This is a genomic window from Salinibacterium sp. NYA9b, from assembly GCF_976973725.1.
In genome coordinates this window covers 1,767,500-1,882,842 of the sequence record NZ_OZ333476.1, presented here as the reverse complement: position 1 = coordinate 1,882,842, position 115,343 = coordinate 1,767,500, and the positions used below count along the sequence as shown (strand labels likewise).

Here is a 115,343-nt window from a genome sequence, read left to right as displayed (position 1 = left end):
TTGATGTAGTCGAGCACGCGAAGCGTGTTGTCAGTCGTATTCTCGACCGGACGATTGCCCCACACGGTGGTGCACGCAACGAGGTCGATCTCTGGCGATAGCGCTGCCATCATGATTGCAATCGCGTCGTCAGTTCCTGTGTCGACATCGAGGATGATTGACCGTGGCATGTAGTGTGCTCCTTCTTGGTTGGTGATGATGAGGATCAGACCGCGAGTGCGGGGTCTGTCCGGAAGCGATCGTTCAGCATTTCTCCACGGAAGTCCTCGCGTGGGAACTCGCCGTCAGCGAAGACGACGACGCCGCCGCATACGGTCACGCTCGGCCACATCCGCAATGTCATGCCGGCGTAGGGCGAGTAATCGATGGGCGAGTGAAGATCTTCGATCCGTACGACTCGCTCACCTTCCTCGAGGATGACGAGGTCGGCATCCATACCGATTGCGACCTTGCCTTTGCCTTCGAGACCGAATCTCACGGCGGCATTGCGCGAGGTGAGTTCGATGAGGCTTTCCATGCTCATGCCGTTGTCCACGACAAGGTGCGTCAAGAGCAGCGGGAGCATGAGGCCGATACCGGGCAATCCAGGCTTGGAAGTTTCCCAGTCAGTTTTTGCTGCGCTTGGCCATTCGTTGTGGTCGGATCCGAAGAAATCAATCTCGCCCGCGAGAACTGCCTCGGTAATGGCGTCGGAAAGACTGCGGTCGCGGATGGGCGGGGCGACTTTGCCCTCCGGGCCAATTGCCGACTCAGTGCTGAGCACCATGTAGTGAACACATGATTCAAGCGCCGCGCCCGGGTAACCCAATGCCTTTCTGGCTTTGATCGCTTCCAAGCTCGAGACGTGCACGATCGATACTTGGCAGCCTGCCTCTTCTGCAAGATAGAGAGCGGTCCAGGCGGCATCCCCTTCGGCGATGGTGGGGCGCGATCGCTCCCACCCTGCGAGCGAGTCGAGCCCAGCGGTGCTTTCCGTTTGCATAGCAGCGTCGACGATGTCGCCATCTTCGGCGTGCACCAGTGCTTGAGCACCGTTGGCTACGATCGCGGCGAATGCTTCTCGCATTTGCGCGTGGTTGAGGCTTCCGATTCCGCCCAGATTCTTGGCCTCTTCGCCGCGATACGGCATGAAGATCTTGAACGTGCGCATGCCTTCTTTGGTGGCCTGCTCGATTTCTGAGACTTGGCCCATATTCATGAGGCAGCCGTGGAACATCACATTGATCTGAGACTGAGCGCGTGCTGCGGCAAGGCCATCGTGGAACGAGTCAAGAAGCGACGGGGTACCGAACTGTACGTAATTGAGCGCAGTGGTGCAGCCACCGGCAAGCGCGCCGCGCGACTCAGCGGAGAAATTATCGTCCGGTCCAAGGCCGGGAATGTGGTTGTACTCGTCAGCGCGCTGGTTGATGTGAGCGTGGGAATCGATCGCACCGGGAATCACCCAGCGACCCGCGGCATCCGTCGTTTCTGTTGCGTGGCCTAAATCTTGCACGTTGCTCGACATTGCGACGATGACGCCGCCCTTGATGCCGATGTTGTAGAGCGCGTCGTCGTCGGAACGAATTTTTGCGTTCGTGATGACGAGGTCAAGTTGCTCGGCGGGCGCGGAGGCGCTGTGATCGTGGGACATTACTGTGCCATCCATTCATTCTTCAGATAATCGGTGTCGAGGTAACGTTCGGAAAGTTGGGTGCGGTACCACTCGTCTCGCTCTGTTTCATCGAGGGCTCGGTACTCGCGCCACAGGAGTCCGATGGCTACCCCGGCGTAAAGCTGGTAGTCGAGAACATGGGCGAGCGCCTCGTGGTCGTTCAGGAGCGCGTCGGCGCTTTCAGTGGTGAGCGTTTGAGGGGCCAACGTGACGAAGTCAGCGAATGCTGCGCTCTCGACCGCTGCGAGCGAGTCAACGTGGGGTCGTCCTTCGGGGCGGGAATCGACGTACGTCACGAGATCGTCGTAAAGAGCGAGCCACTGGCTCCGTTGAGGCTCATCGAGCCAGAGCGCAGAGCTGAAGAGCATGAGGGCGTGGTGCCGGATCATCGTGTAGTCGTCCACTAGCCCGTCGAGCTGAATTTGGAGAATGTCGTTCGTGATCGACATTTGGATGCGACTGGTATCGGTCAGCAACGTGCGGTACGACGGGTTCGCGTCGAGCACCGGAGCATAAGCGATCTCGATGAGTCGGAGAAAGAATGCTGCATCAGGAAGATGCCAGATGCGGCGAACTTCTTGGCTTGAGTCCAACCACGTCAACATGAAGTTTCCGAAAGTCCAGTCGGTCTCGTCGTCGGCGAGCACACCGACGACGTCGGCGCGATGCGCAACGGGCCCCGCTAAGGAGAGCAGGTGATCAGAATGCGACTGGGCCTTCGCTACCCACGCTGGCACATCAGCCGTGACAACGGGGGCACAGGTTGGTGCGTGGTGGTGAGGCGAGGGGAGTGAGGAAAGAGCCACAGCCTTGGTTCCTTTCGAATCGCCGGATGAACGTGCGATGTGAGGTTTGTTTAGCGATCTACGCGGGTAGATTGTGGACTATACAAACAGACCGTTTCGTCAGGGTCAAGCACTAATTTTGAAAATGGACCAGTGATTACGCAGATTTAACGTCGAAGAAACATGGAAATCTGCGTGAATTCTTTCTGTACGCACGTTTATTGCCTACCCGCGTAGATATTTTTCGGGTAAAGTGATTTTTCTTTAGCCTTCCACCTTGGATTGCGACATGATCGTCTGTGCGGCGTGTGCGCCGTCGACGTGCTCCGAACGGCACAGGGGAAAGCACTGATGAATAGGGAATCGAATACACCTTGGTAACCAGAGACGATGTTGCTCGCGAAGCGGGCACCTCTACTGCCGTTGTCAGTTACGTCATGAACAACGGCCCCCGCAATGTTGCCGCGCCGACGAAACAGCGTGTGCTCGATGCGGTCGCTCGGCTCGGTTACCGCCCTAATGCCACTGCTCGCGCTTTGGCCTCAGCTTCCAGCACGGTATTAGGGCTGATCGCTTCGGACATCACCAACCCCTACTGCAGTGAGCTCGCCATCGAGGTGGAGAACTCCGCACTTGCCCGTGGCCATTCGCTGCTGCTCGGAAACGCCATGAATAGCGATGAAAGGCAAGCACGCCACCTTCGCTCGTTTATGGAGCACCAAGTGCGCGGGATTCTCTTCGTCGGAAGCACGGACGAGCGTCGTTCAAGTCATGAAGAGACGTCTAGTGTGCTTGAGGGCAACCACACACCACTCGTGTTTTTCGACCGCCCGGCAAGCGAGCTTGGAGCGACCGCGATACTGGTCGACAACCGTGGTGGAGGTTTCGCCGCCACCTCTCACCTACTCGACCACGGGTACGAATCCGTTGCGTGTTTCTCTGGCCCGGCGCACCTGTATGGAGTCAGCGACCGACTAGCCGGGTGGGGCGATGCTCTCAAGGCAAAGGGGATGAAGGTCGACGACCACGAGGTATTCGAGAGCGAATTCGATCGCTACAGCGCTTTCGCGCTCGCACGGGATATTTTTGCGCGACCCACCCGCCCGCGGGCAATCTTCGTCCATAGTGATGAGCAAGCGTTCGGAATCATGACCGCGGCGACGCAAGCGGGGCTCAGCATTCCCGAGGACCTGGCGCTCATTTCTTTCGATGGGCTCAAGGAATCGAGCATCGTCTTACCCCGCCTCACGACCGTCCAGCAACCGTTCCACACTGCGGCCTCGCTCGGGGTGGATGTTCTTCTTGACGCAACTCCGGGGTCTCAAGAAGCGCCCCACAATCGTGTTCTTCCGCTGGACCTCACCATTCGTGAAAGTTGCGGCTGCAGATAATGGCTGGCTCGGCCCCGCTAAGACTCGTCTTTCTCGTCCTTGTTGCGCTTCGCAGTAATCAAGAAGATCGCTACTCCCGCAACTAAGACCAAGGCGATCGCTCCGCCCACGAGCACGACCGTGCCGGCGTCTGCGGCAGCAGCGTCACTATCCGCGTCGACCTGCGCTGGGTCGGTTGCATCTGCCGGGGGAGTGGACTCCTCAAGTGTTCCGCCGCCACAGGCTGGAGGCCCGCTCAGTGGGTCGGAGATCGTCTGGTCGGCATCCGGTTCCCACGTGAAGTCGATTTCGTCTGACACGGTGTGGCCATCGGCGGAGACCAGTTGCCAGAGCATCCGGTAGTCGCCTGCTTCACCCAGGGTCGCGCCGGTCGACAGCGTTGCATCGCTGATGGTGAAGCAACCGTCACCGTAGTACCCGCCGTTCGAATCCAAGATCTGAATCGCGAACCCGCCGCCGTCACCCGCAAGGTCGAGCAGGGTGTCGTTTGTGGTGACCGAGAACTCGTCGGGGAGCACGGTGAGGGTGTCGCCCTCAAGCGGCGTGCTCTCGACGAGGTAGTTGTGCGCGTACGCGGGCGCGGCCACGAGCAGCGTGAGTGCTGCTAGCGTGGCCGCGCCGAACGCGGCGCCTCTGCGAATAGCTTGACGCATAGGGTGAACTACTTTGCGGTGGGGCGGCGGAAGGCGAAGGCTGCTACGAGACCGGCGAGGCCAGCGACGAGGCCGGCGATGCCGAGACCGCGGGCAACCGGGTCGCCGCTGCTTGCGGAATCGGCGTAGTGCATTTGCTCTTCGGTTTCGTCAGCGTCGTGGTCACCAGTGTCGCTGTCAGCTGCAGCGTCGTGGTGGTCGACCGCCTCGTCGTTGACGTAGAGGATCGGCGCCGGCTTCTCTGCATCCTCTTCGACACCGTTCCAGCTCACGACGCTGCCATCGGTGTAGCTCTGGTCTGCTGCGAGTACGACACTTCCGACATCAGGAACCGGGCCGAGGGAGACGGGCAGCAGCAAGAGTCCGCCATCACCGAGCTCTGAGCCGGGCTGAGCGGTCCACACGATCGAGGTCACCGCCTCCGTGATTTCGCTTTCGCCGATCATGACAGGCTCGGGCAGTTCGCTGCGCACGAGTTGAGCATCCCAGCCGGCTACCGGCACGAAACGTACGCTCGTGAAGGGAGTGTCGGTAGGCAAAAACAGCTCAACCCGGTTGGTCTTTTCGGTTTCAGATTCGTTGGGAACCTTGACCGTGATGAGGGCGTAGTCGCCAGGGTCTGCCTGACCGGGATCGATCGTGACGTGGGCCATGGCGGCGAGTGGTGCTGCAATGGCGAGGGCGGCTCCCGCCGAGAGCGCGAGTGCAGCTTTAGTGAAATTCTTCATTAGTTTCTTTCTCAAAAGGGGTCGCGAAAATGCGACAAATATCGGGGATGCTGGGCGGCGTCGTGCTAAACCGCAGGCATGGTGGCTGGTGGGCCCCGATAACGCGTGATGGAGAGAACTCGTGCAACAAGCGGCGTTGCCGGCGCGGCGACAGGCACAACGCGGAACTCGAGAATGCGTGTTCCGGCGATGCTCGCGGATGCGAGAAGCCGCGACACAAAGACGCGGGCCGTTTCGAACAGCCCCCAGAAGGCAACCTCGGCGTAGCGGAACATCAGAATCGTGACCACTGCCGCCGCAAGATGCGAAAGCGACATGGTCGAGTCCGCAGTCTGGGTCGCCGAGGAGAAGTCAAACGTCATGGCTGCCATGTTGTGCGGCGCGATACCTTCCGGCGCCAGCATCGAACTAAACAGTGTGTGGTACATCGCTTGGCTCACCAGAATGGCAGCACTGAGGCGAACAATCGAGACCGTGCGCCCTGCCAAAAGGGTGCAAATGGCGACGGAGATGACGAGCGAGACGCCGATGCCGAACATCGACGGAGATGCTCCGCCAGCGACGACGTGGGAGAGAGCTGCGGCACACGTAGCAAACAGCGCAGCTAAGCCGCCGCGGAGCACGCGCGTTGCACGAGTATGCATGGGGCCCCTTCTGTTGGCTAGGTCGAACTCGTTAACCCTAGTTCGTATCCGTAGGCACATTCGCTTGGTCAGACGACGCTTGTTTCGACGCGCCGAAACGCCGCCGGTAATTGTGACGGAGACTGAACGAATATCGGGTTAGGCTCGTTATCAAGGTATTTACTCAAGGAGAGGAACCGGCATGGCCCGAATTGGGGAAAGCGCGGACCTGCTCAAGTGTTCCTTCTGCGGCAAAAGCCAAAAGCAGGTACAGCAATTGATCGCCGGTCCGGGCGTATATATCTGCGACGAGTGCGTAGATCTGTGCAACGAGATCATTGAAGAGCGTCTTGCTGAAGCTGGCGAAGAAACGTCGAGCGAGTTCGACCTGCCTAAGCCGCGTGAAATCTATGACTTCTTAGAGGAATACGTCATCGGCCAGGAGGCAGCTAAGCGCTCGCTTTCGGTGGCCGTCTATAACCATTACAAGCGTGTTCGTGCTCGCAACACCATCACTTCGGCGGATGCCGTGATTGATGACGTCGAGATCGCTAAGTCGAACATCCTGCTGATCGGTCCTACCGGTTGCGGAAAGACGTATCTCGCTCAAACTCTGGCCAAGCGCCTCAACGTGCCGTTCGCTGTAGCGGATGCCACAGCCCTCACCGAGGCCGGCTATGTCGGTGAAGATGTCGAGAACATTCTCCTCAAGCTTCTGCAGGCTGCTGACTATGACGTGAAGCGCGCGGAGACGGGCATCATCTACATCGATGAGATCGACAAGATCGCTCGCAAGGCAGAGAATCCCTCCATCACGCGCGATGTGTCAGGAGAGGGTGTGCAGCAAGCGCTGCTCAAGATTCTTGAGGGCACCGTCGCTTCTGTTCCGCCGCAGGGCGGCCGCAAGCACCCGCACCAAGAGTTCATTCAGGTGGATACCACCAACGTGCTCTTCATCGTGGCTGGCGCATTCTCTGGTCTCGAAGAAATCATCTCGAACCGCGCAGGCAAAAAGGGCATCGGCTTCGGCGCTCCGCTGCACAGCAAGGGCGACGATGTGAACCTCTTCGGCGAAGTTCTGCCAGAAGACCTCCACAAGTTTGGTCTCATCCCTGAGTTCATTGGCCGGCTGCCTGTTGTGACCACGGTCACGCAGCTCGACCAAGTCGCCCTCATGGACATCCTCACCACTCCCAAGAATGCTCTCGTGCGCCAATACCAGCGCATGTTCGAAATTGACGGCGTTGAGCTTGAGTTCGAACACGATGCCCTCGAGTCGATCGCTGATCTTGCCGTGCTGCGTCAGACGGGTGCTCGAGGCCTCCGTGCGATTCTCGAAGAAGTGCTCGGCCCGATCATGTTCGATGTGCCCTCCGACGAAACCGTCGGCCGCGTCATTGTTACTAGGGCGGCGGTGCTGGAAAATGCAGCGCCCACGATCGTGCCTCGCAAGCCGGTGCGTGCGGAGAAGTCGGCCTAACCGCAGTCCTTTACGAGCGCAGGTGACCCACTGGGTCGCCTGCGCTTTCTGGTTTTAAGGCGGATGCGGGCTATGAACGCGTGCCCGTTGTGCCGATTTTCACCCCATCATCGCTGTACTTTGCAGGCGTGTGGTCTCGCGCCATTGACATTTACCCGCACTTAATTCTATGGTTTGTTTAGTCCTGAACTAAGGGGAACCAATGGCGATTCGTCCGATGGCACGTACCGATGTAAACCGGTCAGCAATCCTTGCTCACCTGGGTGCACACGGTCCGGCATCCCGTGCTGAGCTTGCTCGCACGCTGAGCCTTTCACCGGCCCTCATGACGCAACTCACCAAAGACTTGCTCCACGACGGCCTCTTGCGGGAGCTTGAGCACCAGCCGTCACAGGGCGGACGACCGGCGCGGATGCTCGGCCTCGTCTCCAGCGCAGGGCGCGCGGTTGGCGTGAAGGTGGCCTCCGATCATGTGGCTTTCGTCGAGGTCGGAATCGATGGCATCGTGCTGCGGACGGCGAGCGAACCGTTCGACGCGTCAGCCACCACGATGCTCATGACACTTGCTGGGCTGCTTCGCTCGTTCATCGCTGGCGGCTCGTCGGCACCGCTCCTCGGCATTGGCGTCGGTGTTCCCGGCTCTGTTGATTCGCAAGCCGCCGGAGTGGTGAGTTCCACCCAGCTGAAGTGGAACAACGTGCCGATCGGGGCCACGCTGCGTCGGGAGCTGGGGTTGCCAGTACTCGTCGAAAACAACGTGAACGCTCTCGCGATGGCGGAGCGTCTTTACGGCCTCGGCCGTCGTCACCGCAACTTTCTTGCCGTGACGATCGGAACGGGAATCGGCGCCGCAATCGTGATCGACGGTCTCATCGTCCGTGGCTTTGGCGGCGGCGCGGGAGAGATCGGTCATATTCCCGTGCGCGACAGCGGTCCCCGCTGCACGTGCGGAAACACCGGATGCCTCGAGACCTTTGTCTCAGAGGGCGCACTTGTCGCGACGGCGCGCAATCGCGAGATCATCGCTCCCGGAGCGGGAATTGCGGCACTTCGCGACGCGGCAGATCGAGGCAATGCCGACGCCATCGCTGTCTTCGGCGAGGCCGGGCACCTGCTTGGTCGAGCAATTGCGGGTCTCGTGCATGTTCTTGACCCTGAGATTGTGATCCTGCTGGGGGAGGGCACTGCAGACTGGGGGCACTGGTCCTATGGCTTTGAGCCGGCCTTCCGTGCTGCGCTCATGCCTGCTCGGCGCGGTGTTCCCGTTGCGGTTGAGACCTGGCAAGACGCCAGCTGGGCGCAGGGCGCTGCGACTCTCGTGCTCGCGACTCCGTTCGACGCCGAAGGCATCGCCGGCGAGCAAGGCGACCTGGTCCGTCAGCGTCTTGTGCAGCAGGCGTCTCCGCAGGAGAATTCCTGATGGTTCTGCCGACCGCCCTCCACGCGCCAACGGTGCCCCCACCGTCGCGTGCGCCACGAAGCAGGAAAAAGCCGCGCGCCAGTGCAGGCTATGTACTGACAGTGCTCGCCTTCTTGCTGCCGAGTGCCATCCCACTGACTCTCTTCGTGCTTGGACCCATGGTTGCGGCCGCTTGGATTAGCTTCACCGAGTGGAATCTCATCACTCCCATGGAATTCATCGGATGGGAGAACTATCGTTCACTCCTCGCCGACGAACGCACCGGGGAAGTCTTCCTCCACACAATCGGTTACATCGCCGGATACCTTCCCCTCGTCTACATCGGCGGATTGGCGCTAGCGCTCGCACTCAATCAAGCCCTGAAGGGTCGGTCCCTCTGGCGGGGAATCTACTTTCTGCCGGTTGTCACGAGTTGGATTGCCGTGGCCATCGTGTGGCGCTGGCTTCTCAACCCCAACAACGGTGTCGTCAACCTCGCGCTTGGCTGGTTCGGCATTGATGGCCCCGGTTGGTGGACAGACCCCGACTGGGCAATGATCTCGATCATCCTTGCCAGCTCGTGGAAAGACCTCGGCTTCGTGATGGTGATTCTGCTGGCGGGGCTGCAGACGATTAACCCTGATCTGTATGACGCCGCCAAGGTGGACGGTGCTGGCGCCTGGAGCCGATTCCGGAACGTCACGATTCCGATGCTGAGCCCCAGCACGTTCTTCGTCGTGGTGATTTCACTCATCAACGGCTTCCAAGTCTTCGACCAGGTCTATGCAATGACGGGTGGCGGACCGGGCGGATCTACGCAAGTGGTCGTGCAGCAGATTTACGACCTCACGTTCCGCTATGGCGCTGCGGGCGAAGCATCCGCCCTCTCGTGGTTGCTCTTTATCGTGATCCTCGCGGTCACTGTGATTCAAATTATTGGACAAAAGAGGTGGGTTCACTATGGCTAAATCGCCGCGCACTCGCCCCAGGATGATCGTCTTGCATGTTGTCGTCATTGCTGGCGCGATCGCGATGTTCTTCCCCTTTCTGTGGACGTTCATCACCTCGATCACTCCGGGCGCTGGATTCTCCATCGCTCCACAGTTGTGGCCGGAAAACCCATCATTCGAGGCGTACCGAACGCTGTTTACTGAGCGTCCCTTCGGCCGAGTTGTTGCGAACAGCGTCGGGCTCGCCCTCGTGACCACGCTGGCGCAACTCTTCACGAGCGCCACCGCAGCGTATGCGTTTAGTCGACTGCCATTCCGCGGCCGCGGCGTTATCTTCGCGGTCTACCTCGCGACGATGATGATTCCGCTGCAAGTGCTCATCGTGCCGCTGTTTGCTGAGCTCAAAGCATTCGGATTGCTCAACACGTACCTCGGTGCGCTGCTCCCGACATTTGCGAGCGCATTCGGAATCTTCTTGCTTCGCCAGGCCGTGAACCAGGTTCCGCGGGAACTCGACGAGGCCGCGAAGCTCGACGGCGCCGGTCACTTTCGGGTGTTCACGCAAATCATTCTCCCCAACATCCGGCCGGCTCTCGCCACCCTCACTGTGTTCGCCTTCATGAGCAGCTGGAACGCGTTTTTGTGGCCACTCGTCGTGCTGCGCTCACCCGAGTTGCAGACCCTGCCGATCGCTCTAGCGGGACTTCAAGGTCAATACACGACCGCGTGGGACGTCGTGATGGCCGGCTCGATCGTGAGCATATTGCCGATGCTCGCGCTCTACATTTTCGCCCAAAAGTACATCATTCAGGGCGTCGCAAGCTCAGGGATCAAGTAAGGCCCCGGGACACCAGAGATCCAATCATCACGTGACATCAAAGGAGATATCTAGCATGAAACGTTCACTACTTGCTGCGGGAGGAATCGTCGGCGTCTCAGCACTGCTCTTGAGTGCGTGCGCCTCCGAGCCCGCCAGCGAAGACGGCCCCGTCACCATCACCTACTCGAACTTCACCTCTGCCGGCGGAAACGAAGACAACCTGCAGACGATTGTTGATGCGTTCGAGGCGGAGAACCCCACCATCACCGTTGACATCACCACGCTTCCCTACGGTGACTACTTCACGACCTTGCAAACAGACCTCGCGGCCGGAACAGTGGCGGATGTCGTAGACACCAACTACGACTTCTTCCCACAATTGGCATCGAGCGGTTCGCTCGCCCCTCTCGAAGTGACTAACCCCGAGTCATACCGTGAGTCGCTCATCGACGCCTATGCCGTTGATGGCACGAGCTATGGACTACCCAGTTCGTTCTCCGATGTTGTGCTCTATTACAACGCTGATCTCTTCGATGCGGCCGGACTCGACTACCCGACGAGTGACTGGACCTGGGCTGACGAACAGGCAGCTGCTGACGCTCTCACCGATTCCGCTAGCGGAACCTGGGGCGACCACCAGCCTGTGTCGTTCTACGAGTTCTACAAAGTGCTCGACCAGAACGGTGCATCGTTCTTGAGCGACGACGGAACCTCCGTAGCGTTCAACACGCCCGCGGGCATCGAGGCAGCCGAGTGGCTCACCGACAAGAGCGGCACGGTGATGCCCACGATTGAAGAGGGACAGGGCACAGCAGACTTCGACACCAACCTGTTCCTCGAGGGCAAGCTCGGCATGATGCACTCCGGCATTTGGGTCTTCGGCGCACTCGCCGACGCACCATTCACGTGGGACATTGCCGTAGAGCCCGGAAATACCCAACAGGCCAGCGCAGTGTTCTCCAACGCGGTAGGTGTGTCAGCAGCATCCGACCATATTGCCGAAGCGACGGCGTTTGCAGAGTTCTTGACGTCGTCCCAGACAATGATCGATGTCCGTCTCGACAGCGGTTGGGAACTGCCGCCGACAAGTGACGAAGATCAGCTCGCCGTCTACCTCACCAAGGACACCCCGGCTAACCGTCAGGCGGTCTTTGACTCGCTCGACTCGATTGCGCTCACCCCGCTCGTCGAGAACGGCCAGCAAGAGATGCAAGACATCGTGACCGAGGAACTGATCGAAGCACAAGCCGGGCGCAAGTCAGTCGCTGACGCTCTGGCCAGTGCTGAAGAACGCATCAACGCAGTAATCGGATAGCACGTCTCCCGAGTGAGGCTCATCCCGTTCACGCGGGGTGGGCCTCCCTCCCAGCTGGCCCAGGAGGGCACTTCATGACTTCACGCCCGGACGACAAGTCCCTCGCGTCTCTCGCAGCGCACAGCGTCGAGCTGATCTCGGCACTGCAGCACCCCAGCGGTGCGTACCCTGCGAGCCCCACCTTTTCGGCGTACACCGGCTACTCCTGGTTCCGCGACGGCGCCTTCATCGCTGATGGAATGTCGAGCGCCAACGCGATCGATTCCGCATCACGATTCTTCGACTGGTGTGCGAGCATCCTTATCGCTCGGCGGGGCCAGATCGAGACCATCGAGCGAGCCGAAGCGGCGGGCACTCCGCTCGACAACTCCCAGATGCTTGCTACCCGTTTCACCTTCGATGGCGCCGAGGGCGACGACGACTGGTGGGACTTTCAAACCGACGGCTACGGCACATGGGTGTGGGCGGTCGTAGCCCATGCTCAACGACACGATCTCGATCTCGATCGGTGGCGTGAAGGCATTGAGCTTTCCGTCCGCTATCTGCTCGCGACGTGGGAGCGCCCCTGCTTCGACTGGTGGGAAGAGTTTGAGACCGAACGTCACGTTTCAACGCTCGGCTGCGTCATTGCCGGGCTGAGTGCTGCGGCATCCACTGAGGTGCTCTCGGTCGACGTCGCCACCCGTGCCAGAGCTGCAGCGAGTGCTGCTCGCGAACTGATCGAGACGGACGGTGTTCGTGACGACCACCTCGTCAAATGGCTGGGATCGGATGCCGTAGACGGCTCCCTTGCTGCCCTCATCTCTCCGCTGGCGGTTGTCGACGGCTCACGGACCCTTGCCAGGGCGACCGTAGCCCAGATCGACCACGACCTCACCGTCGACGGCGGTGTGCACCGCTACCTCGGCGACACGTTCTACGGCGGGGGCCAATGGCCACTACTGAGTTGCATGCTCGGCTTGGCCTTCGCAGCCGGAGGCAACACTGCACGCGCACGTAGCCAGCTGCAGTGGGCGGCGGAGACCGTGACCACAGATAATTTCCTGCCCGAGCAGGTCGACGATCACCTGCTTGACCCCAGCCGAGTCGCGGAATGGCGTGAACGCTGGGGGAGCGTGGCCACACCGCTGCTCTGGAGCCACGCGATGTACGTTCGCCTCGCCGTCGAGATTGGCGTGTACGTGCCGCCCGCACCCCCGATGGCGTCGTTAGCCACCACCGAAGCCCGTCACGGAAATGAAAGCGAGACCGACTAGTGCTGAGACATAGACCACTGGGCTCGGGGCATCCGTACTCAGTTGACACTGAGCAGCGTCACCCCGCCCTTCCGATTGCCGGCGAAGCTCTGCGCCTGGGAGTTCGTGCAACAGCGGATGTCGACGTTGTCACTCTCGAATGGGACGACGGAGAGTCGGTCACCGACTTCGCCCTCGAACGAGTGCAGCAGCGCTCGCGGGGCCAAGCCGTCGACGGCGGACACCTCGCGTCGGCGCAAGCGAAACTGGCACGAGCGAGCACCGGATTCGCTGTTGATGTTTCTGCACTCACCGCAGCGGCGCAGTATCGCTATCGGTTCGTCGGTGGCCCAACGGCGGCCCCGCGATCGCAGTCCACTCGGTGGTTCGACGTGCGAGTGGCCGGATGGCGCACTGCGCCTGATTCGATCGTCGCCGCTGACGAGGCGGTTGGCCTTGTCGCCGGCAGCACCACTGTTCTCGACGACGGCGAACGCATCCACCGGGTTCGGTTCGCGCTGCGGCTCGATGAGCGTGAGCACGTCTCCGGGTTCGGCGAACGTTTTGATGCCCTCGACCAGCGCGGTGCACGCCTTGATTCGGTTGTTTTCGAGCAGTACAAGTCTCAGGGTGCGGAACGCAAGACGTATCTGCCGATGCCGTTTGCTCACGTTATTGGGGGACGCGGTTGGGGTTTCCATGTGCGCACCAGCAGACGTGTGTGGTTTGACGTAGCCGACAGCGATGCCGGGATGTTGTGGATCGAATCCGAGGTTGATTCGCCCAGCGACGCATCCGACGTGCTGTCGGTTGGTGGCTATGCGGGAACTCCGGCGACGGTGCTCGATCAGTTTCTCGCTGAGGTCGGCCGTCCCGAAGTGTTGCCGAGCTGGGTTCACCGTTTGTGGGCGAGCGGCAACGAATGGAACACTCAAGCCGAGGTCATGCGTCAGATGGATGCGCATCGGGAGCACGGCATCCCGGTCGGGTCTGTGGTTATTGAGGCGTGGAGCGATGAGAGCACCTTCACGGTGTGGCGGGATGCGCAGTATGCGCCGAATGCGAACGGTGGGCCGCTGAGGCTCAACGACTTCAGTTTTCCCGCAGAAGGTGCCTGGCCTGACCCGAAAGGCATGATCGACGAGTTGCATGATCGCGATGTGCGCGTGCTGCTGTGGCAGATTCCGCTCATCAAGATGCGCCCCCATCCCGTGGGTCAAGCTCGGTTCGACGCCGAGGCAGCGCAGCGAGAGAACGTGCTGATTCAGGATGAGACGCCGCGCGGTGCGCTCAAGCCGTACCGCAATCGCGGTTGGTGGTTTCCGCTGTCACTGATGCCTGACCTCACCGACGATCGTTCAGCTCAGTGGTGGACGGAGAAACGTCGTTACCTCGTCGAGGATCTGGGTGTTGACGGTTTCAAAACTGACGGTGGCGAGCATGCGTGGGGTTCCGAACTTCACTATCAGGATGGCCGCCGTGGTGACGAAAAGAACAACACCTTCCCGGTTCACTATGCCCGTGCCTACGGCGATCTACTCAAGAGTGCAGGCAAAGCGCCAGTGACGTTCTCGCGCGCGGGGTACACCGGATCACAAGCGCACGGTGCCTTCTGGGCCGGAGATGAGAACTCTACGTGGGATGCCTTCCGCTGGTCGCTGTTTGCCGGGCTCAATGCGAGCGCGTGCGGCATCCTCTACTGGGGCTGGGATCTCGCTGGTTTCAGTGGCGACGTGCCCACGGCAGAGCTCTACGTTCGTTCACTCGCTGCCGCGGCCTTCGTGCCGATTATGCAGTACCACTCGGAGTTCAATCACCACCGATCGCCGAGTCGTGACCGAACCCCCTGGAACATCGCCGAGCAATCAGGGGATGCACGCGTTCTCGAGATGAGTCGCAGCATCGTCGAACTGCGTGAACGTCTCGTGCCGTACCTCACCGCCGAAAGTGAGTGGGCCGTTTCTGCTGGTACGAACGTCATGCGGCCGCTGTTCTTCGACTGGCCTGACGACGAGCGCCTTTGGGGGCAACCGTTGCAGTGGATGCTCGGGCGCGACATTCTCGTATCGCCCGTGACTGACGAGGGCGCCACCGATCACACGGCGACTCTTCCTCGTGGTGACTGGGTGTACGCGTTCACTGGCGAACGGGTTGAAGGCGGCAGCGTCGATACTCGCGCAGTGCCGTGGGAGCAGGTGCCTGTGTATGTGCGCGCTGAGGCCTGGGAACGTCTGAAGTTTACGTTCGCGAACGAGACCTGAAGTGGTGTTCCTGAGGGCGATCGCACCGGGCAAATGCATCGCAGCCGAATTCGGGGGAAGCTGCGAAGAGATCGCCCTCAGGACACCGTGCTAGGCGACGTCTAAGACTGAGGGGGCGCGACAAGCGCGACCCGCACTATTGTGCACGACTACAGGGGGTTCGCGAAAGGTTTTCACCAATTTTTGTGGAGCGAGCACAATAAATCGTCCACACGTGCGGTTTTGGTAGGAGTTTCGGACAATACGTCCCTTGAATTCTCGCGGTTGTGGTGCAAAAAACGCGGCAGTCTCCGAAAAGGCTGCCGCGTTTCTGGCGTGACTGGGCGCCCACTTGGGGCGCCCGGCGCAGTAGCGGTGCTGCGGTGGCTAGTTCAGCCCGCGACGGTTCAACAAAGGCTGCAATTCGGCGTCACGGCCGCGGAAATCGCGGAACGCCTCGAGCGGGTTCTTCGAGCCGCCCACACCGAGGAGTCGCGAACGGAAGCGGTCGCCGTTGGCACGGGTGAGCCCACCGTTTTCGGTGAACCACTCGACCGTGTCGGCGTCCAACACTTCACTCCAAATGTAGGAGTAGTAGCCGGCGTCATAGGCTGAGTTCGCGAAGATGTGCTGAAAGTAGGTGCTCGAGTACCGGGGCGGCACCGCGGGGTTGTTGAGCCCGACCTCGGCCAGCGCTTGTGCTTCGAAGGCCGCCACATCCGTCACGTCGTCATCGGCAGTGATGCGGTGCCAAGCCTGGTCGATGAGGGCGGCAGCGAGGTATTCGCTCGTGAGGAACCCCTCATTGAACGCGGCGCTGGCCTGAATGCGCTCCACAATCTCGCGCGGCATCGGTTCGCCTGTTTCGTAGTGCTTGGCGTAGTTGTCGAGAACCTCGGGCCAGAGCATCCACATTTCGTTGACTTGGCTGGGGAACTCAACAAAGTCGCGGTAGGTGTTGGTTCCCGCAAACTTCGGGTACGTCACGCGAGCGAACAGGCCGTGCAGGGCGTGGCCAAACTCGTGGAACAGCGTGTTGACCTCGTCATAGGTGAGGAGCGTCGTTTCGCCAGCAGCAGGCTTCGGCACATTGAGATTGTTGGTGACGATCACCGGATGCCCGAGGAGGTCCGACTGCGAGATGAGCGAGTTCATCCACGCTCCGCCGCGCTTGGAGTCGCGCGTGTAGAGATCGAGAGTGTAGAGGCCGACCTCGCTGCCATCCTCGTTCGTGACCTCGAAGACGCGCACGTCGGGGTGGTACGCCGGCAGGTCGCGACGTTCGGTGAAGGTAACGCCGTACAGCTGGGTCGCCGCAAAGAACACTCCGTCGCGCAGCACGCGCTCGGCCTCAAAGTAGGGACGCATCTGGGTGGTGTCGACGTTGTACTGCTCGGCCCGCACCTTCTCGGCATAGAACGCCCAGTCAGCTGCGGTTACCTCAGCGCCCGCAAGCTTCTCCAACGCGGCATGTTCCTCTCGCGCGTTGCGTGCCGCGGCCGGAGCGAGCTTGCCGAGCATGTCAGCGACTCGCTGCGGCGTCTGGGCGGTCTCATCGGCGGTGACCCAAGCGGCGTGGCTTTCGTAGCCGAGAAGGGCTGCACGCTGCGAACGCACCTTCGCAATCTCGAGCACGAGCTCGCGGTTATCGAACGTGCCACCGCGGATGCCGCGCGAGCGCGATGCTGCCAAAACACGGCCCCGAACGTCGGCGTTCTTCAACACCGAGAGGTGCGGCTGGTTCGTGGGCAGAATCAGAGTGATGAGGTATTTGCCCGTGAGTCCACGATCGTTGGCTGCACTGGCAGCCGCAGAAATCTCTGACGGTTCAAGACCATCAAGTTCCTGGATGCTGTCAACCACGATCGCAAGATCGTTGGTGTCGGCAAGCAGGTTCTTTTCGAACTTCGTGGTGAGGGTCGATAGCCGTGAGTTGTAGTCGCGCAAGGTCGCTTTGGCATCTTCGGAGAGGCCGGCACCGGCAAGGGTGAACTCGGTGAAATAGCGCTCAACAAGGTAGCGAGCTTCGGCATCCAACTCGGTGTCGTCGAGTCCTTCATTGATGCTGCGGATGCGTTCGTAGAGCGCGCTGTTGAGGCTGATGGCGTCATTGTGCGCGGCAAGTTGGGGAGCGATGACTTCTTCGAGTGCATCCGAGGCTGCATCGCCGTCGGCGGACGTCTTGTTGAAGAACACGGTGGCGACTCGGTTGAGCAGCTGACCGCTCTTTTCAAGCGGGATCATCGTGTTCTCGAACGTGGGCGTGTCTGGCTGCGAGGTGATCGCTTCAATCTCTGCGAGCTGCTCTGCCATGCCTTTGTCGAAGGCGGGCGCGAAGTGCTCATCTTCGATGTCGGCAAAGGGTGGCATGCCGAACGGCAGGGTGCTGGGCTCAAAGAAAGGATTGGTCATTCATCTACCCTATTCTCGGAAGATGACGAGCGAGCGATATACCCACGGCCATCACGAAAGTGTTTTGAAGTCTCACACGTGGCGCACGATCGCTAACTCGGCCGCGTACTTCGAGCCCCACCTTGAGGCGGGGCTCTCGTTGCTCGATATCGGGTGTGGGCCGGGCACGATCACTGCTGAGTTTGCGGAGCGGCTCGCTCCTGGCCGTGTTGTGGGGCTGGATGCCGCTCCCGCAGCGATCGAAAAAGCGTCGGCTTTCACTGCCGACAACCTGAGCTTCATCGTGGGTGATGCGTATGCGCTGCCGTTCGATGACAACAGTTTCGATCTCGTGCATTCGCATCAGACTCTGCAGCATTTGGGCGATCCTGTTGCGGCTCTTGTGGAGATGAAGCGGGTTGCCAAGCCGGGTGGGCTCATTGCGGTGCGTGATGTGGATTATGCGGGCACCATTTGCTTTCCCGAGTTGCCGGGGCTGAAGGTCTGGGCTGATGTGTACGACGCCGTACACCGCAGCAATGGGGGAGAGCCGAATGCGGGCCGGCGGCTGAAGTCGTGGGCTCTGCAGGCGGGATTGGCTGACGTCACTACGTCGGCATCGATCTGGAACTTTTCCGACGGAGTCGACCGGGAGTGGTGGGGCAGCATGTGGGAGGCGCGAGTGCTGGAATCGGCCTTCGCCGAGGACGCTCTGAACAAGTCGTTGGCGACGCAGGATGTGTTGCAGCAGATCAGCAGTGCGTGGCGTGAGTGGGCTGATTCGGCTGAGGGATGGATGGCGATGCCGCACGGGGAGATCCTGGCGCGCGTTTAGCAGCCGATTCCGGTGGGGTTGGCGATGCAGTCTTGGTCAACGAGGACTGTGGTGGCGTGCCCTGCTGTGGCGGTGAGGGGTGGCGCGACGATGGTGAGGGTGCCGACGACGTTCTGCCAACTGCTGCCGGCGACACGGTATTCGGCGGCATAGGTGACGGCGAGGGTGATGGTGTAATTGCCGGGTTCTTCGAAGACGTGGCTGGTGGGTGTCGGATCGAACTCGGTGATCCGGTATTTGGCCCAGGTTTTGCCGGGGTTGCTAGTGGTTGCGGTGCTGCCGTCGCCGTAGTCCCAGTTGTAGGAGGAGGGCGTGAATCTGACTTGGGCGGTGCCGCCGAAGAGAGTGCCGTCTACGACGTGGGCGGATGCGTTTGCGTAGAAGTTGGTGTCGAGGCCGACGATCATCCACTGGTTAGGTTGTATGCCGGCGGCGGGGGGTCGAGGGCGGAAGGTCGCGATGTCGGAGATGGTGATCGGCCCAGTGTCTCCATCAGCGTCCTCGGCCGGGGGAGTCCACGGCACGCATTCAAGGCGCTGAATGTCGCACCAGGCTTCCTCAACGCTGTCGAGCTCATCGTCGACGGGAATGTAGGCGACGCCGTCAGCCTCGTAGCCGGAGTCGTAGTTCCCGTCGCCTGAGCCTGGCTGCTCGCGCGTAGCTCCTAGCTGCACGGTTTCTTCGTTGACACCAGCTTGAGGACACGACCCGGAGAGCTTGCCGGCGAGAGTGCAATCAGGGGATGAGGTTTGAAGTGGGCCGCTCAGCCCGCCTGCTCCGAGCAATAGGGCTACTGAAAGAAGAAAAAGTTTCGTCAGCACTTTTCTCCCCAAGGTTCTCGGTCCGAGACGAGTAGTGAATTAACGGACTCAGAATAATCGAACGTAATTTGAGCGAGTTCGGTCGAGAAGGCCTCTTCGGTAACTCGCGTGCCGTCAGGGTTGACAAGATAAACGTCCGAGAGGTCTTCGCACACGTAAACCACGAGTAGTTCGTGGAGCGAACCATCTGTCGAGTAGCGCTGAAGTTTCGCATCGTCGAACTTCACCTCGCCAACGCTTCGCGTGCCCGCTTCCGCAAGCCGAGTGTGAGACTCAACTAATCCTGCGTATTCGTCCCCGACCGCCACCGTAGCCAGAAGGTCTTCGTCGATGACGCTCTCGTTGAGGTGGAAGTTGATAACTCGTAGATATTCCGCATAAGCCTCTTCAGCCGCAGCCAGTGCTTCTTCGTCGGTCGCGTAGGGCGCGACGAAGGTTGAGGTTGGCGCAGGTGCGGTACTCGCGTCGGAGGGCACGCAGCCGCTCAACGTGGCGAGGAGGAGGGCGCCAATCGACAGTCGTAGAAGATTCGGTTGGCGCATACTACGACGCTAAACATCTGGGGCGATTGTGGTGCTCAACTATCCACAAGACCAGGTGTTGCTCGCTCCGGGCTGACGAGTGCGTAAGCACTGGCGCGGAGCGGGCAACAATCAATGTGGCTAGGAGCTAGGTGCCTTAGGAAGCAGCTTCTTCAACGGAAACGCTGCCATCGGCACCTTGGCGAACGGTGGTGCCATCGTCCAGTTCTGCGACCGGGCGCGATTCAAGCCAGGTGAGCGTCCAACGCCACGCGCTCGTATCGAGGTGAGCGACATCCGCTTCAACGCCGGCAATCGCTTCGCGCATTTCTGCGGAAAGACGTTCGGGCACCGCTGCGCCGACCGACCATCGTGTGCCGAGCTGCACTACACGCTCTTTTCGTACAAGATCCACGACGTGCGGTCCGCGACCTTGTCGTAGAGGCGCTTCGCGCTGTCATTCTCTTTGTTGGTGATCCAGCGGAGCTTTCCGCCACCATCTTCTGCTGCACGGGCAGCGATGTCATCGATGATCGTTCCGGCAACTCCGGCGCCACGGTGCTCAGGGTCAACGTAAAGGTCATCCATGAACCAACCCCACGAAGCAGTGAACGTGTCGGGCAGGCGACGGTAGAGACCAAAGGCACACACAAGTCCGGGATCGGGAGCGCCCTCAGGAGCTACAGCAACGACTGCGTTGAGTTGTGCTGAGTCATCCATGAGCCATTCCCAGACACCCTGAACGATGGCATCGGTGAACTCGGTTTCGTAGAAAACTCCGTAATTGACGAAGTGATCTTTCCAGACTTCGAAATCGGCTTCTTGAATATCGCGAACGGTGTACGAAGGCTTCTCTGAGTTCGTCATTTACTCAACAATACGCGGTTTTGGGGTTCGACGCCGAACTCGACGCCGAACCCTTTGCCGGACTTTAGGCCGAAGCTTCGGGGGCTGCCTCAACCAAAACGATGTCGCGAACCTCAATCTCTTCCGCTTCAACAATCGTGAGGTCGTGGATGCGGCCCACAGCCTTCAAATCGTCGATGGCGGCAGCGATCAGGGCTGGGCCCGCGAGGGTAGCCGAGGTCACTTCAGTCTTCTGCGAAGCCTTCGCGTCTGTTTTAGCGCGACGGATGCTGATGAGCGCTTGGCTAACCGCGTGGAACAGCCCGCTCGGCTCTGCCGTAACACCGAGTTCGTCGGCGGTCGGCCACGACGCGGAGTGCACTGAGGTGTCGTGCGTCCAGCGCCAGACCTCTTCGGTAGCGAAGGGGAGGTAGGGCGCGAAGAGACGCAAGAACACGTCGATGGCGGTGTGCAACGCACGGTTGGCACTTGCCTGGGCTTCGGGAGTTCCGGCGCCATAGGCACGTTCCTTCACGAGCTCGAGGTAGTCGTCGCAGAAGGTCCAGAAGAACTTCTCGGTGGTTTCAAGTGCCTTGGCGTGATCGAAGTTTTCCAGAGCCGTGGTGGCCTGGTCAACGACCGACGCTAGCTCGGCGAGCATTTCGAGGTCGAGCGCTTCGGTAACGACGGCAGTCGAGCCCGCAGCAACAGTGGGCGCCGGGAACGAGTAAACGAACTTCGACGCGTTCAGGACCTTGATCGCGAGTCGGCGACCGATCTTGATCTGCTTCGGGTTCTGCGGGTCAAACGCCGCGTCAGTACCGAGGCGACTGGATGCTGCCCAGTAGCGAACCGCATCCGAACCGTGGTCATCGAGCATGCCCTTAGGCGTAACAACGTTGCCCTTCGACTTCGACATCTTCTTGCGGTCGGGGTCGACGATGAAGCCGGAGATGCCGGCGTTCTTCCACGGCACCGTTCCGTGCTCGAGTTCGGAGCGCAGCGCGGTCGAGAACAACCACGTACGAATGATGTCTTGGCCCTGACTGCGCAGCGAGTAGGGGAAGACCACGTCGAAGAGCTCGGGGTCGGTCTCCCAACCACCAGCAATCTGCGGGGTCAACGACGAGGTCGCCCAAGTGTCCATGATGTCGAGTTCGCCCTCGAAGCCACCGGGAACACCACGCTGGTCTTCCGTGTAGCCGGGAGCAGTGTCTGAGGACGGGTCGATCGGCAGCGAAGCTTCGCTGGGGACGATCGGGGCACCCTTTTCGCCGTCGGCATCGAGCTCGTACCAGACGGGGATCGGCACACCGAAGAAGCGCTGGCGCGAAATGAGCCAGTCGCCCGTGAGGCCACCAACCCAGTTGTCGTAGCGAACACGCATGTGGTCGGGGGTGAAGTTGATCTGCTTACCGGCCTCAAGAAGGCGGCTGCGCAGCTTCTCATCGCGGGCACCATTAGTGATGTACCACTGGCGCGTCGAAATGATCTCGAGAGGCTTGTCGCCCTTTTCGAAGAACTTCACCTGGTGCTGAATCGGCTTCGCGTCGCCGATCATTTCGCCAGACTCCTTGAGCAGAGCGACCATGGCGGCCTTCGCGCTGAAGACCGTCTTGCCCGCGAGTTCTGCATAGGCAGCCTGAGCGGCGTCGCCCACGATGACATCGGGGGCGTCGGCAATGATACGACCGTCGGCACCGATGATGGTGCGGTTCGGCAGATCGAGCTCGCGCCACCAGACAACGTCAGTGACATCACCGAAGGTGCAAATCATCGCGATTCCGGAACCCTTGTCTTGCTGAGCAAGGTGGTGGGCCAGGATCGGAACCTCAACACCGAAGATCGGCGTCGTGACCATCGTGCCGAAGAGGTGCTTGTAACGCTCGTCATCGGGGTGAGCCACGAGCGCAACACACGCCGGTAGAAGCTCGGGGCGCGTCGTCTCAATGTGGATGTCGTCGCCATCCGCCTGGTGGAAAGCAAGACGGTGGTAGGCGGCAGGCTGCTCTTTGTCTTCGAGCTCGGCCTGCGCAACAGCGGTGCGGAACGTGACATCCCACAACGTCGGAGCGAACGCCTGGTAGGCCTCGCCACGGTCAAGGTTGCGCAAGAATGCACGCTGAGCAGCACGCTGAGCGTCGTCACCGATGGTGCGGTAGGTGAGGTTCCAGTCAACGCTCAAACCAAGCTGGCGCCAGAGGTCTTCGAACTGCTTCTCGTCTTCGGCGGTCAGCGTCTCGCACAACTGAACGAAGTTGCGACGAGAAATGGGCAACTGCGCGGCAGCCTTTGTTGACTTGCCTTCGCCACCCTGCTGAGGAGGCTCGAAGCCTTCGTCATAGGGGAGCGTGGGGTCGCAGCGCACACCGTAGTAGTTCTGAACCCGACGCTCGGTGGGCAGACCATTGTCATCCCACCCCATCGGGTAGAAAATCTCCTTGCCACGCATGCGCTGGAAGCGAGTAACCAAGTCCATGTGGGTGTAGCTGAAGACGTGGCCAATGTGCAGGCTTCCGGATGCCGTCGGCGGGGGAGTGTCGACCGAGAATACGCAGCCAGAACCATCGGTGAGCGCCTTCTGGCGATCGAACCGGTAGGTGCCTTCGTTCTCCCACACGGGAGCCCATTTGTCTTCGAGGCCTTCTAGGGCAGGCTTTTCGGGAACGCTCGACGACATAATTTCTCCGGTTCGATATGTGCGGCACCGAGTCAAAGAAGAGGTGCCTGAGTGTGAGGTGTAGTACCAATCGTAACGGACGGCGTCGCATGAGGTTGCGCCGCGCGAGGACGTCTAGTTCTTTGTCACTGTGACCGTTTTGTGGGTGAGGTTTCCCGCCGCATCCTCGAGCGTCACCGTGTAAATCTCAGTCTCATTGCTGCACTGGTAGTCGAAGGTGTACGTCGCGGTGGTGGGAACCTCTTCATACGGCTCCTCCTTCGCGTTGGTGGTGCGCACCCCAAACCACGCCAGGGTTGCGTTGGCGCTGCTCCAGGCAAAAGTGAGCTGACTTGTGGGGTTCGCAGCGGTGCAGTTTGCACTGGTGGGCGCGCTGAAGGTGGCGAAGGACGGACTCGCAGTTGCGGGCGGCGGAGCAGTCGTCGGCTCAGCAGTCGGCTCTGCATCCTCCGTGGCAGAAGCGCTGGGTGTGGGAGTCTCGCTCGGTGTGGCCGAAGGGCTTTCCGTTGGCACTGGCGTGACGTCGCCACCAGACCCGCGAGAGAACAGCAACGTCAGCATGATGACGACTGCGATCAGCAGCACCCCGCCAATGATCGACAAGATGATGAGCAGCTTGCGCGACTTGGGTTCCGGCGATGACGGAGGATCGAGCGGAGTCCCGACCGGAGGCTCACCGCCACCCGGAGGTGGTGCTGCTCCCGCCGGCTCAAACCGCACCGTGGGCGCGTCACCATTCTGCGCATCGAAACGTTTGGTTGGTTGATCGTCACTCATGGCTTAGCTCCAAGATGGGGGATCATGCAAGCAGTCCAGCGTGGCTGAAGCCTAACCCCGCGCTTCGACCCTGTCGAGAGGATCTCAGCAACCGCGCAGCTCAGCGATCGTGTGGTGAGAGAGGTGCCAGCGCGGTGTCGAACGCACGGTTCACGAAGGGTTCGAGCCGTCCGCGCTGTGGACCGGCATTGGCCCACTCTTGCGCAGCCGAGACGACACATGCGATGAGAGCGTAGGCCTGCGTGCGCGCGGTCGCCGCATCCACCCCGTGGCGCTCGAGGAAGCCACTCAGTAGGCGAGCCTGCGTCGCAAAGCGGCTCATTGCTGACGCCTGCAGTTCCGTCGCGCTACCAATCAGGTCGTACTGGGTGAGCACAAAAGGCACGTGGCGCGATTCCAGCTCGGCCAGCGAACGCAGCATCGCCTGACGGATAGAGAGCGGGGCGGATGTCGCGTCGCCGGTGTCTGTCTGCTGATCAGCCAGCGCCGCCCTTAGCCGCTCGGTCGCGGCATCCAGCTCGACCCAAAATACTTCGCCTTTAGCGTCGAAATAGTTGAAGAACGTATTGCGGCTCACCCCGGCACGGGTAGCGATCTGATCGACGGTGGTGCCGGTGTAGCCGTTCTCGATAAACAACTCGAAGGCAGCCTCTTGCAGGAGTTCGCGGGACGCAGCGGGTGGGCGACCACGGGTGGGAGTGCGGGGAGGTGTCACCGCATCATCCTCTCACTCGCGGGAGAGCCGCAATTAACGACCGGGTATACGGATGCTGTGGTGCGATAAAGATTTCATCCGTCGGGCCCGTCTCCACAATGCGGCCCTCGTTGATGACGGCCACCCGATCGCTCATGTGGCGAATCACCCCAAGGTCGTGAGAGATGAAGAGATAGCTGAGGTGAAGGTGGCGCTGCAGCTCGTCGAGCAGATTCAGCACGCGAGCCTGAGTGGAAACATCCAGTGACGACACCGGCTCGTCGCAGAGGATCGTCTGCGGCCCCGGCGCGAGCGCGCGAGCAATTGCCACCCGCTGGCGCTGGCCGCCCGATAAGAGCAGCGGGCGACGGTTCTTCACCGCGCGAGGCAGACCGACAGCATCGAGTAGTTCATCTGGCGTCGTCAGTGACTGGTGGTTCGCGGATGCTCCAGCGCTCAACGCATCGGTGAGGATGCGCTCGACGCTCAAGCGAGGATCGAAGGAGCTCAAGGCATCCTGATAGATCGCACCCAGCGTTGGACGCAGCGGTCGGCGCTCGCGGGCACTCAGCGACCCCCACTCCTGGCCGGCGAGCAGCACTTCGCCGCTGTCCGCTGTCTCCAGGCCAAGGGCGATGCGCGCGATGGTGGTTTTGCCGGAGCCAGACTGGCCGACAAGGCCCAGAGTGGTGCCGGAAGCGAGGGTGAGAGAAACGTTGTCGAGCGCTTGAATTGCCGCCCCGTGTGGGGTGGGATAGCGGCGAGATACACCGCGCAGTTCGAGCGCCGGTAGCGAGGAAGCGGCGGCGGTAGCGGCGGTAGCCGTGGCAGCAGCTCCGGCGCTCGCGGAAGTGTCGGGGAGAGTGACGGCTTCGGCGTCCGATGGCAGCGTCAGAGGAATACCGCGCGGCACGTCAACCGGAATGGCTGCGAGCAACTGCTGGGTCGGCACTGTCGCCGGCGCGCGCAGCAAGGCCTTCGTTTCACCGGTTTCCACAATGCGGCCTTCGCTCATTACGGCCACACGGTCGGCGACGCGAGAGACAACGGCCAAATCGTGGGTGATGAGGATCATGGCGGTGCCGTTGTTGCGCAACGACGACAGCAAGTCGAGCACGCGCGCTTGCACCGTGACATCGAGAGCGGTGGTGGGCTCGTCGGCGATGATGAGGGCAGGGCCGGCCGCGATTCCGGCAGCGATGAGGGCGCGTTGGCGCAGCCCGCCCGAGAGTTCGCCGGAGCGTTGCCGGGCTCGCAGCGCAGGATCGGGAATGCCCACGGCATCCAGCAGCTCCAGCACACGAGCCTGACGCTCGCGCTGGCTGAGGATGGTGTGTAGCCGCAGCACATCATCGATTTCGCGGCCGACCGGGCGCAGCGGGTCGAGTGACACGAGCGCATCCTGCAACACCAGCCCAATGGATGCTCCGCGAATCGTTCGCCACCGTCGAGCACCGGGTGCCGGAAGGCTTTCTCCCGCCAGACTCAACTCGCTGAAGCTCACGTGGGCTCCGGCGGGCGCAAGCCCGAGCAGGGAACGGGCTGTGACGCTCTTGCCTGATCCCGACTCTCCGACAATGGCGAGGCATTCGCCAGCGGCTACATCGAAGCTCACGCCATCGACGGTCGGGCGGGCGGCGCGGTCGAAGTGCACGCTGAGGTTGCTCACACGCAGGAGCGGGGTGGCGGTCATCCGCGGGCCTCCTGGCGGGTGCGGGCGTTGAGGGCGCGGCCGAGCACGGTGAACGATGCGGCGGTCGCGACGATGGCGAGACCGGGGAAGACCGTGAGCCACCAGGCGACGTCGATGTAGGTGCGGCCGCTCGAGAGCATGGCGCCCCATTCGGCGGCGGGCGGGGCGACACCGAGCCCGAGGAAACCGAGCGACGACGCCCACACGATGGCTTGACCAACGCCAAGGGTGCCGAGCACAAAGATGGGGGAGAGTGCGCCGGGCAGAATGTGTTGCCACACGACGCGCGCCCGCGAATGGCCGAGAACGGTCGCTGCCTCCACGTAGCTGGCGTTGCGAACACTCCGCAGTTGGCTGCGGATGATGCGGGCGTAGCCGGGCGCGGTTGAGAGGCCAACCGCCACGGTCGAGGTGACCACGCCGGGCCCGGCGATCGCGATGAAGACGAGCGCGAGCAGCAGGCCGGGAAGAGCAAACATGACCTCGACGATGCGGGTGCTGACGAAGTCGCCGAGTTTGCTGCCGAGACCGCCCAGCAGGCCGAGAATGAGCGCAAGGCCAAGCCCGACCGCGGTGGCGGCGATTCCGATGAGGAGGGAGTTTCCGGCGCCGAAAACGACGCGGGTGTACACGTCGCGACCGGATTCATCGGTGCCGAAAAAGTGGGCAGCCGATGGTGATTGGAAGGCCTCGGCAGGGGCGACGGCATCCGGGTCAGCGGTCGTGATGAGCTGCGGTGCGAGAGCAGCAGTCAGAATAAGCGCAAGCACGGCCAGAGCGATGATGACGCCCGTGTTGCGCAGCCACCCGCCGCGGCCTCGGATGCCGGGAGCGCGCCGTGCAGGCTGCGAGAGGCGGCCAGCCAAGATTTCGGTCATCGTGCTGCCACCTCCGTAACGCGAGGGTCCACGATGCGGTCAACGACATCCGTTGCGATCGTGACGATGATGAAGGTCAGTGCCGAGAGCAGGGCGACGGCGGTGACGACGGGAATGTCACGGATGGTGACGGCACTGAGGAGGGTTCTGCCGAGGCCCGGCCGCGCGAAGATTGTCTCGACGACAACGGCGCCGCTCAGGAGCGAGCCGAAGGCCCAGCCGGAGAGGGAGATGCCGGGAAGGGCTGCGTGGCGCAGCACGTGACGAAGTCGCACACCCCATTCGCTTTCGCCGCGTGCCCGCGCCGAGAGCACGAAGGGCTGTTCGCAGGCGTTGGTGAGGGATTCGCGCATCACTTGGCCGAGGAAGCCGGTGAGGGGCAGAGCAAGGGTGAGCACGGGCAGAACAAGACCGAGGGGGCCGGGGACGCTAATCGGGGGAAGCCAGTGCAACGTATTGCTCAGCAGAATGATGAGCAGCGATGCCAACCAAAAATGGGGAACGGCAGCCGCCAAGAGTTCGAGCCCGGACCCCAACGCGCGCGCAACGCGACCGCGACCGCTCGTAGCCAGCGTGAGGGCAAGGGCGCCAAGCCAGGCCACTACGAGGGAGGCCAGCGTGAGCACGAGCGTTGACCAGAGTTGCGTCAGTACATAAGGAGCCACTGCCACCTTGAGCGCGTATGACGTGCCGAAGTCGGCGACCGCAAGCTTGCCCATCGCCAGAAAATACTGAACGATCAGCGGCTGGTCGAGACCATAATCGGCGCGAATCTGAGCCACCGCTTCGGCAGACGCTTGCGAACCCGGCCCACCCAGAATCGCATCCACCGGATCGCCCGGAATCAGACGCAGAGCAAAGAAAATGACCGTCGCAACAGCCCACAGCACAAACACACCGCCGCCAACGCGGCGCGCGATCCACCCCAGCGACCGCAATCGGGTCGCTGGGGTGGAGACACTCGCTACTGCAGGAGCGTCAGTCGAAACCGTCACAGAGGGCGTTCCTCTAGTTACTCAACCACGCATCGTAGAACGTTGGCGCTGCCACGGGAGGCAACGCCCGGAATCCCTCAACATTCGTGCTGTAGAGGTAGTGGTTCTGCTGGTCATAGAGGGGCAGAACATAGAAACCGTCAACAATGATCGACTGAGCCTCGGCGTACAGGTCTTGGCGCTCGCTGGCATCCGATGTTTCGCTGGCCGTCGTGAGGAGGGCATCGAGGGCGGGGTCGCTCAGCTGGGCCAGGTTCGCGTAGTAGCCGCTCGGCGCCGGAATGATCGAATCGGAGTGGTACAGGATGCGCAGCACGTCAGCGCCGACCTTCGTGTACGGAGCGCTCACGAGGTTGTACTCGTTCGTGAACAGAGCGCCATACCAGGACGACAAATCTGTCGGCTGCAGAATGACCTCAAAACCGACGTCCTTAGCGGAAGCCTGAATCTGCTCAAACAGTGACTGCTCAGCGGGGATCGACTGGTTTGTGCTGATCGGGAACGTCAGGCTCAGGCGCTCGCCGTCTTTCGTGCGGTACCCGTCGGAGTCGATCGTGTCCCAGCCTGCCTCGTCGAGCAGGGTCTTAGCTGCCTCCGGGTCGGTGGTGAACACGTCAGGGGTCGAGGTGCCCGCGGCTTCGACGCTCGAGAGCACCGAATACGAACGCTCGGCCGTTCCAAAGAACAAGCTCTCGATTCCAGGGTTTACATCCACAGACCGGATGAAGGCTTCGCGCACCCGGATGTCGTCGAACGGTGCCTTGCCCGAGTTCAGTTCGATGCGGTTGGCGGCGCCGGGGCGCGGTGCATCGAGTTCTTCGATCGTGGCCACGTCGGCGGCGGACGAGATGTTGTTGGGTTGCGCGTTATCAATCACGTCGACATCGCCCGACTGGAGGGCGGCATAGCGGGTGGCGGCATCCGGAATGAAGCGCCACTCAATAGCGTCGAGACGGGCCGCACCGGTGTGCTCGGCATCAGCGGGAGCCGAGTTGTAGTCCTCATTGCGTTCGAGGGTGATCGACTGCTGCTTGACCCAATCGGTCACGATGAAGGGTCCGGTTCCCACAGGGCTCTCACAGTTGGTGGCTTGGTCGCGTTCGAGCGCGGTAGGGGACTGGATGCTCACCCACGGCTGCGAGAACGATTCGAGTAGCGCGCTGTCTGGCGCCGACAGGGTGAAGCGCACCTGATCGGCGGCGACGGCTTCGATGCCGTCGATCTTGCCCACGGCGAGGTAGCCCGTTGAGGAAGCGGTGTCGGGGTCTTTCAAGTGCTCGATGTTCGCTTTGACGGCCTCAGCATTAAAGGGGGTGCCGTCGGTGAAGTTCACATCGTCACGCAGAGTGAAGTCCCACGTGAGGCCGTCTTCGCTCTCGATCCAGTCGGTGGCGAGCCACGGGATGATCTCGCCGTCGCTGTTCTTCGAGACGAGCGATTCGAGGTACTGGGTGCTGATGAGTCCCTGCGGGTAGTTGCCGCCGACGTGCGGGTCGAGGCAGCCGGGCTCAGCATCCCCGGTCGCGTACACGAGCGTGCCGCCGTCAACGGGCTCAGCAGCCGGTTCGCTGGCCGCTGTGCAGCCGGCAAGCAGTGCGGCGCTGGCCGCTATCGAGAGGGGGAGGAACAGGATGCGGGGCGCGTTCACGTGGATCCTTTTGTGGGGGAGGAATGCTGCTCGGGTGCGAGACACTCAATTATTGTTGAACTGAGTACATTAAGTCCAACTGGGCAAAAAACCGGGCCGGTTTGCCTGAGCAAAACCGACCCGGTTAGTGAAACTGAAGGAGCGTGCGTTAGTCCTGCTTGCGCGAGAACTTCGTGGCGATCTTCCACGTGGTGGGGATCACGGCTGCGGCAATACCAGCCTTGATGAGTCCACCGATGATGAAGGGGTAGAGACCCCACGCGAGAACCTGCTCGAGTGTTCCACCGGTCACGATGGCAAGCCACGTGAGGCCGAACGCGAAGGTGACAACCGTGCCACCGAGGAACGAGAGCGCAGCGCCGAGGAACTTCTTGTCCCAGTCGCGCTGAGCAAGCCAGCCGGTGAAGCCGGCAGCAAAGATGAAGCCGATGATGTAGCCGCCGGTGGTGCCAGCAAGAACGCTGACTCCGGAAGAAGCTTCGCTGAAGACGGGGAGTCCAACCAAGCCGAGCAGCGCATACAGCGTCATCGAGATCGCACCACGCGTCGCACCAAGCGAAGCACCAACAAGCAGTACCGCGAGTGTCTGGCCCGTGATCGGTACGGGGTACAGCGGGACAACAACCTGGGCCATTACAGCAGTCAGAGCGGCGCCGGCGGCAACGAGCGTGATGTCAGTGGCGAGGCTACGAGAAAAGACGGTGTCGGCGAGCGTGGGCCGGCCGAGGGTCAAAGTGAGAGTCGACACGCGACGCTCCTTTCCTTTGTCTGCGAACTGTGAAGAGCCCTGCCTGAATAGGCGGGTGCCTGAATAACCCTAGTCATAGATTGCGGGCGTCGGTGTGCGCCTCGTGCTAACAAACCTGCTCAGATTTGTGAGATGCGTAACAATTGCGATTCTCACGCCGCCGGAGTGGCAGGCGCTGCAACGGCTGTCGCATCGCCGACTACCGGCGGAGCCAAGAACAATGTGCCCCGGATGACGCTCCCCGCAAAGGTGCGCAGCGCTACGAGTACCCAGGCTCCCACAAGAGCTACGAAGCTCACGAGTGCCATCACCTCGAGCACCGCGGAACCGGTAGCCACGGCGAGTACGCTCAGCGCAACCACCATGTTGCCCACGGGGAAGGTGAACGACCACCACGTGAGGCTGAACGGCAAGCCGCGGCGGGCGGTGTGCACGGTCATGGCGATTGCTAGCGCCGTCCAGAGGAGTGCAAAACCTAGTGTGGGGACGCCGTAGATGAACCCGAAGAAACTGAGGGCCTCGGCGAGCTCAGCAGACACCGCGGAGGGGGCGACCGCTCCAAGAACAATTGCGGCCGTAATGGACTGGCCGAGTGGGCCAAGCACAATCCAGAGGGTCGGTACCGCAGCGGAGTTGCCGATGTTGTGTCGTGCGAGTCGTCCCCAGATCAGCGGGAGGATCACCGCGGTGGCGATCATGCTGAGCCCGAACATCGCGTAGCAGGCGATCAGCATCGTCAACCGTGCCTCGCCCTCAGGCAGGTATGGGATGAGCGGTGCTCCGGCTGCTGCCGAGACCAGGGGAGGGACCACGGGCATGATCCAGCCTCCGAACGGCGATTGATCTGTGCCGGATGACGACGTGAAGGTCAAGAACGGGACAATCACGGCGGTGGCAAGGCCAAGCACGGTGCCGATTGACCACAAGATCAGTGCGACGGTGAGCGCGGCATCCGCCCCCACGATGTCGGGGCCGAAGAGCAATGCACCTGCGCCGATGGTCAGAATCGCCAGCGGCGGCGCACCATAGAAGTGAACCATTGCCGGATGCCGGTGGTGCGAAAGCGCAACCTCCCGGTGGGCGATCCAGTGCGCTGCGCTCGCGGCGATAAGCCCCAGGAGCAAGACAGTCGCGATCACCCAGACGGTGCTCGCAAACACGTGGAGTTGCGGAGCGATTAGGGGAAGCGTTGCGGCAGCGTTCGCGACGATGCCCGTGCCCATAACGGAGGCAAACCAGTTGGGGCTGATGTGGGAGATCACATCGCGGGGGCTGCTGAGGTCGCGCAACAGCACGCGGCGGCGAGGAATCTGGCTGCTCATGAGTCGTTTCTGAAAGTCGGAGGCGCGACGGGTTCGGCCCACCGGTGCAACCGCGGGTATTCGTGCCGCATTCCCGTAGCCTTGAGCCACCCCGGTGTCGCGCAGCGGTTGTGCGTGGCTACGGGGCATGCCGCGCTTCGTTCTGCAGTGGAGGAACCATGACCGAACTCGTGATCGTTGCCCTCGTGGTGTTCGCCTTCGCGATGGTGTCGCGCAAGCTGGCGCTGTCTCCCGTGACCGCGCCGATGGTCTTTACGGCTGTGGGCATCCTGTTGGGTGTTGTGGGTGCGCGGTGGTTTCAGCTCGACCTCAAGAGCGAGGTCGTCTCGATCCTCGTCGAGGCCACCCTCGTCTTAGTGCTCTTCACGGATGCGGTACGCATCGATCTGCGAGCGTTGCGCAAGCAGATCTTTCTTCCCCTGCGCTTGTTGGGTATCGGCCTGCCGCTCACGATTGTGCTCGGGGCAGTCGCCGCGGCGGCGCTCTTTGGCGAGCTCACCTTCATCGAGGCTGCTCTCATCGCCGCGATTCTGGCGCCGACGGATGCTGCGCTCGGCCAAGCGGTCGTCAGCGATAAACGGTTGCCGGTTCGCCTTCGGCAGGCCCTCAACGTAGAGAGTGGCCTGAACGACGGAATCATGGTTCCGGTTGTCACAGTCTTTCTGGCGATTGCCGCCACCGAAACGGGAGCCGCTTCGGGCGAGAGCTGGGGTCTGTTCGCGGCTCAGCAAATTGGGTTCGGGGTCATCTTCGGTGGGGTTGTCGGAGTACTTGGCGGGTGGTTGTTGAGCCGAGCGTCGAGCGCCGGATTTGTTGACGGCATTTACCGCCAGCTGGCGACCATTGCCATCGCTGTCGCAGCGTTTGCGAGCGCCGGTGTTGTTGGCGGCAATGGGTTTATTGCCGCGTTCGTGGCCGGTCTCGCGTTTAGTGCGGTTGCTCGCGACCACTGCGAGGATGTTCAAGACTTCACTGAAGACGAGGGGGAGTTGCTCAGCTCGATCACGTTCTTGGTTTTCGGAGCAGTGCTCGCAGCGCCCATCCTCACCTCGCTTACGTGGCAGATTGCGCTCTATGTGGCGCTGTCGCTGACGGTGGTGCGCATGGTGCCCGTTCTCCTGGCGCTGGCGTGGTCGGGTACCCGCTTCGAGACGCGGCTCTTCATCGGATGGTTCGGGCCACGAGGGCTCGCCTCGATTCTGTTCGCTCTCTTAGTGTTCGATGAGCTGAGTGGCTCCGTTGCTGACACCGTGTTCTCGGTAGCGGTGTGGACAATCCTCGTCAGCGTCTTTGCCCATGGCGCGACGGCCAGCCCGTGGACGGCGCGACTTGCACGCCGCCTGAGTTCGGCTCCGGCATCCGCGGCGGAGATGAAGCATGTGCAGGAGATGCCGGCACGTCGTCGGTTCTGAGGCGCACGGTGATCCACCTAGAGCGCGCTTGTGCTAGTCCAACTAGAACAATTATGATGACGTCATGCTAGTTCGAGTGGATCCCGCGTCCGAGACGCCGCTCTTCGAGCAACTCGCGGCGAGTATCCGCCAATCTGTCATCGATAAGACCGTCACAGCAGGGGAGAGGCTCCCCAGCGCACGAGAACTAGCCAGCTCTCTCGGCGTCAACATGCACACCGTCTTACGCGCCTACCAAGAATTGCGCGACGAGGGCTTCATCGAACTCCGCCGCGGTCGTGGAGCAATCGTTGCCGCCACCGCCCAGAGCTACGATTCGCTCGCCGACGGCATCACCGCTGTTGTCGCTGAAGCGCGCGCCCACAAGGTTTCACTCGCTACTCTTACCGCCCTCATCCGAGAGGAATACCAATGACCCTTCCCGCCGAGAATGTTTCGCCCCAACTCACGCGAAACCGCCGTCTGATCATCGTGATCGGCGTGGTGATCCCGCTCGTAATCGCGCTGGCCGCTGCCTTCATCATGGCGCTGTGGATCCCTGAGCTTCCGAGCCCGGTTGCCTCGCATTGGGGAACCTCAGGCCCAGACGGATACTCCACCGTGGGCAGCGTGATTGTGTTGCCGCTACTGATGACGCTAATCTTCGCGGCGCTTGCCGCCTTCGCCAGCTGGAAGGGTGGTCCCAACGGCGGAATGCTCTGGGGGCACAAGATCATGGTGGCCGCATCCATGTTCCTATCGATTACGCTCAGCGTCACAGCGGCGGGCTCACTTGCTGTTCAGCGAGGACTTGAGAACGCTGAGAATGCTCCTGCGATCGGGGGAATCGCCATTGCCGCATTCCCTATCGCGCTCATCATGGCCTTATTCGCCTGGCTCATGCTTCCTGCCGCCGAGTACATTCAGTCGACCCCGGTCACCGCGAAGCCCATCGCGGGGGCTGCTACGCAACGCGTGCACTTCTCCACCACGACGCGGGTTGGTCCAGGCGTCGTGATTATCGTCGGCGCTGCCCTCGCCGCTCTGGCCATTGCCCTCGCAGTGCAGGCGGTCAGCAATCCCGACGAACTCCTCTTGCCCGCTGTCATCGGACTCTTCGTGATCGCACTGTCCGTCAGCACTCTTTCGTGGCGTGTGACAATCGATCAGCGTGGGCTTAAGGTCCGCTCTGCTCTGGGCTTTCCTCGCACCACCATCGCGCCAGACCAGATCGAGTCCGTCGCCGTCGTCGACGTCAACCCGATGGGCGAGTTCGGTGGCTACGGCTGGCGTTGGGCTCCCGATGGCCGCAGCGGCATCGTTCTCTCCAAAGGTGATGCCATCGAAGTGACCCGGATGAACGGCAAAAAGTTCATCGTCACGATGCACGATGCTCAGCTGGCAGCAGAAACGCTCGCTACTATCGCCAAGAAATAGCGCTCAACGGTCAGCTAACTCGCGTATCATTGCTGCCACACGCTATGAACCGGCTATCACCGGGGAGCGTTCGGAAGAAACCATCTCAACTTCAGCTTCGGCGGGGAGCGGGCGGCGGTAGAACCGAACGGGTAAGCCCGTTACAGCGATATGAGTGGTGTGCCTCCGGGTGCATAAGCGGGGTGGTACCGCGGCTGAGAGGTCGTCCTCGTGCAGATTATTCGCACCTACGTACCACTGGAGCCTCATGTCGTATCCCCGCCACAGCTCAGACGATTCCGTCGCGCCGTCACCGAAGTTTCCGGCGATCGAAGAGCAAGTGCTCTCGTACTGGAAGGCAGACGGCACTTTTCAGGCATCCATTGATCAGCGTGAAGGCGCCGATGAGTGGGTCTTCTACGACGGCCCTCCTTTTGCCAATGGCCTCCCGCACTACGGTCACCTGCTGACTGGCTACGCCAAAGACCTCTTTCCGCGGTACCAGACCATGCGCGGCAAGCAAGTACACCGCCGCTTCGGCTGGGACACCCACGGACTCCCCGCTGAACTCGAAGCGATGCGCCAGCTTGGCATCACCGAGAAGAGCCAGATCGAAGAGATGGGCATCGACAAGTTCAATGCCGCCGCTCGCGAATCGGTGCTCAAGTACACCGGCGAATGGCAAGAGTATGTGACGCGCATGGCGCGTTGGGTCGACTTCGAGAACGACTACAAGACGCTCGACGTCAACTTCATGGAGAGCGTCATCTGGGCGTTCAAGGAGCTGCACACAAAGGACCTCGCCTACGAGGGTTTCCGAGTGCTGCCCTACTGCTGGAATGACGAAACCCCGCTTTCCAACCACGAACTGCGCATGGATGACGACGTCTACAAGATGCGTCAAGACCAGACCGTCACGGTCACGTTCCCGCTCGACGGTGTGAAGGCAGAAGCGCTGGGGCTCACCGGCGTGAAGGCTCTTGCCTGGACGACCACCCCGTGGACGCTCCCCACCAACCTTGCTCTCGCTGTCGGCCCCGACATCGACTACGCGATTCTGCCTGCTGGCGCGCTCGGTGCTGGCGACGGTTCGGAGCAGGGCTCCGCCCAGTTCATGCTTGCGGGTGACACCATCGCGGCCTACGCGAAAGAACTTGGCTACGAGACCGCTGAGGAAGCTCTTGCAGCAGTCACGCGCACCATCAAGGGTGCCGAACTCGCGGGCGTTCGCTATGACCGCCTCTGGGATTTCTATGCGGATGCCGAAACGTACGGCACCGAAAACGCGTGGCAGTTCTTGGTCGCCGACTACGTTGCCACCGGTGAAGGTACTGGCATCGTGCACCAGGCGCCCGCCTACGGTGAAGATGACCAAAATGTGTGTGCCGCTGCAGGCATCCCCGTTGTCATCTCGGTTGACGATGGTGGCAAGTTCTTGCCGTCGGTGCCGCCCGTTGAAGGCATGCAGGTGTTCGACGCCAACAAGCCGCTCACGAAGTTGCTGCGCGAAGAGGGCCGCCTGCTCAAGGTCGCCAGCTACGAGCACTCCTACCCGCACTGCTGGCGCTGCCGCAACCCACTGATCTACAAGGCTGTGTCGAGCTGGTTCGTCAAGGTTCCTGAGTTCCGCGACCGCATGGGCGAGCTCAACCAGGAGATCAACTGGGTCCCCGAAAACGTCAAGGAAGGCCAATTCGGCAAGTGGGTGAGCAATGCCCGCGACTGGTCGATCAGCCGCAACCGCTACTGGGGTTCACCGATCCCGATCTGGAAGAGCGACAACCCTGACTTCCCGCGCGTGGATGTCTACGGTTCCCTGGCCGAGATCCAAGCTGACTTCGGCCGCTTGCCTCTCAACCACGAGGGCGAGCCCGACCTGCACCGCCCGTTTATCGACGAGCTGACGCGCCCGAACCCCGACGACCCGAGTGGTCAGTCGACGATGCGTCGCATCGAAGACGTGCTCGACGTGTGGTTCGATTCGGGCTCGATGCCGTTCGCTCAGGTGCACTACCCGTTTGAGAACCAAGAGTGGTTCGACACCCACAGCCCCGCCGACTTCATCGTGGAGTACATCGGTCAAACTCGCGGATGGTTCTACACTCTCCACACGCTCTCGACGGCGCTGTTCGACCGCCCGGCCTTCTCTAACGTCATCAGTCACGGCATCGTGCTGGGCAATGACGGCCAAAAGATGTCGAAGAGCCTGCGCAACTATCCGGATGTCTCCGAGGTGTTCGAGCGTGACGGTGCTGACGCGATGCGTTGGTTCCTGATGTCGAGCTCGGTGATCCGTGGCGGAAACCTCATGGTCACCGAAGAGGGCATCCGTGATGGTGTTCGCCAGATGCTGCTGCCGCTGTGGAGCACGTACTACTTCTTCACTCTCTACGCCAACGCTGCCGATAACTATGAGGCGAGCTGGCGCACCGATTCGACGCACGTTCTCGACCGCTACTTGCTCGCTAAGACGCGAGAGCTGATCGAGGATGTCACCGTTGAGCTCGACGCACTCGACAGCCCCATGGCAGCGGCAAAGCTCCGCGACTTCGCCGACGTGCTCACCAACTGGTACGTGCGTCGCAGCCGTGACCGCTTCTGGAGCGGCGACGACAAGGATGCCTTCGACACGCTCTACACCGTCCTAGAGACCGTGGCGCGCGTTGCTGCTCCGCTGCTCCCGCTCGTCTCCGAGGAGATGTGGCGCGGCCTCACCAACGGCCGCAGCGTTCACCTCACGGACTGGCCTGACGCCTCAGCATTCCCTGCTGACCACGATCTGGTTGCAACGATGGACCGGGTGCGCGAGATCGCCTCGAGCGGACTTGCTCTGCGCAAGGCGCGCAGCCTGCGCGTTCGACTGCCGTTGGCTTCGCTGACGGTCGTGAGCGACACTCCCGCAGCCCTCGCACCGTTTAGCGACATCCTTCGCGATGAGCTCAACGTCAAGGCTGTGAAGTTTGACGCTCTCGAAGAGGGTTCGTTGGAGAGCTTCGGCATCACCAAGAAGCTCACTGTCAACGCTCGGGCTCTCGGCCCGCGCGTCGGCAAGCAAGTGCAGCAGGTCATCAAGGAGGCCAAGGCCGGCAACTGGGAGACCACGGCCGACGGTGTTTCCGTCGACGGGATGCCGCTGGAAGCCGGCGAATACGAACTCCAGATGGAAGCGGCCGACGAAGCGAGCGCAATCGCGTTCCTCTCCGAGGGTGGCTTTGTGATCATTGACACCCAGCTCACTCCGGAACTCTCAGCGGAGGGCCTCGCTCGCGATGTCATCCGTGCGATTCAGGATGCCCGCAAGGCGGCAGGCTTCGACGTGAGCGACCGCATCTCTCTGACGATTGGTGCGCTAGACCCCGCCGACCACGAGGCCATCGGATTCCACAGCGCCATGATTTCCTCAGAAACGCTTGCAGCGCAATCCACCGTTCAGGCCTTCGCGAATGACCTCGAAGAGGGCACACTAGAGGTGCACCGCACGCAACTCGCGGCAGGAAAATACGCCAATATCGGCGCGCTGGTGATCGACATCACCAAGATGGGAACGACCAATGTCTGACCGCGATGATGAACTCGGCAACGACGGCCAATTCGATGAAAACGGCGACCCCATTGAGGCGTCGCTGACCGACGAAGAACGCGCCGAACTCGGCCCGGAGCATCCCCTCGCCGACCTCAGCCCCTTCGCTGATGGTTTTGAGGGCACCAACATCGACGAGGATTCAGACTTCGAACTCGAAGACACTGAATACCTCTCGGATGCCAACAACGTGTTCGAAGAACTGCTTGCGCGAGTGGGGGAGCAGGCGCCTCAACCGCGTCTCGAAGCAACTCGTCGCGCCGTCGAGTTGATCGGCGACCCGCAGCGCACTTACCCCGTTATTCACATCACGGGCACCAACGGCAAGACCTCCACGAGTCGCATCATCGAGAGCATTCTGCGCGCCTACGGGCTGCGCACGGGGCTCATGACGAGTCCGCATCTTGTGCGGGTCAACGAGCGCATCGTGATTGATGGCCGGGCGATTTCTAACCGAGCGCTGGCCGAGAACTGGGCTGACATCCGCCCGTTCCTGCTCATGGTCGATGCCGAGCTGATGGCCAAGGGCGAAGAAGCGCTCACCTACTTTGAGGCGCTGACGGTGCTGGCATTCGCGAGCTTCGCGGATGCTCCTATCGACGTCGCCATTCTTGAGGTTGGCATGGGCGGCGAGTGGGATTCCACGAACGTCGCCGACGGTCAAGTTGCCGTGTTCACGCCGATTGCGCTCGATCACACGCATCGTTTGGGCACGACAATCGCGCAGATTGCGCGCACCAAGGCGGGCATCATCAAGCCGGCTGCCGCGATCGTGTCGGCTATTCAGTCGTCGGATGCCCAGATCGAGTTGGAGCGCGCGGCAGATCTTACCGAGTCCACAATTGGTGTCGAGGGCGATGCTTTCGAACTCCTCAGCAGCAATGTTGCCGTGGGTGGCCAACTTATTTCGGTGCGCGGACTCGCAGGCACCTACTCTGACCTGTTCATGCCGTTGTTCGGTGAGTTCCAGGGGCACAACGCCGCGCTCGCTATCGCTGCCGTCGAGTCGTTCTTGGGCGCTGGCAGCCAGGCGCTCGTTCACGATGTGCTCGCTGAAGGGCTCGCTACCGTCGCGTCGCCGGGGCGACTGCAGGTTATTGGTGCGGAACCCACCGTGATTGTGGATGCCGCTCACAACCCTCATGGCGCAGCGGCTCTCGCCGTGGCGCTCAAGGAATACTTCACGTTCGAAGACATCGCTTTTGTCATCGCTGTTGTCGACGACAAGGATGCTGCTGGCATCGTGGAGGCTCTTGCCCCCATTGCTAATCGCTTCTATGTGACGGCATCACAGTCGGACCGGGCCGTTCCTCCGGAGGAACTCGTTGAGACCGTTCGCGCGTTCACCGATGAGACCACCGATTTTGATTCCTTTGCTGAAGCAATGGAGTTGGCGCGCAGCTGGGCGGCAGAAAACGAACGCCGGGCTGTCGTCGTGACCGGTTCCATCACTCTTGTTGGCGAGGCTCTTGCTCTCGCTGAGGCAGAGGGTTGGAAGCCGTGACCTCCGCACCCACGGTTCGCCGAAAGCGCTCCGTCACCGAACTATTGCTGAGTATCGTGTTGGTGCTCGATGCCACGCTGATCTTCTTCGTAGCGCTCACGGCGTTCGGGCTCAAAGCTCTCGCTCCGGCCCCGGCGTTCATCGGGGGAGCAGTTCTGATCGTCGTGTTCGTCGCGCTTGCCCGGATGCTGCACCGCCCGGGGGCCCTCTGGGTCGGTTGGGCGCTGCAGGTCGGTCTCATTGCTCTTGGTTTCATCCTCACGCCGATGTTTTTCGTGGGGGCAGGTTTCGCTGGCATCTGGATCTATTGCTTCATCAAGGGCCAGCAACTCGACCGCGCCAAGGCCGAAATTCTTAACACCCAGTCCATGACCACCCCCTCTGAGGAGACACAATGAACATCGAAGAGACCCTTGTACTGATCAAGCCTGACGGCGTTGCTCGCAATTTGACCGGTGAAATCCTTCGCCGTATTGAGGCCAAGGGCTACCAGCTCGTTGACGTGCGTCTCGTGCAGGCGGATGTCGACCTTCTGTCGCAGCACTACGCCGAGCACGAAGGCAAGCCGTTCTACGAGCCGCTGCTCGACTTCATGCAGTCGGGGCCGACGGTCGCGCTGCGCATCGCGGGCAACCGTGCGATCGAGGGATTCCGTTCTCTCGCGGGCACGACCGACCCGACTACGGCAGCTCCCGGAACGATCCGTGGAGACCTCGGTCGCGACTGGGGCCTGGCTGTTCAGCAGAACCTCGTGCACGGCAGTGACTCGCCTGAGTCCGCAGCGCGTGAGCTTGCACTCTGGTTCGCCTAAATCGCTTTCCTGAACTCTTATAGCTCTCACGGGCAAGCGACGGATTAGCGCGGCATTCTCAGCGGCTAAACCGTTCAGTCCACAACACAATGGCGAGGGCCTGACAACCGTCAGGCCCTCGCCATTGTTGTGTTCCCCTGGGGGAATATGTCTTACAGGTACGACAGAGCGTCGAGTCGAATCTGGGCGACAATCGCGATGATGATGTAGCCAACAATCGTGATCACAGGGACCCAGCTGTAGGCGGTGCTGGCAGCCTTGCGGAGCGGACGGGGAGCGCGAATCGCGCCTACTTTGATGTTGCGCAGTGTCACTGCCCAGAACATGGGGATCGTGACCGACCACACGACCATGCACCAGGGGCACAGAGTGCCGAGGTTGAAAATGCTCTGGTAGGCGAGCCAGAGAATGAACGCGAAGGCGCCCGCTACTCCGATGTTGAAGGTGACCCAGAACCAACTATTGAAGCGCGCTCCGGCGAGTATTGCGGCACCGACAACAACTGGCGCCATGAACGCCACCAGGCCAATGATGGGGTTGGGGAAGCCGAACAACGCGCCCTGCGCTGACTCGAGGTTGGCTGCGCACTGCACCACGATGCTGAAGTCACAACTCAACACGGCATCCGGGTTTTCGAGCACATGGAGCTTCTCCAGTGTGAGCTGGAACGACGCCCAGAGCCCCACAAGCCCAGCGAATATCAGAAAAATTGCGAGGGCAATGGGCCTGTTGCGAACCCCGGAAGCAGTCATGCTGGGATTATCGCACGCGCGTCAGGCTCACTTTCTGAGAATGCATGCGATAATGAAGCGTAGTTATTCCGAGCCGCGCTCGGAACAACACCAAGAAGTCTTCCCGGGCATAGCGACCGGACCAGTTGCGCAACGCTAGTTGTGTGAGTCGGATAGCCAGTTCCGAAGTGCTGTGAGAGAGCACAACTGCAACGCGAGCCACGGGCCCGTTGCAGGACCTGAAGAATTAGTAGCGGTTCCTGAACCATAGGTTTGGTGGGGGAATAGCGCACGAGAGAGTACCCGGTGGGTGGCGCGGTCGCCTACAAGGGCTAGGAGTACACCAGCGATGGTGAATGAAAGCAATAATTCGAAAGATGTTCCCAAGAAGAAGGGCCTTTTCGGCCGTATTCTTCCTTCGGCAAAAGCGCCGGTAGAGAAGCCTGTGGCACAGAAGCCGCCGGTCGACTCGCCCGTAGCTGACGCTCCGGTCGCCGCAAGCGCGCCCCGTGCAGCGAAGTCTTCTCAGCGTCCCGCTGCGAAGACGGCAAGCGAACACCTTGGTCGCGAGGTCCCAGATGCCGTCACCGGCATGAAGGCTGAAATTGCGAGCGAGCCCACGGCCGCGAACTCCGAGGCAACCGCGCCAGCTGCCGCTAAGGCAGACGTGGACGCAGACGCAAAGACCGGTTCATCAGCTCCCGCACGCTCACGCTCACGCAAGAGCCCGGCCGCTAAGACACCGGCCGAAAAAGCGAAGACCGAGAAGGCAACGACCGCGAAGGCAGCTCGACTGACGCCGCCGTCGACGACGTCGCTGCTCTTTCAGGCACCTGATCTTCCCGATCTGCCCGAGCTTCCGGCCCGGTCGTCGCGTTCGCGCAACGACAACGGTGCTGGTTCTGACAACCGCAGCGGTGACAACCGCGACGGTCGGGACAACCGCAGCAAAGACGATAACGAGGGCCAAGACGAAGCGGGCAACGTTCGCCGTCGCTCACGTCGTCGTTCTGGTGAGGATGCTCGTCCCGGTGACGAGTCGCCCAACACCGTTGTGCGCGTTCGCCAGCCTCGCAAGCAGGCAGAGCCCAGCAATGAACCCACTCGCGTCAAGGGCTCTACTCGCCTTGAGGCGAAGAAGCAGCGCCGTCGTGATGGCCGTGATGCTGGTCGTCGTCGTCCCGTCGTAACGGAGAGCGAGTTCCTCGCGCGCCGTGAAAGCGTTGACCGCGTCATGGTGGTCCGCTCGAAGTTTGATCGCATCCAGATTGGTGTTCTCGAAGACGGCGTCTTGGTCGAGCACTATGTAGCGAAGGCTCAAGATGCGAGCCTCATCGGCAACGTCTACCTCGGTCGCGTTCAGAACGTTCTGCCCAGCATGGAAGCAGCCTTTGTCGACATCGGGCGTGGCCGCAACGCTGTGCTTTACTCCGGTGAAGTCGATTGGGATGCCGCCGCTGAGAACTCTGCTGATGGCAAGCCGCAGGCTCGCCGTATTGAGCTCGCGCTCAAGCCAGGTGACCGCGTTCTTGTTCAGGTTACAAAAGACCCGGTAGGCCACAAGGGTGCCCGACTCACGAGTCAGGTTTCTTTGCCCGGTCGTTACCTCGTCTACGTTCCCAATGGTTCGATGAGCGGTATCAGCCGCAAGCTGCCCGACACGGAGCGTTCGCGTCTCAAGAAGATCCTCAAGGGTGTTCTTCCCGAGAACGTCGGTGTCATTGTGCGCACCGCAGCCGAGGGCGCGACTGAGGAACAGCTCACGCTTGACGTGAACCGTTTGACTAACCAGTGGGCTGACATCAGCGCGCAGGTTGAGAACGCTCAGAACCAGGGCCCAGCATTGCTGCACTCTGAACCTGATCTTCTGATCAAGATCATTCGCGATGTCTTCAACGAAGACTTCCACAAGCTTGTTATCGAGGGTGACGACGCTCGCAAGACTATTGAGGGCTACGTTCGTTCGGTCGCACCTGACCTGCTCGATCGTCTGCAGGCTCACGAGGGAACAGTTGACTCCTTCGAGGAGTACCGCATTTCTGAGCAGATCGAGAAGGCTCTCGACCGCAAGGTGTGGTTGCCCTCGGGCGGTTCGCTCGTCATTGACCGCACGGAAGCGATGACTGTCGTTGACGTCAACACCGGCAAGTTTGTCGGCTCCGGCGGCAACCTTGAAGAGACCGTCACCAAGAACAACGTCGAAGCTGCGGAAGAAATCGTTCGCCAGCTGCGTCTGCGTGACATCGGTGGAATCATCGTGGTCGACTTCATCGATATGGTTCTCGAGTCCAACCGTGACCTCGTCTTGCGTCGCCTCGTGGAGTGCTTGAGCCGTGACCGCACGAAGCACCAGGTTGCTGAAGTGACGTCACTCGGTCTCGTGCAGATGACGCGTAAGAAGCTTGGCCTTGGCCTGCTTGAGACGTTCAGCGAGAACTGTGAAGTGTGTGCTGGCCGCGGTGTAGTCGTTCATCACGACCCCGTCACTAAGCACCGCTCGCAGCCGACACAGAACGAGCAGGCTGGTGGGGGACGCCGTGGGCGCAACCGTGGCGGCAACAACAACTCCGGCAGTTCGAACAGCAACTCGGGCAACTCGAACGGCAACAACGGCAACAACAACGGCAACGGTGGTGGATCGCAAACCCAGCAGTCCAACAACTCCGCGAAGAATGCTGCTCCGGCTTCGGCTCCGAGCAACGGCACTCACGCGATCACTGAAGACGTGCGCAACGCGCTTGCTCGTGTTGCCGCGAGCACCGTCGTTCCTGTCGTCGAAAACCAGGCTAGTGAAACTTCAGCAGTGGATGCCGCGGCATCCGCTCCTGCAGCGACCGAGACAGCGGCGGCTCCCGAGCCCAAGAAGTCACGACGCAGCAAGGGCGGAAACAAGTCAGCTCAGCCCGCTCAGCGCTCGAGTGATGCTGTTGAGCCGGTCGCCGAAGCTTCTGTTGCCATTTTCGACATTCCCATCACGAAGACCGAGAGCTCGACTCCCAAGATCAGCACGCAGGATGCGGAGCAGATTCTGGGTTCGGTTCTCGAGGCTCTTCCTGAGCCCAAGCAGCCTGGTCACGGCAAGGCTCGCGGTTCACGTCGCGCTAGCAGCCAGGGAAAGATTGTTACCGCAACGCCGACTGACGACAACTAGTTATTCGACACTCGGCACTTTAGTAGTTTCGAGTTTGTAAGGTTTATCCGTGAGCACCACTTTGCCAGCGAGCGTCGATGATCACCATCATCAGCATGATCATCGACCTCGCCGGTCACGAAACCGTTGGTTGTGGTTGGCCTTCGGCACGATCGGTGTCGCGGCAATCTTCGCGCTGCGAGCGTTCACTGGAGAGCTAGAGTCCGTCGGCGTCCCGGGTCTCACCGCTGATCTTCTCACCTTGGCGACGAGTGTCATCATCGAGTCGCTGCCGTTCGTTGTGCTCGGCATCCTGCTGTCAATTGTGGTGCAGACGTGGCTTCCGGATGACTTGCTGATGCGGTATTTGCCGCAGCGTCCGGTGTTGCGTCGGGCCGCAATCTCCTTGTTCGGCATTGCATTGCCGGTCTGCGAGTGCGGCAATGTGCCTCTCGCCCGTGGGCTGATCCTCAAGGGCTTCTCGGTGCCCGAGTCGATGACGTTCCTGTTGGCGGCGCCGATTATCAACCCGATCACGATTGTGACGACTCATCAGGCTTTCGGCTTCGATGACGGCATCCTCGTGGGGCGAATTCTTGGTGGCCTTGCGATCGCCAACATCGTGGGTTGGCTCTTCAGCTTGCACCCGCAGCCCAACGCGATGCTCACTGGTCGTTTCGCTCAGCAGTGTGCGGTGGGTTCTCACGGGCCCCGTCAGTCGCGCACAGAAAAAAGTCTCGACATTTTCATGCGCGAGTCCAGCGTGCTCATGCCAGCGGTGTTCATCGGCTCGCTCATCGCGGGCGCCATTCAGGTTGCGGTACCGCGAGACGTCTTGGTGTCGCTCGGTAGCAATCCACTCTGGTCGATTCTCGCGATGATGGCGCTGGCGTTCGTGATCTCTGTGTGTTCCAGCGTTGATGCGTTCTTTATTTTGCCCTTTGCCAGCACCTTCATGCCCGGTTCTATCGTGACGTTCCTGGTGTTCGGACCGATCATCGACATCAAGATGCTGGCCATTATGCGCACTACCTTTACGGCCAAGGTGCTGCTGCAGCTATCGCTTGTCGTTGCCCTGATGAGTGCCTTTATCGGATTGGTGATCAACTATGTGGTCTAGCCTCCAACGCTGGTGGGGCGTCATCCTGATTCTCGTGGCCGTAAGCGCCACGGTGTGGCTTGGGGCGACTCAGCAGCTCGTTCTCTACATTCACCCCCGCTATGTGGTGTTCACGGTAGTTATGGCGGCTCTCGCGCTCGTGATGGGTGTGCTGAGCCTCGCAATCCGTCCGGCGAATACCGAAGAAACGGTGGCTCCCCGCGGCTGGTCTCGCATTGTCGGGGGAGTGGCACTGCTGGTTTCCGGTGTTGTCGCTCTCACGTTGGTCATTGTGCCTCCGGCGACGCTGTCGAGTGCTACCGCAAGTCAGCGCGACATTGTTGGTTCCACGGTGGGCAGTGATAGTCAGAACGTGGATGAGGTCGCGAATGCCGACGATGAACTCATCGCGAGTTTCACAGTCGTCGATTGGTCGTCCTTGCTCCGTCAAACAAGCGATCCGAATTTCTATTCGAACAAGACGGCGGATGTCGTGGGCTTCATCACGGCCAGCGAAGATGATCCCGCCAACATTTTCTATCTCTCGCGTTTCACCGTCACGTGCTGCGCTGTTGACGCGCAGCCCACGGGTGTTGCCGTCTACGCCCCGGATTGGGCGAACGAGTTCGATGTTGATGCGTGGGTGGAGATCACCGGGTCCTTTGAGGTCAACCAGAGTTCGCGCAGCGATCTGCCGCTCGTCCTTGTTCCGGAGACGATGACTGTTGTGGAGCGGCCGAGTGAGCCATATCTCTATTAGTCCACGTCCTCCGGAGACGGAGCACAGCATCCACTCGTTCCGGCGAACATTCGCCTGGACGGTTGGCGTGCTGCTGGCGCTGTGCGGAATTTTTCTCGGGCTGGGGTACCTGCAGGGACCCAAGTTGTCGAGCGCTCAGGTCGATGTGGATGCGGTGGTGTCATCGTCAGATCAAACGTTGCGTCTCTTTGCGAATCAGACTCTCGCTGCTGTGGACTCTGGCGCGGTCACTGTTAGTCCGGATGTCGCGGCAACGGTGTCGAGTGAGGGCGACCTGATCTCGGTGCAGTTTGCGGAAGCGTTGGACTACGACACGGAGTACACGGTGTCGGTGGATGACGTCGTGAGTCCCTCTGGTGGGTCTGAGTCCACGCTGAGTTATTCGTTCACGACGGGGGAACCCACGCTGTACTACCTCGACCGTGGCGTGCCGAACGACGAGATCGTGCAGACCGGGATGAGTTCGCAGGAGCGCACCGTGGTGTACTCGGGAGAAGGCATCCAAGAGTTCGTGCCGGTAGGGGACGTGTTTGCGGTTACGACCGCGGCTGCTGATCGCACTGGAACCCTCACGCTCGTGAACCCCGACACGGGAGTCACCGAACAAGTGTTACTTCCCGAAGTCGGTGAAGTCGCAGATCTGGATGCGGCCCGCTCGGGTTCACTCTTAGGTTTCACGATTTCGAGTCTCGATCCGGGACCAATTCCCACGGTCTCGCACACTCTGTACACGATGGATGTTAATCGTGGCCGTGACGTCGTAGCCGTAACTGACTTGGATGGCGACCCCATGCGGGTCGTTGGCTGGCAATTTATGCCTGGTTCGTCCACGATTGTGGCGCTCACGACTGAGAGCACGCTCGTGCGGGTCGATACGGCATCGGGCTTGGTGGTGCCGCTCGGCGGTTACTTCGAGTTCGATCGGGTCTCGGCCGACGGTTCGACCGTGGTGGTCGTTGATCCGCGAGGCAGTGCGGCGGTCGCGCTCTCCGACGGTACCGAGTCGCGTTTGAACCCGTCGACAATCGATGGTGAGCAGCCTTTCTTGGGGCAAACCGATGCGGATGCTGCAGGAAACCTGGTTGCCAAGATGGTGTTGGTGGATGCCGACGGCGGCTCGTTCAGCAGTGTGCTGGCTTTCGATGACGGTGAGGCTTCGCGCATCCTGTACCAAACGGTTGATGACAAGGGTGCAATTTTGGACTTCCACGTGTCGCCAAACAACCAGTTTGTGGCGGTCGAGGTGCAACCGAACGTCTCGAACTTCGACTCTGATGAGTATGTGAAGAATCCGCGTCCGCAGAGCGTGACGACCTACCTTGTGGAGATTGCGACGGGCGCGGTGACGCGCAGTGTTGAGGGATTCGGCATCGTGTGGCGCTAGGTTCGTCCTATGACAGCGATTTCTGATCTCAACGAGTTGGTTGCGTCGATGGAGCCTCATCTCAACGAGGGCGTCTTCGTGTTCGCGACGGTGGGCTCGCTGGCGGAGGTCGACGAGTCTTCGATTGTGGCGCTGATGCGGGAGCCTGAGGGGCTTTCTGTCGTGATGTCCGAGGCGGATGCCGTGCGTCAGGGCATCGCGCATGAGTTCCGCTCGTCGTGGATCACACTTACGGTCACGTCCGCTCTCGAAGCTGTGGGGCTGACGGCAGCGTTTGCGCAGGCGCTCGGTGATGTTCAGATCAGCTGCAATGTCATCGCCGGACGTCACCACGACCACATCTTCGTACCCATTGATTCGACGGATGCCGCCCTTGCGGCGCTACGCGGACTGCAGGTGTCCGCTCGCTAGGCGGACCGCAGATGGCCGGGCGCGCGTCTCCGGAGCGCGCTGACTACTTCGCTGGTCGGTCGCGTTGGGCTACGCGCAGCCCGCTCGCTTCTAGCCTGCGCACGAACTCGCGCACGCCGACGGGTTCCGCTCCGAGAGTGACGAGCTGTGTCCACATGCGGGCAGGTACGTCGTAATGGTCGAGGTCGAACCCGCGACGGGGGATGCCGGCTCGGCTCGCAAACTCGTGCAATTCGTCGAGTGATACATCGCTGACGATGTGCGCCCAGACCGTGTCGTGGGCTGGCCAAATTGGCTGGTCGATCAACACGGTCATACTGTGAGCCTAATTGACGGCGAATCGTGAGGTGGAGGTTTTGACCCAGTGCCCATTCGCAACGTACTATGGACTCTGCTGCACCCGAGTTGTGGTTCCGATCGTTGAGATCGTGACCAATGTTGGTGTACACGTTCTCGTTTTCGTCGGGTCAAGATCATGATTGATTCAGTCGAAAGCTACTGCAGCGTGTCGTTTGACCGGGAGTGCCCACGTCGAGTATTGTTGATCCTTGGCGTGTGCTGGGCAAAGCCCGCAGAATTCGCCACAAGCTTCAGTAGTTCTAGCTATTCAATCGTTAAGTAAGGGTCAAAAGTGGTTTACGCAGTTGTGCGCGCCGGTGGGCGGCAGGAGAAGGTAGAGGTCGGCACGATTGTCGTTCTCGACCGCATCGCAGCCGACAAGAACGGCAATGTTGAGCTCGCTCCAGTTCTGTTCGTTGACGGCGACAAGATCACTCACGACGCCAAGGCGCTTGAGAAGATCAAGGTCGTTGCCGAGGTATTGAACGATGAGCGCGGTCCCAAGATCGTTATCCAGAAGTTCAAGAACAAGACCGGCTACAAGGTTCGCCAGGGTCACCGTCAAGAACTGACCCGTATCAAGATCACCAGCATCAAGTAACTGCTGACGGACGTAAAGGACTTCTAGACAGATGGCACATAAAAAGGGCGCAAGCTCCACCCGTAACGGCCGCGATTCCAACGCACAGCGCCTCGGCGTAAAGCGCTTCGGCGGCCAAGAGGTTCTCGCCGGCGAAATCATCGTTCGCCAGCGTGGCACTCACTTCCACCCCGGCGTTAACGTCGGCCGTGGCGGCGACGACACTCTGTTCGCTCTCGCACCGGGCGCTGTTCAGTTCGGCGCAAAGGGCGGCCGCAAGGTCGTCAACATCGTTTCCGCGTAACTTTCCGCGGCATTTCCACGCAGCCTGCTTGCAGGCACGCGTTACAGCGAAGAGCGAGCTTCGGCTCGCTCTCGCCATTTAAGATGGCACTACAGGCCAGTCATTAGCTCACGAGAACAGGAGGAACCATTGTGGCATCGTTCGTCGACCAGGTAACCCTTCATCTCCTAGCAGGCCATGGTGGCAATGGGTGTGTTTCGGTCAAGCGCGAGAAGTTCAAGCCTCTCGCCGGCCCCGACGGTGGCAAGGGCGGTGACGGTGGAGACATCGTTCTCGTCAGTGACCCGCAGGTAACAACACTTCTTAATTACCACCGCTCACCGCACCGCAAGTCTCAGCACGGTCAGCCCGGTCAGGGTGACCACAAGGCTGGCACCGCCGGCGCAGAGCTGCTGGTTCCTGTTCCCGTCGGCACCGTGGTCCGTGATGCTTCAGGCGAAGTTCTCATCGACATGGATGCCCCGGGAATGCGACTGATCGTTGCTCCCGGTGGTCAGGGCGGACTCGGCAACGCCGCGCTGTCATCCACGAAGCGCAAGGCTCCCGGATTCGCGCTGCTCGGCACGCCTGGCTTTGAGGGCGATATTCACCTCGAACTCAAGACTGTTGCTGATGTCGCACTCGTCGGTTATCCCTCCGCGGGAAAGTCGAGTCTGATCGCCGCCATGAGCGCGGCTAAGCCCAAGATCGCTGACTACCCCTTCACGACTCTCCACCCCAACCTCGGTGTGGTTGAGTCTGGCGAGGTCCGCTACACGATCGCTGACGTTCCCGGTCTTATTGAGGGTGCCAGCGAAGGCAAGGGGCTCGGCCTCGAGTTCCTGCGCCACGTTGAGCGCTGTACTGCTCTGTTGCACGTCCTTGACTGTGCAACGTTGGAGCCCGGTCGCGACCCCATCACTGACCTCGATGTCATTCTTGGTGAGCTTGCGGCGTATCCCGTTCCCGAGGGGCAGAAGCCTCTCCTCGAGCGCGAACAGATCATCGCCCTCAACAAGGTCGATGTTCCTGAGGGCAACGAACTTGCTGACATGGTCAAGGCTGAGCTCGAGGGCCGCGGTTACCGCGTCTTTGAAGTCTCGGCAGTCTCCCGCCACGGTCTCCGTGAACTTTCTTTCGCCTTGGCAGCACTCGTGCTCGCCGACCGTGAAGCCCGCATCTCTGAGCCGGCCAAGGAGCGCATTGTCTTGCGTCCCCGCGCCGTGAACGCGAAAGACTTCGCGGTCAAGGTCGAGGGTGGCACGTACGGCAACATCTACCGCGTGGTGGGCGATAAGCCCGAACGTTGGGTTGCCCAGACAGATTTCACCAACGAAGAAGCAGTGGGCTACCTCGCTGACCGTCTCGCACGCCTCGGCGTTGAAGACGATCTCTTCAAGGCGGGCGCCGTTCCCGGTTCTACCGTCATCATCGGTGCCGGCGGAGGCGTTGTCTTCGACTGGGAGCCGACGTTGTCGTCTGCCGCAGAATTGATTGTCGCGCCGCGTGGTACTGACCCGCGACTCGACGACAACCCCCGCGAGACCAACCGCAGCCGCCGCCGCAACTACCTTGAGCGCATGGATGCCAAGGCCGCTGCACGTGCGGAGCTTGAGGGCGAGCGCGAAGCTGGCGTGTGGCAAGACGATGAAGGTTTCGCTATTCAGCGTGACGATGAGCCGGAGGATCGTGACTAACAAGCCCACCGTGCGCGCCGAGATTCCTCGTGCGCGCCGCATCGTTGTCAAAGTCGGCTCTTCGTCGGTGAGCGGTGCCAACGTGGGCCAGATCGGTGCTCTAGTTGATGCTCTCGTGTCAGCTCATGCCACCGGTTCTGAAGTCATTCTTGTATCATCCGGCGCAATCGCCACCGGCATCCCTTTCTTGAAATTGGATGGTCGGCCGACCGATCTCGCGACCCAACAAGCCGCGGCTGCCGTGGGCCAAAACGTGCTCATCTACCGCTACCAAGAGAGCTTCGACCGCTACGGCGTTGTCGCCGCGCAAATCTTGTTGACGGCGGGGGACATGGAAAACCCCACCCACCACAGCAATGCTCAGCGCGCGCTCGAACGCTTGCTTGGGTTGAAGATCCTGCCCATCGTGAACGAGAACGACACTGTCGCAACCCACGAGATCCGCTTTGGTGACAACGATCGCCTTGCTGCGCTCGTCTCGGTGTTGGTTCGAGCAGATGTGCTCGTGTTGCTGTCGGACATTGACGCGCTGTACACAAAGCCGCCGTCTGAGCCTGGAGCTGAGCGCATAGACGTGGTGTCGTTCGCGAATGACCTCAGCGATGTCACTTTTGGCGACATCGGTGCGGCTGGAGTCGGAACCGGAGGCGCGGGAACAAAGGTTGCTGCTGCCAAGCATGCTGCGGCGGCTGGCATCCCGGTATTACTCGCTGAAACAGGCAGCGTCGCTGCCGCTCTGGCGGGGGAGTCGATCGGGACCTGGTTCGAGGCAGACCCCGCCGCTCTGTAGCTGCCGCGGTAGTTCGCGCTGCAGTCATCGCCGCGTAACGTTCGAGCCGGGTGGATGAGCGCCGCTACACTCTGATCATGGGTGATTCAGTAGCAACCGCGCTCTCTATTGACGACAAACTTCGCGCCGCACGTGCCGCATCGCGCACTCTGGCGACCGTTACTACGGTGCAGAAGAATGCCGCGCTCGAAGCCATTGCGGCCGGTGTGGTTGCTCACGCCGATCGAATTGTTGAGGCGAACGCGCGAGATCTCGAACGTGGTCGCAGCAGCGGCATGACCGTGGGGCTCCAAGACCGACTTCGGTTGACGCCGGAACGAATCGCGCAGCTCTCTGCAGCAGTGCTCGAAATCGTTGAACTTGCTGATCCGGTCGGCACCGTTGTGCGCGGCTCAGTACTGCCCAACGGGCTCTCGGTGGCGCAAACGCGCGTGCCTTTTGGCGTCATTGGGGCGATCTACGAAGCTCGGCCCAATGTCACGATCGATATCGCTGCCCTCGCGCTCAAGAGCGGTAATGCTGTGCTCCTTCGGGGTGGTTCGGCTGCCGAAGACTCCAACCGCGTGCTCGTAGAGGTTATTCAGTCTGCGTTGTCGAGCGTCGGCATCGACCCGGCATCCGTCCAGACCGTCGACGAATTTGGTCGTGAGGGGGCTAAAGCGTTGATGCAAGCCCGTGGCTTTGTCGATGTGCTGATTCCGCGCGGAAGCGCTCAGCTGATCCAGGCCGTCGTTACTGAGTCGACAGTTCCCGTGATCGAGACCGGAGCGGGAATCGTTCACATTTTCTTGGATGAGTCTGCCGACGAGACCACCGCGGTTGAGATCGTGCACAACGCGAAGGTTCAACGCCCGAGCGTGTGCAACGCTCTCGAGACGCTGCTTGTTCACGAGCGTGCAGCCGAACGATTGATTCCCGCAGTGCTGGCGCGATTGGCCGAGGCGGGCGTCACGATTCATGCTGATGAGCGCACTCGCGAGCTGTTCCCGTCGGCAGAGATCGCCGACGTCGACGCGTGGTCGGTCGAGCACTTGAGTTTGGATGTCGCGGTGCGGGTCGTCGCCGACCTCGATGCAGCGATCAAACACATCGATACCTATTCCACGAAGCACACGGAATCGATCATCACGAATGATCTCGCGAATGCGGATCGTTTCCTTGCAGAAGTGGACTCCGCCGTGGTCATGGTCAATGCCTCCACCCGCTTTACCGACGGTGCGGAGTTTGGTTTCGGTGCCGAAGTGGGCATCTCGACCCAGAAGCTGCACGCGAGAGGCCCCATGGGGTTGCCGGAACTTACGAGCACCAAGTGGGTTGTGCGCGGCAGCGGTCAAGTCCGCGGCTAGACTGTTAGTGGTTTTGTGAATGGAGATCTGATGTCGATTTTTCTGAACGTTCTTGCGTCGAGCGAAGAGCTTGCGCCTCTCGTGCTGCCTGCTCTTGCTTTCCCGCTCATTGCAGCGGTCGTGTTGACCACCCTCGGTTTCGTCACGTGGAGCTTCCGTGATGTTGCGAACCGTCATGTGGCTAAGCCGGCAAAGGCTGGCGACGCTCACGGCGCAGGCCACTAAGGCCTTTTTGTGACCGCCGAGACGGCGCCACGGCGCGAACGCGTCGGCATCATGGGTGGAACCTTCGATCCCATCCACAACGGCCACCTTGTTGCGGCCAGCGAAGCTCAGCTTCAATTCGACCTCGATCAGGTTGTGTTTGTTCCCACGGGTAAGCCATGGATGAAGGACACCGTAACGTCGGGGGAGCACCGCTACCTTATGACGGTCATCGCGACCGCGGCGAACCCCGGCTTCAACGTCAGCAGGGTTGATCTCGAGCGTGAAGGTGCGACCTACACGATCGACACCCTGCGCGACATGCGCAAGACCTATCCTGACGCCGACCTTTTCTTCATTACGGGCGCGGATGCCGTGGCTCAAATCATGGAATGGAAGGACGTTGACGAGGTCTGGACACTCGCCCATTTCATAGCAGTTTCACGGCCAGGACACGCCTTAACCATTAGTGGATTGCCTGAGCAGGGCGTAAGCTCGTTAGAAGTGCCGGCGCTTGCGATCTCATCTACCGATTGCCGAAACAGGGTCAGTCGGGGTTACCCGGTCTGGTATCTGGTTCCGGATGGTGTCGTTCAGTACATCGCCAAGCACCACCTATATCGGAGTATTTAATGACCACTTTTCACGATCCGCCGCCGCAGTCGCGACGTGCGGCGCGTCAGAGTGAGCGCACACACTCGTCCGACGAGCAGCCCACAGTTGAAGGATTCACCACCTTCCCGTCGCAAGCCGACGACACCGACACTTCTGACGTTAGCCACACACCTCGCAGTGCACCCACCTCGCCGCCGGCAGCCCCGGTTTCGGCCCCAGTCGCACCGCCTGCCGCTTCTCAGCCCGCCGCAGCCGCTTCATATCTGAATGCGCCGCCGCCCGCCGTCAGCGGCCAGAACAATTCCGCTCTAGCACCGCCTGCGCCTTCTGTTCCTGCCGCGGCACCCGCGGCACCCGCAGCTTCCGCCGCTGCCGACGTGAGCCAGTTGACGCGCCGTGAGTTGCGCGAACTGCGTGCTCGCGAAGAAGCCGCCAACGACACGACTGCTGCTCCCGTTGTTTCACCGGCTCAGGCCGCGCCGACACAAGCTGCTGCTGCACCTGCTGCACCTGCTGCACCTACTCAGTCGGCGCCTGCGCCTGCTGCCTCGACTCCGCCGATTGCTCCTACTGTTTCGGCGCCGGCTTCAGACGCGGCACCAGCTGCCGCAGCACGTCCTAGCCTTGCCGATCTCGCTGCTGCCGCATCCGCTGCTGCCGTCGCTGAGTCAAAGCCGGCCAGAACAGCCGACGAACTCTCGTTCACGCCTGATGCTCAGGTCTACATTGAGCCGCCAGCACTGGTGGACCCTCTTGCTGTTGTTCCAGAAGCGGCCGCGGCCGCTGCGGCTCCCACGGATGCGCTCAGCGCGTTCGAGTCGCTCTTGGCCAACCCCGACGGTTCAGCCAAGGGCGCGCCAACTCCCGCAGCTCCACGGTCTCCGCTCGCAGATCTTCCTGCACCCAGCGGTGCTGCCGTACCGAGCGCGAGCGTTGCGGCTGACCCCGTCACCAAGGTGATGCCGGCTGCCACGCCCGAACAAGGTGCGAAGTCTGACTCGACTGCCACGACTGCGAAGCCTGAACAGTCGACGCGTCCCACCGTTGAAGGCCTTCTCGGGTTCGACGCAGCGCCAGCGGCTACGAAGCCGCAAGCGTCGTCGACCACGACCGGTTCGACTCAGACCACATTGAGCAATGCCCGAGCAGAGTTTGATGAGCTCGCGCGCAAACGTCTTGACGGCGACATAGCGGCACCAGTGGCGACGACGAAGCCCCCCATCGCTCCCGTTGCGAAGCCCACGACTGCTCCTGCTGCTCAAGCTCCTGCCGCACAAGCTTCGGCAGCTCCCGCTGCGGCGCCAGTTATTGCAGCCTCCGGTATTTCGATCGGACACTGGTCCAGCCAAGCAAAGGCTGACGACGAGACGAACAACGCGATCGTCACGCGCACCATTGGCAGCGGAAGCAGCGCAACCAACGCTCTTGTCTTGCCAGCGATTCCGTTTGCTACCGACATCCGTGGTCCGCTGACCTCGAGTGGCGAAGCGATGCTCACCGGCTCAATCGACCTCCCGAGCACTCTCTCGGCGAGCGGTGTTTCTGACCGCTTCGACAAGGGCGACATTGACTCTCTCCTGGATCTCAACGACAGCGACATGGTGTCGACTGATTCGGCGCCCGTGCGCGCGGTCAAGGCCGTCAGCACCTTCTCCAACCAGTCCGTTACGCAGACGCAGAAACCCAAGGGCACGCGTGCTTTGACGGTACTGCTCATCTCAGCAGCGTCGATGGCTGTTGTCGTGGCGGGGCTGCTCGTGGCGGCCTTCGCCTTCAACATGTTGTAGGTTTAACTCTTTGCCTTCAGCTTTTTTCCGATTAAGGATCCTGTGACTGCTTCTCCTCGTGCCAACGAGCTACTTTCCATCGTCGCGAATGCCGCCGACGCCAAGCAGGCGACGGATATGGTTGCGCTCGACGTCACCGGTCCCATGCCGTATGCCGATATTTTCTTCCTCGCGACCGGTCGCAACGAACGTAACGTTCAGTCGATCGCCTCCGAGATCGAAGAGAAGATGATCGCCGCTGGCGCTAAGCCATTGCGTCGCGAAGGCCGTGCTGAGGGTCGCTGGATCCTGCTCGACTTCGGCCACGTCGTTGCGCACATCTTCCATGAGGAAGACCGCCTCTACTACTCGCTCGAGCGCCTTTGGAGCGACTGCCCCGTCATCCCGATCACCATCACGCCTGTGGCAACAGACGCTGATGCTGATTCGGAGTAACAAACTTCACACTTCGTAACCCAATTTGTGTGGGTTGCACCGTGCTGGTTTGCTTGTTTTAGCCGGGCAGTTCGACCCCGGGGCGACTTTCACCAGTCACCTTCTCCCACTGGGGTTTCATGATTACGCTATCTTCCGTCACCAAGACCTTTGGTGATGCCGCGAATCCAGTTCGCGCCCTCGATGACGTGAGTCTCTCCGTCGCGAGCGGCGAGATCTTCGGAGTTATCGGCCAGAGCGGTGCGGGCAAGAGCACGCTCATCCGGACGGTCAATCTTCTTGAGCGTCCCGACTCGGGAACGGTCACCGTTGCTGACCGCGAACTCACCGCGCTCAGCGACCGCGAACTGCTTCAGGCCCGTCGCGAGATCGGCATGGTCTTCCAGCAGTTCAACCTGCTCGATAGCCGCACCGTTCGCGGAAACGTTGAACTCGCTCTTGAAATTGTGGGCGTTGAGCGTCGTCAGCGCACCGCACGCACCAATGAGATCCTCGAACTTGTTGGCCTTGAGCACAAAGCTCAGCAGTACCCGGCTCAGCTCTCGGGCGGTCAGAAGCAGCGCGTCGGTATCGCCCGGGCGTTGGCATCCCGCCCCCGGGTGTTGCTCAGCGATGAAGCGACCAGCGCACTCGACCCCGAAACCACCGACTCGATCCTGCAGTTGCTGCGCAGCCTCAACAAAGAGCTGGGGCTCACCATTCTGCTCATCACGCATGAGATGGATGTTGTCAAAAGCATCTGCGATTCTGCAGCACTCATGAGCGGTGGCCGCATTCTCGAACATGGCCGTTTGGTCGATTTGCTGAGCCAACCGGGCTCGCAGCTGGCTCGTGGGCTCTTTCCGCTTGGTGAATTGCCCGAAGGAACCTCCACCGTTATCGACGTCACGTTCGTGGGCCTGTCTTCTGAGCGCCCTGTCGTGGCCCAGCTGGCTAGAACCCATCACCTCGATGTTGGTCTGCTCGGCGCTGCGATGGAAACTATCGGAGGCGCACAGTCGGGTCGCACGCGCCTTGAACTACCCGGCACCATCGAGCAGCACACTGCTGCGATTGATGACCTGCGCGCTCAGGGCCTCGTTGTTGAGATTGTGAGGAGCGGACGATGATTGATTCCACTGCTCCCGGCTTCTGGTCGCAGCTGTTCGAAACGCTCCTGAAAGCAACGGGGGAGACCCTGTACCAAGTGGGCGTCACGATGCTCATCACACTCGTGATCGGGCTGGCGCTCGGAACGCTTCTGGTCGTCACCGACCGCGGCGGCATCCTCGAGCGTCCGTTCGGCAGCATTGTCGCCGGCCGCATCATTAACGCGGTCACCCAGACGGTCGTGAACCTGGGGCGCTCCATCCCGTTCATCATTTTGATGATCGCGCTCATTCCTTTCACCCGGCTTCTTCTCGGCTCGGCGTTTGGTGTTACGGCCGCGATTGTGCCGCTGACCGTGGCGGCGATCCCGTTCTACGCCCGCATCGTCGAAATCTCGTTGCGCGAAGTAAACGAAGGGCTCGTTGAAGCGGGCCATTCGCTGGGAGCGACTCGCTGGCAGCTGGTATTGAAGGTAATCATTCCTGAGGCTGTTCCCGGCCTCATCCGTGGCTTTACGACGACAGTGGTGTCGATTGTGAACTACTCCGCCATTGTGGGCGCGATTGGTGGTGGAGGTCTGGGTGATGTTGCTATTCGCTACGGTCACCAGCGCTACAGCGTCATCCACATTGTGGCGGTCATCATCGTGTTGGTGGCGATTGTGCAGATCGTTCAAGTGGTCGGCGCGCGCCTGGCCAACCGAATGTCTCACCGCTGACGCGGTCGGCGGCTTACCCCCACGTAGTTCTCTTTCATCCCATCTGTTTGACCCTTCACCAAAGGATTAGTAATGTCACGCTCCAAATTCTTCTCACTCTCGACCGTTGCCGCCGCTGGCGTGCTCGCTCTCACTCTGGCCGGATGCTCGGCTCCCGCCGAAGAGGCCGCTCCGACTGATGGCACTCTCGGTTCATTGACCGTCGGCGCCACGGCGACACCGGCTGGCGAGATCGTTCAGTTCGTTATCGACAGCGGACAGGCTGAGGCTGCTGGCCTTGAACTCGACATCGTTGAGTTCACCGACTACACCACGCCCAACCCTGCGCTGAGCGAGGGCAGCCTCGACGTCAACCTGTTCCAGCACGCACCGTTCCTCGACCTGTACAACGAGAACACGGGTGACACCCTCGCCGTTGTTGGCCAGGTGTACCTCCCGCCGCTGGCGCTGTACTCGAAGACCGTTGACGAGCTCGCTGATCTGCCGGATGGCGCCAAGATCGCCCTGCCGAACGATGCCAGCAACGAGGGCCGTGCGCTTCTGTTGCTTGCGGAAGCCGGACTCATTGAGACCACGGATGCCCCGTCGACCGTGTCGGACATCACCGCGAACCCCAACGACTACAACTTCATCGAGATTGACGCAGCAAGCCTGCCGTCGGCTCTCGATGACCAGGACGCGGCGATCGTGAACTTCAACTACGCCGGCGCTGCTGGCCTCTCAGGTGACCTGCAGCTGGTCACCGAGGGCACCTCGAGCGTGTACTACAACGTGCTCGCCACCCGCGATGAGCTCACGAGCGACCCTCGCGTCACCACGCTCTACGAGCTGCTGACCTCGGACGAAACGAAGGCCTACATCAACGACTTCTACAACGGACTCGTTATTCCTGTTTCCTAGCCAGAAACCAAATGCGCCTAGCGTAAGCGGCACTTCATGGTGAGAAGGGCGGCCAGCATCCATCGGGATGCTGGCCGCCCTCCACTCTTTCCCCACAATTTTCAGAGACAATTGGCTGGGAATCGCTCAGATGGTTCTGGATGCGCCAAGCGTGTAGTAATCTTGACAAGTTGCGTTTTCGAAACAAAACAAAACAGATGGGTCCATGGCGCAGCCCGGTAGCGCACCTGCATGGCATGCAGGGGGTCAGGGGTTCGAATCCCCTTGGATCCACCATCTAGCCCCGCAATCGTAAAGATTGCGGGGCTTTTTTGTTCCCGCCCGGCGCTTGATGCAGTGCGGCAACTCCCACGGCATCCGCGCAGCCGCTAGCCTGAGCGAGAACGATCTGGAGAGCGTCGCGCGAAGTAACCGCAGCCGGCGTGCATCCATTTGAACGTTGAGACGAATGGATTACGCGCCGATGCACGAAGTTACCTGCCCTCACTGTGGCAAAGCGTTCACGATAGATGAGGCAGGCTATGCCGACATCGTGAAGCAGATTCGCGACCGCGAGTTCGAGAGTGAACTGCACGAGCGACTGGAATCGGCCGAGGCAACGAAGAAGGCCGAGATTGAGCTAGCCGAGGCGAAGGTCGCGCGCGAGTTGCAGGCGGAGGCATCGAAGAAGGATGCTGCCATTCAGGAGCTGAAGGCACAGCTCGATGCGGGCGCTGTTGCCCAGAAGCTCGCGGTGTCTGAAGCATTGAGTGCTGTGCAGACCGAGCGCGATTCTCTCGCGAATGAGCTTGAGAAGACTCAGCGAGAGCGCCAGGCTGCGACCGATCTCGCCGAGGCCAAGCGGGTCAATGAGCTGCAGAAGGCGACAGCCGAGAAGGAAGCCGAAATTCAGTTGCTGAAGTCGAAGCTTCAGGCAGCGGGCTCGGAGCAGCAACTGGCGCTTTCTGCCGCGGTAAGCGCCGTGGAGAAGGAGCGCGACGGGCTCAAGGGCACCCTCGAGCGGGTGGAGCTGGAGAAGAAGCTCGCCGAGACGTCGATGAAAGACAAGTACGAGACGCAGATCAAGGATCGCGACGATGCGATTGAGCGACTGCGCGATATGAAGGCGCGCCTCTCGACCAAGATGATCGGTGAGACGCTCGAGATCCACTGTGAGACCACGTTCAACCAGATTCGCGCCACAGCCTTCCCGCGCGCGTACTTCGAGAAAGACAATGACGCTCGCAGTGGCAGCAAAGGCGACTACATCTTCAAAGAGGCGGATGAGTCGGGCACCGAGATCGTCTCGATCATGTTCGAGATGAAGAACGAAGCCGACACGACCGCGACCAAGAAACGCAACGAAGACTTCTTGAAAGAACTCGACAAGGATCGCAACGAAAAGGGCTGTGAGTACGCGGTGCTGGTCTCGTTGCTTGAGCCCGAGAGTGAGCTCTACAACTCGGGCATCGTGGATGTTTCGCACCGCTACCCGAAGATGTACGTCGTTCGCCCTCAGTTCTTCATCCCGATCATCACGGTGCTGCGCAACGCGGCGCTCAACTCGCTCACCTACAAGAACGAACTTGCGTTGGTGAAAGCGCAGAGCATCGACGTGACGAACTTCGAGGAAGAGTTGGACTCCTTCAAGTCAGGCTTCGCGCGCAACTTTGATCTGGCATCCCGCAAGTTCCAGACCGCAATCGATGAGATCGACAAGTCGATTGATCACTTGCAGAAGACCAAGGATGCTCTGCTCGGTACCAACCGCAACCTGCGGCTTGCCAACGACAAGGCTCAAGACGTAACTATCAAGAAGCTGACCAAGGGCAACCCGACAATGGCCGAGAAGTTCTCCGACTTGGAAGGCCAAGCCGCTCCGAGTGCGGAGTAATCCCTTCAGCGCGATTAGTTGAGTCTCGACCGCTACTCTTATGGCATGGGGCAGACGATCGACTACATCGCGTTGACAGAGCGGATCGATCGAGCAGACCTCAAGAGATCCACCGCTGAGGCGCCGGAATCTCATAAATTCGATCGCGGCGCCTGGGGTGTGGTTGCGGCCCTCGTCGGCGTTCTGGTAGTGCTTCTGTCGGCATTTTTCGTAGGGATGGCCGTCCTGTTCGTAGCGGGCGAATCGCAATGGGAAACTCTGAGCTGGCGGCCATTCGTAGTTTTAGGACCGATCATCGCGCTCTTAGCCTTTGGGTACGTGCGCGCACTAATGGCGTTTCGCAACGTCCTGATCGAAGGGTTAACTGACGCGAAGCGGTACCGCCTGCGCCGGTTTGCATCGGCGAACGGGCTTATCTTCGATGTCGCTGGCAGCGATCCACTCCGTCCTGGGCTGCGATTCGGCGGAGGTATTTCGGTAACGCTGAGGGAGTATTTGCGCCCCAGCCAGGGAGAGTCGTTCGAATACGGCAACATGACCCGGCTCGACGCGCAAAGCTCTCATAAAAGCAGCAGCAGTGGCGGTGGTTACCTGGCCATCAAGCTCGAGACTTCACTGCCTCACATAGTGCTTGACGCCCGTCGGAACAACTCCCTCATCATGTTTAGCGCGCTTCGCCCTCTAGCCAAAGATCAAATTTTGAGTCTCGAGGGTGACTTCGATAAGTACTTCACGCTATATTGTCCAGTCGGATACGAGCGAGACGCCCTCTATATTTTCACGCCGGACCTGATGGCGCTTCTCATCGACCAGTCCGCAAGTTTCGATGTCGAGATTGTCGACAACTGGCTGTTCGTCTACCCTTCCGAAGAATTCGATTTGAGGAAGCCGGAACTGCATCGACAGCTCTTAGCGATCGTCGATGTGGTTGCCGCGAAGGCCATCAGTCAGACGAAGCGCTACCGGGATCCACGCCAGGAGTCGTTGCGCCCGCGCAGCGTTGCGTCAGGTGGTCGTCGCCTCATTGGAAGCGTTTCTATTCCGGGAGTGATCGTGATGGTCGGGTTAATCATCTATCCGTTTCTGATTATTGTCGTGACAGAATTCTGATTCTCATAGCTACGAACTAAAGCGAGCCGGTAAATGGGAATTAGGCGGTCGCTACCGGCGTCGTGGGCGCCGAAGCGGCTGGCTTGCGCACGCGGGCCTTGAACCACGCGGTGTCGGGAATGCGAGCGAGCAGGGGCCCGGCGATGATTGTCATGAGCACGTAGGCGGTGGCGAGAGGGGCGAGCATCGGTTCGATGCCGGCACCGACCGCGAGCCCCGCGATCACGATGGAGAACTCTCCACGCGGCGTGAGGGCCAATCCGGTGCGCCAGCGACCGGGCGCCGCAATTCCGGCGCGCTTCGCGGCCCGGTAGCCCGAGAACGCTTTTGTGCCGATGGTGAGCACGGCGAGGGCGAACGCGGGAAGCAGCACCGGGATGATGTCTGCTGGTGATGTGGAGATCCCAAAGAACACGAAGAAGACGGCGGCAAACAGGTCGCGCAGGGGAGTGATGAGCTGGGCAGACTGGTGCGCGACAGGTCCGGAGATGGCGATGCCCACGAGGAATGCACCAACCGCCGCTGAAACGTTCACTCCTTCGGCGAGGCCGGCGACGAGCATCGTGAGCCCGACAACGCCGAGCAGGAGTGCTTCCGCATTCTTGTCGGGGAGCAGCCGCGACAGGAAGCGTCCGTGGCGCAGCGCTACGTAGAGGATGGTGACGACAACAGCAACAGCGATCGCCACCGTGATGGCACCCTGCATGAGACCAGCGCCGATGACAAGAGCCGAAAGCACCGGCAGGTAGAAGGCCATGGCGAGGTCTTCCATCACCAGGATCGACAGAATTACCGGCGTCTCGCGGTTACCGAGACGCCCAAGATCGCGTACGACTTTGGCGATAACTCCGGATGATGACACCCAGGTCACTCCGGCGAGAGCAACAACGGCGGCCGGTTCCCAGCCCAACAGAATCGCAAACAGGGCACCGGGAATAGCGTTGAAGACGCCATCCAGAATTCCCGAAAGCCGCGAGGTCTTGAGGTTCGACATGAGTTCTTCGGCTGAGTATTCAAGGCCGAGCATGGCGAGCAGCAGAATCACGCCAATTTGTGATCCGACTTCGAAGAATTCTTCGCTGGCTTGCAACGGAAGGAGACCACCCTCACCGACGGCGAGACCGGCGAGAAGGTAAAGAGGGATCGCCGAAAACCCAAAGCGTGCGGCAACTCTGCCGAGCACACTGAGCACGAGCAGGAGAGCGCCAACCTCGATGAGTAGCTGCGTCGTCTCATGCATACGCAGCTCTTAGCTGGGGCCGTTATTGATGAGCTTGCCGAGGGCGTCGAGACCCTTGCGAGTACCGACAGCAACGATGACGTCACCAGACTCGAACACGACCTCGGGGCCGGGCGACGCGACAACATCGCTGCCACGCACGATGGCAACGATGGAGGCACTCGTGAGGGTGCGGGCTTTCATGGCGCCCATGGGGTGGCCGACGAAGCCGGAGCCATTGGGCAGCGAGATCTCTTCGGTGAAGAGCCCCTCGGCCTTCTCGCCGAGCGCAGACAGGCGGCTGAGCGTGAGCGACGACCCGAGAACTTCGGCGATGGCGGATGCTTCATCATCGCTCAACGAGATTGACGCCGCGTTCGAGTCAGGGTCATCCGCGTTGAAGAAAGCGAGATCGCGTTCTCCTGATCGCAGCGAAACCACGCTGACGCGGCATCCTGACGTGGTGATGACGTCATTACGCACGCCAAAACCGGGAAGGTCAATTCGTTCGATTCTTACGCCCACGGTTCCAACTTACCAATTCACTAGTGGCCAATAGTCCAGCGAGAATCCTACGCCTCATTACGCTGATCCCCTACTATTCGGGAGACCCTGTCCGGGGGCGGGGTGCCGGGGGTGGCGGGATCTCTTTGGCGGCGATTACTTTCGCCAATTCAATCGTCTCGAGACCGCGATTGGTCGCAACCACGCAGTGGGTGTCGTCGGCGAGATGAAAGTAGCCGAGGGAGTCAGTGGCGCGGCCATCCTCAATCAGATGACGCACGACAACCCGCGTACCGCTCGCGGTCGCCTTCAGAAACTCGGCAGGGGTCACCATGAGCTCTTGTCGTAGTCCTTCAAGAAGATGCCAAAGAGATCTTCGCCGTCTTCGCCGCGCACGATCGGGTCATAGACCCGGGCCGCACCGTCGACGAGGTCGAGCGGCGCATGAAAGCCCTCTTCTGCCAACCGCACCTTGGTCGGGTGGGGGCGCTCATCCGTAATCCAACCGGTGTCGACGCTCGTCATCAGAATGCCGTCGCTCTCAAACATTTCGCGCGAGCTTGTGCGGGTGAGCATGTTCACGGCTGCCTTCGCCATGTTGGTGTGCGGATGCCCTGGCCCCTTGTAACCGCGACCGAACACGCCTTCCATCGCCGACACATTCACAATGTATTTGCGTCGAGCAGTGGAGGCTGCCATCGAGGGACGCAGCATTGAGATCAGCACGAACGGCGCTGTGGTGTTCGCGAGCTGCACTTCGAGCATCTCGAGCGGGTCAACCTGGTCGACATGCTGGGTCCACGAGTTGATCGAGTCGAGGTCGGGAACGAGCCCGCCAGCATCAATCGCCGTGCCCGCAGCGAGGCGCTCAAGCGAACTCGAGCCAGCGGTCATCGCTTGCTCGGTAAGTTCTTCCGCCCGCGTCGCTGCTGCAGCCAAAATCGGGTGAGCCGACACGGACTGCGCGAGCGCCTGCGGATGCGGGTCGTTCGTGTGACCAAAGGTCGTGAGCTCGGGCAACGGGCCATCGGGCAGCGGTGCCAGTTCGCCGTCGACGAGCGGCTGGTAGGCACCGGGGGAGCGGCGCACCGTCTGAGTCGCATTGTTGATGAGAATGTCGAGCGGGCCCTGGGCCGCAACCGACTCGGTGAGCCCGATCACTTGAGCGGGATCGCGGAGGTCGATTCCGACAACACGGAGCCGGTGCAGCCAGTCTGCTGAATCGGGCAAGCTCGAAAAACGACGAACGGCATCCCGCGGAAAGCGGGTCGTGATCGTCGTGTGCGCGCCATCCCGCAGCAAACGCAACGCGATGTACATGCCGATCTTGGCGCGGCCACCCGTGAGCAGGGCACGCTTGCCCGTGAGATCGGTGCGGGCGTCACGCTTGGCGTGGTTAAACGCTGCACAGCTCGGGCAGAGCTGGTGGTAAAACGAGTCAACGGTCGTATACGGCTGCTTGCAGATGTAGCAGGGGCGCGCCTTGATCAGCTCGCCCGCCGTCGGCGCTTCAGTATTCGTTGAAATCGGGATGCCGCGAGTCTCGTCATCGATGCGGTCGGCAGCGCCCGTGGCTGTTGCCGCAATCACCTCGCGGTCGGCATCGGCGATCGCGGCGCGCTTCTCAAGACGACGCTCCTTCTTGACGGCCTTGAACATGGCGGCGGTAGCGCGGCGCACCGTCACGAAGTCGGGGTGCTCCTCGTCCATGCCGGCCATCTGGCTGAGCACCTTGAGCGTGGTTTCAAGCTCACCCGGATCCACAACGGCGGGGTCATGTTCGGGGAGATCGCTGGAATTAAGCACACCCAATTCTACCCGCGCCGGCAGCCACGTTTGGCTCGTACGGGAGCGTACGAGCCGTATGCTGGCGGAATGATCCTCAGCGTCGTGCTCGCCCTCGCCGGCTCCGTGTTTTACGGTGTCTCAGACTTCTTCGGAGGCTTGAGCACTCGACGCTTGCGGGTGGTGCCCGCAACCACGATCATCCACGTCTTCGCCACCGTCTCTCTCCTGATTGCGATGCTCTTCGTTCCCGTGAGCTTCGAACCGGGTGCCCTGCTCTGGGGCGGAGTCTCCGGCGTGGCCGCCATCGTGGGGTTGCTCACCTTCTACGCTGCCCTCGCGGATGGCCCGATGAGCTTGGTCGCGCCATTGATCGCGGTTGTAGGTGCGGTGGTGCCGGTCGCGTTTGCGGTTATTGCGGGCGAACAACTCCCGGCGCAAGCGTGGATCGCCATAGTGCTCGCGCTCGTCAGTGCTCTGTTGGTGTCGGTCACTCGCTCAGATTCTGCTGCGCGGGTTCGCCCCCGCACCGTCGTGGTCAGCATTGTGTCCGGGGTCAGTCTCGGTGGTGCCCTCATCGCTCTTGACCATGCGCCAGAATCCGCGGGACTCGCCACCGTGGTCGTCGAGATTCTGGTGGGACTCGCCGTGATGCTCCTGCTGCTTGCCTTCACCCGGGTGAGTGCTCCGCTGCGCGGCTTCTTCGCCCAGTTCGATCACCAGCCCGAGGGCGGGCCCGTCGTGAGTGTGAGCCGGGCGCGCATTCTTGCCGCCGCCGGTGGTGTGCTCGTTGGGGCATCCAATGCGTTCATTCTTTTTGCGCTTCAGGCGGGAAGCTTGGCGGTTGTTTCAGTGCTCGTGAGCCTGTATCCGCTCGCCACGATTGTGCTCGCACGCTTCACGCTGCACGAGAAGGTCAGCCGTATTCAGCTTCTCGGAATGCTGCTCGCCCTCGTCGCTTCGGTGATGCTCGCGCTCAGCTAGCGTGCTCAGAGGGTTGCTGACCCGGCTACGGTGGAACAATGGCCTCACTTCTGGATGCGCTTCCGACGCCCTTTGACGCAGACGCAACCTATGACGCTTTCGTCGGGTGGGCATCCGATCGCGGGTTGACTCTCTATCCCGCGCAAGATGAAGCCGTCATCGAACTCGTCTCGGGCGCGAACGTGATCCTCTCAACCCCCACGGGCACGGGCAAGTCTCTCGTCGCTATTGCCGCGCACGCCATCGCGCTGGCCCAGGGCCAACGCACGTTTTACACGGCCCCGATCAAGGCGCTGGTGAGTGAGAAGTTCTTCGCGCTCGTCGAGGTCTTCGGTGCCGAAAACGTCGGCATGGTCACCGGCGATTCATCCGTCAACGCGGATGCGCCCATCATCTGTTGCACGGCAGAGATCCTCGCCAACCTTGCGCTGCGTGAAGGCGCGGATGCCCGGGTCGACCAGGTAGTGATGGATGAGTTCCATTTCTATGCCGACCCCGATCGCGGCTGGGCGTGGCAGGTGCCGCTGCTGATCTTGCCGAAGGTGCAGTTCGTGTTGATGTCGGCCACGCTCGGCGACATGCAGCCGTTGGCGGATGACCTCAGCCGCCGCACGGGCCGCGAGACGAGCCTCATCACGGGTGTGGAACGCCCCGTTCCTCTGCACTACTCGTGGGCGCTCACCCCGATTCACGAGACGGTCGAAGATCTTCTCTCGACGGGCCAAGCCCCGATCTACATTGTTCATTTCTCGCAGGCCGCTGCGTTGGAGCGTGCCCAAGCGATGACGAGCCTCAAGGTCGTGACGCGCGAGCAACGCGACGAGATCGCTGATGCCATTGGTGACTTCCGCTTCACGACGGTGTTCGGTAAGACGCTGTCACGCCTCATCCGCTCGGGCATCGGTGTGCACCACGCGGGCATGCTGCCCAAATACCGTCGCCTCGTCGAACAACTGGCTCAGCGCGGACTGCTGCGCGTCATTTGCGGAACCGACACTCTGGGTGTCGGCATCAACGTGCCCATCCGCACTGTTCTGCTCACCCAGCTCACGAAGTACGACGGAACTCGGATGCGCCAGCTCACCGCGCGCGAATTCCACCAGATCGCGGGCCGAGCGGGCCGTGCCGGCTTCGACACCGCCGGAACAGTGGTCGCTCAAGCGCCCGAACACGAATCTGACAACGCCAAGATGGTGGCCAAAGCGGGGGACGACCCCAAGAAGCTGCGCAAGCTCGTGCGTAAGAAGGCTCCCGACGGGTTCGTGACCTGGAGCGAAGCGAGCTTCAACCGCATGATCGCGGCCGAGCCAGAGCAGCTCACGAGTAACATGCGCATGAATCACGCCATGATCCTTAACGTGATCGCCCGCGGGGGAGATGTGTTCTCGAACGTGCGCACTCTCGTGGAAGACAACCACGAACCCCGCACCAAGCAACGTGAACTGGCGAAGCAGGCGCTGGCGATCTACCGCACCCTGCGCACCGCCGAGATTGTCGAAGAACACCGCGTCTCCGACACCATGATCGTGGATGGCGAAGAAGTCGAGAGCTTCGACGAACGTATTGAGATTCGACTGACCGTCGACCTGCAGGCGAACTTCGCTCTCAACCAACCCCTCTCGCCGTTTGCCGTGGCATCCTTCGACCTGCTCGACAAGGAATCACCCACGTATGCGCTGGACATGATTTCGGTACTCGAAGCAACGCTCGATAACCCGCGACCGATTCTGTCGCAGCAGCAGTTCATGGCCCGGGGTGAAGCCGTCGCGGCGATGAAGGCCGAAGGCATCGAGTATGACCAGCGCATGGAACTGCTCGAAGAAGTCACCTGGCCCAAGCCGCTCGAAGAGTTGCTCACGGCGGCGTTCGACATGTACAGCGCGAGCCAGCCCTGGATCGGCGACTTCGAACTCAGTCCCAAGACTGTCGTGCGCGACCTCTACGAACGAGCCATGACCTTCGCCGACTTTGTTGGCTTCTACGGTCTTGCGCGCAGCGAAGGTCTGGTGCTGCGCTACCTGTCCGATGCCTACCGAGCAACACGTCAAACGATTCCGGATGACGCCAAAACCGACGAACTTCTCGACCTCATCGAGTGGCTCGGCGAACTGGTGCGCCAGGTCGACTCGAGCCTCATCGACGAGTGGGAAGCCATGACAGCGGGGGTCGACTCCGCCACCAGCGGCGAGCCCGTGCTGCCGCCGACCCCGGCATCCGTTGTCACGAATGGTCGGGCCTTCCGGGTGCTCGTGCGCAACGAAATGTTCCGCCGTGTGCAGCTGGCGGCCCGCGACGATGCGGTCGCTCTTGGCGAGCTGGATGCCGCAGCCGGCTTCGATGAGGAGGCCTGGGGTCAGGCACTCGACCGCTACTTCGACGAGCACGACACCCTCTCGGTGGCGGGCGACGCGCGCGGCCCCGCCATGATCGCCATCACCGAGGAGCCGGGCCAGTGGCACGTGCGTCAGATCATTGAAGACCCCGCGGGCAACCACGACTGGGCGATTACGGCGACGGTTGACCTCGCCGAATCTGCCGTTGAGGGTATTGCTGTGGTTCGCGTGACGGGATTCACTCGCCTTGATTAGCCGCGGCTCGGCATATTCGCGCCCAGATCGGTGTTGAATTCTTCTATGCTCCGCAATCAGCGTTTCGTTCTCGTTGTCGCGATTCTCGCGTCCTTTGTAGCGTTTCTCGACGGCTCTGTCATTAACGTTGCCCTTCCGGCGATCAGTGCTGAGTTGGGCGGTGGGCTGAGCACGCAGCAGTGGGTTGTCGATGCGTATCTCATTACGCTCGGTTCGCTCATTCTGTTGGCGGGGTCACTCTCCGACGTTTTCGGCCGCATCGTGATTGTGCGCGTCGGGCTTATCGGATTTGGGGTGGCGTCGCTGTTGATCGCGGTCGCGCCGACGGCAGAATTTCTGATTGCGTTCCGTGGACTGCAAGGGGTGGCTGGAGCCTTGTTAGTTCCGAGTTCGCTGGCGCTCATCATGTCGTCGTTCCGGGGTGCTGCTCAGGCGCACGCGATTGGCCAATGGACCGCGTGGACGAGCGCCGCCTTTCTCGTCGGGCCCGTTCTCGGTGGACTCTTCGTCGACCTTCTGAGCTGGCGCCTTGTCTTCGCGATCAATGTAATCCCGATTGCCGTCACCCTCTGGATGATCGTGTTGCTCGGTCACAAAGACGAACGTAAGGCCAATACCCGCATCGATTACCTGGGTGCAGTGTTGGGAATCGTCGGTCTCGGCGGCCCCGTCTTCGCGCTCATCGAGCAAGGGAACTACGGCTGGGGGAGCCCCGTCGTGTTCGTACCTCTCGTGGTCGGCATCCTGAGCCTTGTCGCTTTCGTGTTCTGGCAGAGCAGGGCGCCGCAGCCCATGTTGCCTCTCGAGCTGTTCCGCCACCGCAATTTCAGTATGGGCAATATCGCCACGATGTTCATTTACGGTGGGCTGGCGCTCGGCGGTTTCATCGTCGTCATCTACCTGCAAGAAGTGGCGGGCTACTCGGCCACTTTTGCGGCGCTGGCCTTCTTGCCATCGTCGATCGGCATCATCCTGCTTTCTTCCTACTTTGGGCGGCTCAGCGGCCGGTATGGGCCTCGCTGGTTCATGACGCTCGGGCCGCTCTTGGGTGCCAGCGGCTACATCACGTTCTTGGGGATGGGAGAGACGGTGAACTACTTCACCGAGGTCTTGCCGGGCGTGCTTCTCTTCGCCGTGGGCATGTCGATGACCGTTGCTCCACTCACGTCAGCGATCTTGGGGGCGATCTCCGCGGAACAGGCCGGCATCGGTTCTGCCGTCAACAATGCCGTGTCCCGCATCGCTGGGCTCATCACCGTCGCCCTCATCGGTGTGATCGTCGTGGGGCCGCTTGCTCCCGAAAACTTTCACCGGGTTGTCATCGTGATGGCATCGCTGCTGTTCGCCGGGGCGCTGGTGTCGTTCCTAGGCATCCGCAATGCCTCTTCGGCAGATCCTGCGATTCCGGATGCCGCTCCGCCGCTGTCCTGAGGCCGCTCTGCGGTTCGGTTGCTCTGCTGTTCGGCGGCTCAGCCGAGCGCGTTAGCTGAGCTGCGGTGCCGACAGCAACAAGAGCACCACGCTAATCAGCGCCGCGGCGATGCTGAGGCGAAACAGCATCCGCTTCATGATGTTGCGGGCGATGAGCGTCAGGCTCACGACGGCAATCGCGAGGATCGCGGCGACGCCGAGATAGCCGACGATGGTGGGTGGTGTGCCCGGTCCGAACACAATGGTGAGCGATGCGGCCACGAGGCTGACCGCAATGATGATTCCGGATGCTCGGGAGCCAAGGTAGTGCGGCAACCCCCGCACACCGGTCTCCCGATCATCCTCCAAATCCGGAAGCACGTTGCTGAAGTGCGCGGCCACGCCGAGCAGCGACCCGGCGGCGATCACCCACGCCGCTGCGAGGTGCGGCGGTTGCGCGGCCAGTGTCACGATGGCGGGCAGGGCCCCGAAGCCGGTGATGTACGGCACGACGGAGGCAGCCGTCGACTTGAGTCCGAGGTTGTAGAACCAGCCGCTGGCGAGAAAGACAGCATGGGCGAGAGCGGCGAGCGGGCCAAGAGTCAACGACAGACCGACGGATGCCACTGCCGAGACGATGGCAATGGTCGCCACGAGTCGTGTCGACACTTCGCCGCTCGCGATGGGTTTGTCTGTGCGTCCGGTGCGGCGATCGCGGGCGACATCAAGCCAGTCGTTGGAGAGTCCAACGGAGATCTGGTTGAGCAGAATCATGACCGTCACTACAGCAACGTGCCAGCCGTCGAGGCCGGCACCCCACGCCAACGCGCACGCAATGAGGGTTACGGCAACGGTGGGTCCAGGGTGGGTGGACCGGGCAAGGGCGCGCAACATGAGGCAAGAGTAACGTTTGGCACGAGTCGTGATGCTTACTCACAGACATTGTGTCCTATGTTGATCCTGTGAGTGATGTTTTTGATGCTTCGGTGCTCGCCGCCAAGCTGCCAGGTACGTGGGCGATTGCGGCGACCAATTTTCCGATGTGGCTCGATGGCACCCGTCACAATCCTGAGTTCACCTATGAGCCTGCAGAGGGCGAAGAGCTCACGCTTTCCGACACGGTCAGCTACACCACCCGTTCCGGCGAAACGAAGACAATCGTGGGCACAGACCGGCTGCTGGGCGACGAATTTGTGTGGCGCGGTCAGGGCTGGCTCAAAGTGTTGACGAGCCGCTGGCAGGTAGTCGGGGCCGATGACGCTTTCGACACCGTTGTGTTGCGGTTCTCGCGGTCGAGGCTTACCCCGTCGGGGATCGACATCATTACGCGCAAAAATGTCGAGGTGCCCGACGTGCGCACGACGGTCGCCCATGCAACAGACGAGTTTGGCCTCACCGCCGAAGATTTCGCCTCCCTCACGTGGCTTTCTTAACCTCGGTTTTCTGATCCCGGGTACCATCGCAGCATGACGAGTGCGCGCCGACTTCCTGCGTTTGCGGTCGCACTTGCTGTCGCCGTCGCGCTCGTCGGCTGCACGGCCACCACGCAGTCTGCCGTCGTGCCAGCACCGACCTTTGCGCCGCGTGCGGATCCGGTGCAGGCCGATCCGATTGCGCAGTATGCCCGCGATCGTCTCTCCACGATGACGGTGAGGCAAAAAGTCTTGAGCATGCTCATGGTGCACATTCCGGGAGTGTCTCCGGCCGAGCGGATCAGCGCGGAGTTCGCGGATGTCGGTGGCTTCATCCTGATGGGCGACAACATCCCGAGCACGCTCAGCCAGCTCACCGCGGACACCGCAGCACTCAGTGACGAGGCTGGCTTGCCAGTATTGGTCGCCACCGACCAGGAGGGCGGCATCGTGCGTCGCGTTCCGACGGATGACGCGGCATCGGCCAATGAACTGCGCGATCGTGACCCGCAAGCCACCTTCGACGCCTTTGCCCAACGCGGCGCCCTGCTCGAGTCGGTGGGGGTGTCAGTCAACTTCGGAATCGTCGCCGACGTGGCAAGCGACCAATCAAGCTTTATCTACGAACGCTCGTTTGGCGGCACGGGGGCGGATGCCGGGGCTCGCGTCGCCGAGGCGGTGGAGGGTGAATCTCCGATTCTTTCCACTCTCAAACACTTTCCGGGTCACGGGGCAGCGGCGGGGGACTCACACTCGAGTATTCCGACGACTGCGCTGTCATTTGACGACTGGAAATCCACTCACGCGGTGCCGTTCGAAGACGGCATCGCCGCCGGCGCACCGCTCGTGATGTTTGGGCACCTTCAGTTCACCGCGGTTGACCCGGAGCCGGCCACCTTTTCGGCACGCTGGCATGACATCCTGCGCGACGATCTGGGGTTTGATGGGGTGTCAATCACCGATGACATGGGCATGCTGGAACGCTCCGGAGTAGCGGAATATTCCGACCAGATCGCTAACGCGGTGCGCGCTATCGAGGCGGGCAACACGATGCTCCTGTATGTCGGCGCTGTTGATGCTTCCGGCATCGTGACGGCCGTGTCGCACGCTATTGACGAGGGTGAACTCGACGAAGCTGTCATCGACGAGGCTGCGCTGAAGCTACTCGAATTGCGCCGCGGCCTATCGGGCGAGACCGGTCGCTTCGTGCACTGTCTCGCTGACTGCGTCACGATCGCAGGCTGACGAACGACGCTCGCCGGCTCAATTGCTAGCCGGTTGGCTTGTCGCCGACGATTTCTTCGTGCACGCGACGAACATCCTCCAGTAGTGAACCGATCAAGATCCAGTGCTGCGGATGCGGTGTCAACACAGTGAGCGGAGCGGTGAGAGTAAGCAGTTCCCGCGTCGGAGGCGCGGCTTCTCGCTCGCTCGGGGAACGGCCACGCAGCCGCAGGTCGTGGGCGGCGCGTTCGAGCTCGCCCGCGATAGACAGCGCAACGGGGTCGGTCGCGAGGTCGGAGTCGTAGCGGTCGTGAATGGCACGCGCCATCCCGAGCGTTCGTGTCACAAGCACGGTGAGCATCGTGAAGAGCTCCCGGTCGCGGTGCAGCATCCGGTGGTGTTTGCTGCGCCGGGGATTCAACGTCAAGCTGTCTGCACCCTTGCGCAGGGCGGCGGCGGCGGCGTCGCGAAGCTCTTTGAGGTGGCGTGAGTCGGCAAGCAAAACATCGAGTTCGGCATCCGTTTTTGGTGCGCGTAGTGCGGAAGCGAGGGATTCTAGCGCAGCTGCGGTGTGCTTAGTGAGCAGTGACACCGCAGTGTGCGCGGGACTCACGATGACGGGCGCAACAATCGCAAGGTTCACGATGAGACCGATCATGGCGCCGATGATCGTCTCGATTATGCGATCAACGGCATATTCAGCATTCTGGCCACCCAGCGCGATCACCAGCATGGCACTGATGGGAATCTGGTTGGCAGACCCCGCACTGAGTTTCAACGCCCACGCGAGCACCACTGCAAGCACGATCACCATCAGGATGACCCAGCTGGAGTCTCCGAAGAGTTGCCCAGCCCCGAGAGCGATAACGACTCCCGCGACCACACCGATGCTGCGCTCGAGGCCCTTTTCGATCGACTGCGTGACGCTGGGCTGCACCACAAGCAGCGCCGCGATCGCGGCGAAAATGGGAAGCGGTTGTTGCACGACGAAGCCCGCTACAAGCCACGCAATAATTGCTGCGACAGATGTTTTAACTACCTGCAGCAGCGGAGAACGACGTGCAATAACGAGCGTCGTTACAAACTTCACCGGGGCATCTTTGCTTCCGAAATTGCATCGGCGGCGCGCACGAGTGCCAAGTGGCTGAGTGCTTGAGGGGTGTTTCCCGCCTGGCGGTTGTTCACGGTGTCGTATTCCTCGCTGATGAGTCCGACGTCGTTCGCAAAGCCGACGAGACGATCCATGAGAGTCGTCGCATCATCCATCCGGCCGGAGGAGGCGTACTGCTCAACCAACCAGAAGGAACACGTGAGGAACGGGTTTTCGCCATCAGGCAACCCGTCGACGCCACTTTCGGTGAGGTAGCGCAACACGAGCCCATCGGAGAGCAGCTCTTCTTCAATCGCAGCGACTGTTCCCAGCATGCGGGGGTCATCAGCGGCAAGGTAGCCGACCTGGGGGAGTTGCAGTAGCGACGCATCGACTCCGGTGCCACCGTAATACTGCGTGTAGGTGCCGCGTTCGGCATCCCAGCCTTCGCGCTCGATTTCTTGGTGAATCTCTTCGCGGATCTCTTTCCACGTCTCAATGGGGCCATCGAGACCGAACTCTTCGACGGCAGTGATCGCGCAGTCCATCGCGGCCCACAGCATGACGCGAGAGTGAGTGAAGTGACGTTCTGGCCCGCGGATCTCCCAGATGCCGTTATCGGGGCGTTTCCAATTGTCTTGAACGTGAGACATGAGGGCACGCTGCAGGGGCCACGAAAAGTCGTTCTCGTGCACGCCGGAGCGTCGAGCAGCCTGAAGGGCCACCATAACTTCGCCAAAAACATCGCCTTGGAACTGGTCGAACGCGCCGTTGCCCACACGAACGGGCGACGCGCCCTCGTAGCCGGGCAGAGAGGTGAGTTCGCGCTCTTCGAGCCAACGTTCTCCCGACAGTCCGTACATAATTTGAACATCGGCGGGGTCACCAGCAATGGCGCGGAGCAACCACCGGCGCCAGTCTTCGGCCTCGGAAACATAACCGTGGTCGAGCAGAACGTGAAGAGTCAGTGCCGCGTCGCGGAGCCAGACGTAGCGGTAGTCCCAGTTGCGGGTGCCGCCGAACCACTCCGGGAGACTGGTCGTCGCCGCAGCCACGATTCCGCCGGTGTCTTCGTGGGTGAGCACGCGGAGAACCAGTAGCGATCGTTTGACGATCTCGCGATACTGTTCCGTCGGCTCGCAATGAGCCGACCAGTTGAGCCACCACTGACTTGTGGTCTCGAGCACAGAATCCACGTTGACATCGGCGGGTGGATTGCGGTGCGCGGGGTACCACGTCATGGTCAAGTCGCGAACCTCGCCAGCGCTCACGGTGAATTCACCACGGTGCGTGTGGTCTGACGCGTGCATCTCAACGCCGCGAGCAACGATGGCATCGGGACCAGCAACGCCGATGATGGCGTGACCGCCCGATTCGGGCGCTTGGTGCAGCCACGGCAAAGCGGTGGCGTAGCCAAAGCGAATCAACAGTTCGGCGTACATCTCCACGCTGCCGCGGATTCCGCGCACGCGGCGGATGACATCGGCCCGCCGGTTGCCGTGCGGCATGAAGTCAGTGACTTCAACTTCGCCGTCTTCCGTCACCCAGTTGGTGACGAGGATGAAGGTGTTGTCTTGGTACTTGCGCGTGGTCGTGACGGTAGCGGGAGCATCCACGCTCGCCCGCGGAGCCACTAACCAGCGGCCATGGTCCTCGTTGCCAAGCAACGCTCCAAACATCGATGCGGAGTCGAATCTCGGAAAGCACAGCCAGTCAATACTGCCGTCTTTTCCGATGAGGGCAGCAGTCTGACAGTCGCCGATGAGGGCATAGTCTTCGATAGGTAACGCCATTGTTCAATCATTGCAGCGTAAAAGGCCGTGACCCTGTACATCGGTGCATCGTGCGCCAAATTTAACAAAAAATGTGACGTTAGTCGTTGATGAGACCGAGTTCACGCAGCTCAATAGCAAGGCGTGCACCGTCTGGCGCAAAACGCCACGGGATCGAGGACGTGTCTTCGTCCTCTGCCGACCGGCTACGTCCACCGGCGAGAACTGCTTCACCGGTCGAGAGCTGGCGGATGGCGACGGCGGAGACGTTGTCGGGATGACTACGAGCGAATTCGCCATAGATCTCTTCGTCATGTTGGCCATCGTCGCCTACAAGGAGCCACTTCACGTTCGGAAACTCTGCGGCTAGACGTCGCAGCTCGGCACGTTTGTGCTCAGCGCCGCTGCGGAACCAACGATCGTGGGTTGGCCCCCAGTCGGTGAGCAGCATTGCTCCGCGCGGGTAGAGATTGCGCCGAAGAAAGCGAGTGAGAGTTGGGGCCACATTCCACGCGCCGGTCGAGAGATAAATCACGGGAGCGATGGGGTTCGCGCGAGCGATCCTGTCGTACAGCACGGCCATGCCCGCTACCGGGCGTCGGGCGTGTTCGTCGAGCACGAAGGTGTTCCAGGCGGCGAGAAGCGGGCGAGGAAGCGCGGTAACCATGACGGTGTCATCGACGTCAGAGATCACGCCGAAAGTCGACTGGGGGTCCACTACGAAGATGTGGGCGGTCGCGGGCTCCGCACCAGCGGAATCAAGGGTGGCGGTCTGCCAGCCGGGGCTGAGGGTGGCACTAATTTGAGTATCAATAACGCCACCGCGGCTCGGGGTGACTTCCACTTTCGTTCCGCCGATGGTCACGGTGACGACTTCGTCATCAACGGGGATGCTGAAGAAACTGCGCCAGCCACGTACTTTCTCGGCGCGCTTCTTTGATGTCTCGGTTCCTCGAGTCAGCACTACACGGCACAGCACTCGGGCCCAGCCGGGAGCACCATAACTGCTGTACGGGATGATCGTGGTGGTGAGGCCGCGCTTGCGACCACGACGTTCGCGCCACCGGTGAAACGAATCCTCGATGCGGGCGGCTCGATGAAGGAACTCGCCCGCCGTTTTCGACGGAGTGCTGGATGTGCTGGTTCGAGCCATTACTCCAGCCTAGGGCGACTGGTGGTCATCCGGGGTGCACATGCGTTCGCTCTGGTGGCCTAACGCTGCGGCTCAGCGCGCAATTGTTCACTCAACGTTGCGGATGCGGTAACCATCGCGTCGACCAATAACCGGTCACCACGGGTGTGAGGGTCGATCCATTCGTCGATTGCGTCCTTAGCGACAATGACCGGCATCCGATCGTGGATGTCGGCAAGTGCTCCGGTTGCCGCCTGCGTCAACATTGTGGTCGTCAGATGCCAGCGCGCGGGATCACTCGGGGCGGCCGCGGGATCTTTCCACCATGAGTAGAGGCCGGCGAAGAAGAGGAGTCCTTGGGGCGGCGCTATGTAATAGGGGACAGGTTTCGGCCCGCTCTTGTGCGTTTCGAAGTACCCGATCGCGGGCAACACGGCACGTTGGTTGATTACGGCGGAGCGAAAAGTAGGTTTCTCGGTCACTGTCTCGCTGCGAGCGTTGAAGGTTGGATACTTTCCGCGCAGTACGGGAGAGAACGGGGGAGTAAGCCACCACTGGGCGAGTGCGGCTCGGGGGATCACCTCTGACTCCGAATCGTCGCGGTCGCTCACCGTCTTGAGCAGGATCGGCACCTGATCGGTCGGCCGCACGATGGGGGTCGCTAGCCAGTCAGCTTGCCACTCCTCAGGTGGTCTACCGGTCGCCGAAACAAATTCGGTGATCATCTGATTCACCGTGTCGTCCATAGCAAATCGACCGCACATATATGGATTTTACGGCTCTTTGTCAGAAAAAGTGAGCTTCTACCCCACGTAGAACAATCGTTCTAAAGGTTAGGATTGATCAGACACCGAGAAGGGGGCCATTGTGTCCGCACAAACAAGCACCGTTGAAATCGTGACTGAACCAGCAGTCTCGCTACGCAACGAGCCCGTGCAAGCACGAAGCACAGCTCGTCTAACCGCACTACTTGATGCAGCTGCATCCATCGTCGACGAGGTCGGCATTGAGCGACTCACCACCGCTATGGTTGCCGAACGCGCGGGAGCGTCGATCGGTACCGTTTACCGTTACTTCCCCGACCGCATCGTTCTGCTTCAGGCTTTGGGTTCGCGCAACTTTGAGCGCGTCATGACTCGCATCACAGATGCGATTAACGACCCAGCCCACACTGACTGGCGTACAGCGCTGAGCACCGCGTTCGAGTCCGTTATTTACACGTACCGCACCGAACCGGGCTTCCGCGGATTGCGCGTAGGAGATCAACTTGACTTGCGCCCGCTGCCGAACGGCCGCACGCACAAGTCGTTGGTTGCTGAGCGCATCGTTGAAGCACTGTCGGCTCGTTTTGGCGTAGAGAACTCTGCGGCAACGCGGTTCACGCTTGAAGCGGCTCTCGAGATGAGTGATGCCCTTGTGGCGCGCGCATTCTTGATGAACCCCCAGGGCGATGACGAATTCATTACGGTGAGCACCTCGTATGTTCGAGGCTTCATCGTGGAGAACATCGGCTGGTAGTTCAGTTCGCTCTCTGCGAATTTGCCTTAGTTATGCCCAATCGGGAATGACAGCGGCGTCGAATACTGTTTAGCTAATAGTGCTGGCAAGTGTCGATCCGCGTAGAGGCGCGAGGAATGAGCCGAAATTATGATTGAATTTCGAGCAGTAACCAAGCGTTTCCCCGATGGGACAGTGGCCGTAGAAGACTTTAATCTCGTGATTCCGTCACGCAAGATTACGGTCTTCGTCGGCTCGTCCGGCAGCGGCAAGACAACGCTGCTGAGAATGATCAACCGCATGGTCGATCCCACGGACGGCGACATCGAGATCGATGGCGTCAGCATCATGAGCAAAGAACCCGTAGCTCTGCGGCGCAGCATTGGCTACGTTATGCAGAACTCCGGGCTTCTTCCGCACTTCAAAGTGATCGATAACGTCACTACGGTGCCCATGCTTAATGGCGTGCCGAAAAAGAAGGCGCGCGAGCAAGCGCTCGAACTGCTCGATACGGTTGGCCTCGGCCGCGGTTTGGCAGACCGCTACCCGAGTCAGCTTTCAGGTGGGCAACAGCAGCGCGTCGGTGTGGCGCGCGGTCTTGCCGCCGACCCCAACATCCTGCTGATGGATGAGCCCTTCGGCGCGGTTGACCCGATTGTGCGAGCGGAGTTGCAGCAAGAAACTATTCGGCTGCAGCATGAGCTCGATAAAACGATCGTGTTTGTGACGCACGACATCGACGAAGCATTCTTGCTCGGCGATCAGGTTGTCATTCTCGAAAAGGGCGCCAAGATCGCTCAAGTTGGCAGCCCCACCGAAATCATGGCAGCTCCTGCCAGCGATTTTGTGGCCAATTTCATCGGCACCGACCGCGGCAAGCGTGCGCTCACGCTCAAGAAAACCGCGAACGGCACGATTCTTGTCGACAGTGAAGGCCGCGGCGCCGGCGTTCTTGTAGGAGGGTCAGAGCTCGCGTGACCTGGATCATCAATAATCTTGATCTGATCTGGGGCCTCACGCTCGAACACGTTCGGTTGAGTATTTTGCCGATCGTTCTTGGCTTCCTCATTTCGATCCCCCTCGGGTGGCTGGCGTATCGCTTCAAGCTCACTCGGGGCATTCTGCTGACCCTCGCTGGTCTGCTCTATACGATTCCCTCGCTCGCGCTTTTCGTGATCCTTCCACCCTTCTTGGGCATCAGCTTCTTGAGCGAGCTCAACATCACGATCGCGCTCACGCTGTATGCGGTGGCGATCATGGCTCGCTCGGTGGCGGATGCTCTGGCCTCGGTTGACCCTGCAATCCGTCAATCAGCGACCGCCGTCGGGTTCGGCGGCTGGCGTCGTTTCTGGACAGTGGACTTTCCGCTCGCGGGCCCCGTCGTACTCGCCGGCCTCCGTGTCGCCGCGGTGTCGACGGTGAGTCTGGTTACCGTCGGAATCCTGATCGGTGTCGAGAGCCTCGGCTACCTCTTCACTAACGGCTTTCAGCGTCGCATTCTGGAAGAGATCTTCGCTGGCGTGGTCATGACCGTGATCGTCGCATTGCTCATTGACCGTGGGCTTGTGCTTCTTGGGCGGCTGCTCATGCCGTGGGCTTCTGTTTCGAAGAAGAAGTCGCCTGCTCCCGCACTGGAAGGAGCACCCGCGTGAACCTTCTCGCCGAAGCGCTGCAGTGGCTGTTCTCTCCTGAGCGCCTTGAGGGCAGCAACGCCATCCCGTTGCGTCTCGAAGAACACCTTTTTTACACCTCCATTTCCGTGATTATCGCGGCGCTCATTGCAGTGCCGCTCGGCTTCTACATCGGGCACACGGGCAAGGGTCGCGACTTTGCTGTCGGGCTGTCAGGAGCGGCACGAGCGCTACCGTCGTTCGGGCTCATCCTGCTTCTCGTGTTGTTGATCGGCGTAACCTCGGTCCAACTCCAGCTCGCCGCGATCACCGCGTTTGTACTGCTCGCTATTCCCTCGATTTTGGCCGGTGCCTATGCGGGAATTGAGGCGGTAGACCGTCGAGTGATCGATTCTGCTCGTGCAGTCGGCATGACGGAATGGCAGATCCTGTGGAAGGTGGAGGTTCCGCTCGGGCTCCCACTGCTGATCGGTGGGCTCCGCGCCGCAACCCTGCAGGTGGTCGCGACGGCAACTCTCGCGGCCTACGTGGGTCTCGGCGGTCTCGGGATATACATTTTCCGCGGGCTACCGCTTCAGCGCTATGACGAGATGCTGGGCAGCGCACTACTCATTGCGGCGTTAGCGCTCGTGCTCGATGGTGTTTTCGCACTCCTCCAGCAATTCGCGATTCCCCGCGGAGTTTCGGCTGGGCGTGCTAAAGATGTCCGAACGTCGTCACCTCGACGACGTCCGGTGGCAGCAAAAGTTGCCCAAGAAAGAAGAGGATAGAAATGTTCACAGCTAAGAACAAAGGCCGGCTCGCGCTTGGCGCCGCCGCGGTCGGGGTTGCAATTGCCCTGTCAGGGTGTGCAACTAGTGATCCCCTGGACACTGGATCGAGTGATGACAACGCCTCTAGCGACACCATCGTCGTAGGATCGCAGGCTTATTACTCCAACGAAATCATTGCGGAAATCTACTCGCAGGCACTCGAAAACGCCGGCTTTGATGTGGAGCGTCAGTTCCAGATCGGTCAGCGCGACGCCTACCTTCCTGCTCTTGAAAGCGGCGAAGTAGACATCATGCCCGAGTACACGGGAAACCTTCTCCAGTTCTACAGCGCCGACACCACGGCTACCGCTTCAGACGAGGTCTATGCAGAGCTCGCTGGCGCACTTCCTGAGGGTCTCACCGTTCTCGATCAGGCATCTGCCACCGATCAGGACTCCTACAACGTGACTGCTGACTTCGCCGCCGACAACTCGTTGACGACTCTTGCCGATCTCGCGGGTGTCAGTGACCTTCAGCTCGGTGGAAACGCTGAACTCGAAGAGCGTCCCTACGGTCCCGCAGGACTCCAGGACGTGTACGGCGCCACCGTCGGCTTTACGGCCACCGGTGACACCACGGTTGACGCCCTCGTAGCGGGAACGATCAATATGGCCAACGTGTACAGCGCTGACCCGCGCATCCAGACGGAAGGCCTTGTCACCTTGGCCGACCCCGAGGGCCTGTTCTTGGCTTCGAACGTAGTTCCGATCGTCAATGCAGATATCGCTGACTCTGTTGCTGACGTGCTCAACGCTGTGAGCGCCAAGCTCACGCCTGAGGGCCTTGTTGCTCTCAACGTGCAGAGCACCGTTGACAAGATGTCGTCCGACGACATCGCTAGCGCATGGTTGAGCGAAAACGGTCTGAGCTAACGCAGGCTAAAAAACAACACACTGCTGGCTAGTCCAGCACCGAGGGGCGGATGCATGTGCATCCGCCCCTCGGTCGTTAACGCCTATTCGCTGTCCTGATGTTCCATGTGACGTTGTTGCGAGCGGTGCAGCAGTTTTTTGGCGATCACGGTGCCGATGGCGAGAACCGCGACGATCGCGACGAAGACGTAGCCCGCGTAGTGGAGTTGATCGAGAAGCTCACGAAAACTGCCTGCCGTGAGCGCGCCGACCGAAACGTAGGCGATCGACCAGATGCTCGTCGCAGGCACGGTCCACGCCATAAAGGTGCGGTAACGCATCGTGCTCATGCCCACTGTTACGGGAATCAGCGAGTGCAGCACGGGAAGAAATCGCGAGATGAAGACGGCAATGCCACCGCGGCGTCCGAGATAACGCTCGGCCTGCACCCAGTGTTGTTCGCCAATGCGTTTACCCAGCCGCGAGTGCCGAATCTTGGGGCCGAAATAGCGTCCGAGAGCAAAACCAACGCTCTCGCCAATGAGGGCTCCCACAATCACGACGGCGATCAGGATACTCGCCTCGAACACACTGCCTACCGCGCTGCTCGCCACTAGCACGACGGTGTCGCCGGGCACCAGAAGGCCAACCAAGATTGAAGTTTCCAACATGATGGCAACGCCAGCCAGAACCGTGCGCAGGACCGGGTCGACCGACTGCACCGTGTCGAGAACGTAGCTCAGCGCATCATTGACCCACTGACTGAAGCCACCAGCGGCAGCGATCGGCTCAGTGTTTAGGGCGAGGTCAACGAGATGCACAGATCGAGCCTAGCGAGCGAAGCCGAAAGCGAACTGGCTAAATGGGCCGAGCCAGAGCGCCAAGCCGCGTGCGCCACTGTTCGAGGCGACCAGGCTTTTCTGCCAGCTCCGGGCCATCGATCCATTTCGAGACAATACGGATGCCGTGCAGGGCATTCACCACCCACACTTCGGTGCCCTCCAGTTCTGCCGGGGTCACTGCTTCTTCGTGAGTATCGAGCCCGAGCGCCCGCGCCAAGGTGAGGACGCTGCGCGCCGTAACGCTATCGATTCGCTCGAACTCTGTCGGTGGGCCGCACAGGATCTCGCCGCGCCACCACAACACAGCGCTATAGGCACCCTCGATGACGTAGCCCTCTTCGGTGAGGAGTATCGCTTCGTCTGCTCCGTGGGCGCGGGCTCCCGCCTGCAACGCTCCCATCGCGTCGATATCGGGGCCCTTCACCGTGGGCTCAGTGCGCGGGTCATCACCCTGAAAGCTCGCAGCCGTGGCGGAACGGCGAAGTTCGGGGTTCGCGCGCAAGCGCAGAAAGAACTCGGCTCCGCGGAGCTCTACGCGCGGAAACCACGTGCCAGCGCGGGGGAGAGCGGCGATCGCAGCCGTGAAAAAATTGTCGGCAGTTTCTTGCTGGCTGGCGGGTACGGCATCCAGAAATCGTTGGCGGTGAAGATTGAGGGCGAGCACCGAACCTGACGTGACGAGCCACGAATCGGCAACGATCATCGGGGTTGCCGGCACCTCCTGAGGTGAGATCTCGAGGAGTTTGTCGTTCTGCCACCGATATATTGCGTCCGCACTCATAGGCTTAGGTTATGCGCTCTCGCGTCTTGACTGCTGACCTGCCGCGCTGGGTCGATCCCGCGGCGGTGTTTAGCGAACTTATGGCGCAGTGCGCTTCGGATGCTGCTGGCGCAGTCTGGCTCGACAGCGGTGCCGCGGCTCACTCTGGGCGCAGCTATCTCGCTGTGTCGAGCAGAGCCGTGCTGAGCACTGATCTCAACGAACCTGTTTTCGAGTGGATGCGGCGCGAGTTCACCATGCCGGAGGTCGATCACTCCGCCGCCCCCGCTGGCTTCCGTTTGGGCTGGATCGGGTGGCTGGGCTACGAACTGCGCGGCGAATCCCTCGGTGTGCCCATCACGACACCCGCAGCGACCCCGGATGCCGCCTGGCTGTGGGTAGACCGCGTCATTGTTTTCGATCACGGGTCTCAGTCGCTGAGCCTGCTCGCTCTCGGCGAGAGTTGGACGGGAGAGCTCGCGCAGTGGCGCGAGCGTATCGCGGCGCTCGTAGAGGCCGCGGCGACGCGCCCCACAGCTCCAGCTCCGGCGCCGACTTCAGCGCCCGTGCCCATCGCCGTCTGGCGCGACTCCGACTCCGAGTATCTCGAAATGATCGCGGCCTGCCAGCGGTCGATCGTTGAGGGCGATGCCTATCAGTTGTGTCTCACGACGAGCGTGCACGTCGACCACGTCGCCGATCCGGTAGCGACGTACCTCGCTTTGAGGCAGGTAAACCCGAGCCATCACGGCGGCTTCCTGCAGGTGGGGGAGACCGCCCTGCTCAGCTCAACGCCCGAACAGTTCTTGGCAATCGATCCCACGGGGCTGATCGAGACGAAGCCCATCAAGGGCACCCGTCGCCGCAGCACCGATCCTGCGGAAGACCAGCGGCTTGCCGCCGAGCTTCTCGCGAGCGACAAAGAACGCGCCGAGAACCTCATGATCGTGGACCTCATGCGCAACGATCTCGGTCGTGTCTGCGAGGTCGGGTCCGTTACGGTGCCGACGCTGTTCGCCGTGGAAAGCTACGCCACTGTGCACCAGCTCGTCAGCACCATCCGGGGTCAATTGCGCTCTGATGTCGGTGCCGTCGACGCGATCGAGGCATCCTTCCCGGCGGGATCAATGACGGGCGCCCCCAAACATTCGGCGACCCTCATTCTCGACACTCTCGAGCGTGCTCCGCGCGGCATCTACGCCGGGGTCTTCGGGTATGTGGGGCTCGACGGTGCCGTAGACCTAGCTATGGTCATCCGCTCCATCGTCATGGATGCTGGGGGCTCAACGATCGGCGCCGGCGGAGGTATTACGGCTCTCTCGGTGCCTGACGAAGAGCTCGCCGAGGTCAAGTTGAAAGCGGCAGCACTGCTGCGAGTGCTCGGTGTTCCGGCCGGCTAAGGCCCCGTGCATCCGCTCTCGGCTGTAGTGAACGACCGGTCTACCGTGCGGCTGTGTACTGTGAGAGACGTCAACTCATAGACAATGGAATTGCCCGACACTTTTTGGCCCCCTCGAGCGCGGCCGTGAGTTGGGTAATCTTAGATCTTCCCTGTAACGAATTGAGAGTGTTTACGTGACTGAGCAGCCCAACTTTGCTGGTGCACACGACGACCGCGATGGTGCCTCGGACTACGATGTAGCCGCCATCCACGCCAAGTGGCAAGCCAAGTGGGAAGAGCTCAAGCCGTTCGCGACGAGCGACCCGGACGACAAGCGTCCGCGCAAGTACATTCTTGACATGTTCCCGTACCCCTCGGGCGACCTGCACATGGGCCACGCCGAGGCGTATGCCTTTGGTGACATCGCGGCACGCTACTGGCGTCAGCGCGGTTTCAACGTTCTGCACCCCATCGGCTGGGACTCCTTCGGTCTCCCCGCCGAGAATGCCGCCATCGAGCGCGGTATCGACCCTCGTGGCTGGACGTACGACAACATCGACCAGCAGAAGAAGAGCATGAAGCTCTATGGCGTTTCCTTTGACTGGGATCGCGTTCTGCACACGAGCGACCCCGAGTACTACAAGTGGAACCAGTGGCTGTTCCTCAAGATGTACGAAAAGGGCCTCGCGTACCGCAAGGATTCCTGGGTCAACTGGGACCCGGTAGATCAGACTGTTCTCGCGAACGAGCAGGTTCTGGCTGATGGCACGTCCGAGCGTTCCGGCGCCGTCGTTGTCAAGAAGAAGCTCACGCAGTGGTACTTGAAGATCACCGACTACGCCGACCGTCTGCTTGACGACCTCAACCAGCTTGAGGGCGCATGGCCGTCGAAGGTTCTCACGATGCAGCGCAACTGGATCGGCCGCTCGGTCGGTGCGGATGTCGACTTCGAGATCGAGGGTCGTGACGAGAAGGTCACGGTCTTCACCACGCGCCCCGACACTCTCTACGGTGTGACCTTCTTGGTCGTCGCCCCCGACGGTGACTTGGCTGCTGAACTCGTGGAGACTGCGAGCGATGACGTGAAGGCGTCATTCGCTAGCTACCTCGAGCAGACGCAGAAGCAGACGGAGATTGAGCGCAAGGATGCCGGTCGCGAGAAGACCGGTATCCCTCTCGAGCGCTTTGCCATCAACCCGGTCACGGGCGAACGCATCCCGATTTGGGCTGCCGACTACGTGCTGGCTGATTACGGTCACGGCGCGGTTATGGCAGTGCCTGCCCACGACCAGCGCGACCTTGAGTTTGCGATCAAGTTCGACCTGCCGGTGCGTGTCGTTCTCGACACGAATGCGCCGATCACTGGCCTGATTCCTGTTCTCGAGCTCGACGAAAACGGCATGGCTATCCTCCCGGATGACCTGCCGCCGTTGAACCCGCGCGAGACAGGCAAGTCGCTGCAGGGTGATGGCCGCATGATCAACTCGGGCCCTCTCGATGGTCTGAGCAAGAACAATGCGATCAAGAAGGTCGTGGAGCAGCTTGAGGCTGCTGGCACCGGTCGTGCTGCGAAGACGTACCGTTTGCGCGACTGGCTGATCAGCCGCCAGCGTTTCTGGGGAACCCCCATCCCGATCATCCACGGTTCGGATGGCGAGCTGATTCCGGTTCCCTTCGATCAGCTGCCTGTTGAACTGCCGTCGACGGAGGGTCTCGACCTGAAGCCGAAGGGCAAGTCGCCTCTCGCCGCCGCCGAAGACTGGATCAACGTTGAAGACCCGCGCGATGGCAGCCCAGCTCTTCGCGACGCTGACACGATGGACACGTTTGTCGACAGCTCGTGGTACTTCTTGCGGTTCTTGTCGCCGAACGACTCTGAGCAGGCATTCGATCCGGCAGAGGCAGAGAAGTGGGCTCCCGTCGACCAGTACGTCGGTGGCGTTGAGCACGCGATTCTGCACTTGCTGTATTCGCGCTTCATCACCAAGGTGCTGTTCGACCTCGGCTACGTCAGCTTCACTGAGCCGTTCAGCGCGCTGCTGAACCAGGGCATGGTGCTGTCTGAGGGCAAGAAGATGTCGAAGCGCAGCCGCAAGGCCGTCACGTTCTCGGGCGAAATTGCCGAGCATGGTGCCGACGCACTGCGACTGACGCTGGCCTTCGCTGGCCCGCCCGAAGAGAACATCAACTGGGAAGACGTGTCGCCTGCGGCATCACACAAGTTCTTGGCTCGTGCTTTCCGTGTAGTGCGGGATGTCACGAGTGCTCCCGAGATTGAGTGGAAGACGGGCGACACGACGCTGCGTCGCGCCACCCACCGTTTCCTCGCTGATGGTCCTGGCCTCGCCGAGTCGTTGAAGTTCAACGTGCTCGTTGCTCGCATCATGGACCTCGTCAACGTGACGCGCAAGACGATCGACAGTGGCGCTGGCGGCGGAGACGCTGCGGTACGGGAAGCTGCTGAAGTCATCACGATCGCCCTGAGCCTGTTCGCTCCGCACACGGCAGAAGAGATGTGGGAGAAGCTCGGCTACGAGCCCACCGTCGCTCTCGCTGGTTGGCGCAAAGCTGACCCCTCGCTCCTCGTCGAAGATTCGGTCACGGCCGTAGTTCAGGTTGATGGCAAGGTCCGTGACCGCCTCGAGGTGTCGCCCAAGATCGACAGTGCTGACCTCGAAGCTCTTGCGATGGCATCCGAAGCGATCAAGCGCACCGTCGGTGACCGCGAGATCGTCAAGGTCATTGTGCGTGCGCCCAAGATCGTGAACATCGCGACTCGTCAACAGCCCGCCGACGGCTAAGCCAGGCTTCGAGGGGGAGAATCATGTCGAAAGTTTTCAACTTTTTCGGCCGTGTGGTCGGATTCGTAATGATCATCGGTTTCTTGGTTGGAATGCTTTGGATGTTCGGTTGGCTGACCCCATTGGGGCTCTCCGGGATTCTGGGCAGCGACGAGATCCAAGATCTGGAGCGTCCGGAGAAGGAAGCGATTGAGCCGGAGTCGGAAACACCCAGCGACGACAGCGTCGCCACACCGTGGCGGTGTAGTTGGTCTCCCACGATGAACGACGACTGGCATGATGATGTCGTGTGTCAGCGGGGCGCCGAAACGGCCCGACCGCGGCTGCTAACCGACTGGTCATACGTGACCCAAGACGACATGATGCTCGCAGCCCGTGAGTATGAGTCGGTCCTCAACGGCTGAGAGAGGTTTTTGACTTTCACAACGCTCTGTCAGAGTGTCTGCGAAATTGTCGAGATCATTGTGTGGGCGCGGAAGGTCGGGAGTATCGCGACTCGTCAACAACCAGCCGAAGGCTAAGACACTCCACATCCTTTAACTAGGCGCGCTCCGAGCGATCGGGGCGCGTTTAGTTTGTGGGGGTGGAAGAGTTTGAGCAGGCCCGTAAAGCGCGGCTACGGGTGCGCGTTGGCGCTGTCATCGTGGTGGTGCTCGTTGCGCTCGGCTGCGCCGTGCTCGCGACCGCACTCACAGGCAGCCCCACTGCCGTAGAGATTGCGCGCGGTGAACTGGGCTCGGGTGACGACGAGTTCGTGGTGGAATCGCCCGCGCTATTTGTGCACGTTACTGGGGCAGTGGCTCGCCCGGGGCTCTTCGAGCTGGCTGAGGGATCACGCGTGATCGACGCGATCGCTGCCGCTGGGGGTTTCACCGAAGACGCGAAGCAGGATCAACTCAATCTGGCGCGTGTGTTGACTGATGGAGAGCAGTTCGCCGTGCCCGCAGCTGGCGACGAGGCTGCCGCGGCCACGGCATCCGATGGACGAGTCAACCTGAATACCGCGGATGCCGCAGCCCTCGATACTCTGCCTCGTATCGGGCCCGCGATGGCCGCTCGCATTCTGGCGTGGCGTGAGGCAAACGGGCGCTTCACGAGCATCGATGATCTGCGCAACGTCGCCGGAATCGGAGACGCTACCTTCGACGGGTTGCGCGACCTGGTCACGGTATGAATCTCGACCTGCGGCTCAGCCTGCCCGTAGCGGCTGCGTGGCTTGTTGCCGTTGTCGTGATTGGGGTGCCGGGGTGGGCGCCTGCTGTCGCCATCGCATTGTGGCTTGCTGCCGGGGCGCTCATTGCGGGTGCGCTGCTGAGCCAACGGCGTTTTTTCGCGAGCGTCGCCTTGGGATGTGCTCTGGCCGCGTTGTGCTCCACGTCCGTCGCTGTTCATGCTGAGACACGTCAGCCCGAGGCGCTGGGCGAGCTGGCTGCGAAGCACACGACGGTTACTGTCATCGCGACAACCACCTCTGCCGTCAGGGACAGCGCCGACTTCTTTCAGGCAACCATCACCACTCTCGAGGCCGACGGCGAATCAATCCAACTCGAGTCGCCCGCTCTGATCTTCACGGAACGTAGCGGCTTTGGTGGGGTCGATGCCGCGCCTGCTGCACCGAAGCCCGCTCTAGACACATCGGATGGCGACCGCGAACCGTGGGGGATCGGCGTCACATTCACGGTCACGGGTACCTTGGCGAGCACTGCCCCGGGCGATGGGCGGGCAGTGCTGCTCTTCGCTACTGACGCGCCAGAGTGGCGGGCCGATCCTGACTGGCAATTCGACTGGGCGAATCAACTGAGACGCACGTTTGCGACTGCCACCTCGTCGTTGCCGGGTGGTGGTGGGGAACTTCTGGGCGGGCTCGCTATCGGCGATACAAGCGCCGTGAGCGATGATCTGGATGCCGCCATGAAGACAAGCTCGTTGAGTCACCTCACGGCGGTCTCGGGCGCGAACTGCGCAATAGTCGTCGGCCTCATCATGGCGCTCGGGGGAAGACTAGGAGCCCAACGCGTGGTGCGGATCGGGCTCTCGATCCTTGTGCTGCTTGCATTCGTGATTGTTGTCACTCCCGATCCGAGTGTGCTGCGCGCAGCACTCATGGCAACGTTCGTGCTGATCGCGCTCGGCAGCGGCAGGCCGATCCGAGGAATGGCGGTGCTGTCACTCGCGACGATCGCGCTCCTCGTTGTCGACCCATGGCTATCACGCAACTTCGCGTTCGTGCTCTCGGTGTTCGCCACGGCAGGCCTTCTGCTCTTTGCCGAGCCGCTCGCGCAGTTTTTGGGGCGTTGGATGCCGCGGTGGCTGTCACTGGTGATCGCCGTACCGTTGGCCGCCCAGCTGGCCTGCCAGCCCGTGCTGCTCCTGTTGCAGCCCTCGTTGCCCACCTATGGAGTTCTCGCCAACATGTTGGCGGCACCCGCAGCGCCCATCGCTACGGTGGTTGGCCTCGCGGCCTGCGTGGCGCTTTCCGTGATTCCGCTGATCGGATTAGCGCTCATGTGGATTGCGTGGCTTCCCTCCGCCTGGGTCGCGGCGGTGGCGGAGTTCTTTGCAGAAGCGCCGTGGGCCCGCATTCCTTGGTGGGACGGTTGGGTGGGCGTCGTGACGCTCAGCGTCCTGACGGCACTTCTCCTCGCGGCCCTCGTGGCCAGTGGAGTCTGGCGGGCCCACGCGCTGAGGTTGCTCGCGATCGCAACCACGTGTGCGCTTGCTGTCGTGGCGGGCTCAGCCGTGAGCGCCGCCGTGACCTGGCCGAGGGACTGGCAGTTCGCGCAGTGCGATGTCGGGCAGGGAGACGCGGTCGTCGTTCGTAGCGGCGGCACAACGGCACTTATCGACACCGGCGCTGAGCCTGAACTTCTCGAAAGTTGCTTGGAACGGTTATCAATAGACCACATTGACCTGTTGGTATTGACCCATTTCGATCACGACCATGTCGGCGGGACTGAGACAGTCGTAGGGCGGGTAGGCGCCGCCGTGGTTGGTCCGGTCAGTTCACCAGAAGACGAGGCTGTGCTGGAGGCTCTCGCGGCCGCAGGGGCAGCGGTAACGGAGGTTCACGCGGGAGACCGTGGTCAGCTCGGGGAACTGCAGTGGAGCATCCTGTGGCCGACTGCGCAACTGTCCGGCATAGAACCCGGTAATGACGCCAGCGTAGTCATCGAGTTTCGTCCGCGACCCGATTGCGTGGAGCAGTGCCTCAGCGCCGTGTTCCTCGGCGACCTTGGCGAGAGTGCTCAAGCGCGACTCACCGCGGCTCAGACATTCAGGCCAGTGGATGTCGTCAAAGTCAGCCATCATGGCTCTGGCGATCAATACCCGGCCCTCTACACCGAGCTAAAGGCCACCCTCGGACTCATCGGAGTCGGAGCGGACAACGGCTACGGGCATCCAACCGCTGATGCCCTCGCCATGCTCGACGATGCAGGCACCGCGGTGGCGCGGAGTGATCTCAGCGGACTGGTTTTAGTGTCACCTACCAGGCGCGCTGGAGTGGTTTCTTTGTGGTCTGAACGGGGAGCAGCCGTTTCACACTAGCGATGGTCGGCGCATGGCTGCTCCAGGAATCGTGGCGGCGCACCCGCACTACTAAGCTGGAGGATGTTTTGGGGCGGCAGTGGGTGGCGCTCACACATCAAGGCTAGGAATCTGTGCGTGGGAGAAAAACGAAAAGCCAGCGAGCGCGTGTATCTCGTTCATATCGCGGCAGCAACGCTTCTTGTTTTTCTTGCCGGGGTTCTTTCCGCGATAACTGTCCCGTTTTTTGGAGGGCCAGATGAGAAAAACCACTACAACTCCGTAGTTCGCGTGGTCGACGGTGGCGGTTGGCCGCTTCCGTACACGGCTCGGGTGATGCCGGCAGTTGATCTTGCGTGGCTCGAGTCTGGTCGCGCCTTAGGAAGTGCTCCTGACTTCGATCAGGTCCCTCTTGCGCAGGACCGTTCTAACGTTCTTGCGGAACCTGATTTTGTCCTGTCGTCGGCAGAGATCGACAACATGGTCCAGCATCCTCCGGCCTACTACTTTCTTACGGCGGGCGTTGTAGCGATGACCGACCTTGATAGTTTGAGGTGGGATCAAGCTATTCTGCTGATGAGAATCTTCTCTGCTTTCCTCGTCAGTTTGTCGGTGCCAGCGATTGCAGGAACTGTTCGACTGATAACTGGCTCCCGCTCGCTAGGCGCTGTCGGGGGCTATGCATTGCTGTCGATCCCCTTCTTCACGGGTTTTGGGGGGCTTGTTTCGAACGACACGCTCTTGGTACCGACGATCAGCGGTGCGCTATACCTGCTCGTTCGAGCGTGGAAGACGAGCGCGAAACCCTATGGCCTCTTAGCCGGAGCGGGCGTCTTGTTGGGAGTGGCTCTTCTCACTAAAGGGTTCGCGCTTTTCGCGATTCCGCTGTTTGTCTGGCTTTCGTTTCTCGCCGCGTTCTCGAAGAAACCGACGAAGACACAGGGCGCCGTTGTCGCTTTGATCGCGCCATCTATTGCGGCGCTCATGGGTGGATGGTGGTGGATACGAAATCTCATACTGCTCGGATCCGTGCAGCCCAGCGTGTCGGGTAGCCTCCGAATTCCACTCGACGATCCCCTCGAGAACATCAACATGTTTAGCTACGTTGGTAACTTTTGGTTGCGATTCAACTCGCTATTTTGGGCCCGCGGTATTCGTCCAGTTGACGGAGGAAATGAGCTTCCCGCTGTGATTCTGGGGTGCGCTGGCGTGGCCTTCGTGATCGCGTTTGTTGTGGTGGCGCTGTACTCGCGCAACCGGGGAATCACGCTACTGCTCTTCTTGTTTCCCGCAATTATTGTCGCGACTCTCTTCGCTAACTCCTACACCGTTTACGAGACGTATGGCGTAGCGGAAAGAGGCGTCCAAGGTCGTTACGTATTCGCGGGCATCGTGGCCTACTCAATGGTGTTCGCGGGGTTTGTCGGCATTCTGGGGAGAAAATTGTCGCTTCAGAAGAGGAATCGACTCTTCGTGTCCGTTGTCGCTGGAAGCGCAGCGATCGCCTGGGCAAACATTGCGTGGTTGTTGATTAGTGCGTGGCCGAATGGGTACTCGCCAGCATTGCCGGGGCTGGAAGCTGTGACGCACTACTTCGGCATTCCTCTGTTCGTCTATATTGCGCTGACCGGCTCGGCCCTCGCTATCCTCGTCGGCGCGTACATCGCGCATTCTTCGCTCGCGAAGCCCGACGGTTTCGCGGCGGATCTCACTGACATTCGTAGTCAATCGACTAATTCCATAGCTCAGCCGGGTTCGATTGACAGCACTGTGAGTGCAGAAGGGCACGGAAAAGCCCCGATGTAGGTGCCCGGCATTAGGCTGGGTTTGCAGTTCTAATTGAGGAGTCTTGTGGCCGCCAGAACCCCCGCCCGATCGCCGGCAAAGTCTAAAGTCGCGATCCCGCAATTGGCGTGGAACAAGGTGCGCCCAGCGCCCATTGTGCTTGTCAGCGGCACCGAAGCTTTCTTGGCCGACCGTGCCATCCGCATGCTGCGCGACACCCTCAAAGTCGAAGACCCCAGCCTCGAGGTCAACGACCTAGAGGCAGACCACTACGGTCCCGGCGAGCTCATCAGTCTCGCGAGCCCGTCACTGTTCAGTGAGCCCCGGATGATTCGGGTCACCAACGTCGAGAAGTGCACGGATGCTTTCATCACCGAAACGCTGTCCTACCTCGAAGCGCCGGCCGACGACACCTATCTAGTGCTTCGTCATGCCGGGGGAGTGCGCGGCAAGAAGCTGCTCGACGCAATCCGGGCGGGCAAAGGCGGTGGCATCGAAGTCACGTGCCTCGAGCTCAAAAAGGATGCCGAGAAATACGATTTCGCGTCCGCCGAGTTCGCAGCACAGCGTCGACGGGTTACCCCCGGAGCGCTCCGAACGCTCGTCTCCGCCTTTTCAGCTGACCTCGCGGAGCTCGCCGCAGCCTGTCAGCAGCTACTCGCCGACGACGCCGATGAAATCAACGAAGCAACAGTCGCCCGCTATTACTCGGGGCGAGTTGAAACGAGCGCGTTCAAGGTCGCCGATTCCGCGATCGCCGGGCGTTCTGGAGAAGCTCTCGTGCTTCTGCGTCACGCGCTAGCTTCAGGCGCCGACCCGGTACCCATCGTTGCCGCGTTTGCTTCGAAACTGCGCACCATGGCCAAACTTTCCGGAGGATCAATGTCTTCCGGCCAGGCCGCCAAGATGTTCGGAATGGCCCCCTGGCAAGCCGATCGGGCGATGAAAGATCTGCGGGGCTGGAGCGATGCGGGGCTGGGCTCCGCCATTGAGGCAATTGCCGATACGGATGCTCAGGTGAAAGGTTTGGGGCGCGACCCTGTCTTTGCGCTGGAACGCATGATCTCTGTGGTGGCCGCGCGCGGCATCCACTAGACCGACGGAGCCGCGACACCGCGACACCGCGACACCGCGTCATCGCAGCATTGCAACGTCGCGCTTAACCACGAAAGCCCCTCACCGCGAACGATGAGGGGCTTTCGTGTGTTCGGCGTACTGCCGATCAGAGGTCTTTAGAGTGCTGCAACCTGCTTGGCCATTGCCGACTTGCGGTTGGCTGCCTGGTTCTTGTGTACGACGCCCTTGCCGGCTGCCTTGTCGAGTGACTTGGAAGCGAGCTTCAGGTTCGCGAGAGCGGCGTCTTTGTCGCCGGCCTTGATCGCTGCGCGCGTTGCGCGAATAGCGGTCTTGACTTGGCTCTTGACCTGGCGGTTGCGGTCTTGTGCCTTCTTGTTGGTACCAATGCGCTTGATCTGCGACTTAATATTTGCCACGTGTATGTGCTTTCTTGTTTGTGGATCAGAGATGGTGGGCGGCCGTGGAAGAGAATCGACGTTCTGATTCCCGGCCGCGATGCGCATACTGTTCGACGAAGAACCTTATGCATAAGCCAACAGGCAACATTACCAGCGCGGTGGAGCTATGGCAATTGCAGAGCAAACCTGCGCGGTGTGCTTGTCGGCTTGTTACAGACTACTGACCATGAGCGCCTCACGTTCTCTGCCACGCCTGAGTCCCCGAAGTGCACCGCAGCACTGCCAGTCTGTCCGGAGCCTCGGCTGCCGAGCATCCGGTCGTCCCTCCCTGTTTTTCGGGGGTTACCCCGCTACCCGGTCCGGTTCAGTTTTTCTATCGTGGAGGTATGACTTCTTCACACGCTTCTTCCACTGTCGTAGTTCCCGAATCCGCAGCAGCGGAGGCTCCCACCTTCGATGAGCGTGCCGAGCTGGCGGCTGGCCCTGATGGGGCGAGCGATGCGTCGGCCGATCCTGCAACCGAATCACAGCTTCCGTCGACGTCACCGCAGCCGGCAGCATCCACTCCCGTAGGGAAGTCGAGTGCTCGCACGATGAGCATCCTCGCTCTCAGCCTCGGTATTGCGTCGGTCTTTTTTGCGCAGACCATCGTGGTGCCTTTGGCTGCCGTGATTCTGGGCGTTTTCGGCCTGCGGGATGAACCAACCGGGCGCGGTTTCTCCATCTGGGGCATTGTCCTGGCGTGTGTAGCAACGTTCGGCTGGGTCTTTATTGTTATTGCCGGCGCCCTGATTTCCTTGCCCTTTATCCTTCTCGGCGCCGCACTTTAGGCGAATCGCAGTCCAGCCCGCACCGGTAACGGCGCGGGCTTTGGCCTGTCGCAGCGGTGGGTGCGCGCAGGATCGTCGGCTTCATGGGAGAATTGGGCGGATGTCTCCTCGCGCCTCTTACACACTTGAGCCTGCTTCGACCGATCCTGCGTTTATCCGCAACTTTTGCATCATTGCGCATATCGATCACGGCAAGTCCACCCTCGCTGACCGCATGCTGTCGGTCACGGGGGTTGTTAGCGACCGCGATATGCGGGCGCAGTACCTCGACCGCATGGATATTGAGCGTGAGCGCGGCATCACTATCAAGAGCCAGGCTGTGCGCATGCCCTGGTCCCTTACCGATGAAAACGGTAAGGAGCAGTCCTACGCGCTCAACATGATTGACACTCCCGGCCACGTTGACTTCACCTACGAGGTCTCGCGTTCGTTGGCGGCCTGTGAGGGCGCAATTCTTTTGGTGGATGCGGCCCAGGGTATCGAAGCTCAGACTCTCGCTAACCTCTACTTGGCGATGGAGAACGACCTCACGATCATCCCCGTGCTCAACAAGATCGACCTTCCGGCGGCTGATCCCGACAAGTATGCCGAAGAAATCGCAGGCCTCATCGGTTGTGACCCCTCGACCGTTCTTCGCGTCTCGGGCAAGACCGGCATGGGCGTTCCGGAGCTTCTCGACGAGGCAACGCGCCTCATCCCGGCCCCGGTCGGTGACCCATCGGCTCCTGCCCGCGCGATGATTTTCGACTCGGTGTACGACGCCTACCGCGGCGTCATCACGTACGTCCGCATGATCGACGGCAAGATGTCACCGCGCGAGAAAGTCATGATGATGTCGACGAAGTCGGCCCATGAGTTGCTCGAGATCGGGGTGAGCTCGCCCGAACCGACCCCGACGAAGGGGCTCGGCGTTGGTGAGGTTGGTTATCTCATTACCGGTGTGAAGGATGTTCGCCTGAGCAAGGTCGGCGACACGGTCACGAACTTTGCCAAGCCGTCGACGCAGCCGCTTAAGGGTTACTCCGAGCCGAAGCCGATGGTTTTCTCGGGTCTGTACCCGATCGATGGTTCCGATTACCCGGTGCTGCGTGAGGCTCTCGACAAGCTCAAGCTCTCGGATGCTGCGCTGGTTTACGAACCCGAAACGTCTGTGGCGTTGGGCTTTGGTTTCCGTTGTGGGTTCCTCGGCCTGCTGCACTTGGAGATTGTGCGCGAGCGTCTTGAGCGTGAGTTCAATCTCGACATGATCGCTACGGCTCCATCCGTAATTTACGAAGTAATGGGCGACGACAAGAAGTTCACGACTGTCACGAACCCGAGCGAGTTCCCTGGCGGCAAGATCGCGAGCGTTTCTGAGCCGATGGTGAAGGCATCCATTCTGACGCCGAAAGACTTCGTCGGAACGGTCATGGAGCTCTGCCAGTCGCGTCGAGGCACCATGCAGGGCATGGAATACGTCGGCACCGATCGCGTTGAGCTGCACTACACGATGCCGCTTGGCGAGATCGTGTTCGACTTTTTCGATCACCTCAAGAGCCGCACTCAGGGCTATGCGAGCCTCGACTATGAGCCCAGTGGCGACCAAGAAGCTGACCTGGTGAAGGTAGACATTCTTCTTCAGGGCGAAGCGGTTGACGCGTTTAGCGCGATCGTGCACCGCGATAAGGCGTATGCCTACGGCGTGCTCATGACGGAGCGCTTGAAGAACCTGATTCCGCGCCAGCAGTTCGAGGTGCCGATTCAGGCCGCGATTGGTGCACGCATCATCGCCCGTGAGTCGATCCGCGCGATGCGCAAAGACGTTCTCGCCAAGTGCTACGGCGGTGACATTAGCCGTAAGCGTAAACTCCTTGAGAAGCAGAAGGAGGGCAAGAAGCGCATGAAGATGGTCGGTCGTGTCGAAGTTCCGCAGTCTGCCTTTATTGCTGCGCTTTCCGGTGAAGTCGAAGCCGGGAAAGAGAAGAAGTAGACCTATGGATGCCCGCACCTACCCCAATGCGCCCGTCACGTACGGAGCGGTAGGTGCCACGCGCGGCAGCACTTTCACGGTGCTGCCTCCCGCTGGTTTCCGTCGTGTGCAGCGAAGTGCTCGCATCGGGCATGGTGAGCAGCGCTGGGCTTTTGCTCGCGAACAGATCCTTACCTGGGGCGTAAAGCGTCGCAGCGGGTTTGGTGTTACGTTGTTGCCCCGCGATCCGCATGGCGAACTTCGCGATCTCTCCGCTGATAGCGCCGATCATCCTTTCGTTCGTCCCGGCGACACCATTGTTCTCTCGGTAGGCCGTGGGCGGTACACAGCACACGAGCCAGTCCGCGTTGTATATGTCGTTGATGACCCCACGGTTGCTGGCTTTGCCTATGGAACCCTTGAGGGGCATCCTCTGCGTGGTGAAGAGTCGTTCATGATCGAACGTCGCGACGACAACTCGGTGTGGATGACGGTGCGTTCGTTCTCGCGGCCGGCATCCTTCAAGTGGATGTTGCTATCGCCCGCTCTGCGAATCTTCCAGTACCTCGTGGTGAGCCGCTACTTGCGCGCCCTCGCTGGAGCAATTCCCGCGAAGCTGCCGGGTGAGCAGGATGGCGCTGCGCCGATAGAGCCTGCGGCGTAGCTCGCAACGCTAGCGGGCAAGTATGCCCTCTCGCACAGCGCGTGCTATTAGCCGCGCGTCGCTAGCCGGTCGATTGCCTCGAGCACATCGTCGAGGCCGTTCTCAAGGTTTTCGACAACGACGAGTGCACTGGTTTCGCGGAGGTCGGCGACGCTGTAGGCGCCGGTAGCAACCGCGATGAAGGGGATGTTCGCAGAATCCGCGGCGAGGCCATCATTCGGGGTGTCACCAACGATCACGCTGGGTTGGTCTCCGAGCACGGTGGCGACGAGCGCGGTGAGGTGATGGCGGTCGGGGGAGCGATCGCCGAAGAACGAGGTCTCCCAATTGAAGTCTTCTGCGGCATAGCCTGCAGCAAGAAGCTTGACGCGGGAATGCTGATGGCCATTGCCGGTAAGGAGCGCGTTTGCCCAGCGATGGTCGGCGGCGGCCCGAAGTGCCTGCGGCCCTCCGGCAACAGCGGAACGCACGTAGCCATTGTCGTGCAACGCCTGCGTGCGCACATCGAGCTCGGTGAGCACATCATCGAGCAGAGTGGCGGCATATCCGTTGAGCACGAGCAGATCGGTGAGGATCTGTCCCTCGGTCTTGCCGTGGGGGTTTGTGATGAGCTTCGCGGGCGCAGCACCGGTGACTCTGGTGAATGCATCGAGGTAGACGGCAGCTCCGTCGGTCGAGTTATGGATGAGCGTTCCGTCGATGTCCCACAGGATGTGCATAGTCACTCATCCATGCTCCCATGTCCGAGGTGCGACAATTGACGTGTGCCCGCATGTCATAGTGTTGTCACGCTTTCTTCACCGTGTGTTAAGGGGATTAGTTCGTGCCAGGTGCGTTGCCGATTGCTGATCCTGCCCCTCTAGACGGGGCGCTGCCCGAGAGTGTCGCTGTTGACTCTGCGAACCGCGACTGGAGTGTGTACATTCACGTGCCGTTCTGCCGGGTTCGTTGCGGGTATTGCGACTTCAACACCTATACGGGCGAGGAGCTGCGGGGAGCGAAGCGCTCGGACTATGCCACCGAGGCGATTGCTGAGATCAGGCAGGCATCCACGGTGCTGTCGGATGCGGGCGTTGCGCCCCGAAAAGCATCAACCGTTTTCTTTGGGGGTGGCACGCCAACGCTCTTGCCCGTTACTGATCTCACGCGGATGCTCGCTGCGGCCCGGGACACCTGGGGCTTCACGGATGACGTCGAAGTCACCACCGAAGCTAACCCTGACTCTGTCGACCGCGACTACCTTCTCGCTTTGAAAGAGGCCGGCTTCACGCGGGTATCCTTCGGCATGCAGTCCGCGGTGCCGCATGTGCTTGCTACTCTCGAGCGCACTCATGATCCTGAAAAAGTTCCTCACGTCGTGAAGTGGGCGCGCGACGTTGAGCTCGACGTGAGTGTCGACCTCATTTATGGCACGCCGGGGGAGTCGCTGGCTGACTGGGAGCGTTCGCTCGATCACGCGATCGCCCAAAACCCGGACCACATCTCGGCGTATGCGCTCATTATCGAAACGGGCACGAAGCTAGCCGCCCAGATCAAGCGTGGTGATGTCGCCCCCGTTGATGACGACCTGCAGGCCGACATGTATGAGCTGGCAGACGCGAAGCTCGCCGCGGCCGGTTACGACTGGTACGAGGTCAGCAACTGGGCCAAGCGTGATGCGAACCCGGCGATCAGTCACGTGAGCCGCCACAATCTCGGCTATTGGTTGGGCAACGACTGGTGGGGTGTTGGCCCGGGTGCACACAGCCACGTGGGCGGGGTGCGATGGTGGAATGTGAAGCATCCGGCAGCCTATGCCGATCGAATCGCAGCCGGTCACTCACCGGGGGCGGGTCGAGAGACGCTCGCAGATTCCAGTAAGTATCTTGAGCATGTGCTTTTGCGTGCTCGCGTTCGCAACGGTCTGACCACGGCGTCGCTCGATGCAGAAGGCCGCACGGCGGTTGCCGGTCTTATCGCGGATGAGTTGGTGGAGGCCAGAGCCGCTATCGGTGGCACTATCAACCTCACGCTTAAGGGGCGCCTGCTTGCGGATGCCGTGGTACGACGATTGCTAGCAGACGCCCCTGTTTAGAGCGACACTGTGTTAGAGCGCCACCGTCGAGTTACTTGATGAACTCGATGGTCAGCGGGTACTTGTAGGCCTCGCCCTTGTTAGCAGCGACGGCGGCGATGATGCTGAAAATGATGATTACGATGCCGACACCGATGATCAAGAAGAGGCCGATGAAGATCGTGCTGAGGACGACACCGATCGCGTAAGCGATCGCCATCGTGATCTGGAAGTTCAGTGCGGTGCGGGTGTGGGCCCGCACGAACGGTCCGCGGTCCTTGAGTACGAGGTACCCGATAAGAGCGGGAATGAAGCTGAAGAAGATTCCGCCGACGTGAATCAGCGTCGACCAGAGCTTCTCGTCGCTCGGACTCATTGGTTGGATCGGCGCGTACGGCGAGGTGGGTGGTGGTGTGGAATCTGACATGACTCCATTAAACCCTGCATTGGCTCAAAGCGTGCATTGGGAAATAGGAAAGCCCCGAGAGCCGAAGCTCTCGGGGCGAAACCCGATCGGTCTAGCCGATGAGGGCCATTACTGCGAAGAAGACCCTACTTGATGAGGCGAAGTGCGAAGGGGTAACGGTAGTTTGCGCCGTCCTTCGCTTTGGTGAAGCCGATGATCGAGAAGATTACCGACACGACGAAGACGATCGGGAGCAAGATAGCGCCGATGAAAACGGCTACCAAAATGTTCGAGATAATGTAAGCGATCGCGATGGTGATCTGGAAGTTCAGCGCTTCTTTGGCTTCAACGTTGGTGAAAGCACCGCGGTCTTTGAAGACCAACCAGATGATCAGTGAGGGAAGGAAGCCGATGATTCCGCCCAAGTGAGCGAACGATGCCCACTGGTTGTCTTCGGTTGCGGTCAATTGTGCGGCCGGCTGCGGTGCTGCGGGCTGCGGGTTTGCGTCAGTCATGTGTTCGTGCCTTTCAGGTGAACGAGGGAACTTCCCGGGTTTCATCAAAGTGCTCGGTGTCACACCTGAGCATTTCCACAGAAAGGTAGCGCTCAAGTACAAAGACACGCTAGCGGTATGGCACGCGCGGTGCAACGGGTGTGTCGCGGAGTGTCGAGTAAGATTGGCAGTCGAACGGATTGAGTGCCAATCAGGAAAGGTGGGTGGTGGCATGGTTTCCGCCCGCGGACTTGACGTGCTTCGAGTCATCGTGCAGGACTACGTTGCTACGCGCGAGCCTGTCGGTTCCAAATCGATCGTAGAACGGCATTCCTTTGGGGTGTCAGCAGCGACGATTCGCAACGACATGGTTTTGCTCGAGGACGAAGAACTCATTACGGCGCCACACACCTCTTCGGGGCGTGTGCCCACTGACAAGGGTTATCGAATGTTTGTCGACCAATTGGCCGACTTGCGACCCCTTACGAGTGCGCAGCGCCAGGCAATTGAGTCGTTCCTTGGCCAAGCCGACGATCTGGATGACGTGCTTGCGCGGTCCGTCCGGTTGCTGTCTCAGTTGACCAACAGTGTCGCTCTCGTGCAGTATCCGTCGCTCGCAACAGCCAGGGTGCGCCACGTGGAGCTTGTTCCGCTTACGGCGACTCGGATCATGACGGTGTTCATCACTGACTCCGGTCGGGTAGAACAGCGAATGATCGATCTGGCTGAGGCCCTTGACGATGTGTTCTTGGGCGAATTGAGGGCGAAACTTAACTCGGCGCTTAACGGTCAGTCCTTGCCGGCCGCCGCTGAGCGGCTGGCGAGCTTTGCCGAAGTTTTCCCCGTAGAACGCCGTCCGTTCGTCGCTCAAGTGACGTCGAGTTTGGTGGAGCAAGTGTTGGCTAACCGGGCCGACAAGCTCGTTTTGGCGGGCACAGCAAACCTTGCGCGAACCGAGCAAGACTTTACGGGCAGCATTTTTCCTGTGCTTGAGGCAATAGAAGAGCAAGTAACGTTGTTGCGCCTCTTTGGGGAGATGGAAGTAGCAAATGGATCAGTTTCTACTCGCATCGGGCGAGAGAACGCAGAATTTGGACTAGAAGAGACATCGGTCGTCACGGGAGGGTATTCCTCCTTCGGCGGCGGTGTTTCGCGGTTGGGCGTGCTTGGCCCAACGCGAATGGATTATTCGAACAACATGGCAGCGGTTCGCGCGGTAGCGCGGTACCTGTCACGACTTTTGGAAGAAAACTGAGCTCGTAAGGAGCAATCGGAACTTTGGCAGATCACTACGAAGCCCTGGGCGTTGCGCGCGAAGCGACGCCAGAAGAAATCAAGAAGGCATACCGCAAGCTTGCTCGCGAGCTGCACCCTGACGTGAATCCGAGCGCGGATGCGTCGGAGCGCTTTAAGTCGGTGACGCATGCGTACGACGTATTGAGTGATCCGCAGCAGCGCCAGCAGTACGATATGGGCGGCAGCGGCGGAGGTTTCGGCGGAGCCAACTTCGGTTTCGGCGACATTTTCGAAACGTTCTTTGGTGGCGGCGGTGGCGGCCAGACCGCTGGTCCTCGTTCGCGTCGTGAGCGTGGCCAGGATGCTCTGCTGCGCATTGAGATCAGCCTCAAGGACACGATGTTCGGCGTCACGCGCGATATCGAGGTCAACACTGCTGAACTTTGCGAGACCTGCGAGGGCAGCTGCACGGCTCCCGGAACCTCGCCGATTCGCTGCGACATCTGTCAAGGCAGCGGCCAGATTCAGCGCCAGGTGCGCAGTCTTCTTGGCAATGTCATGACGTCAAGCCCCTGTGGTACGTGCCGCGGCTATGGAAACATCATCGTGAATCCCTGCGCTACGTGTGCAGGCCAGGGCCGTGTCCGAGCACAGCGCACGATCTCGGTGGATATTCCTGCCGGCGTCGAGACCGGTCTGCGCTTGCAGATGCCCGGTCAAGGTGAAGTTGGCCCCGCTGGTGGCCCGCACGGTGACCTGTTCTTGGAGATCAAGGTTCGCCACCACGACATTTTCAGCCGTTCAGACGATGACCTGCTTGCGACTGTTGAAGTGCAGATGATCGACGCGATCATGGGCACCACGGTCATGCTTGACGGGCTTGACGGTGAAGTTGAGGTTGGCATCAAGCCGGGAACGCAGAGTGGCGAGGTGCTCACGGTCAAGGATCGTGGAATCACCGCCCTTCGCGGTGGCGGTCGCGGTGACTTGCGATTGGGCATCCAGGTGGTTACGCCCACCAAGCTCAGCGGTGCGGAGCAGACCTTGTTCAAGCAACTGGCTGCTGTGCGCAAGAGCAAACAACCGCACTTTGCTGAGTTCCAGCAGGGCTTGTTTGCAAAGCTCCGCGACCGGTTCCTGTAGGTCGCCGTGGCTCACCTCTATATCGATGAGGAGCTCGGTGACACGAGTGTCGGCGATACCGTTTCGCTCGGCAATGCTGAGGCGCGCCATGCGGTCACCGTCTCGCGGTTGAAGGTTGGCGAAGTCATTGCCATCAGCAACGGTGCGGGTCTCGTGGTCTCCGGTCCGGTTGTCACGGCAGAACATACGCAGCTCACGATTGAGGTTGCCGAAGTGCAGCAGTCGCCTCGGCGTACCCCCGCAGTATTCCTCGCGCAGGCTCTTGCCAAGGCCGACCGTGATGAGCTCGCCGTGCAAGTGGCCACTGAGCTGGGTGTCGACGGTGTTATTCCCTGGTCGGCAGCACGCAGTATTTCGCGCTGGCAAGGCCCCAAGGTCGCCAAGGGGCGCGACCGCTGGGCAGCAATTGTGCGGGAGGCGAGCAAGCAGTCGTTGCGCACGTGGCTTCCTGACGTGCTCGATCTTGTGACGACAAAGCAGTTGGCGGCGTTTGCGTCAACGACGCGGATGCTCGTGCTCGAACCTACTGCGACAGAAACGCTTGCGGACCTCGACGTCGACGACCGTGACATCGTTCTGGTGGTGGGGCCGGAGGGTGGTGTCGCGGATCACGAGCTGGCGCTCCTTGCGGCGGCCGGTGCATCCACGATTCGACTCGGTAGTGAAGTGTTGCGCACCTCAACTGCGGGCCCGGCAGCTTTGGCGGCTTTGAACGTCAAGCTTGGCCGTTGGAGCTAGAGGTTTAGGCTAGAGACATGTCTGATTCTCCCTCGATCTTTACGAAGATCATTGCTCGCGAAATTCCCGCCGATATTGTCTTCGAGTCAGATTCGGTGATCGCTTTTCGTGACATCGCCCCGCAGGCGCCCGTGCACCTGCTCATTGTGCCGAAGACCGAAGAGTTCGCCAACGTGACAGAACTTGCTGCTGGCAACCCGGCACTTTTGGCCGACATTGTCGCGGTGGCGCAGAAGCTTGCCGACGATTACGCAGGCGGACAGTACAGACTGATTTTCAACACCGGCGAAAACGCTGGTCAAACCGTTTTTCACGTGCACGCTCATGTGCTCGGCGGAAACCTCGAGGAAGGCACCCTTGGTCACTCGTGACTCTGAGTCCGAACGTTCCACAGACCGCACAAGCGTCTCGATTGAAGTAGACGGTGTCGCCATGGTGCGACTACTTGGTCCGCAAGATCGACTCTTGCGAGTGGTGGAGAGCAAGTTCTCCGACGTTGAAATGCACGTCCGCGGCAACGAAATCACTCTGAGCGGTCCACCAGCATCAGTGGAATCCGCTCAAGAACTCGTGGATGAATTGGTCACTATGGTGCGCGGAGGACACGACTTGGGCGAGATTGAGGTCGACTCTTCGGCGAGCATCCTGCGTCAGAATCAGGGCAGCCCGAAAACGCTCCTTGGCCAAACAATCCTCACGGCACGCGGAAAGGCGATTCGCCCGAAGACGCTTGGTCAGTCGCAGTACGTCGACGCGATGGACAACAATACGATCGTGTTCGGAATCGGCCCGGCCGGCACCGGAAAGACGTACTTGGCGATGGCCAAGGCCGTGCAGGCGTTGCAACGCAAAGAGGTTGACCGCATCATCCTGAGCCGACCTGCCATTGAGGCGGGGGAGCGTTTGGGATTCTTGCCCGGTTCTTTGACCGACAAGATCGACCCGTATCTGCGTCCGCTCTACGACGCGCTCAACGACATGATGGATCCCGAACTTGTGCCTAAGTTGCTCGCAGCGGGCACTGTTGAGGTTGCCCCGCTCGCCTACATGCGCGGTCGCACGCTCAACAATTCATTCGTTGTGCTCGACGAGGCCCAAAACACTACGCCGGAACAGATGAAGATGTTCCTCACGCGTCTCGGTTTCGATTCCCAGATGGTGATCACCGGCGACATCACGCAGGTCGACTTGCCCGAGGGGGCAAGCGGACTCAAGCTCGTCTCGAACGTGCTTCGCGACATTGACGACATCCATTTTGCTGAATTGACGAGCGCTGACGTTGTGCGTCATAGCCTCGTCGGGCAAATCGTGGATGCCTACACAACCTACGACGCTGAGAAGCAGCGTGACGAATACAACCGCAAAAATCGGTCGCCGAAGCGCAGCCGCAACCACGAGGGACGCTAGCGTGTCGATTGAGATCAACAACGAGTCGGGCGTCGACGTCGACGAGCACGCCTTCCAACGCCTGTGCACCTTTGCGCTCGACCAGCTTCACGTGCACCCGGATGCCGAGCTCGGCATAGTCTTCGTCGACGAAGCCGCCATGGAGCAGCTTCACGTGCAGTGGATGGATGAACCAGGTCCCACCGACGTCTTGAGCTTCCCCATGGACGAACTGCGCCCCGGCACAGAAGACCGCCAAACACCCGCGGGGTTGCTCGGCGATATCGTCGTCTGCCCTCAGGTTGCGATTTCGCAGGCCGAGACCGCTGGTCATTCGCCGCTCGATGAAATGCTCTTGCTGACGACTCACGGTTTACTTCACCTGCTGGGTTTCGACCACGCAGAACCGGAAGAAGAGAAAGAAATGTTTGGCCTTCAGCGCGAGATTCTGTCGGGGTTTGCCCTTGCAGACCGAAATAAGTAGCCGGTCATGCTGATCGGCATTTTTATCACCGTGGCGATCCTGCTGGTGTCGCTTGGTGGTTTGCTCGCGGCCGCAGACTCGGCGCTTACGGTGATGAGCCGCAGCGATCTCGTCGAACTTGCGGGGCGCAGTCGCGCCCAAAAATCCATCATGGCGATCTCGGTTGACACTGGTGCTCACATCAACGCGCTCAATTTCATGCGCATTGTTGTGGAAACCACGGCGGCAGTATTGGTCACCCTCGTCTTCGCGTCTGCGTTCGAGCAGTGGTGGCTCGTACTGCTTCTCAGCGCGCTCATCATGACCGGGGCATCGTTTGTGCTCGTCGGTTCCAGCCCCCGCAGTGTGGGACGCGCGCACTCTCGCAAGGTGCTGCAGATCTCGGCGACGTTGGTGCGCAGCATCCGCGTCATCCTTGGTCCGATTGCGGATGCGCTGGTAGCGCTCGGCAATCGAGTGACGCCTGGTCGTCCCCGCACGGCAACCTTCTCGAGTGAAGAACAACTGCTCAGCATGGTGGATGAAGCCGCCGAACACGAAGTTCTTGATCAGGATGATCGCGACCTCATCCACTCGATCTTTGAGTTCAACAGCACCGTGGTGCGTGAGGTCATGATTCCGCGCACCGACATGGTGACGGTCGAGGCCGAGGTCACGGCCAGTGCTGCCATGGGGCTCTTCCTGAGCCGTGGCGTATCGCGAGTGCCAGTGATCGGCGAAGACATCGATCAGGTGATGGGCGTGCTCTACCTGCGCGACGTTGCCCGTGTCGTCTACGAACAGCCGGCAGAAGCCGACAAACTGACGACTCAAGAACTCGCACGACCGGCACTCTTCGTGCCTGAGTCGCAACGTGCCGACAGTTTGTTGCGGCAAATGCAGCTCGAATCGAACCACTTGGCCATGGTCGTCGATGAGTATGGTGGAATCGCGGGGTTAGTCTCGTTGGAAGACCTCATCGAAGAACTTGTTGGTGACATCTCTGACGAGTACGACCGTGAAGTTGCCGAGTTCGAAGAGTTGACTGACGGAACGTTCCGCGTGAGCGCGCGACTGCCGATCGACGAGCTGGGTGACCTGTTTGGCCTCGAACTCGACGATGACGAAGTTGACTCGGTTGGTGGACTCATCATGAAAACGCTGGGGCGACTGCCGGAGAGCGGTGCTGTTGCGCACTACTCCGGGCTCGTGCTCACCGCCGAACGTACCGAGGGGCGTCGCAAACGCATCAGCACAGTGCTGGTCTCGCGAGACCCTTGGCTTGATAATCAGCAAGACCCACGCTCGAATGAACGAGAGAACGGTGAATCACAGTGACCGACGCCAGTGAATTCAGAGCAGGATTCGTGACCTTTGTAGGTCGACCCAACGTGGGAAAATCCACATTGACGAACGCGCTCGTGGGGGAGAAGGTGGCAATTACGTCATCGAAGCCGCAGACCACCCGCCGCGCCATCCGCGGGATCGTGCATCGTGAAGACGGCCAGCTCATCATCGTGGACACCCCCGGTATGCACCGTCCGCGCACGCTGCTCGGCGAGCGACTCAACTCAATCGTGCAAGACACTCTCGGCGAAGTTGACGTTATTGGCCTGTGCATTCCGGCCAACGAAAAGATCGGTCCAGGCGACCGCTACATCAACGAACAGTTGGATTCCTTCCCTCGCGCTAAGAAGGTCGCGATTGTCACGAAGATCGATGCGTCGTCGCGCCCCGGTGTTGCCGAGCAATTGAAGGCCGTAGCGGAGCTGCGTGACTGGGACGAAATCATCCCGATCTCGTCGTTCGACAGCATCCAGCTCGACATTCTCTCCACCGAGCTCGTCAAGCTCATGCCGGTCTCCAACGCCCTCTACCCGGATGACGCTGTCACCGACGAGTCGACGGAGTCGCGCGTTGCTGAGCTCATTCGTGAAGCCGCCCTCGAGGGCGTTATGGATGAACTGCCGCACTCGATTGCCGTCACTATTGACGACATGATCGAGCGCGACGACAAAGACCTTCTCGAAGTCTTCGCCAACATTTTCGTCGAGCGCGATAGCCAAAAGGGCATCATTATCGGCAAGGGTGGCGAGCGCCTTCAGGATGTTGGGGCACGCGCTCGTGCGGAGATCGAGAAGCTCGTCGGCAAGCAGATCTTCCTCTCGCTGCGAGTCAAGGTTGCCAAAGAGTGGCAGCGTGACTCGAAGCAGCTGGGGCGCCTCGGCTTCTAAGTCGCGGTTCTGTAACCAATCACTCGTAGCGGCGTGGGCAGTGCTAGTCTGAAAATGTGTTGTTCGGTCTGCTCCTCCTTAGCTGCCGCGACGAGTCCTAATAAGGCCTCCCTCGTCGCGGTGTTTGTCATTGGCTGACCAGATCCGTAACGAGTGGCCCACAAGGCTTTGAGAACAGCAGGAGCACACCATGAAGAACAATCAGTCCGCATCATCGATGCCGATCCACAAGTACCGTCCGTATCACGAGATCATCCCCGTTGATCTGCCGGACCGCACGTGGCCGTCCAAGCGCATCACCGAGGCACCCCGCTGGTGTGCCGTTGATCTGCGCGATGGTAACCAAGCTCTGATCGACCCGATGAGCCCCGAACGCAAACGCATCATGTTCGATCTGCTCGTCAAGATGGGCTACAAAGAGATCGAGGTCGGGTTCCCCTCGGCTAGCCAGACCGACTTTGACTTCGTTCGCTCGCTTATTGAGACCAACGCGATCCCGGATGACGTCACCATTCAGGTGCTGACGCAGGCTCGCGAAGAACTGATTGTGCGCACCTACGAATCGATCAAGGGCGCTAAGCAGGCGATCGTTCACCTCTACAACTCCACGAGCGTGCTGCAACGTGATGTTGTGTTCCGCAAAGACAAGCAGGGCATCATTGACATCGCCCTCAACGGCGCTCGCATCTGTAAGGCATCCGAGGCAATGGTTCCTGAGACCGACGTCTACTACGAGTACTCGCCCGAGAGCTACACCGGCACCGAGCTCGAGTTCGCGGTTGATATCTGCAACCAGGTGCTCGAAGTATTCCAGCCCACACCGGAGCGAAAGGTCATCCTGAACCTGCCCGCCACCGTCGAAATGGCTACCCCCAACGTCTACGCCGACTCCATTGAGTGGATGTCGCGCAACGTGAATCACCGTGAGAGCGTCATCATCTCGCTGCACCCGCACAACGACCGCGGAACCGGAATCGCTGCGGCAGAGCTCGGCTACATGGCCGGTGCTGACCGCATCGAGGGTTGCCTGTTCGGAAACGGGGAGCGCACCGGAAACGTCGACCTCGTCGCGCTGGGCCTCAACCTGTTCACGCAGGGCATCGACCCGCAAATCGACTTCAGCGACCTCGACGAGATTCGCCGCACCGCTGAGCACTGCAACCAGTTGAAGGTGCACGAGCGCAGCCCGTGGGCTGGCGACCTCGTCTACACGGCCTTCAGCGGATCGCACCAAGACGCCATCAAGAAGGGCTTCGAGTCGATGGCGGCTCAGGCCGAACGCGAAGGCAAGCACGTCAATGAGCTGGTCTGGGCTGTTCCGTACCTGCCGATTGACCCCAAAGATGTTGGCCGCGGTTACGAAGCCGTCGTGCGCGTGAATTCGCAGTCAGGCAAGGGCGGCGTCGCTTACTTGCTCAAGACCGACCACAATCTCGACCTGCCGCGCAAACTGCAGATCGAATTCAGTGGTGTCGTTCAGTCGAAGACCGACTCCGAGGGTGGCGAGGTCTCGAGCGAACAAATCTGGACCTCGTTCCAGGATGAATACCTGCCGGCATCCGCAGATCACGCGGACCAGAAGTGGGGGCGGTACGAACTGCTCGCTACTCGCGCGACGAGTGCCAACGATGGCGAAGTGAGTCTTGAGGCTCGCCTGCGCGTCGACGACTCCGAGATCGATGCCAGTCACGTCGGAAACGGCCCGATTGACGCATTCTTGGGCATGCTGTCCGCTCAGGGCCGAGGCATTGAAGTGAAGCTCTACGACTACGTCGAGCACACCATGAGTGCCGGAAGCAATGCGCAGGCTGCGGCCTACGTTGAGCTCGACATCAACGGCCAGCGTCTCTGGGGCGTCGGCATCGACGGGGATATCTCGCGGGCGTCGCTCAAGGCGATCGTCTCAGCGGTAAATCGTTGGGTGCGTGCGACCCAGAACGCTCCCGAATCAGAATTGGTCGCAGGCTAGGTCTGCGCTGCACGAGTGCCCGGCAGCTCAGCGCTGCCGGGCATTCGTGCGTTAACGGCGGTACTGCGGATGAGCGTGGGGCAAAGGTTTGCTGGCAGGCTCACGCGAAGGCTGTTTACCGTGACGGGCGACGGAATCTGGGCATCCCGTTGATGGTGCGCTGTTCGGGCAGCGTCCAGTTGAAGAGCACTGCGAGCACACGCACGCCCACCGTGATCCCGACGCAGATTGACGCGGCGAGAAGAACGGGAACGTCAAAGTTGCGCATGATTACCAGACTCGTTGTGCCTGATACCGCGGCCACAGCGTAGAGCGATCCCACGTGCATGAGCGCAATCGGCATTGAGAGCAGCATGTCACGCAGAATGGAACCACCGACGGCGGAAATGACCCCCACAAAAATGGCCGGGACATCGGGTAATCCCATTGCAAGCGCTTTGGTAGTGCCGATCGCGCCAAACAAGCCAATCGTCAGGGCATCGAGCAGCGTAACGAGCGGACCCAACCGGGCGATGAGGCGTTCGAGTAGCATCCCGAAGAGAGCGGCCCCGGTCGCGACCAAGAGGTACCAGTTGGTGGAGAGCACGGCGGGCACTTCAGAAAGCACGATGTCGCGCACCATGCCGCCGCCGAAACCCGATGAAATGCCAATAATGGCGACGCCGAGGAGATCTAGACGGCGATCACGAAACTGGGCGGCAAACATCGCGCCCTGCATTGCTCCGACGCCGACCGCTAACAGCCCCGCCCACAGCGGAATCTCGAAAGTCTCGTTCACGCACCATTCGTACCACGCGCCGGGCGGGCGGTGCAGTTGTGCTCTGGGCAAGCCTGCAACCGCCGGGTGAACCGCTAGTGCCGACCCGCCGCGCTGCCGCGCTCCCGACCAGCCGCGCTGCCGACCAGCCGCGCCGTCACGCTCCTGACGTGCTTCCCTCGACCCTGCTGCTGCTGCTGCGCTGCTCCCGAGCCGCCGACGTGCTCTCTCGGCCACGCACCCACTCGGCCACGCGCGCACTCGGCCACGCGCGCACTTTCGGCCCGGCCCACGTTGGAAACTCAGGAAAAGCGGGCGGGCGGAGTATGAGGAGCCCGAGTTTGTGCGCTTCGGGATTCGGAACCTTCGCCGATCTCCTGAGTTTCCGACAGGATCGACGTTCAGAGCGGCACACGCGCAGAAGCGTCAGCCCGAGGCTGCGGCGTTCTCCGCATACTGAGCGAATGTCGTGTGGCCAGCACCTGAGGGTGTGCCGAGGTGGTCGCCGCGAGCGAAAGACCGTCCGACGGGACCGGGCAGGGGCAGCGCCCACGTTGGGCGGCGGCGGCCGTGCGCGACATTCCACTGCCGCGCCAGCTCGCGGAATTCCAGCTGTTCTGGGCCTGCGAAGTCAGCGACGCGTTGGGCGGGACCAGCATCCACGAGTTCGACCAGACGCTCGGCGACTTCCTCGACAGCGACGGGCTGCATGGTGAACGCGGGCACGATCGTCACCGGAGACCATCGCTGAGCTCTCAACAGCCCGGCAACGAAACTATGAAACTGGGTGGCGCGAAGGATCGAGTAGGGAGTACCTGACGCGGCGATCAGTTGCTCGCTGAGGTGCTTGTCGCGGTAGTACGCGAACGCGTGTTTATCGACGCCGACAATCGACATGAAGATGAGGTGCTCAACAGGATGGGCAACGAGGGCATCCAGGAGATTCCGGGTGTGCTGCGAGTCGTGGGCATTCGCGCCCGAGGCAAGGTGCACGACCGTGGTGACTCCGGCGAGAGCATCCGACAGTCCGATGCCGGTGGCGAGGTCGGCGACGACGGTGTCCGGGGTGCCGCTGGCGCGGCGGCTGAGCGAGCGCACGGCATGGCCGGCGGCGCGGAGTAGCTCCACGGTTGGTCTGCCGAGGGCGCCGGTCGCGCCGGTAACGAGAATCATGAGATCGCCTCCCTGCGGCAACGGGCATGGGGTGCCGGCGATCACCGCTGTGCACAATGTACTGCGCGCAGAGCTCCGTGGGCAGGGCGCTGAGTGAAACGGCGTCTCTGCGGTCCGTCGCTCAGCAAACTTGCGACAAGCGGAGGATACTTGTGGAGTGCCAACTTATCGTGATGAAGCCGTCGTGCTGCGCACCCACAAGCTGGGGGAAGCTGACCGCATCGTCACCATGCTGTCGCGTGAGCACGGCAAGATCCGCGCGGTAGCCAAAGGGGTGCGTCGTACTGCCTCCAAGTTTGGCGCGCGGCTGGAACCCTTCATGGTCGCCGACATCCAGTGCTATATCGGTCGCAGTCTCGACATCATCCAGCAGGCTGAATCGTTGGGGTCGTATGGTTCAGAGATTACGGCCGACTATGCGAGCTATACCGCGGCGAGCGTGATGGTCGAAACGGCTGACAAAGTCACGGATGACGACGGCTCGTTGCAGCAATACCTCTTGCTGGTTGGCGCGCTGCGGTCTCTCTCGCGGCGCGAGCACAACCCGAGTCTCACTCTTGACTCGTACCTCCTGCGCAGCCTCTCGATTGCGGGCTGGGCACCGAGTTTTGTCGACTGCGCGGTGACGGGCGCTCCCGGGCCGCATTCGGTTTTTGTGGCGCAGATGGGCGGTGTGGTTGCCGACGAGGTTGCCCCGCCCGGGTCGCCACGACTCAGCCCCGACACTCTTGAGCTGCTCGGCGCGTTGCTCGCCGGCCAGTGGGATGTCGCGGAAGCCTCGGAAGAACGGTCGCGTTCCCAAGCAAGTGGCGTCGTTGCCGCGTACACCCAGTTTCATTTGGAGCGCAGTCTTCGCTCCATTCAGCATGTGGATCGGAGCGCATGAGCCGCGTAGCGAAAACTCACAAAGATGCCGTCGAGTTTCGTCCTCTTGACTGGACGGGCATCCAACCTCCGGTGATGCCGAAGGGCTCTGTTCCTGAGCACATTGCGATTGTGATGGACGGCAATGGTCGCTGGGCGAATGCTCGCGGGCTGACGCGGGTGGAAGGCCACAAGGCGGGCGAGGCGAGTCTGCTCGATGTGGTGGCTGGTGCCATCCAGATCGGGGTCAAACATGTCAGCGTGTATGCCTTCTCGACTGAAAATTGGAGTCGCTCGCCCGAAGAGGTGCGCTTTCTCATGGGTTTCAACCGCGACGTGCTGCACCGTCGCCGAGATCAGCTCAACGAGTGGGGCGTGCGCGTGCGGTGGGCAGGGCGACGCCCGCGCCTGTGGACGTCGGTCATCAAAGAGCTGCAATTTGCCGAGAAGCTTACGGAGAAGAACAGCACTCTGACGCTCACGATGTGCGTCAACTATGGCGGCCGTAACGAGATTGCGGATGCTGTGCGTTCGATTGCTGATGACGTTGCGGCGGGCAAATTGAAGCCGTCCGCCGTCTCGGAGAAGCTCATCCAGAAGCGTCTGTATCAGCCTCAATTGCCTGACGTCGACCTGTTCGTGCGGTCGTCGGGGGAGCAGCGGATGAGCAACTTCATGCCCTGGCAGAGCGCGTATGCCGAGATGGTCTTCTTGGATACGCTGTGGCCAGATTTCACGCGCGAAGATTTGTGGCGCGCAATCGAGATTTATGCTGGCCGCTCGCGCCGCTTCGGTGGCGCAGTCGATGCGCCGACGGGTGACGCTAGCTAACACCACTGCCTACTTGGAGGCACTTCTCTCTGCGATCCCTTCGGGGGAGCTGAACTGTTGGTGAGCGCTAGTCACCCCTTTTGGTCAGGGTGACTTTAAGGTGTATTCTGTGTTCAGGTCAGCATGACTCTTACCGAAGGGAGTGGCGATGCAACAGAACGAGCAAGCAATTTCGCTCGCGGTGTCCACCGTGATTTTTGCGCTGCGCCCCATTCCCGAGTCGGGGGAGAGCGCGCTGTGGATTCCATTGGTGCGTCGCACCCGCGAACCCTATGCCGGTCAGTGGGCGTTGCCCGGTGGTTGGGTCGACAACCACGAGAGCCTCGAAGACGCAGCCGCCCGCAACTTGCTTGAGACAACCGCTCTCGAGCCGGCTTACCTCGAACAGCTCTACGCCTTTGGTGATGTTGAGCGTTCGATTGGATCTCGCGCGGTGTCGATTGTCTACTGGGCGCTCGTGCGCCAAGAGGAGGCAGACCGGGCTACCGAGGGTGAGAATGTGCGCTGGTTCCCGGCAGACAACCTGCCCGAGTTGGCCTTCGATCACAACGTTATCGTCGACTACGCGCTCTGGCGCCTCCGCACCAAGATGGAATACTCGCGCATCGCCCGGGCCTTCCTGGGGGAGACTTTTACTCTGAGTGAACTGCGCATCGTGCACGAGGCTGTGTTGCAAAAGCAGCTCGATCCCGCCAATTTCCGTCGTCAGATTGAGAATTCGGGTTCACTGGTTCCCACTGATCACGTTGTCTCGGGAGGGCGTCACCGGCCTCCGAGGTTGTACCGCTATGACGAGGGCGTTGAGCTCGTTGACAATGGCCCGCTCGGCCGCTTAAAGACAGGGAGCACTCGTGTCATCCATTGATTCGACTATTCAGCGCATCACGAAGACGGGCGACGGGGAAACCTGTGCGCCTGAGCTAGCCGATGGTCCGTGGACCTTCGATCTGGGTGTTCCGAGCTATGGGCCAGGGGCTTCGATGGGCGACGTCATCCCCACGGGAGCACCTCGTCAGGGCCAGTTGCCTGTCGAATACCAGAAGGCTTCCAACGAAGACCTCCACGCTCGCATCGTCGCTGCCAAAGCGACCCTCGGCGACCGTGCTGTCATCCTTGGCCACTTCTATCAGCGCGATGAAGTTGTGCAGCACGCCGACTTCCTCGGCGACTCGTTCCAACTCGCCAACGCCGCCCAAACCGTGCCCAATGCCGAAGCCATTATTTTCTGTGGCGTGCACTTTATGGCCGAAACCGCCGACATCCTCGCTCGCTCTGATCAGGCGGTCATTCTCCCGAACCTCGCTGCCGGTTGTTCGATGGCCGACATGGCCGACATCGATTCCGTAGAGGAGTGCTGGGAACAGCTCACCGAAATTTACGGAACCGAGCCGGATGCCGATGGCCGCGTGCCGATCATCCCCGTGACGTATATGAACTCGTCTGCTGCGCTCAAGGGTTTCTGCGGTCGCAACGGTGGAATCGTCTGCACAAGCTCGAACGCCACAACCGTGCTGGAGTGGGCGTACGAGCGCGGTCAGCGCGTGCTGTTCTTCCCCGACCAGCACTTGG

The 115,343-nt window shown here is 60.9% G+C and carries 108 protein-coding genes and 1 tRNA gene (2 of these 109 running past the window's edge); 70 read left to right on the top strand and 39 right to left on the bottom strand.

Annotated elements, in window-relative coordinates:
- The 3 genes in view from ACWFSR_RS08960 to ACWFSR_RS08950 are tightly spaced (at most 35 nt apart) and all read right to left on the bottom strand, a layout consistent with a single transcriptional unit that may run on beyond the window.
- Positions 1-170 carry the 5' end (the start) of a nucleoside hydrolase gene (locus tag ACWFSR_RS08960; protein WP_197105917.1) on the bottom strand. The gene continues 790 nt to the left of window position 1, outside the view, so the window shows 170 of its 960 coding nt (coding positions 1-170); the start codon lies at positions 168-170; its stop codon lies off the left edge, out of view.
- A gap of 35 nt (positions 171-205) precedes the next feature.
- Positions 206-1,648 (bottom strand): dihydroorotase, encoded by a 1,443-nt coding sequence (locus ACWFSR_RS08955; RefSeq protein ID WP_197109782.1) that lies wholly within the window; start codon positions 1,646-1,648, stop codon positions 206-208.
- Positions 1,633-2,460, bottom strand: coding sequence for a hypothetical protein (locus ACWFSR_RS08950; protein WP_197109783.1), 828 nt, complete (start codon positions 2,458-2,460; stop codon positions 1,633-1,635). Before ACWFSR_RS08950 ends, ACWFSR_RS08955 begins: the two co-directional genes overlap by 16 nt.
- A 353-nt stretch (positions 2,461-2,813) precedes the next feature.
- On the opposite strand from ACWFSR_RS08950, the gene ACWFSR_RS08945 reads away from it, so the two are divergent.
- A complete protein-coding gene (locus ACWFSR_RS08945) occupies positions 2,814-3,830 on the top strand; it encodes a LacI family DNA-binding transcriptional regulator (protein WP_197109784.1) in 1,017 nt (338 codons plus the stop codon).
- Between the two features lie 17 nt (positions 3,831-3,847).
- Here the strand turns inward: ACWFSR_RS08945 and ACWFSR_RS08940 are convergent, their stop codons facing one another.
- From ACWFSR_RS08940 to ACWFSR_RS08930, 3 genes are all read right to left on the bottom strand, one after another.
- A complete protein-coding gene (locus tag ACWFSR_RS08940) occupies positions 3,848-4,483 on the bottom strand; it encodes a copper resistance CopC family protein (protein WP_447522207.1) in 636 nt (211 codons plus the stop codon).
- A gap of 8 nt (positions 4,484-4,491) precedes the next feature.
- Positions 4,492-5,211: a YcnI family copper-binding membrane protein gene (locus tag ACWFSR_RS08935; RefSeq protein ID WP_447522206.1), complete on the bottom strand. Its 720-nt coding sequence runs from the start codon at positions 5,209-5,211 to the stop codon at positions 4,492-4,494.
- 65 nt (positions 5,212-5,276) lie between these two features.
- Positions 5,277-5,855, bottom strand: a complete 579-nt coding sequence (locus tag ACWFSR_RS08930) for a hypothetical protein (RefSeq protein ID WP_197105911.1) — start codon at positions 5,853-5,855, stop codon at positions 5,277-5,279.
- A gap of 181 nt (positions 5,856-6,036) precedes the next feature.
- Here ACWFSR_RS08930 and clpX point away from each other — a divergent pair, with 181 nt between their 5' ends.
- The 7 genes from clpX to ACWFSR_RS08895 all read left to right on the top strand — a co-directional run bounded on the left by clpX (position 6,037) and on the right by ACWFSR_RS08895 (position 15,294).
- On the top strand, positions 6,037-7,314 hold the full coding sequence (gene clpX / locus ACWFSR_RS08925; protein ID WP_197105910.1) for an ATP-dependent Clp protease ATP-binding subunit ClpX: 1,278 nt from the start codon (positions 6,037-6,039) through the stop codon (positions 7,312-7,314).
- Positions 7,315-7,516: 202 nt separating this feature from the next.
- Positions 7,517-8,734 (top strand): ROK family transcriptional regulator, encoded by a 1,218-nt coding sequence (locus tag ACWFSR_RS08920; protein ID WP_197105909.1) that lies wholly within the window; start codon positions 7,517-7,519, stop codon positions 8,732-8,734.
- Positions 8,734-9,681 carry a carbohydrate ABC transporter permease gene (locus ACWFSR_RS08915; protein ID WP_197109788.1) on the top strand — a complete coding sequence of 316 codons (948 nt, stop codon included), beginning with the start codon at positions 8,734-8,736 and terminating at the stop codon, positions 9,679-9,681. Before ACWFSR_RS08920 ends, ACWFSR_RS08915 begins: the two co-directional genes overlap by 1 nt.
- Complete coding sequence (locus tag ACWFSR_RS08910) at positions 9,674-10,501, top strand: carbohydrate ABC transporter permease (protein ID WP_197105907.1); 828 nt, start codon at positions 9,674-9,676, stop codon at positions 10,499-10,501. Before ACWFSR_RS08915 ends, ACWFSR_RS08910 begins: the two co-directional genes overlap by 8 nt.
- 55 nt (positions 10,502-10,556) lie before the next feature.
- Positions 10,557-11,798: an ABC transporter substrate-binding protein gene (locus ACWFSR_RS08905; protein WP_197109789.1), complete on the top strand. Its 1,242-nt coding sequence runs from the start codon at positions 10,557-10,559 to the stop codon at positions 11,796-11,798.
- 74 nt (positions 11,799-11,872) lie between these two features.
- Positions 11,873-13,054: a glycoside hydrolase family 15 protein gene (locus tag ACWFSR_RS08900; RefSeq protein ID WP_447522205.1), complete on the top strand. Its 1,182-nt coding sequence runs from the start codon at positions 11,873-11,875 to the stop codon at positions 13,052-13,054.
- Positions 13,054-15,294 carry a glycoside hydrolase family 31 protein gene (locus tag ACWFSR_RS08895; protein ID WP_447522204.1) on the top strand — a complete coding sequence of 747 codons (2,241 nt, stop codon included), beginning with the start codon at positions 13,054-13,056 and terminating at the stop codon, positions 15,292-15,294. The genes ACWFSR_RS08900 and ACWFSR_RS08895 overlap by 1 nt, the downstream gene beginning before the upstream one ends.
- A 366-nt stretch (positions 15,295-15,660) precedes the next feature.
- Here the strand turns inward: ACWFSR_RS08895 and ACWFSR_RS08890 are convergent, their stop codons facing one another.
- Positions 15,661-17,685: a M3 family metallopeptidase gene (locus ACWFSR_RS08890; RefSeq protein WP_447522203.1), complete on the bottom strand. Its 2,025-nt coding sequence runs from the start codon at positions 17,683-17,685 to the stop codon at positions 15,661-15,663.
- Positions 17,686-17,707: 22 nt separating this feature from the next.
- On the opposite strand from ACWFSR_RS08890, the gene ACWFSR_RS08885 reads away from it, so the two are divergent.
- Complete coding sequence (locus tag ACWFSR_RS08885; RefSeq protein WP_447522202.1) at positions 17,708-18,499, top strand: class I SAM-dependent methyltransferase; 792 nt, start codon at positions 17,708-17,710, stop codon at positions 18,497-18,499.
- Here ACWFSR_RS08885 and ACWFSR_RS08880 read toward each other — a convergent pair.
- The 13 genes from ACWFSR_RS08880 to ACWFSR_RS08820 all read right to left on the bottom strand — a co-directional run bounded on the left by ACWFSR_RS08880 (position 18,496) and on the right by ACWFSR_RS08820 (position 32,122).
- Complete coding sequence (locus ACWFSR_RS08880) at positions 18,496-19,173, bottom strand: PKD domain-containing protein (RefSeq protein ID WP_447522201.1); 678 nt, start codon at positions 19,171-19,173, stop codon at positions 18,496-18,498. The genes ACWFSR_RS08885 and ACWFSR_RS08880 overlap by 4 nt on opposite strands.
- A gap of 140 nt (positions 19,174-19,313) precedes the next feature.
- Positions 19,314-19,862 carry a hypothetical protein gene (locus tag ACWFSR_RS08875; RefSeq protein ID WP_447522200.1) on the bottom strand — a complete coding sequence of 183 codons (549 nt, stop codon included), beginning with the start codon at positions 19,860-19,862 and terminating at the stop codon, positions 19,314-19,316.
- A 136-nt stretch (positions 19,863-19,998) separates the two neighbouring features.
- Complete coding sequence (locus tag ACWFSR_RS08870; protein ID WP_197105900.1) at positions 19,999-20,229, bottom strand: hypothetical protein; 231 nt, start codon at positions 20,227-20,229, stop codon at positions 19,999-20,001.
- Positions 20,229-20,708, bottom strand: coding sequence for a GNAT family N-acetyltransferase (locus ACWFSR_RS08865; protein ID WP_197105899.1), 480 nt, complete (start codon positions 20,706-20,708; stop codon positions 20,229-20,231). Before ACWFSR_RS08865 ends, ACWFSR_RS08870 begins: the two co-directional genes overlap by 1 nt.
- A 64-nt stretch (positions 20,709-20,772) precedes the next feature.
- Positions 20,773-23,367 carry a valine--tRNA ligase gene (valS, locus tag ACWFSR_RS08860; RefSeq protein WP_447522199.1) on the bottom strand — a complete coding sequence of 865 codons (2,595 nt, stop codon included), beginning with the start codon at positions 23,365-23,367 and terminating at the stop codon, positions 20,773-20,775.
- Positions 23,368-23,481: 114 nt separating this feature from the next.
- Complete coding sequence (locus ACWFSR_RS08855; protein ID WP_447522198.1) at positions 23,482-24,144, bottom strand: hypothetical protein; 663 nt, start codon at positions 24,142-24,144, stop codon at positions 23,482-23,484.
- Between the two features lie 100 nt (positions 24,145-24,244).
- Positions 24,245-24,859 carry a TetR/AcrR family transcriptional regulator gene (locus ACWFSR_RS08850; RefSeq protein ID WP_447522197.1) on the bottom strand — a complete coding sequence of 205 codons (615 nt, stop codon included), beginning with the start codon at positions 24,857-24,859 and terminating at the stop codon, positions 24,245-24,247.
- Positions 24,860-24,863: 4 nt separating this feature from the next.
- On the bottom strand, positions 24,864-26,531 hold the full coding sequence (gene nikE, locus ACWFSR_RS08845) for a nickel ABC transporter ATP-binding protein NikE (protein WP_447522196.1): 1,668 nt from the start codon (positions 26,529-26,531) through the stop codon (positions 24,864-24,866).
- Positions 26,528-27,409, bottom strand: a complete 882-nt coding sequence (locus ACWFSR_RS08840) for an ABC transporter permease (protein WP_447522195.1) — start codon at positions 27,407-27,409, stop codon at positions 26,528-26,530. Before ACWFSR_RS08840 ends, nikE begins: the two co-directional genes overlap by 4 nt.
- Positions 27,406-28,404 carry an ABC transporter permease gene (locus ACWFSR_RS08835; RefSeq protein WP_447522194.1) on the bottom strand — a complete coding sequence of 333 codons (999 nt, stop codon included), beginning with the start codon at positions 28,402-28,404 and terminating at the stop codon, positions 27,406-27,408. The genes ACWFSR_RS08840 and ACWFSR_RS08835 overlap by 4 nt, the downstream gene beginning before the upstream one ends.
- Positions 28,405-28,417: 13 nt before the next feature.
- Complete coding sequence (locus tag ACWFSR_RS08830; protein WP_447522193.1) at positions 28,418-30,052, bottom strand: ABC transporter substrate-binding protein; 1,635 nt, start codon at positions 30,050-30,052, stop codon at positions 28,418-28,420.
- A gap of 148 nt (positions 30,053-30,200) precedes the next feature.
- Positions 30,201-30,800 (bottom strand): biotin transporter BioY, encoded by a 600-nt coding sequence (locus ACWFSR_RS08825; protein ID WP_197105891.1) that lies wholly within the window; start codon positions 30,798-30,800, stop codon positions 30,201-30,203.
- Between the two features lie 152 nt (positions 30,801-30,952).
- Entirely contained in the window at positions 30,953-32,122 is a 1,170-nt protein-coding gene (locus tag ACWFSR_RS08820; RefSeq protein ID WP_447522192.1) for a TDT family transporter, read from the bottom strand.
- Positions 32,123-32,280: 158 nt separating this feature from the next.
- Between ACWFSR_RS08820 and ACWFSR_RS08815 the strand changes: the two genes are divergently transcribed.
- From ACWFSR_RS08815 to ndk, 7 genes are all read left to right on the top strand, one after another.
- Entirely contained in the window at positions 32,281-33,534 is a 1,254-nt protein-coding gene (locus ACWFSR_RS08815) for a cation:proton antiporter (protein ID WP_197109803.1), read from the top strand.
- Between the two features lie 64 nt (positions 33,535-33,598).
- Positions 33,599-33,949, top strand: coding sequence for a GntR family transcriptional regulator (locus ACWFSR_RS08810; RefSeq protein WP_197105889.1), 351 nt, complete (start codon positions 33,599-33,601; stop codon positions 33,947-33,949).
- On the top strand, positions 33,946-34,950 hold the full coding sequence (locus ACWFSR_RS08805; protein WP_197109804.1) for a DUF1648 domain-containing protein: 1,005 nt from the start codon (positions 33,946-33,948) through the stop codon (positions 34,948-34,950). The genes ACWFSR_RS08810 and ACWFSR_RS08805 overlap by 4 nt, the downstream gene beginning before the upstream one ends.
- Before the next feature lie 247 nt (positions 34,951-35,197).
- Positions 35,198-38,488, top strand: a complete 3,291-nt coding sequence (ileS, locus tag ACWFSR_RS08800; RefSeq protein ID WP_447522191.1) for an isoleucine--tRNA ligase — start codon at positions 35,198-35,200, stop codon at positions 38,486-38,488.
- On the top strand, positions 38,481-40,013 hold the full coding sequence (locus ACWFSR_RS08795) for a bifunctional folylpolyglutamate synthase/dihydrofolate synthase (protein WP_197105886.1): 1,533 nt from the start codon (positions 38,481-38,483) through the stop codon (positions 40,011-40,013). Before ileS ends, ACWFSR_RS08795 begins: the two co-directional genes overlap by 8 nt.
- Complete coding sequence (locus ACWFSR_RS08790) at positions 40,010-40,411, top strand: DUF4233 domain-containing protein (RefSeq protein WP_197109806.1); 402 nt, start codon at positions 40,010-40,012, stop codon at positions 40,409-40,411. The genes ACWFSR_RS08795 and ACWFSR_RS08790 overlap by 4 nt, the downstream gene beginning before the upstream one ends.
- Complete coding sequence (ndk, locus tag ACWFSR_RS08785; protein WP_009772535.1) at positions 40,408-40,824, top strand: nucleoside-diphosphate kinase; 417 nt, start codon at positions 40,408-40,410, stop codon at positions 40,822-40,824. The genes ACWFSR_RS08790 and ndk overlap by 4 nt, the downstream gene beginning before the upstream one ends.
- Before the next feature lie 152 nt (positions 40,825-40,976).
- On the opposite strand, the gene ACWFSR_RS08780 is transcribed toward ndk, so the two are convergent.
- Positions 40,977-41,576, bottom strand: coding sequence for a vitamin K epoxide reductase family protein (locus ACWFSR_RS08780; RefSeq protein ID WP_447522190.1), 600 nt, complete (start codon positions 41,574-41,576; stop codon positions 40,977-40,979).
- Positions 41,577-41,904: 328 nt separating this feature from the next.
- On the opposite strand from ACWFSR_RS08780, the gene ACWFSR_RS08775 reads away from it, so the two are divergent.
- Genes ACWFSR_RS08775 through ACWFSR_RS08755 form a run of 5 tightly spaced genes read left to right on the top strand, consistent with a single transcriptional unit; the run spans position 41,905 to position 48,339 of the window.
- Positions 41,905-44,706: an Rne/Rng family ribonuclease gene (locus tag ACWFSR_RS08775; protein ID WP_447522189.1), complete on the top strand. Its 2,802-nt coding sequence runs from the start codon at positions 41,905-41,907 to the stop codon at positions 44,704-44,706.
- 49 nt (positions 44,707-44,755) lie between these two features.
- Positions 44,756-45,805, top strand: coding sequence for a permease (locus ACWFSR_RS08770; RefSeq protein ID WP_307783853.1), 1,050 nt, complete (start codon positions 44,756-44,758; stop codon positions 45,803-45,805).
- Positions 45,795-46,544, top strand: a complete 750-nt coding sequence (locus tag ACWFSR_RS08765) for a TIGR03943 family putative permease subunit (RefSeq protein WP_447522188.1) — start codon at positions 45,795-45,797, stop codon at positions 46,542-46,544. The genes ACWFSR_RS08770 and ACWFSR_RS08765 overlap by 11 nt, the downstream gene beginning before the upstream one ends.
- Entirely contained in the window at positions 46,525-47,928 is a 1,404-nt protein-coding gene (locus ACWFSR_RS08760; protein ID WP_447522187.1) for an Ig-like domain-containing protein, read from the top strand. The genes ACWFSR_RS08765 and ACWFSR_RS08760 overlap by 20 nt, the downstream gene beginning before the upstream one ends.
- 9 nt (positions 47,929-47,937) lie before the next feature.
- Complete coding sequence (locus ACWFSR_RS08755; protein ID WP_447522186.1) at positions 47,938-48,339, top strand: ACT domain-containing protein; 402 nt, start codon at positions 47,938-47,940, stop codon at positions 48,337-48,339.
- Positions 48,340-48,382: 43 nt separating this feature from the next.
- On the opposite strand, the gene ACWFSR_RS08750 is transcribed toward ACWFSR_RS08755, so the two are convergent.
- Positions 48,383-48,655: a DUF4031 domain-containing protein gene (locus tag ACWFSR_RS08750; RefSeq protein WP_197105880.1), complete on the bottom strand. Its 273-nt coding sequence runs from the start codon at positions 48,653-48,655 to the stop codon at positions 48,383-48,385.
- Positions 48,656-48,970: 315 nt separating this feature from the next.
- Here ACWFSR_RS08750 and rplU point away from each other — a divergent pair, with 315 nt between their 5' ends.
- The 15 genes from rplU (at position 48,971) to ACWFSR_RS08675 (ending at position 62,105) form a co-directional block, all read left to right on the top strand.
- Positions 48,971-49,279 carry a 50S ribosomal protein L21 gene (gene rplU, locus ACWFSR_RS08745; protein WP_009772527.1) on the top strand — a complete coding sequence of 103 codons (309 nt, stop codon included), beginning with the start codon at positions 48,971-48,973 and terminating at the stop codon, positions 49,277-49,279.
- Between the two features lie 31 nt (positions 49,280-49,310).
- Positions 49,311-49,562: a 50S ribosomal protein L27 gene (gene rpmA, locus ACWFSR_RS08740; RefSeq protein WP_197105879.1), complete on the top strand. Its 252-nt coding sequence runs from the start codon at positions 49,311-49,313 to the stop codon at positions 49,560-49,562.
- 131 nt (positions 49,563-49,693) lie between these two features.
- Entirely contained in the window at positions 49,694-51,238 is a 1,545-nt protein-coding gene (obgE, locus tag ACWFSR_RS08735) for a GTPase ObgE (RefSeq protein WP_197109811.1), read from the top strand.
- Positions 51,231-52,028, top strand: coding sequence for a glutamate 5-kinase (gene proB, locus ACWFSR_RS08730; RefSeq protein WP_307784084.1), 798 nt, complete (start codon positions 51,231-51,233; stop codon positions 52,026-52,028). The genes obgE and proB overlap by 8 nt, the downstream gene beginning before the upstream one ends.
- A gap of 77 nt (positions 52,029-52,105) precedes the next feature.
- Complete coding sequence (locus ACWFSR_RS08725; RefSeq protein WP_447522185.1) at positions 52,106-53,374, top strand: glutamate-5-semialdehyde dehydrogenase; 1,269 nt, start codon at positions 52,106-52,108, stop codon at positions 53,372-53,374.
- Positions 53,375-53,404: 30 nt separating this feature from the next.
- Positions 53,405-53,599, top strand: a complete 195-nt coding sequence (locus tag ACWFSR_RS08720; RefSeq protein WP_197105876.1) for a hypothetical protein — start codon at positions 53,405-53,407, stop codon at positions 53,597-53,599.
- 9 nt (positions 53,600-53,608) lie between these two features.
- Positions 53,609-54,211, top strand: a complete 603-nt coding sequence (nadD, locus tag ACWFSR_RS08715; RefSeq protein WP_447522184.1) for a nicotinate-nucleotide adenylyltransferase — start codon at positions 53,609-53,611, stop codon at positions 54,209-54,211.
- Entirely contained in the window at positions 54,211-55,980 is a 1,770-nt protein-coding gene (locus ACWFSR_RS08710) for a hypothetical protein (protein ID WP_447522183.1), read from the top strand. Before nadD ends, ACWFSR_RS08710 begins: the two co-directional genes overlap by 1 nt.
- A 42-nt stretch (positions 55,981-56,022) precedes the next feature.
- Positions 56,023-56,415 (top strand): ribosome silencing factor, encoded by a 393-nt coding sequence (rsfS, locus tag ACWFSR_RS08705; protein ID WP_197105873.1) that lies wholly within the window; start codon positions 56,023-56,025, stop codon positions 56,413-56,415.
- Positions 56,416-56,534: 119 nt separating this feature from the next.
- Positions 56,535-57,524 carry a methionine ABC transporter ATP-binding protein gene (locus ACWFSR_RS08700; protein ID WP_197105872.1) on the top strand — a complete coding sequence of 330 codons (990 nt, stop codon included), beginning with the start codon at positions 56,535-56,537 and terminating at the stop codon, positions 57,522-57,524.
- The gene (locus ACWFSR_RS08695; RefSeq protein WP_197105871.1) at positions 57,521-58,222 is read left to right on the top strand and encodes a methionine ABC transporter permease; all 702 of its coding nucleotides are present in this window, start codon (positions 57,521-57,523) and stop codon (positions 58,220-58,222) included. Before ACWFSR_RS08700 ends, ACWFSR_RS08695 begins: the two co-directional genes overlap by 4 nt.
- A gap of 72 nt (positions 58,223-58,294) precedes the next feature.
- Complete coding sequence (locus ACWFSR_RS08690) at positions 58,295-59,122, top strand: MetQ/NlpA family ABC transporter substrate-binding protein (RefSeq protein ID WP_197105870.1); 828 nt, start codon at positions 58,295-58,297, stop codon at positions 59,120-59,122.
- 199 nt (positions 59,123-59,321) lie between these two features.
- Positions 59,322-59,398 (top strand) — tRNA-Ala (locus ACWFSR_RS08685).
- 172 nt (positions 59,399-59,570) lie between these two features.
- Positions 59,571-60,995: a DUF2130 domain-containing protein gene (locus tag ACWFSR_RS08680; RefSeq protein ID WP_447522182.1), complete on the top strand. Its 1,425-nt coding sequence runs from the start codon at positions 59,571-59,573 to the stop codon at positions 60,993-60,995.
- 45 nt (positions 60,996-61,040) lie between these two features.
- Entirely contained in the window at positions 61,041-62,105 is a 1,065-nt protein-coding gene (locus ACWFSR_RS08675) for a hypothetical protein (RefSeq protein ID WP_447522181.1), read from the top strand.
- A 40-nt stretch (positions 62,106-62,145) separates the two neighbouring features.
- On the opposite strand, the gene ACWFSR_RS08670 is transcribed toward ACWFSR_RS08675, so the two are convergent.
- The 4 genes from ACWFSR_RS08670 to ACWFSR_RS08655 all read right to left on the bottom strand — a co-directional run bounded on the left by ACWFSR_RS08670 (position 62,146) and on the right by ACWFSR_RS08655 (position 65,634).
- A complete protein-coding gene (locus ACWFSR_RS08670) occupies positions 62,146-63,345 on the bottom strand; it encodes a cation:proton antiporter (protein WP_197105868.1) in 1,200 nt (399 codons plus the stop codon).
- A 9-nt stretch (positions 63,346-63,354) separates the two neighbouring features.
- Positions 63,355-63,849 (bottom strand): cation:proton antiporter regulatory subunit, encoded by a 495-nt coding sequence (locus tag ACWFSR_RS08665; protein ID WP_197105867.1) that lies wholly within the window; start codon positions 63,847-63,849, stop codon positions 63,355-63,357.
- A 73-nt stretch (positions 63,850-63,922) separates the two neighbouring features.
- A complete protein-coding gene (locus ACWFSR_RS08660; protein ID WP_447522180.1) occupies positions 63,923-64,162 on the bottom strand; it encodes a hypothetical protein in 240 nt (79 codons plus the stop codon).
- The gene (locus ACWFSR_RS08655) at positions 64,156-65,634 is read right to left on the bottom strand and encodes an SDR family NAD(P)-dependent oxidoreductase (protein ID WP_447522179.1); all 1,479 of its coding nucleotides are present in this window, start codon (positions 65,632-65,634) and stop codon (positions 64,156-64,158) included. Before ACWFSR_RS08655 ends, ACWFSR_RS08660 begins: the two co-directional genes overlap by 7 nt.
- A gap of 69 nt (positions 65,635-65,703) precedes the next feature.
- Between ACWFSR_RS08655 and ACWFSR_RS08650 the strand changes: the two genes are divergently transcribed.
- From ACWFSR_RS08650 to ACWFSR_RS08640, 3 genes are read left to right on the top strand one after another with little or no spacing between them, the layout of a single operon-like run.
- Positions 65,704-66,597, top strand: a complete 894-nt coding sequence (locus tag ACWFSR_RS08650; RefSeq protein ID WP_447522178.1) for an EamA family transporter — start codon at positions 65,704-65,706, stop codon at positions 66,595-66,597.
- Positions 66,598-66,635: 38 nt separating this feature from the next.
- Positions 66,636-69,185, top strand: coding sequence for a DEAD/DEAH box helicase (locus tag ACWFSR_RS08645; protein ID WP_197105863.1), 2,550 nt, complete (start codon positions 66,636-66,638; stop codon positions 69,183-69,185).
- 45 nt (positions 69,186-69,230) lie between these two features.
- Positions 69,231-70,616 carry a DHA2 family efflux MFS transporter permease subunit gene (locus ACWFSR_RS08640; RefSeq protein ID WP_197109817.1) on the top strand — a complete coding sequence of 462 codons (1,386 nt, stop codon included), beginning with the start codon at positions 69,231-69,233 and terminating at the stop codon, positions 70,614-70,616.
- A 51-nt stretch (positions 70,617-70,667) separates the two neighbouring features.
- Here ACWFSR_RS08640 and ACWFSR_RS08635 read toward each other — a convergent pair whose 3' ends face one another.
- Entirely contained in the window at positions 70,668-71,489 is an 822-nt protein-coding gene (locus ACWFSR_RS08635; RefSeq protein WP_447522177.1) for a UbiA family prenyltransferase, read from the bottom strand.
- A gap of 68 nt (positions 71,490-71,557) precedes the next feature.
- Between ACWFSR_RS08635 and ACWFSR_RS08630 the strand changes: the two genes are divergently transcribed.
- Positions 71,558-72,028 (top strand): hypothetical protein, encoded by a 471-nt coding sequence (locus tag ACWFSR_RS08630; protein ID WP_307783856.1) that lies wholly within the window; start codon positions 71,558-71,560, stop codon positions 72,026-72,028.
- A gap of 33 nt (positions 72,029-72,061) precedes the next feature.
- On the top strand, positions 72,062-73,252 hold the full coding sequence (locus ACWFSR_RS08625) for a glycoside hydrolase family 3 N-terminal domain-containing protein (protein ID WP_447522176.1): 1,191 nt from the start codon (positions 72,062-72,064) through the stop codon (positions 73,250-73,252).
- Positions 73,253-73,277: 25 nt separating this feature from the next.
- On the opposite strand, the gene ACWFSR_RS08620 is transcribed toward ACWFSR_RS08625, so the two are convergent.
- The 4 genes from ACWFSR_RS08620 to ACWFSR_RS08605 all read right to left on the bottom strand — a co-directional run bounded on the left by ACWFSR_RS08620 (position 73,278) and on the right by ACWFSR_RS08605 (position 77,989).
- A complete protein-coding gene (locus ACWFSR_RS08620; protein ID WP_447522175.1) occupies positions 73,278-74,321 on the bottom strand; it encodes an FUSC family protein in 1,044 nt (347 codons plus the stop codon).
- Positions 74,318-76,114 carry a glycoside hydrolase family 15 protein gene (locus ACWFSR_RS08615; protein ID WP_447522174.1) on the bottom strand — a complete coding sequence of 599 codons (1,797 nt, stop codon included), beginning with the start codon at positions 76,112-76,114 and terminating at the stop codon, positions 74,318-74,320. Before ACWFSR_RS08615 ends, ACWFSR_RS08620 begins: the two co-directional genes overlap by 4 nt.
- A gap of 79 nt (positions 76,115-76,193) precedes the next feature.
- On the bottom strand, positions 76,194-77,246 hold the full coding sequence (locus ACWFSR_RS08610) for an App1 family protein (RefSeq protein ID WP_197105856.1): 1,053 nt from the start codon (positions 77,244-77,246) through the stop codon (positions 76,194-76,196).
- Positions 77,247-77,305: 59 nt separating this feature from the next.
- On the bottom strand, positions 77,306-77,989 hold the full coding sequence (locus tag ACWFSR_RS08605) for an SOS response-associated peptidase (RefSeq protein ID WP_447522173.1): 684 nt from the start codon (positions 77,987-77,989) through the stop codon (positions 77,306-77,308).
- A gap of 103 nt (positions 77,990-78,092) precedes the next feature.
- Here ACWFSR_RS08605 and ACWFSR_RS08600 point away from each other — a divergent pair, with 103 nt between their 5' ends.
- The 5 genes from ACWFSR_RS08600 to ACWFSR_RS08580 all read left to right on the top strand — a co-directional run bounded on the left by ACWFSR_RS08600 (position 78,093) and on the right by ACWFSR_RS08580 (position 82,037).
- Positions 78,093-78,743: a TetR/AcrR family transcriptional regulator gene (locus ACWFSR_RS08600; protein ID WP_197105854.1), complete on the top strand. Its 651-nt coding sequence runs from the start codon at positions 78,093-78,095 to the stop codon at positions 78,741-78,743.
- 129 nt (positions 78,744-78,872) lie between these two features.
- Positions 78,873-79,700: an ABC transporter ATP-binding protein gene (locus ACWFSR_RS08595; protein WP_197109821.1), complete on the top strand. Its 828-nt coding sequence runs from the start codon at positions 78,873-78,875 to the stop codon at positions 79,698-79,700.
- Positions 79,697-80,374 (top strand): ABC transporter permease, encoded by a 678-nt coding sequence (locus ACWFSR_RS08590; RefSeq protein WP_197105852.1) that lies wholly within the window; start codon positions 79,697-79,699, stop codon positions 80,372-80,374. The genes ACWFSR_RS08595 and ACWFSR_RS08590 overlap by 4 nt, the downstream gene beginning before the upstream one ends.
- Entirely contained in the window at positions 80,371-81,123 is a 753-nt protein-coding gene (locus ACWFSR_RS08585; RefSeq protein WP_197105851.1) for an ABC transporter permease, read from the top strand. The genes ACWFSR_RS08590 and ACWFSR_RS08585 overlap by 4 nt, the downstream gene beginning before the upstream one ends.
- Before the next feature lie 2 nt (positions 81,124-81,125).
- The gene (locus tag ACWFSR_RS08580; RefSeq protein ID WP_197105850.1) at positions 81,126-82,037 is read left to right on the top strand and encodes an ABC transporter substrate-binding protein; all 912 of its coding nucleotides are present in this window, start codon (positions 81,126-81,128) and stop codon (positions 82,035-82,037) included.
- 83 nt (positions 82,038-82,120) lie between these two features.
- Here ACWFSR_RS08580 and ACWFSR_RS08575 read toward each other — a convergent pair whose 3' ends face one another.
- Positions 82,121-82,801, bottom strand: a complete 681-nt coding sequence (locus ACWFSR_RS08575) for a DedA family protein (RefSeq protein WP_447523440.1) — start codon at positions 82,799-82,801, stop codon at positions 82,121-82,123.
- A gap of 73 nt (positions 82,802-82,874) precedes the next feature.
- Positions 82,875-83,639: an aminotransferase class IV gene (locus ACWFSR_RS08570; RefSeq protein ID WP_197109822.1), complete on the bottom strand. Its 765-nt coding sequence runs from the start codon at positions 83,637-83,639 to the stop codon at positions 82,875-82,877.
- An 11-nt stretch (positions 83,640-83,650) separates the two neighbouring features.
- Here ACWFSR_RS08570 and pabB point away from each other — a divergent pair, with 11 nt between their 5' ends.
- The 7 genes from pabB (at position 83,651) to holA (ending at position 94,205) form a co-directional block, all read left to right on the top strand.
- The gene (gene pabB / locus ACWFSR_RS08565) at positions 83,651-85,018 is read left to right on the top strand and encodes an aminodeoxychorismate synthase component I (RefSeq protein WP_447522172.1); all 1,368 of its coding nucleotides are present in this window, start codon (positions 83,651-83,653) and stop codon (positions 85,016-85,018) included.
- 175 nt (positions 85,019-85,193) lie between these two features.
- On the top strand, positions 85,194-87,800 hold the full coding sequence (leuS, locus tag ACWFSR_RS08560) for a leucine--tRNA ligase (protein WP_447522171.1): 2,607 nt from the start codon (positions 85,194-85,196) through the stop codon (positions 87,798-87,800).
- A 23-nt stretch (positions 87,801-87,823) separates the two neighbouring features.
- Positions 87,824-88,204 (top strand): hypothetical protein, encoded by a 381-nt coding sequence (locus ACWFSR_RS08555; protein ID WP_447522170.1) that lies wholly within the window; start codon positions 87,824-87,826, stop codon positions 88,202-88,204.
- A 179-nt stretch (positions 88,205-88,383) separates the two neighbouring features.
- On the top strand, positions 88,384-88,974 hold the full coding sequence (locus ACWFSR_RS08550; protein WP_447522169.1) for a helix-hairpin-helix domain-containing protein: 591 nt from the start codon (positions 88,384-88,386) through the stop codon (positions 88,972-88,974).
- On the top strand, positions 88,971-91,346 hold the full coding sequence (locus ACWFSR_RS08545; protein ID WP_447522168.1) for a ComEC/Rec2 family competence protein: 2,376 nt from the start codon (positions 88,971-88,973) through the stop codon (positions 91,344-91,346). The genes ACWFSR_RS08550 and ACWFSR_RS08545 overlap by 4 nt, the downstream gene beginning before the upstream one ends.
- Before the next feature lie 117 nt (positions 91,347-91,463).
- Positions 91,464-93,131, top strand: a complete 1,668-nt coding sequence (locus ACWFSR_RS08540) for a DUF2142 domain-containing protein (protein ID WP_447522167.1) — start codon at positions 91,464-91,466, stop codon at positions 93,129-93,131.
- Positions 93,132-93,176: 45 nt separating this feature from the next.
- Positions 93,177-94,205 carry a DNA polymerase III subunit delta gene (gene holA / locus ACWFSR_RS08535; RefSeq protein ID WP_447522166.1) on the top strand — a complete coding sequence of 343 codons (1,029 nt, stop codon included), beginning with the start codon at positions 93,177-93,179 and terminating at the stop codon, positions 94,203-94,205.
- A 137-nt stretch (positions 94,206-94,342) separates the two neighbouring features.
- On the opposite strand, the gene rpsT is transcribed toward holA, so the two are convergent.
- Positions 94,343-94,603, bottom strand: a complete 261-nt coding sequence (rpsT, locus tag ACWFSR_RS08530; protein WP_197105842.1) for a 30S ribosomal protein S20 — start codon at positions 94,601-94,603, stop codon at positions 94,343-94,345.
- A gap of 368 nt (positions 94,604-94,971) precedes the next feature.
- Here rpsT and ACWFSR_RS08525 point away from each other — a divergent pair, with 368 nt between their 5' ends.
- From ACWFSR_RS08525 to ACWFSR_RS08515, 3 genes are all read left to right on the top strand, one after another.
- Positions 94,972-95,415, top strand: a complete 444-nt coding sequence (locus tag ACWFSR_RS08525) for a DUF4190 domain-containing protein (protein WP_197109828.1) — start codon at positions 94,972-94,974, stop codon at positions 95,413-95,415.
- 100 nt (positions 95,416-95,515) lie between these two features.
- Positions 95,516-97,384 carry a translation elongation factor 4 gene (lepA, locus tag ACWFSR_RS08520; protein WP_197105840.1) on the top strand — a complete coding sequence of 623 codons (1,869 nt, stop codon included), beginning with the start codon at positions 95,516-95,518 and terminating at the stop codon, positions 97,382-97,384.
- A 4-nt stretch (positions 97,385-97,388) separates the two neighbouring features.
- A complete protein-coding gene (locus ACWFSR_RS08515) occupies positions 97,389-98,027 on the top strand; it encodes a DUF1990 family protein (protein WP_197105839.1) in 639 nt (212 codons plus the stop codon).
- A 47-nt stretch (positions 98,028-98,074) separates the two neighbouring features.
- Here the strand turns inward: ACWFSR_RS08515 and ACWFSR_RS08510 are convergent, their stop codons facing one another.
- Positions 98,075-98,746: an HAD family hydrolase gene (locus ACWFSR_RS08510; RefSeq protein WP_231599946.1), complete on the bottom strand. Its 672-nt coding sequence runs from the start codon at positions 98,744-98,746 to the stop codon at positions 98,075-98,077.
- A gap of 104 nt (positions 98,747-98,850) precedes the next feature.
- On the opposite strand from ACWFSR_RS08510, the gene hemW reads away from it, so the two are divergent.
- Positions 98,851-100,101: a radical SAM family heme chaperone HemW gene (gene hemW, locus ACWFSR_RS08505; RefSeq protein ID WP_197105837.1), complete on the top strand. Its 1,251-nt coding sequence runs from the start codon at positions 98,851-98,853 to the stop codon at positions 100,099-100,101.
- Positions 100,102-100,132: 31 nt separating this feature from the next.
- Here the strand turns inward: hemW and ACWFSR_RS08500 are convergent, their stop codons facing one another.
- Positions 100,133-100,507 carry a DUF4870 domain-containing protein gene (locus ACWFSR_RS08500; protein ID WP_447522165.1) on the bottom strand — a complete coding sequence of 125 codons (375 nt, stop codon included), beginning with the start codon at positions 100,505-100,507 and terminating at the stop codon, positions 100,133-100,135.
- A gap of 125 nt (positions 100,508-100,632) precedes the next feature.
- Entirely contained in the window at positions 100,633-101,001 is a 369-nt protein-coding gene (locus ACWFSR_RS08495; protein WP_197105836.1) for a DUF4870 domain-containing protein, read from the bottom strand.
- A gap of 211 nt (positions 101,002-101,212) precedes the next feature.
- Between ACWFSR_RS08495 and hrcA the strand changes: the two genes are divergently transcribed.
- The 9 genes from hrcA to leuA all read left to right on the top strand — a co-directional run bounded on the left by hrcA (position 101,213) and on the right by leuA (position 110,149).
- Complete coding sequence (gene hrcA / locus ACWFSR_RS08490; protein WP_197105835.1) at positions 101,213-102,235, top strand: heat-inducible transcriptional repressor HrcA; 1,023 nt, start codon at positions 101,213-101,215, stop codon at positions 102,233-102,235.
- A 23-nt stretch (positions 102,236-102,258) separates the two neighbouring features.
- On the top strand, positions 102,259-103,359 hold the full coding sequence (gene dnaJ, locus ACWFSR_RS08485) for a molecular chaperone DnaJ (RefSeq protein ID WP_197105834.1): 1,101 nt from the start codon (positions 102,259-102,261) through the stop codon (positions 103,357-103,359).
- A 6-nt stretch (positions 103,360-103,365) separates the two neighbouring features.
- Positions 103,366-104,097, top strand: coding sequence for a 16S rRNA (uracil(1498)-N(3))-methyltransferase (locus ACWFSR_RS08480; protein ID WP_197109830.1), 732 nt, complete (start codon positions 103,366-103,368; stop codon positions 104,095-104,097).
- Positions 104,098-104,114: 17 nt separating this feature from the next.
- On the top strand, positions 104,115-104,468 hold the full coding sequence (locus tag ACWFSR_RS08475) for a histidine triad nucleotide-binding protein (RefSeq protein WP_197105832.1): 354 nt from the start codon (positions 104,115-104,117) through the stop codon (positions 104,466-104,468).
- Positions 104,455-105,504, top strand: coding sequence for a PhoH family protein (locus tag ACWFSR_RS08470; RefSeq protein WP_197105831.1), 1,050 nt, complete (start codon positions 104,455-104,457; stop codon positions 105,502-105,504). Before ACWFSR_RS08475 ends, ACWFSR_RS08470 begins: the two co-directional genes overlap by 14 nt.
- 1 nt (position 105,505) lies before the next feature.
- The gene (gene ybeY, locus ACWFSR_RS08465) at positions 105,506-105,967 is read left to right on the top strand and encodes an rRNA maturation RNase YbeY (protein ID WP_197105830.1); all 462 of its coding nucleotides are present in this window, start codon (positions 105,506-105,508) and stop codon (positions 105,965-105,967) included.
- Between the two features lie 6 nt (positions 105,968-105,973).
- Positions 105,974-107,284: a hemolysin family protein gene (locus tag ACWFSR_RS08460; protein WP_197109831.1), complete on the top strand. Its 1,311-nt coding sequence runs from the start codon at positions 105,974-105,976 to the stop codon at positions 107,282-107,284.
- Positions 107,281-108,180: a GTPase Era gene (gene era, locus ACWFSR_RS08455; RefSeq protein ID WP_197105828.1), complete on the top strand. Its 900-nt coding sequence runs from the start codon at positions 107,281-107,283 to the stop codon at positions 108,178-108,180. Before ACWFSR_RS08460 ends, era begins: the two co-directional genes overlap by 4 nt.
- Before the next feature lie 190 nt (positions 108,181-108,370).
- On the top strand, positions 108,371-110,149 hold the full coding sequence (gene leuA, locus ACWFSR_RS08450) for a 2-isopropylmalate synthase (protein ID WP_197105827.1): 1,779 nt from the start codon (positions 108,371-108,373) through the stop codon (positions 110,147-110,149).
- 115 nt (positions 110,150-110,264) lie between these two features.
- On the opposite strand, the gene ACWFSR_RS08445 is transcribed toward leuA, so the two are convergent.
- Both ACWFSR_RS08445 and ACWFSR_RS08440 read right to left on the bottom strand, forming a co-directional pair.
- Positions 110,265-110,927, bottom strand: coding sequence for a trimeric intracellular cation channel family protein (locus ACWFSR_RS08445; protein WP_197105826.1), 663 nt, complete (start codon positions 110,925-110,927; stop codon positions 110,265-110,267).
- A gap of 405 nt (positions 110,928-111,332) precedes the next feature.
- Positions 111,333-112,079: an SDR family oxidoreductase gene (locus ACWFSR_RS08440; RefSeq protein ID WP_197109833.1), complete on the bottom strand. Its 747-nt coding sequence runs from the start codon at positions 112,077-112,079 to the stop codon at positions 111,333-111,335.
- Positions 112,080-112,236: 157 nt separating this feature from the next.
- Here ACWFSR_RS08440 and recO point away from each other — a divergent pair, with 157 nt between their 5' ends.
- The 4 genes from recO to nadA form a co-directional block, all read left to right on the top strand.
- On the top strand, positions 112,237-112,965 hold the full coding sequence (recO, locus tag ACWFSR_RS08435) for a DNA repair protein RecO (protein WP_197105824.1): 729 nt from the start codon (positions 112,237-112,239) through the stop codon (positions 112,963-112,965).
- Positions 112,962-113,774, top strand: a complete 813-nt coding sequence (locus tag ACWFSR_RS08430; protein ID WP_197109834.1) for an isoprenyl transferase — start codon at positions 112,962-112,964, stop codon at positions 113,772-113,774. Before recO ends, ACWFSR_RS08430 begins: the two co-directional genes overlap by 4 nt.
- Positions 113,775-113,922: 148 nt before the next feature.
- Complete coding sequence (locus ACWFSR_RS08425) at positions 113,923-114,639, top strand: NUDIX hydrolase (RefSeq protein ID WP_197109835.1); 717 nt, start codon at positions 113,923-113,925, stop codon at positions 114,637-114,639.
- On the top strand, positions 114,626-115,343 hold the 5' portion of the coding sequence (gene nadA, locus ACWFSR_RS08420) for a quinolinate synthase NadA (protein ID WP_197109836.1). It continues 572 nt past the right edge of the window; the window shows 718 of its 1,290 coding nt (coding positions 1-718); its start codon is at positions 114,626-114,628; its stop codon lies beyond the right edge, outside the window. Before ACWFSR_RS08425 ends, nadA begins: the two co-directional genes overlap by 14 nt.

What these genes read in the sequence shown, in the direction of transcription:
- ACWFSR_RS08955 (WP_197109782.1), bottom strand. Translation starts at nt 1,648, where the DNA reads ATGGATGGCACAGTAATGTCCCACGATCACAGCGCCTCCGCGCCCGCC.
- ACWFSR_RS08940 (WP_447522207.1), bottom strand. Translation starts at nt 4,483, where the DNA reads ATGCGTCAAGCTATTCGCAGAGGCGCCGCGTTCGGCGCGGCCACGCTA.
- ACWFSR_RS08935 (WP_447522206.1), bottom strand. Translation starts at nt 5,211, where the DNA reads ATGAAGAATTTCACTAAAGCTGCACTCGCGCTCTCGGCGGGAGCCGCC.
- ACWFSR_RS08930 (WP_197105911.1), bottom strand. Translation starts at nt 5,855, where the DNA reads ATGCATACTCGTGCAACGCGCGTGCTCCGCGGCGGCTTAGCTGCGCTG.
- clpX (WP_197105910.1), top strand. Translation starts at nt 6,037, where the DNA reads ATGGCCCGAATTGGGGAAAGCGCGGACCTGCTCAAGTGTTCCTTCTGC.
- ACWFSR_RS08920 (WP_197105909.1), top strand. Translation starts at nt 7,517, where the DNA reads ATGGCGATTCGTCCGATGGCACGTACCGATGTAAACCGGTCAGCAATC.
- ACWFSR_RS08915 (WP_197109788.1), top strand. Translation starts at nt 8,734, where the DNA reads ATGGTTCTGCCGACCGCCCTCCACGCGCCAACGGTGCCCCCACCGTCG.
- ACWFSR_RS08910 (WP_197105907.1), top strand. Translation starts at nt 9,674, where the DNA reads ATGGCTAAATCGCCGCGCACTCGCCCCAGGATGATCGTCTTGCATGTT.
- ACWFSR_RS08905 (WP_197109789.1), top strand. Translation starts at nt 10,557, where the DNA reads ATGAAACGTTCACTACTTGCTGCGGGAGGAATCGTCGGCGTCTCAGCA.
- ACWFSR_RS08900 (WP_447522205.1), top strand. Translation starts at nt 11,873, where the DNA reads ATGACTTCACGCCCGGACGACAAGTCCCTCGCGTCTCTCGCAGCGCAC.
- ACWFSR_RS08890 (WP_447522203.1), bottom strand. Translation starts at nt 17,685, where the DNA reads ATGACCAATCCTTTCTTTGAGCCCAGCACCCTGCCGTTCGGCATGCCA.
- ACWFSR_RS08885 (WP_447522202.1), top strand. Translation starts at nt 17,708, where the DNA reads ATGACGAGCGAGCGATATACCCACGGCCATCACGAAAGTGTTTTGAAG.
- ACWFSR_RS08875 (WP_447522200.1), bottom strand. Translation starts at nt 19,862, where the DNA reads ATGCGCCAACCGAATCTTCTACGACTGTCGATTGGCGCCCTCCTCCTC.
- ACWFSR_RS08865 (WP_197105899.1), bottom strand. Translation starts at nt 20,708, where the DNA reads ATGACGAACTCAGAGAAGCCTTCGTACACCGTTCGCGATATTCAAGAA.
- valS (WP_447522199.1), bottom strand. Translation starts at nt 23,367, where the DNA reads ATGTCGTCGAGCGTTCCCGAAAAGCCTGCCCTAGAAGGCCTCGAAGAC.
- ACWFSR_RS08855 (WP_447522198.1), bottom strand. Translation starts at nt 24,144, where the DNA reads ATGAGTGACGATCAACCAACCAAACGTTTCGATGCGCAGAATGGTGAC.
- nikE (WP_447522196.1), bottom strand. Translation starts at nt 26,531, where the DNA reads ATGACCGCCACCCCGCTCCTGCGTGTGAGCAACCTCAGCGTGCACTTC.
- ACWFSR_RS08840 (WP_447522195.1), bottom strand. Translation starts at nt 27,409, where the DNA reads ATGACCGAAATCTTGGCTGGCCGCCTCTCGCAGCCTGCACGGCGCGCT.
- ACWFSR_RS08820 (WP_447522192.1), bottom strand. Translation starts at nt 32,122, where the DNA reads ATGAGCAGCCAGATTCCTCGCCGCCGCGTGCTGTTGCGCGACCTCAGC.
- ACWFSR_RS08815 (WP_197109803.1), top strand. Translation starts at nt 32,281, where the DNA reads ATGACCGAACTCGTGATCGTTGCCCTCGTGGTGTTCGCCTTCGCGATG.
- ACWFSR_RS08810 (WP_197105889.1), top strand. Translation starts at nt 33,599, where the DNA reads ATGCTAGTTCGAGTGGATCCCGCGTCCGAGACGCCGCTCTTCGAGCAA.
- ACWFSR_RS08805 (WP_197109804.1), top strand. Translation starts at nt 33,946, where the DNA reads ATGACCCTTCCCGCCGAGAATGTTTCGCCCCAACTCACGCGAAACCGC.
- ileS (WP_447522191.1), top strand. Translation starts at nt 35,198, where the DNA reads ATGTCGTATCCCCGCCACAGCTCAGACGATTCCGTCGCGCCGTCACCG.
- ACWFSR_RS08795 (WP_197105886.1), top strand. Translation starts at nt 38,481, where the DNA reads ATGTCTGACCGCGATGATGAACTCGGCAACGACGGCCAATTCGATGAA.
- ndk (WP_009772535.1), top strand. Translation starts at nt 40,408, where the DNA reads ATGAACATCGAAGAGACCCTTGTACTGATCAAGCCTGACGGCGTTGCT.
- ACWFSR_RS08780 (WP_447522190.1), bottom strand. Translation starts at nt 41,576, where the DNA reads ATGACTGCTTCCGGGGTTCGCAACAGGCCCATTGCCCTCGCAATTTTT.
- ACWFSR_RS08775 (WP_447522189.1), top strand. Translation starts at nt 41,905, where the DNA reads ATGGTGAATGAAAGCAATAATTCGAAAGATGTTCCCAAGAAGAAGGGC.
- ACWFSR_RS08765 (WP_447522188.1), top strand. Translation starts at nt 45,795, where the DNA reads ATGTGGTCTAGCCTCCAACGCTGGTGGGGCGTCATCCTGATTCTCGTG.
- ACWFSR_RS08755 (WP_447522186.1), top strand. Translation starts at nt 47,938, where the DNA reads ATGACAGCGATTTCTGATCTCAACGAGTTGGTTGCGTCGATGGAGCCT.
- ACWFSR_RS08750 (WP_197105880.1), bottom strand. Translation starts at nt 48,655, where the DNA reads ATGACCGTGTTGATCGACCAGCCAATTTGGCCAGCCCACGACACGGTC.
- rpmA (WP_197105879.1), top strand. Translation starts at nt 49,311, where the DNA reads ATGGCACATAAAAAGGGCGCAAGCTCCACCCGTAACGGCCGCGATTCC.
- ACWFSR_RS08725 (WP_447522185.1), top strand. Translation starts at nt 52,106, where the DNA reads ATGGGTGATTCAGTAGCAACCGCGCTCTCTATTGACGACAAACTTCGC.
- ACWFSR_RS08720 (WP_197105876.1), top strand. Translation starts at nt 53,405, where the DNA reads ATGTCGATTTTTCTGAACGTTCTTGCGTCGAGCGAAGAGCTTGCGCCT.
- ACWFSR_RS08710 (WP_447522183.1), top strand. Translation starts at nt 54,211, where the DNA reads ATGACCACTTTTCACGATCCGCCGCCGCAGTCGCGACGTGCGGCGCGT.
- ACWFSR_RS08700 (WP_197105872.1), top strand. Translation starts at nt 56,535, where the DNA reads ATGATTACGCTATCTTCCGTCACCAAGACCTTTGGTGATGCCGCGAAT.
- ACWFSR_RS08695 (WP_197105871.1), top strand. Translation starts at nt 57,521, where the DNA reads ATGATTGATTCCACTGCTCCCGGCTTCTGGTCGCAGCTGTTCGAAACG.
- ACWFSR_RS08690 (WP_197105870.1), top strand. Translation starts at nt 58,295, where the DNA reads ATGTCACGCTCCAAATTCTTCTCACTCTCGACCGTTGCCGCCGCTGGC.
- ACWFSR_RS08680 (WP_447522182.1), top strand. Translation starts at nt 59,571, where the DNA reads ATGGATTACGCGCCGATGCACGAAGTTACCTGCCCTCACTGTGGCAAA.
- ACWFSR_RS08675 (WP_447522181.1), top strand. Translation starts at nt 61,041, where the DNA reads ATGGGGCAGACGATCGACTACATCGCGTTGACAGAGCGGATCGATCGA.
- ACWFSR_RS08670 (WP_197105868.1), bottom strand. Translation starts at nt 63,345, where the DNA reads ATGCATGAGACGACGCAGCTACTCATCGAGGTTGGCGCTCTCCTGCTC.
- ACWFSR_RS08660 (WP_447522180.1), bottom strand. Translation starts at nt 64,162, where the DNA reads ATGGTGACCCCTGCCGAGTTTCTGAAGGCGACCGCGAGCGGTACGCGG.
- ACWFSR_RS08650 (WP_447522178.1), top strand. Translation starts at nt 65,704, where the DNA reads ATGATCCTCAGCGTCGTGCTCGCCCTCGCCGGCTCCGTGTTTTACGGT.
- ACWFSR_RS08645 (WP_197105863.1), top strand. Translation starts at nt 66,636, where the DNA reads ATGGCCTCACTTCTGGATGCGCTTCCGACGCCCTTTGACGCAGACGCA.
- ACWFSR_RS08640 (WP_197109817.1), top strand. Translation starts at nt 69,231, where the DNA reads ATGCTCCGCAATCAGCGTTTCGTTCTCGTTGTCGCGATTCTCGCGTCC.
- ACWFSR_RS08635 (WP_447522177.1), bottom strand. Translation starts at nt 71,489, where the DNA reads ATGTTGCGCGCCCTTGCCCGGTCCACCCACCCTGGACCCACCGTTGCC.
- ACWFSR_RS08625 (WP_447522176.1), top strand. Translation starts at nt 72,062, where the DNA reads ATGACGAGTGCGCGCCGACTTCCTGCGTTTGCGGTCGCACTTGCTGTC.
- ACWFSR_RS08615 (WP_447522174.1), bottom strand. Translation starts at nt 76,114, where the DNA reads ATGGCGTTACCTATCGAAGACTATGCCCTCATCGGCGACTGTCAGACT.
- ACWFSR_RS08610 (WP_197105856.1), bottom strand. Translation starts at nt 77,246, where the DNA reads ATGGCTCGAACCAGCACATCCAGCACTCCGTCGAAAACGGCGGGCGAG.
- ACWFSR_RS08605 (WP_447522173.1), bottom strand. Translation starts at nt 77,989, where the DNA reads ATGTGCGGTCGATTTGCTATGGACGACACGGTGAATCAGATGATCACC.
- ACWFSR_RS08595 (WP_197109821.1), top strand. Translation starts at nt 78,873, where the DNA reads ATGATTGAATTTCGAGCAGTAACCAAGCGTTTCCCCGATGGGACAGTG.
- ACWFSR_RS08580 (WP_197105850.1), top strand. Translation starts at nt 81,126, where the DNA reads ATGTTCACAGCTAAGAACAAAGGCCGGCTCGCGCTTGGCGCCGCCGCG.
- ACWFSR_RS08570 (WP_197109822.1), bottom strand. Translation starts at nt 83,639, where the DNA reads ATGAGTGCGGACGCAATATATCGGTGGCAGAACGACAAACTCCTCGAG.
- pabB (WP_447522172.1), top strand. Translation starts at nt 83,651, where the DNA reads ATGCGCTCTCGCGTCTTGACTGCTGACCTGCCGCGCTGGGTCGATCCC.
- ACWFSR_RS08555 (WP_447522170.1), top strand. Translation starts at nt 87,824, where the DNA reads ATGTCGAAAGTTTTCAACTTTTTCGGCCGTGTGGTCGGATTCGTAATG.
- ACWFSR_RS08545 (WP_447522168.1), top strand. Translation starts at nt 88,971, where the DNA reads ATGAATCTCGACCTGCGGCTCAGCCTGCCCGTAGCGGCTGCGTGGCTT.
- ACWFSR_RS08525 (WP_197109828.1), top strand. Translation starts at nt 94,972, where the DNA reads ATGACTTCTTCACACGCTTCTTCCACTGTCGTAGTTCCCGAATCCGCA.
- lepA (WP_197105840.1), top strand. Translation starts at nt 95,516, where the DNA reads ATGTCTCCTCGCGCCTCTTACACACTTGAGCCTGCTTCGACCGATCCT.
- ACWFSR_RS08515 (WP_197105839.1), top strand. Translation starts at nt 97,389, where the DNA reads ATGGATGCCCGCACCTACCCCAATGCGCCCGTCACGTACGGAGCGGTA.
- ACWFSR_RS08510 (WP_231599946.1), bottom strand. Translation starts at nt 98,746, where the DNA reads ATGCACATCCTGTGGGACATCGACGGAACGCTCATCCATAACTCGACC.
- ACWFSR_RS08500 (WP_447522165.1), bottom strand. Translation starts at nt 100,507, where the DNA reads ATGTCAGATTCCACACCACCACCCACCTCGCCGTACGCGCCGATCCAA.
- ACWFSR_RS08495 (WP_197105836.1), bottom strand. Translation starts at nt 101,001, where the DNA reads ATGACTGACGCAAACCCGCAGCCCGCAGCACCGCAGCCGGCCGCACAA.
- hrcA (WP_197105835.1), top strand. Translation starts at nt 101,213, where the DNA reads ATGGTTTCCGCCCGCGGACTTGACGTGCTTCGAGTCATCGTGCAGGAC.
- ACWFSR_RS08475 (WP_197105832.1), top strand. Translation starts at nt 104,115, where the DNA reads ATGTCTGATTCTCCCTCGATCTTTACGAAGATCATTGCTCGCGAAATT.
- ACWFSR_RS08460 (WP_197109831.1), top strand. Translation starts at nt 105,974, where the DNA reads ATGCTGATCGGCATTTTTATCACCGTGGCGATCCTGCTGGTGTCGCTT.
- leuA (WP_197105827.1), top strand. Translation starts at nt 108,371, where the DNA reads ATGAAGAACAATCAGTCCGCATCATCGATGCCGATCCACAAGTACCGT.
- ACWFSR_RS08440 (WP_197109833.1), bottom strand. Translation starts at nt 112,079, where the DNA reads ATGATTCTCGTTACCGGCGCGACCGGCGCCCTCGGCAGACCAACCGTG.
- ACWFSR_RS08430 (WP_197109834.1), top strand. Translation starts at nt 112,962, where the DNA reads ATGAGCCGCGTAGCGAAAACTCACAAAGATGCCGTCGAGTTTCGTCCT.
- ACWFSR_RS08425 (WP_197109835.1), top strand. Translation starts at nt 113,923, where the DNA reads ATGCAACAGAACGAGCAAGCAATTTCGCTCGCGGTGTCCACCGTGATT.